Raw genomic sequence first — 115343 nt, forward strand, 5'->3', positions numbered from 1 at the left:
GCGATCCGCTGCTGCTGGTCCAGCTGACCGTTGCCCCACTCGGCCGGCGGTGCCACGTCCGTCGCTTGCGGTTCGGGATCGATCGGCTCTCGGGCGAGCCGTTTCCGCTGATCCTCGGTTCCGACGTGACCTATCTTCGCCAGCTCTGGCCCGAGCTCGATGCGTGTTTGAAGACGCATCTCGCCCCCGGCGGTGAAGTGCTGCTCAGCGACCCCTACCGCTTGATCGCCAACGAGTTTCGCGAGTGGATCGTGGGACAGGGCTGGCGGTACGAGGAACACGCGGTGCAGCTCGCCGACGACCCCGAGCACCCGATCCGCGTAATGCGGCTCCGCCGGTAGCGGCGGAGCCTTCGGCCGCATTATTTATCAGCCGCCGGGCGCTAGCCCCCGGTTCTCGAAAACGCGGTGAGAACCGGACGCTAGCGCGTGGCGGCTGATACTCGCTCTGCCTCCAGGCGGACGCCCCCCCTCATGATAGAGCCCCCGTTTTGGGCCTTCATTTTTTCTGTGTTGGGTAAGACATCTTTGCATTTTCTTAACTACGATTTTCCGCAGGCAGATTTTTCTTTCTTTCACCCGCAAATTTGCTGCGGTGGTTGTTAAGGAGATTTGCTGCTGCCGGTTAATTCCCGACGGCGGTATGCAGCAGCAGAGGCTGCCCCGGAGTCGATCGAGGTCGGTTGCGACCGGCCTCGCTCGTCGGACTCGACTCCCTCCTCGCCGGCGCTTGCCGACTCGATCTTTGTCGGCAGTTGCAAGCATCGTGTGTTAACGAAGGGTGAAATGCACTCTTCGAGTCATTGTTATTTAGATATGTCTGGAGAAAAGCATGGTACGTCGCGGTCCCAGATTGGGATTCACGCTCGTCGAGTTGTTGGTCGTTATCGCCATCATTGGGGTATTGGTCGGACTGCTGTTGCCTGCCGTTCAGTCGGCTCGCGAAGCAGCGCGACGGATGCAGTGTGGGAACAACCTGAAGCAGATCGGGTTGGCGCTGCACAACTACGAATCGACCTTCAAAACGTTGCCGCCAGGTGGGATTGCTGCCAACGAAGCAACAACCCAGACGCTGATCCTGCCCTTCATCGAGGCGGGCAACAATCATGAGTTGTTCGATTTCAGCAGGAGATTGAACAGCGACCCAGTCAACGCGCCCGCGATCCGGCAGACGCTGTCGATCTACGAATGCCCTTCGCATCCCGATGATGCGCCCGGCTTTAGCTATGCCGGTCAAGCCGTTTACATGCAGAACATGGGCGGCTTGGCTCCTCACGACAACCGTACGGCCGTCTTTCCTTACAATCGCGCGGTCAAATTTGGTGAAATCACCGACGGCTTGAGCAACACTGTAGCCTTCTCGGAAATCAAGAAGGGCGTCTACAACGGTGGTTCCAGCCTGGGGACCTACACGCGAGATTCGCAAGAATACCTTCGGACGGCGACGAATCTGAGCGGTTGGACCACCGATATGGATACGACCTATCCGATGGCGTGTGATGATCCCGGAGCGAGCGCGTGGCGGTATCGCGGGTTGCAGTATTACCGGGCCTTGGTGGTTGCGACTTTCTACAACCACACCTTGACCCCGAATTCGCGGTTCCGCGACTGCATTAAAGGCGGGAGCTTGAATGGTGGTCACTTGGCTGCTCGTAGCTTCCACCCGGGTGGAGTGCAGTCGGTCCGCTGCGACGGCTCGGTGAGCTTTGGTGCGGAATCGATCGACGGCCGCGTCTGGTTGGCGCTCGGGACGGCCAACGGCGGCGAAGTGGTCGAGCAGTAATCACGCGTCCGATTTAGCCTCGCGTAAATCTTTTTCGGTCTTCTCATAACGCAGCACCACTCTCGGGTGGTGCTGCGATTGTTTTTCTTGCATCTCTTATAACGGTTTCCGATGAGACTTTTGCTTTTGGTGATGAATGGAGCGCTGCTCCCATTTCTGGCGGGCTGTGGAAGCGAAGCGGAGGGGCCGCATCTGGTTCCCGCTGCAGGCGAGTTGACTTATCAAGGAAAGCCGCTTGAGGGTTACGAGGTCTTCTTGCAGCCCACTTCGCCCGAGGAGCCACGGGCGGGTGGTGTGACCGATGCCGAGGGGAAGTTTGTGCTGCAGACGGTCGGCGAAGATGGAGCGCAGCCGGGAGACTATCGCGTCTACATCGTGAAGCAGATGGAAGAATTGGCGGGCGAGCCGGGCCGCGAGGTGCCGATGAGCCAGCCCGCCGCGCGATCGGTGTTGCCGAAGAAGTATGAGGATCCCGATACATCCGGATTGGAAGTTACGATTCCCGAGGCGGGCGATCAGGCGATCGCTCTCGAGCTGTAAGACGAACGGCTTTCTTGCAGCGTCGCGGAGACTACTCCTCTTCTCCAAACTCCGCGAACAGATCCTTAAGAAGCTCCCGCTCCGCCTCGGGGTTTCCCAGCGGCGGCGGGAGGATTGCCGCCGGGGAGTTCGGTAGGCTGGCCATCGAACCAACGAGCGGGCCGGCCAAATGAAGCAGCTCGCGAACCCGCCACGCTTCCGGCTCTTCGGCTTCGGGGGTGAGTTCGCTGGCGGCGTCGCTCTTCGTCAACCCGCCGAGAAACTGCACCGCGACCCCGGCCGAGTAGCTTTCGGTTTGCTCGAAGCCGCGAGCCGCTCGGCTCTGTCCGGCATCGTTGCGGAGTTCGGTCAGCCCTGGGCTTTGGTGCCAGCGGCCCGCTCCGTGGTCGTCGGCGTAGAGCGTCGCGCGGTCGTGGCCGCCGGCGGTCGCATGTCCGGTGACCGAGTCGAAGCTGCGGGCCTGGGCGTAATATCCCTGGCCGCTGATCCAGGCCGATTCGGCCGAGGCGGTCATCCGGTCGTCGCCAGCGGAGTCGTAGAGGTTGGCCACGTCGTGGCCGCCGGCGGTGGCGTAGGCATAGACCCGCTCGAAACCGTAGGCGGAGTTAAAAAACTCGCCCCCGCGGAGGCTCACAAACTGGGGCCGAACCGCCAGCTGGTCGTCCTCCGGCGAGTCGTGCAAAAACGCCATGTCCGCTCCACCGGCAGTGGCATGCACGTAGACCCGCTGCACGTTGCTGACTTCGTAGCGGAAGCCGGCCCCCTCGAGCATCGCTTGCCCGGGACGGGCTTCGAGCCGATCGTTGCCGCGGGTGTCATAGAGATAGGCTCGATCGGAGCCGCCGCTCCCCTCGTACCGCACGTCCTCAAAGCCGCGGAGGACGAAGCTGCGGTCGCCTGCGGTGAGCGTTCCATCGGCATACGGATTGAGGACCAGTCGAGCGGCGGCCGCCGAACTGGTGATCCGCAGCGCATCGGCTCCCGAACCTCCGTCGATGACTCCCGAGGTGACTTCTCCAGCAGCGAAGGCGTACTCGAGATTGCCGATCCGCGCGACTACTCCATCGCTCACGTCGAGCCCGATCTCCGGGTCTCCCGCGACGCTGCTCAGCTGCAAACGTCCCTCGTGCACGCCGACCACGTTGGCCAGCCGGACCGCAGCCGACCCATCGGGCGAGCTGTTGAGCGGTGAAGCGATCGAGATCGAGAGCTTCTGATCAGCGACGACCCGAACGTCGATCTGTCCCGTAGCCGGAGCGTCGCCATTCCAAAGCACGTTCCCGCTGGCATCCTCGATCCGCACCGCCCCTCGATCCGCTTCGGTTTCGAAGGCGACCGAGAACAGCCCGCTGCGAACGGCCGTGGCATGAATCGTCGTGGCATGAATCGTCGTGGCACCGCCGAGTTCGACTCGCGACCATTCGACGTGCCCCAAGTCGATCGGATCGGTGTCGAGTTGGGCGGGGTCGAGTGGGGGCGTTTGCGGCGGAGTCGAGTCGCCTGGATCTGCGGGGCCGGGCGCGGGACTCTCGGGCGTTGTCGGGCCCGGCGTGCCAGTGCTCCCCAGCACCGAATCGATCGCGGCGGCCAAGTTCACTTCGTAGTATCGCGTGCCGGTCGCTGGATCGACGCGCTCGTCAGCCGTTTGCTGCAGCCGCTCGAGCATCTCGTCGAGGGTGGCGTCGTGGCCGGTTTCCGCAAAAGCTTCGCGGAGCAGAACGGAGGCGGCGGCGATTTGAGGGGCGGCCATGCTGGTGCCGTTGGCGGCATGATAATCGTTGACCTCGCCGTCCCAGCCGAGCACGTGGTCGGGGACCGAGCTGGTGACGCCGCGGCCGACGGTCGTGAGCATTGCGTCGCTCCGCTGCGAGAACGAGCTCAGCGAGCCATCCGCATCGACGCTGCCGACGGCCCAGGTGTGCGGGCTCGAGGCGGGATAGGTCAGACGGTCGGGAAAGGCCGAGTCGTAGGCATTACCGGCGGCAGCGACGACCAGGATGCTGGCCTCCCGCAGCTGCGCGAGTTCGTCTTCCAGCTGGATTTGGACATCGGCGGCGAGCGCGTCGGGAAGCAGCGTTCCGATCGAGATGTTGACGGTGGTGATCGGAGAAGCGAACGTGTCGCGGTTGTCGTAAACCCACTGCAGCGCCGACTCGATCCAGTCGAGCGAGCCCACGCCGGCGTCATCGAAGACGCGGAGCGCGACCAAGTCCGCCCCCGGCGCAATCCCTGAGAGCGAGTCGCTTTGGCCGCCGATCAGCCCGGCCACGTGGGTCCCGTGAAAACCGGCCGGCGCGTCGTCGTACGGGTCCGCGTCCCCTTCGGCAAAATCCCAGCCGCCGACGACGCGGTAGCCAGGGCCGAAGCCTCCGCCGAGGGCGACGTGGTCCCAAGCGATGCCGCTGTCGATCACGGCCACCGTTTGCCCCGCGCCGCTCAAGCCATAGCTGCCGCGGACCGCTGCCGCTTGCTCGAGTAGCGGCGGAAGCTCCGCGAAGCTCGACGCCGAGCTCGACGAGAGCAGCTGCGGATCGGTGCCCTGCACGTCGCCCGCCTGCGAGTCGAAGGGTTGGCAAAAGTTCGCGATTGCGTTGGCGTTGAAATCGTTGGCGTTGAAATCGTCGCTGTGGAGGGCCGACAGGGCATCGAGCAGCAGATCGGCTCCGGGATTGGCCGAGAGGGCCAGCCGGGGTTCGAAGGCGAGAATCCGGCGAAGCGGTTTCGCGATGGCCGGAGCCGAGCGGCGCGGCGGTCGGCGCCCACAATCGTCGGCGGGAGGCTGCGAACAAGAGGCCATCGTTCCACGGGGGAGAGCAGGGGGGAGGGTGTTGAAGCGACCGGATGGGCAAACATAGGTCGCCGAATTCCTTCGAGAAGGATTGAACTTGGGCCGCCGGCCGATCCGAGAAAATAGGTCGAGTCGTCCCATTCGCACCAACCGGCAAGCCGAGGAAGTTGGAGTCATGTCGCTGGCCCGCTTCTGGTCCTCATTGAAACTGCTGCACTTCTCGAAACCCGCCGCAGACCGGCCGCTGTACCAGGCGGTGCGGGGGCGGGTGATCCAGAGTGTTTTGGAACTTCGCATCGGTACGGGAGAGCGGTCCGAGCGGCTGATCGGTTGGCTTCGCGAGCAGGGCTCCGAAGGCACGATCCGCTACGCCGCGGTCGACCCGTTCGAGGCTGGCGGAGCGGGGCACCTGGGGTTGAAGGAGTTCCATAGCCGACTGGGGCGGCTCGGCGCACGGCCGCTGCCGGTGCCGCTGGCCGGCTCGCTGGCGATGGCTCTGACCCGCGTCGCCCACACGATCGGAGCGGTCGACCTGCTGGTGCTCGACGGTTCCGAGGCGGAGCTGAACGACCCGGCAGTGCTGCACGTGCTCTCGCGACTGGTCCGCGAGGACTCGCTCGTGCTCACCCGCAACGAGGCCAGCGGAGCGCTCGAGGTGCAGCCGGCGGCCCGCTTTGCCGAAGCGGGCGATCCGCAGCGGCGTGCTGCCGCCTAGCGTGCAAAATCAGTGAAATCAGCCGTCACGCGCTAGCGTCCGGTTCTCACGGCGTTTTCGGGAACCGGGGGCTAGCGCCCGGCGGCTGATGATTAATCCGAGCTAGCGCCCGGCGGCTGATGAACGGACTCTGCCTAATTCGAAAAATTCATCCAAGCTGCACATTTGCCACTTTCCGGTCTGAGAAAATAGCGGTTGGGCTGGCGGTTCCGCCGAGTGCCCCTTTAGTATCGTACGCTATTGGATCTGGAGACCCCTCGATCGAAGGGGCTTCTCTTTCTCGGAAGTGAGTCCGAAATGTGCGGCATCGTCGGCTACATCGGTCCAGCCTCGGCAGCGACGTTTTTGCTCCAGGGGCTGCGGCGGCTCGAGTACCGCGGCTACGACAGTTCCGGAGTCGCGACGCTCGACGGGAACGGCCTGCAGGTCCGGCGGGCCGTGGGGCGGATCGACGAGCTGGCAGCGCGGCTCGACTGCAATCCGCCGCTCGGTTCGATCGGAATCGGCCACACGCGGTGGGCCACGCACGGGCCGGCGACCGAAGAGAATGCTCACCCGCACCTCGGCGGCGATGGTCTCGTCGCAGTGGTCCACAATGGGGTGATCGAGAACCATCAGCAGCTCAAGGACGATCTGCTCGCCAAGGGCTACCGGTTCCATTCGGCGACCGACTCCGAAGCGATCGCCCATCTGATCGCCGAAGCCCTGCAACAGACCGCCTCCGGCGACAGCCAGGCAGGTGACGACGAGAGCCGCTATGTCGAGGCGGTTCGCCGGGCGATCGCCCAGCTCCGCGGGACGTACGGCATCGCGGTCGTTTTCCGCGACCGGCCCGATTTGATCATCGCCGCCCGCTTTGGCAGCCCGCTGGTGGTCGGTGTCGGGCGGGGGGAGCATTTCCTCGCTTCGGACGCGTCGCCGCTGGTCGGGCACACCGACCGGATCGTCTACTTGGCCGATCACCAGCTGGCGGTGCTCAAAGCGAATCAGCTGAGCGTGATCCATCGCGACCAGGGGAAGGTCGATCTGCATGTCCGGCCGCTAGAGATCGAAGCCGACGAGGTCTCGCTCGAGGGCTTTGATCACTACATGCTCAAGGAGATCTACGAGCAGCCCACGGCGATCCGCAACGCGATGCGCGGCCGCTTGGATGCCGAGCACGCGACCGCGCTGTTCGGCGGCCTCAACCTCACGCCCCAGCAGCTGCGGAGCATCGACCGGATCGTGCTCACCGGGTGTGGGACGAGCTGGCACTCGGCGCTGGTCGGGGAGTACTTGATCGAAGAGCTGGCTCGGATCCCGGTCGAGGTCGAGTACGCCAGCGAGCTTCGCTACCGCAATCCGCCGCTCGATTCGGGGACGCTCGTCTTCGGGATCACTCAGAGCGGCGAGACGGCCGACACGCTCGCCGCGCTGCGGGAGATGAAACGCAAAGGGCACCGCACGCTGGCGATCTGCAATGTCGTCGCCAGCTCGATTGCCCAAGCGGCCGATGGCGGCGTCTACCTCCATGCCGGTCCCGAGATCGGAGTGGCCAGCACGAAAGCCTACACCTCGCAGTGCTGCGTGCTGGCGATGCTGGCGCTCTATTTGGGGCGGCTGCGGCATCTGAGCTTCGAGGCGGGAGAGCGGATCATTGCCGAGCTGCAGAGCCTGCCTGGAGCGGTCCAGCAGGCGCTCGCGTGCGATGAGCAGGTCCGTCAAGTCGCCGAAAAATATAAAGACGCGACGAACTTTCTCTATCTCGGCCGTCAGTACAACTTCCCCACGGCGCTCGAGGGAGCACTGAAGCTGAAGGAAATCAGCTACATCCATGCCGAGGGTTATCCGGCCGCCGAAATGAAGCATGGGCCGATCGCCCTGGTCGATGCCGACACGCCGAGCGTGTTCATCATTCCCCGCGGCACGACGTATGAAAAAGTGATGGCCAACGTCGAAGAGGTCAAAGCCCGCGGCGGACCGATCATCGCGATCGCCTGTCACGACGATCCCCGCGTCGCCAGCCTCGCCGACGACGTGATTCGGATCCCCCAGATGCCCGAGTACCTGCAGCCGATCGTCTCGGTCGTGCCGCTGCAGTTGCTCTCCTACCACATCGCGCTGCTGCGGGGTTGCGATGTCGACAAGCCCCGCAACTTGGCCAAGAGTGTCACGGTGGAGTGAACTGAATCGTTGCGTCGTAATTTCGGAGGAATGAACCATGAAAACGACTGGACTGAGCTACAACTCGCGCAAAGCCCTGATGGTCAACATCGGGGAATCGGCCGGAAATGAAATCGCCAACCTGATCCAGCGGATGGCGGGCGAGATCGAGGAGTTGCGGCGGACCAAAGTGAACGTGACGAGGATCGTTCCCAGCCAAGAGCCGCATGCGGTTTTCGACGAACCGCTCTGACTGCGTTGGCTTGCTCTGTGTTGTCCCAATCAGCGTTGAAGTTGACTTCTTGATGCGTACATATCTCGTCACGGGTACTGCCGGATTTATCGGTTTTCATCTCGCCGAATACCTTCTCGCCCGCGGCCATCGGGTCGTCGGGCTCGACGTGGTCAATGACTACTACAGCGTCCAATTGAAGGAGGACCGGCTGGCACGGCTGGAGGCTCGCGAGGGCTTTCGGAACTACCGCGTCGAACTGGCCGATACGGCGGCCGTGGCCGACATCTTCGACCGCCACCAGTTCGACCGCGTGGTGCATCTGGCCGCCCAGGCCGGTGTCCGCTATTCGCTGGAAAATCCCCACGCCTACGCCCAGAGCAATCTGGTCGGATTCCTGAACATCCTCGAGGGCTGTCGGCACCACCAAGTGCCCCACCTGACGTACGCCAGCAGCAGCAGCGTCTACGGGGCCAACACGACGATGCCCTTCTCGGTCCACCAGAACGTGGACCATCCGCTGAGCCTCTACGCGGCGACCAAGAAGTCGAACGAACTGATGGCCCACACCTACAGCCATCTGTACGGGCTGCCGACGACCGGGCTGCGGTTCTTCACCGTCTACGGTCCCTGGGGCCGGCCGGACATGGCGCTGTTCCTGTTCACCAAAGCGATCCTCGCGGGCGAACCGATTCAGGTCTTCAACGAAGGGCGGATGCGGCGCGACTTCACCTACATCGACGACATCGTCGAAGGGGTCTTTCGGACCGCCGAACAAATTGCCACCCCCAACCCCGAATGGTCCTCGGCCGCTCCCGATCCCGGCAGTAGCGCCGTGCCCTACCGGATCTACAACATCGGCAACAACAACCCGGTCGAGCTCGGCGACTTCATCCAAGCCATCGAGCGGGCGATCGGCAAACCGGCCAAGAAAGAGCTGCTGCCGATGCAGCCCGGCGACGTCCCGGCGACCTACGCTGATATCGAAGCCCTCGAGCAGGCGGTCGGCTTCCGCCCCCGCACGTCGATCGAGCACGGCGTCGAACAGTTCGTCCGCTGGTACCGAGAGTACTACGGGGTCTAAGGCCCGTTGAGTCCCTTGAGCCGTAGGCGCTAGCCTCGGGTGAGCCGTAGGCGCTAGCCTCGGGCCTCGCAACCCCGGAATCTGCGCTGCAGCACCCGCGGCTAGCGCCGTCGGCTCAAGAGGGCTGCCAGCCCCCCGAGCCCCGTTAGCCCTTCTGAGTTTTGGCTCGGGGAGATAAAGTAGAGGGTTCTCCAACCTCTCTACTCGCTTTAAGACTCCACACGCCAATGAGCGATTCAGCGACCCGGGGCCTCCCGCGGACGATGTTCGAGAAGATCTGGGACAACCACGTTGTCCATGCGGAACCCGGCCGACAAGCGATTCTGTATATCGATCTTCATCTGGTTCACGAAGTCACCAGCCCGCAGGCGTTCGAGGGTTTGCGGCTCGCCGGGCGGCGCGTCCGCCGGCCGGAGCGGACGATTGCCACGCCCGACCACAACGTGCCGACCAGCGACCGGAGCTTGCCGATCGCCGATGAAATCGCTCGCAAACAGATTGAGACGCTCCGCCAGAACTGCGGCGAGTTCGGTGTCGAGTTGCTCGATATCCACGACGTCCGCCAGGGGATCGTGCACGTCATCGGGCCGGAGAACGGCTATACCCAGCCGGGAATGACGATCGTCTGCGGCGACAGCCACACGGCCACTCATGGCGCGTTCGGGGCTCTCGCCTTCGGGATCGGCACGAGCGAAGTCGAGCACGTGCTGGCGACCCAGACGCTGCTGCAGGCGAAACCGAAGACGTTCGAGCTGCGGGTCGACGGAGAGCTGCCGCGGGGGGTCACCGCCAAGGACTTGATCCTCTACTTGATCGGCCAGATCGGGACCGCTGGCGGAACCGGCTACGTGCTGGAGTTCACCGGCGACTGCATCCGCCGCACGTCGATGGAAGAGCGGATGACGATCTGCAACATGTCGATCGAAGCGGGCGCGCGGGCCGGGATGATCGCCCCGGACGAGAAGACTTTCGAATATCTCCGCGGGCGTCCCAAAGCGCCGGCCGATTTCGATGCGGCGGTCGAGCGATGGCGGCAACTGCCCACCGATCCCGGCGCGAGCTACGACCGCTCTCAGGTCTTCCGCGGCGAAGATATCCAGCCGCAGGTCACGTGGGGGACCAACCCGGGCCAGGTCCAAAGCATCTCCGATGCGATTCCCGATCCCGCCTCGATGTCCGATCCGACCGAGCAGAAATCGGCGGCCCAGGCGCTCGAGTACATGGGGCTGCGGGCCGGCACCTCGATGACCGACGTGGCGGTCGATCGCGTTTTCATCGGGTCCTGCACCAACGCCCGGATCGAGGACTTGCGGGCCGCTGCGGCCGTCGCTCGCGGGCACCGGGTGAGCAGCCAAGTCAACGCGATGATCGTGCCGGGAAGCGGCCAGGTGAAACGGCAAGCCGAAGCCGAAGGACTCGACCGGATCTTCAAGGAAGCGGGATTCGACTGGCGAGAAGCCGGGTGCAGCATGTGCCTGGCGATGAACCCGGACAAGCTGGCCCCCGGCGAACGGTGTGCGAGCACCAGCAACCGCAACTTCGAAGGTCGCCAAGGCAAGGGCGGACTGACCCACCTGGTCAGCCCGGCGATGGCCGCCGCGGCCGCGATCGAAGGCCATTTCGTCGACATCCGCCAGTGGAACTACCGCGGCGCCGACTGACCCATACGTCAGTCCCACGTACGTCAGCCTTTCCAGGCTGACCCAAAACGCCACCCTCCCCCCCGGGAGGGTCGGGCTCTCAGGCCCGGGGAGGGCCGCCGGTCCTCTCCGCTCCTCCCGCGAAACCACCCGTCGCCGCGGACTCCCCTCATCCCTCAACACACCCCCTTTCCCATGCAAGCCTTCACCGTGCACCAAGGCGTCGTCGCGACGCTCGATCGCGCCAACGTCGATACCGACCAGATCATCCCCAAGCAGTTCCTCAAACGCATTGAGCGGAGCGGGTTCGGGCAGTTCCTGTTTTTTGACTGGCGATTTGCCGCCGACGGCTCTCCGAACCCCGCCTTCGAGCTCAACCGGCCCGAGTGGTCCGAGGCGTCGATCCTGGTCACCCGCCGCAACTTCGGCAGCGGCAGCAGCCGGGAACACGCCGTCTGGGCGCTCGCCGATTACGGGTTCCGCTGCGTGATCGCTCCCTCGTTCGCCGACATCTTCTTCAACAACTGCTTCAAGAACGGCGTCCTGCCGATCGCCCTCACCGAAGCGGACATCGACGAACTGTTCGAGCGGGCCGAGACCCACCTGCCGTATCGCTTGACGGTCGATCTGGAGAATTGCCGGATCCGCGACGAGCACGGTTTTGAGCGGCCGTTCGAGATCGAGCCGTTCCGCCGCGAATGCTTGCTGCACGGGCTGGATGACATCGGGCTGACGCTTCAGCACGAAGACAAGATCACCGCCTTCGAAGCGGCCCAAGGCTGAGAGCCGCGGTAGGGGTTGCGGCAGGCCGTCATGGAACAGTCTGTCAAATCAGCCGCCACGCTTCTTGCGTCCGGTTCTCCAATCCGCTGAGCGCTTCTATTACCCTCCCCCCGGGAGGGTCGGGCTCTCAGGCCCGGAGAGGGTCCGCTGAGTCTGTCCCTATCGAAGGCTCTCCGTCCCGCATTACCCTCCCCGCTCGTTCCTCGCGACCCTCCCGGGGGGAGGGTGTCATTCTTGTTTCCTGACAGCCCCTCTCTGCCTCCGCCCCCTCGAGCGAAACCGCGGGCGTTTCGCGGGGTTTCAACCGAAGCCCCGCCTCTCTTCTGCCGGTTTGGGAACTGGGTCTGGACTGCGGGGGTGGCTTTCGCCGCGCTGCGAAAGTGGAAGAACTCGGGAAATTGAACCGTGACTCGTTGCGGACCTTACAGTAGTTTGAAAGGAGTCGCTAAGTAGGCCTGCAGGAGTCGCGGGCCCACTTGGACCGATTCCCACCGGTGCGGAGCTGTCTGCCGCGCCAGCCCCTCCAATCGCTCCAATCTCGCCTCCGTGGGAGTGCCCCCAAATGGCGCTATCTTCGATTTCGGACCCCGCGGCACGTCGTGGGGGAATCGTCTTCTCACTGTTGTTGCTGCTGTGCGTCGCATCGGTGGCGGCCGGCGGCTACTACTATTACCAGGGGTCGGCGGAGGAAGGGGTCCGCGAGTCGGAGCTGATCCTACAGCCGGTCTCCCGCGGCCGCTTCGATCACGTCGTGCTCGAGCAGGGGGAGATCGAGAGCAGCAGTAACACCGAGATCATCTGCGAAGTCGAGTCGCGCGGCGGCGCGGGGACGGCGATCCTGTGGGTGATCGACGAAGGCTCGCGAGTCGAGAAGGGGGAGAAGCTGGTCGAACTCGACTCCTCGCAGCTCGAAACCGAACTGAAACAGCAAAAGATCATCGTCAGCAATGCTCAGGCCGCCTTGAGCAGCGCCGAAGCGACGGTCAAACAAGCCACGATCGCTCGCCAAGAATACCTTCAAGGGACCTACACGACCGAAGAAAAGGCGATCGAGAGCGAGATCGCCGTGGCCGAGCAGGAACTTCGCAAAGCCCAGCTGAATCTCCGCAGCACCGAGCGGATGGTTGCCAAGGGGCTGGTCAACTCGCTGCAGATGACCGGCGATCAATTCGGCGTCGTCAATGCCCAAAGCGTGCTCGAGGCGGCTCGCGGGCGGCTCAAAGTCCTCCAGGAACTGACCCGCGAGAAGATGCTCGTCCAGTTCGACAGCGACATCAACGCCGCCCAAGCCGCCCAAGAAGCGGCTCGCAGCACCTTGCTCGAAGAGCAGGAGAAGCTGGCCGACCTCGAGCAGCAGATTACCGCCTGCGTGATCTACGCACCGTCGGATGGCGTGGTCGTGCACAGCAACCGCTACAGCAGCCGCGGTGGGAACGCCGAGTTCGTGGTCGAGCCCGGTGCGATCGTCCGCGAACGGCAAGCCATCATCCAGCTCCCCGACCCCAGCAAAATGCAGGTCGTTGCCAAAATCAACGAGTCGCGGATCACCCTCGTTCGCGAAGGCATGCCGGCTCGGATTCGCGTCGACGCGGCTGCCGGCATGGAATTGCTCGGACGCGTCAAAAAGGTCAATCGCTACGCCGAACCGGGCAGCTGGTTCAGCTCGTCGATCAAGGAGTACGCCTGTGCGATCGAGATCGTCGATCCGCCGGACGACATCCGGACCGGGATGACCGCCGAAGTGCGGATCTTCGTCGAGCAGCAGCCCGACGCCCTGCAGATGCCGATCCAAGGCATCTACGAGCACTTCGGTGACACCTTCACCCTGGTGCGGACGCCGCAAGGGAAATTCGAAACCCGGGAAGTCGACATCGGAGCCACCAACGACAGCATGGCGACGATCCGCGGCGGAGTCGAAGACGGCGAGTTGGTCGTCTTGAACCTCCGCAGCCACCTCGATCTGATGAACCTCCCGACCCCCGAGGAGTCTCCCGAAGAGCTACTCGCCGCCCAGTTGGAAAACCGCCGCAGTGGAGAGGCGGCCGACGCCGATGGACCCTCCGACGCGAGCAGCCGCCCAGCTGCCAGTCCCGGTGCTGCGGGGGCTGGTGCTGCCAGTCCCGGTGCTGCGGGGGCCGGTGCTGCGGGGGCCGGTGCTGCGGGCCCCGGCGGGGGAGGCCCGCCCTCGGCCGCGGCGATGGTGGCGACGACGTTTGAAAAATTCGATACCGACGCCGACGGGACGCTCAGCAGCGAGGAGATCGCGGCGATGGACGAGCGGGCGAAGCGCCGGGCCGAAGGGGCTGACAGCGACGGCGACGGCGACGGGAAGGTCAGCCGCAGCGAGCTGACCTCGGCCACGGCCAAATTCGTGGCCCGCCTCCAGCAGCAACCCGGCGGCGGATTTTCCGGCAACGACGGAGGAGGCTCGGGTGCCCAGTAACTTGCAGCCCTATCCGCCGCCGCACACGCCCGGTTCCGAGGGAGCTGAGGCTGCCAACGCTTCGTCGCACGCGGGCCAGCGACCGCTGGCGACTTCGATCCGCAATCTCACCAAAGAGTACGTGCTCAAGAGTGAGACGGTCCGGGCGCTTCGCGGCATCTCCTTCGACGTACCCGAAGGCGACTTCGTGGCCATCATGGGACCGTCGGGAAGCGGCAAGAGCACGTTGCTGAACCTGCTCGGTTGCCTCGACCAACCCTCCAGCGGCCAATTGCTGCTCGGCGACGACGACGTCTCGCGGATGAGCGACGATCAGCTGGCCGAAGTTCGCAGCCGCCGGATCGGGTTTGTCTTTCAGTCGTACAATCTGATCCAGCAGTTGACGGTCGTCGAGAACATCCAAGTCCCGCTGTACTACCAAGGCCGGCTGGGAAACCATGAACGGCAGCGGTGCATCGAGCTGGCCAAGCTGGTCGGACTCGGGGAACGGCTCGACCACCGTCCCGCGCAGCTCTCCGGTGGTCAGCAGCAACGCGTCGCGATCGCCCGCTCGCTGGTCAACGATCCCTACTTCGTGTTGGCCGACGAAGCGACCGGTAACCTCGATTCGAAAACGACCGAAGAGATCCTCTCGCTGTTCGATGATCTGAACGAGAAAGAGGGGCGGACGATCATCATGGTCACCCACGAGGACGAAGTGGCGGCTCGCGCCAAACGCGTGGTCCGCCTCAAGGACGGGTTGCTGCAGTCGGACAAGACGAACTCCGAAGCCGACCGGACCGTGGCCCGCGAGCGTCAACGGCAAGCCGTGCTCGAGCTGATCGCCCGCGAGGAAAGCGAGTAACCGCCATGCTCTGGCTTCGCACCGTCCAGCTCGGCGTCAAAAGTCTGCTGCTGCATCCGCTCCGCAGCGGGCTGACCATGCTCGGCATCATGATCGGTGTCTGGGCAGTGATCGTGCTCGCCGCGGTCAGCCAGGGAGCCAGCAACCAAGTCGTCAGGCAGATCGAATCGCTCGGGGCCGACACGATCATCGTGCGGAGCGTCAAACCGCCGAGCGAAAAAATGCAGGGTTCGGCGGCCAGCCAGTATGGACTCCGCCGCGCCGAGCTCGACAAGCTGCTCTCGACCGTCCCGACGATCCGCAACGCGGTGCCGATCCGCGAGATCCGTCGCCAGTTCACCTACAAAGACCGCGTCGTCGATGGTCGCTTGGTGGGCTGCACGCCGGAGTACGCCGACGTCAATCGCTTGCATCTGGTCGACCCCGATACGATGTCGTTCATCACCGACATCCATAACTATCAGCGGGCCACGGTCTGCGTCTTGGCAGCCAGCGTGGCTGAAGAGCTGTTCCCCTACGAGAACCCGATCGGGCTGCGAGTCTACGTTCCCGAGCACACCGACTACTACACCGTGATCGGCGTCCTCCAGCATCGCGATCCCTCAGCGGCGATCGGCGGCTCGCTCGACTCGCAAGACTTTTCCGGCGACATCTACATTCCGATCAAGACGCTCCAGCAGCGGATCGGCGACACGATCTACACTCGCCGCAGCGGATCGCGCGAGATGGAGATCATGGAGCTGAATCAGATCACGCTCAAAGTCGATTCGGTCGACAACGTCGAATCGACCGCCGAACTGGTCAAGAACACGCTGATGCCGGCCCACGAAGCGATGAGCGACGTGGCGGTCGTGGTCCCCAAGGAGCTGCTCAAGCAAGCCGAAAACCTGCGGGTGATGTTCCTCGGGATCGGGATCCTGATCGCCTGCATCTCGCTGCTCGTCGGCGGCATCGGGATCATGAACATCATGCTCGCCAGCGTCACCGAACGGACGCGCGAGATCGGCATCCGCCGCGCTCTGGGGGCCAAGCGGAGGGACATCACGCGGCAGTTCTTGGTCGAGACGTTCGTCCTCAGCTTGGCCGGAGCCGTCCTCGGAACGCTGCTCGGGTTGCTTGGACCGATGATGTATTCCGGCTTGATCTGGGGCGTGAAGTACTTTGCCGCCGATAAGTTTGCGGCCCTGCCGGAGACGATTCGCGAGGCTCAGCCGACGATCGTGCTGATCACGATCCCGGTGGCGATCGCGATCGCCGTCGGCGTGGGGCTGATCAGCGGCCTCTATCCGGCCGTCCGCGCCGCCCGAATGAACCCGATCGAAGCCCTCCGCCACGAGTAAGATAGTCGCCTTTCGCTCCGCGAAAGTAGCGGTCCCATAGTCGCCTTTCGCTCCGCGAAAGTTGGGCAGGCTCGCTACTTTCGCGGAGCGAAAGGCGACTATAGGCGACTAACCCCGCAGCAACCGCTCGAACTCTTTTGTCATCCACTCGAGCGGATAGACCGGGAATGAGTGTTCGCGGGAGGCGGTGATCTGGGCTTCGCGGGCCGCTTCGCGAGCCGCTTGCAATTGCTCGTCGAGCTCGTGGTGCAGTCCGCTCAAATAGCTCGACAGCTCGTGGTTGATCGCTTCGAGTTCGCGATGCCAAGCGGCTTTGGCCTCGAGCGGTGGAATCGAGGCGAGCAGCGAACGTTTCCGCTCGAGCAAATCGCTGGGCAGATCGATGCGGTCGGCGAACCGCTCGGGAGCGAACTGCACATCGCGCTGCCGTTGCTGAAGATCGCGGATCGCCTGCTCGGCTTCGCCGCGGCGGGGCCAGCTCGCCGCGGCCCGCGGAGGCAGCAGCACGGTCGCGCTCAGGACGCCGTATTCGGGCGGCTGGATGCCAAAGAAACGCTGGATGATGATGTCGCCGAGCTGATCGTACTTGGCTCCGCCGATACCATGCAAAAACAGGTCGCTCAGGACCAAACGGGCATACATCGTGGTGACCAGCGCCCGAGGACGCAGTTTGAACTGCGGGCCGCCCGCGGCAAACAGCTGTTCGGCAGCCGCAGCCGACTCGGCCGCAGCACTGATCGCCACGCAGCGACCCTCGCGGTCGCTGATCTCCAGCCGATCGCGATGCAGCCGCACCCAGGCCGAGCGTCGCCGCGGATCGTCGTCGCCGTAGATCCACAGCGGTGCTTCGAACCAGCCATCCTCCTCGGCCAGCTCGGGGACCGGATGGGCGCTGCTGCGAATCCCGTGGGCTCGCCGGTATTCGATCAGCGACTGGTTGTAGCAGCTGTGCAGCCGCGGCAGATCAGCCACCAACGACAGCACGAACGCAGAAAAACTGTGAGTTCGGCAAGCGACGCTCATCGGCAGCTCGAGCGTCTGCACCCCGAGCTCCCCTTCGAGGGCGTGGCGGGCTTGGGCGACCGAACAGCCGATGTTTTGGCAGCGATCGGCCGCTCGGCGGGCGTGCCCCCAGAGCCGGTCGACCGCCGGGTGCTCGACGACTCCCCGAAGCGACTGGGCGAGCCGACGATCGAATGAATCGAACGCCCCCCGGTCCACGATCCATCGCTGCTCAAAAGGGACCGAGAGCGCGGCCGGAGCGTCGATCGGAACCGCTTCTCGGACGAGCCGGCCGTCGCGGAAGCTCGGTGCCACGACCGACGAACCGCCGCACAGGTCGTTGTCGATGATGAGGTTGACCGCCAGCGCGTCCTGCTCGGCGGCGACTGCCGAGAGGGCGAAATTCTTAAACCACACCCCGGGGTGAAACAGCTCCGGCTGGTGCCCGGCCATGACGATCGCCCGTGAGCCGACCTGTGACCGTAAATCGGCAGGCACTTGGCGATAGGCCGACGTGTACCGCGTCGCCGCCTGGACCAACTCCTCGCGGGCTGCTTGCCGGAGGTCCGCCAGCGGTCGTTCGCCGATCTCCACGTCCCAAGTGTCGGCCAAAGCGCGATTGGCCGCGAGCCGCTGACCCGCTTCGCCGAGCGGCGGATCGATTAGCGCCGTCCCATGCTCCCGAGGAGCGGTGAAGTCGCGGAATCGAGCGAGGGGAGGGGCTGGAGTCATCCGTGAGCGTTCTGACAGAGATCGCGGTGGCGGGGGAGTTCCCGACCATCGGCACACACGCGAGCGATGGCCGCATCGAGTACCTGATTGTAATACCGCAACCGCGTCTCTGCGTGATCGAGCGAGCCGCCAAACGATCGGCTCAGATCGATATAGATCCGCGGGACCGGAAGCTCGATCACCCGCAGCCCCGCCGCCGCCGCTTCGACCCACAGTTCAAGCGGCATCGCATAGCCATCGTCGGTGATCCGCAGCTCCCGCAGCCCCTCGGTCCGGTACGCCTTGAACCCGCAAAAGGCATCGGTCAGCTGAAAGCCGAGGCGACGGTTGAGCTCGCCGGTGATGCGGCGGTTGATGAACAACCGCTGGGCCGGTGGCTCGCTGTCGCCGGGGTATTGCTTGGCGTAGCGGCTGCCCGAGACGATGTCGGCCGACTCGGCCGCTTTGATGAAGCGGGGGATCCGCATCGGCTGGTGCTGGCCGTCACAGTCGAGCGTCACCACGCCGGCAAAACCCTCGGCGGTCGTGTACTCGAACGCCGTCCGCAGCGCCGCTCCGTAGCCACGGTTCTGCTCGTGGCGAAGCACCGTGATGTCGCTCCGCCGGGCTAAGACTTCCGAGGTTCCGTCGTTCGAGCCATCGTCGACCACCAGCACATGGTCCGCGTACCGCCGCACCTCGCTCAGTACGTCATCCACGTAAGCGACTTCGTTGTACACCGGCAGAGCAGCGAGCCAGCGGTTTGCATTCATAACGGACAACCTTTCAAGGCCGGACGGATGTCAGCGAGGCGAAGCCGACGCGCGCAACGGGCAGGCTCAACAGCCCGACGCCGCTGCGCTAGCAGAGAATGCCCGCCTAAGGAGCAAACTCCAGGCCGGCCACCAATTCTAGACGTCTTTCGATGATCGTCAATGAATCGCCGTGCGTTCGGGCTTTCCAGCCCCGTCCTGCCTTCTTGAGCCGTAGGCGCTAGCCTCGGGCCTCGCAACCCTGAATGTCCCGCTGTAGAACCCGCGGCTAGCGCCGTCGGCTCAGGGGTTTCTGGCAGAGCCTAAAACACCGCCAGCTGGCAGGTCGCCCTGGAAAGGCTGCCCTACGTTGGGCTGACGTACGTTAGAGCGTCCACAGCGGATCGCGGTCCGCTTCGCTCGCCCACGCGTCCAGCTCCGGGAACTGCTCTGCGAGCTGCTCGGCCAGCCGCTCCATCGCAAACCGTTCGCTGGCGAAGTGGCCGAGGAGGATCAGCCCGACGCCGGTGGCTCGAGCTTCGAGGCAGGCGTGGAAGTTGGCTTCGCCGGTGACGAGCCCATCGCAGCCACGCCTCGCGGCGGCCCCCAAAAAGCTGCCGCCGCTGCCGCAGGCGATCGCGACTTTGCGGACCCTTTGCTCGGCGTCACCCACCACGCGGACGCTCGCTGCGGCGACCGCCTGCTGGGCCCGACGAGCGAGATTTTGCAGCGTTTCGCCTGCCGCCGGAATCCCCACGCGGCCCGCACCGAGCACAGCGTCTGGCCCGTTTGCCTTGGGGGAAGCGTTCGCCTTGGGCGAAGCGTTCGTCTCGAGCGGCTGCAGAGGGGTGATCGACTCGAGCTGCAGGGCTTCGGCCCACTGTTGGTTGATCCCGCCGGCGGCTGAATCCATCGCCGTGTGGGCGCTGTAGACTGCGACGCCGGCAGCGATCAGCTCCAGCAGCATGCGGCCGGTCGTTGAATCGGCCGTGATCCGCTTCAGCGGCTGGAAGGGAAGGGGATGGTGGACGATGACCAGCTCGGCTTGGCGGCGGACTGCCTCGGCGACGACCGGCGGGGTGATCGTCAGGCAAGTCATCGCCCGTTGCACGCGGCGGCTGCGGTCACCGACCAGCAAGCCGACGTTATCCCACGATTCGGCCAGCGCAAGCGGAGCGAGCTGGGCTAGGAACTGAGCCAAGGCGTCGACGGTCAGCGGCCGCTCGGGAGCACCCATCGCTGGTGAATTGCCGATTGCGCGAGGCTAGCGGGGAGCGATCATGGCGATCATCCGCCGCCCGTGCTGCTGCGGCGCGGTTTCCACTTTGCCGACGGCCGAGAGGGTCGCGATCACCGATTCCATGACCTTGCGTCCCTCTTCGATGTGGGCCATCTCGCGACCGCGAAACAGCACCGACACTTGCACTTTGTCTTTGTGCTCGAGGAATTTCTCGGCCCGCTTGACCTTCGTATCGATATCGGCCTGGCCAGTTTTGGGGCGGAGGCGGATTTCTTTGGTCTTGGTGTGCGAGCTGCCCTGGTTCTTCTTCTTGTTCTTGTCGTACTTGAATTTGCCGTAATCCATGATTCGGCAAACCGGGGGCCGCTCATTCGGTGCGACTTCGACCAGATCGAGGCCAGCGTCGCGGGCCCGCGTGAGTGCTTCTTCGGTCGGGATGATCCCGTACTGGTCCCCTTCGGGGCCAATCACGCGGACCGGAGAGATTCGGATTTGCCCGTTGACGCGGGTGGTGTCGCGTTCGGGGAGTTGAAAGCCTCGTCGTGCCAGTGCCATTTATCGTCCTCGGCCGGGTGGCATTCCCGGACCAATCGTGGAAGGGAGGGGGATCGGCGAGTACACCCCGCCGGCCAGTTGCCAGTGTCAAAACTCGCCGCGATGCGGCGCCGAGTCTATCCCCACAGTCCGCAAGAGTATCGACCACTGCAACGCCTAAAGTCAACACAGTTTACCGCGGTTTTGGCCAGGGCGGCCCAGCAAGCCACCCCCAGGCGAAGGGAACCGAATGCCGGAAATCCGGCCGGCCCCGCACCCTCCGGCAGCTCCCAACCGCGGCCGCCGCGGGAAAAACGGGGCGGCGGACCAGCAGGCCTTGACGAGTTAGAAAACCCAGCCCAGACTACCGAAAGCTGAAACGGAAACCGGCCTCCAGTTTTGCAACTGACGTGCCGATACTCAAAGTCAGCCAAACTCGAGGGCGATTAGCTCAGTTGGTTAGAGCGCCACGTTGACATCGTGGAGGTCACAGATTCGAGTTCTGTATCGCCCACTTTTAAATCCTTAAATACCAAGCACTTACGGCAATTCGGCTTACACACAAAAGCACACACAACCGCCTCCCACACAAATTTACACACAAAAGGGAGGCTGGTCGGGACTGCCAGCCAGTTGGCACTGCCAAACAAAGCCCCACCGGTCACTTGATCGGCTGGGGTTTTTTTGTGCTCGCTCCCACCGCTCAATCGGCCACGCTGGCCAGTCGGCTGTTCATCCTGCTTCGAGCGTGTGTGGTTGCCTCCTCCGGATGTCTCAATTTTTGAGTTCCCCTTCTCATGGGGGCGATGCATCAAAGGTGTCGGCATCCAGGCTCTCTTTCTCGGCGTCATCCAGGTTGGCCAGTCGGCTCTCCATCCTGAAAGCTGTCGCTAGTCGCTTCTCTTTCAGTATTTCGTCGCCGTCTTGTTCGCGTTGCTGAACCTCCTGGGCGGGCGTTGAAAAATGCACCTGCGGTCGACAGGTTCGGTCACGCGTCGACATTCGCTAAGCGGCTAATTCCCCGCCGGTGGACGCTTAAAAGGCTTGGGCTGGCTCGCACCCAGAATGCCACCGGCGGGGCTGCTTTCGATCCCTTTGCCGCTCGCATTCCCCTTTTGCGGCGACGACTTTTGGAAGAGCAAGAAGAAAGAAAGCACCAAGTTGCTGCGGTCGCTGCCGCCGGGTCTGCTGCTCCAGAGGCACTGGAGCAAATCCACGCGGTGCGGGTAAAAGTGGGGCACTCGGCGGCACAATCTGCAAACCTCATGTGTGAAGGGTCGACACAATGCTTGGAGAGGCAATCGGCGTGACTGCGACGGTCGCGACATTCGCAAGTCTTGGAGTAGGGATTGCTGCCTGGCGGTATCCCGATTTTTGGACGCGACGTTGGCGAACGGATGTCCGGCCAAGCCCGCCTAGATCTGCCGTAGGAAAGATGGACTGCCGGTGTTGCAGGGGCACGGGAAGGCTCGGAAAGCCAAAATTCCGGGCGTGTAACATGTGCAGGGGAGTCGGACAGGTTGTGACTGACCGCATCGGCCAACCCGATTGCAGGTTTTGCCGTGGGAACGGTTGGGTGCTAACCGTGCAGAAATATCGCCAAGTCTGCGATGTATGCGATGGGATCGGTTTGCAGCGTCACTCTTAGGGTGGGGCGTCTTTTGGAAGAACCCGAGAATGCCCGGCTTTGCACCCAACGGCTTTCATTCAGACCACGGTCTGGGACCTTGGTAAACCCCGCTGATTTGCATTCCCCTGCCGTGGGGTCGACTGCCGGGATGAAGGGCGTGGCGACTCACAGGGATGTCTGGGCGGTTCAGTCATCGCGTGCCAGCTCGTGTGGTAATGCCTCCGCACCCTTGGATCGCGGCGAGCATTCGTTCTATCAATCGATCAACCAAAAGTGGTAGCCGAAGGCAATAACGGACGCCAACAGAGAAAGAGCCGCTAATGCACGATGCCGTGTGTTTCGCGTAGTGACAAATGCAACGATCCCGGAACACGCGGTGACCGCCGCGGAAAAGAAAATGAAGCCCACGAACCTCGTCATCGCCGTGTGCTCCCATGGGTCGTTTCCAGTTCGCTCGAAACGAGCGATCGCGTCAGCATCGGGAATTTCACCGCTCATCCAGGCGTAGGCCCAGGTAAGGATGACCACCGCGAACAGTTGAGCAACCGCACCGACATTCAGGATGAATGGCCAAAGGGAATCGGGAGGAAGCGGAGGGATGTTGTTCATGGCTGTGGTCAGAGATAGCAGATTCCCTGGAGCGGAGCGGCGGCTGCGGGGCGGGAGGAACTGGAGCAACACCAATCCTCCCCGAACGGCCTTTGCTGACGCTCTTGTCCGCCGCTGCCGTCAGCGTCCTTTCGCCGAGGTGTAGAGAGAGTCAATCAGTGGCACGAGGTAGTCGTGACCACTTTCGAGAAGGACCCTCAGCTTCTCGCAGATTGCCTCAGTGTCTTCGCTGGTTGCTCTACCGGAGCCATCCTGCTCCGACTGCCACTCGGAATCGTCACCGAAGGCTCCCCAAGCACGGAGTTCCGCCACTCGCTGCTGGAAGAAAGGGGACAGCATTACGGTGCGTGCCAAACCAAACTCTTCGCGGAAATAGCGACGCACTTCGGGCAAGTGGCCTCCCTCCCATATCAGGTACAGGAGTCCGGGCGTCCAGAGTTCCTCTACAGGCAGCCGAAAGTAACCCGCCAATGCACGAAGCTTCTCTTCGTTCTTTCGGTCCATTCGCGTCAGCCCGGCGGAGCAGATTTTATTCACCCAGTTGGGATCGACCCCGATTGCTCCAGCCGCCGACCGCTTGCTCTTCCGGAGCACCAAGGAAAACAAGTTATCCAGATTCTCACGAAAAATCTCTCGCCGCTCTTCGCGACTGAAAAGATTGGCCGAGGTGGATTCCGCCGCCATTACACCCGCTCCGATTTGTTGCCGACTCTTTTCCCACTTTTTGCCCGCTCACCCTTGACCCCGAGCAGTCACGCCATATGCTACCACATCCGACAGTTTGCCGATAGTTTTCCCGAGGATTTCTTGTTCAGCCATGCCTCCCTCGCCCTACAACCTCTTTCCGCCCCTCGACCGCGAGGCCCTCGACGCCCTCCGCGGGTCGATCGCGACTGAGGGCCAGCTCGACCCGATCATCAAGGATGAGCAGGGCGTCACGGTGATCGGGCACCATCGCGAGATGATCTGCAGAGAGCTGGGCGTCGCCCCAAAAATCGAGGTGCGTGAGTTCCGCTCAGAGGCGGAAAAGTACCTCGCCGCCATTCAGTCCAATCTCGCCCGTCGCCACCTGGACCAAGCGGCCCGTGAAGAAGTGATCAAGCGATATCTCTGTTCGCTGGAGGAGACAGGGGATTTCGTCTCGGCACGCGAGATCGGTCGGCGTTTCGATGTCAGCCACAACACCGTCCGAAGGTACCAAGCCGAGCTGGAAGCGAGTGGTCGGATTGACCAGTTGCCGGAGAGAGCCCGCGGCAAGGACGGAAAGCTGCGACCAACCAAGAGACATTCCATCGCCGTTTCCGGCCCGGCCAGCATTGCCAGGGCTGCCAAACTGCTCCCGGACCTCCCTAACCGCCTGGCGGGAAAAACACTCGATTTCCGCTCGGCGAGGCGGGCAGTCCAACGGGAGCAAAGTAAGGAAAAATACAGCGAGTGGGATCGCATCGCCAAGAGTTCGGTGACTGCTGAAAACGTCCGGCTACACCACTCCTCTTTCCAGGGGTTGCAGGACTCGTGGATCGGCCCCGAAGAGGTCGACCTCCTTCTCAGCGATGTTCCCTATGACGCCAAATTTATCGACTCTGGCCAACTGAAGGAACTCGTCGACCTTGCCCAACGATGGCTCAAGCCCGGCGGGCTCTTGGTCCTGTACGTCGGAAGCATTCACCTGCCGAGGTCAGTCGCAGTGGTGCAGACGCAATTCGAGTGGGTGGACATGATCGTCTCGGTCAACGCATCTAAAGGCCAGCCCTACCACCCTCACAAATCGCTGATTGGCTATCGTCCCGTCCTGGTTTGGAGCAAGAGCCCATTCGCAGCAATTAGGCCATGGAGCAATCTGCTCTCACGGTGTGGCAAGGAAAAAGATGCCCATGAATGGCAGCAGCCGCTGACTGAAGCGAAACAGCTAGCCGAGTGGTTTTCAAAGCCGGGTGATCTGATCGTGGACCCTTGTGGAGGATCTTTCACGACCGCGATCGCCGCGTACCAACTTGGCCGCCGATGCGTCTCGTGCGAGCGGGATGAGCGGCGGTACTCCCGCGGCACTGATCGCCGGAAGCAAGTGACCAGCAATCCGGAAGCCGGGTCCACCGCTGCAGAGCCTCTGATCCTCCAGCATCCAGCGAAATAGGCGACATCCATGAGATCCCCAAAAATCCCACCCGGTGCCGAGCTTGTCACGAGCTTCGCGGACATGCACAAGCTGTACGCTGCATTCATGTCAGGCTACTTCCCGTTGCTCATCGTGGTGGGCGATCCTGGACGTTCGAAATCGTGGTATTTCGAACAGCAGGACGCTGAATCCCTGCAAATCATCAAGGGCAATGCGTCTCCATTCCAGACCTACAGGACGCTGTGGGAGCACCGCAACAAGTTGATCGTGCTGGATGACGCTGAAGTCCTATGGGCGAACCTCGAAGGACGGAGATTGATCAGGCAGGCGACGGAACTCAAATCCTGCAAAACAATCTACTGGGAAAAAGCATCCCGACAGCTCGAAAAGGACGGTATCCCTCGTTCTTTTCAAACGAAGAGCCGGTTCTGCATCATCTGCAACAGGTTCGTCTCGTCTCAGGCCGAAGACCAAGCAGCAATCCTCGACCGTGCCCACTTCATCTATTTTGATCCTACGAATGCAGAGCTGCATAAGTATGTAGGGAGCTGGTACTGGGACCAAGCTATCTACGACTTCATTGGTCATCATCTAGGGAATCTTCAGGGGCTCTCCGTACGATCATACGTACGGGCCTATCACCGCAAGCAAGCAGGTATCGAATGGAAGCAATGGGTATTGGAGACCTTTGCCCTGGATCTGCATATTGCCGTGCTACAGGATCTGGAGAGACGCGAAGAGCTTACGCCAACGGATCGCGTAAGGCAATTCACCCAACGCACGGGACTCAAAAAGTCCAGCTACTACAGCTTACGGAAGCGACTGCCGACAGCCGATCTTGACCACGATCCTGCCCCCGCGATCAGGCTGACAGCTAAACCGCCACGCCCACCCGACCTCCGAGCGGAACTCGCACAGATACGCGAGGAGGCTCTCGATGACGACCAGCATTCCGCTGGAATTCGGAATCCACCACCCTCAATTGTCAAGTTCGATTCCAGCAAAGGAGACAGACGGTGTAATAAGTGAATCAACGAATCGACGAGCAGGAATGAACATATCCGCAGGCGTAAGCTCGCCTGTGGCAATGCACTCTGACGCCGCGAAGTTCGCTTCGCATTTCCCCCAAACCTGAGAAGAAAACGATGTCTGAAAAAGCCACGACCGCAGCTAGCCGCTCACTCACCCTCACTCCCTACTGGGGAAACGATGGAACCGCTGCTGCAGACCTCTTTGCTGTCGAAGAGGCTGGCACTCTATACGACCCAGACGGCACATTGACTGAGCCGACGGATTATCCGGATGGTGATCCAAAAGAGAACTCGGACCTTCGGAAATGCAGCACCCACACGTCGTTCACCGTCAATCCCGACCAAGGCTCTGAAGAGATATTCGAGTCCCTCGCCGACTATTGCGACCTCGATAAGGGCGGAGACTGCTGGGAAATCTACCGCCAGACCAAGAGATACCTTGAGCTACGCCGCTATCTCCTCGCCAGGGGCTTGGTCACTGTCGAGGACATCGAACAAGAGAACAGATCTTGGAGCGTTATACCTGGATTGAATCAGTTACCACAGGATCTATACGATCTGCTCGCCGAAATCAGCCCGGACCTGGCGGAGCGTCAGCGACAGCAAACACCTGCCGATCCTGAAGCCTGACGTTTGCCCTCGACACTTCCCCGCTTGCGTTAACCGCTTACGTCCCGTTGAGACTAAATGGACGATTTGCAGCTTTCTCAGATGTCCGGACAGCAGTTGCTTGGGCATGTCGTTCTCCGTCAGACGGTCCTGCCCGAGCAACTCCTCCGGAAACTTTCGGCACAGGAGCTTCTGGAGTACGCGGTTTTGACGCAAAGAAACCTGCCGATGTCCCAATTAGCCCGACTGTCCGGCGACGATTTGCTTCAATACGTTGTACTCCGAAGAGAAGAGCCGCCAGACTCGCTGATCCAAAAGCTGACGCCGCAGCAAGTTTGCGAATACGAAGTCCTGAGGGCACGGCCAAGCCAGAGCCCACAATCGTGACCGGGGCCACTGCCTTCAGACACAGCCGAAAACTGCTCGAAGGCAGCACCAGGCGAGCCGCAGATCGCGTCGGCCTCCCAGGTCCGTCCCCTCAATCCATCTCATAGACGGTCGAAACAGCAAAATGATCTGAGCCAAAGGTGCTGCTGCTCTTTTCGGCGTCTTCAAATTTGTCCTCATCCGCCCCGGTCACGTAGATGTTGTCGATCGGCCCGGTCCCTGGAAAATCAGTGCTGTCGTACGTCTCGCCCACACCAATTGTCAGATTCTTCATCTGGAGGCCGTGGACTAGACCTTCGCCCAGCAAGGCATGTGTTTCGTCATAACGATCGCCAGAAGCCCCGCTTCCCATCGCGTCGACATCCAAGTCGGTGCCGTTCTTTGACGCGTCGGTGGCTCCCACGTTCAAGTCGCCGATGACCATCATCGAGTGCTCGGCGAACTTGTGAAGGTCATCAACGACGCTCAGGGCCATGGCAGCAGCGAGGTACTCCCGCTCCATCGCATTTTCCCGCTCGTTTCCGGAGCGGGATGACTTCAGGTGGGTGGTGCACAGCAAGTAGATTGCCGCACTGCCTCCTGCACCGTATGGTAGCGGTTCTGACCGGTGAGAAGACGATGAACTCCCAAGGTTTTGGCGTCATCGCAAGCGTCAACTGAGATGGATCCATCTGAATGCCAGAGGCAGAAAACGCGACAGCAAGTACAGACACGGTGGTTCTTGGGCCGTCGAACCCTCGCTCGGGAGCTTGGGCTCGCTTCGAGAGCTGGGCGAGCAAGAGGCTCACTCCACACCGGATTCACGCCGGGCTGATACTTTTTATCACGATTCTTGCCGCAGGAATTTTGCTTCCTTTGGTGCGGGCTCATCCGAAACCCGTCCACGCGTACTTCCACGCGTTGGCCGACTGGCTGAGGGTAGGGTTTGCGTTCTTTCTGTGCGTCCTATTCACGGTGGCGATGTTCAGGCTGCTCTCGCCACGACGGTCGCACCTTGCCCACTGGAGATCGCACCCTCCCGCTTGGCTGGCTGCTCTCGTCGCATGGGCTGTGGTTGCATGCATCGATGTTCTGTATGGCTTCACCGCCCGGGGGTATCGTGCGACTGCGTGGGAATGGCTCGGCTACGCAGGCGGCTCGCTACTGATTGTGGGCTGGTACTACCAACTGTGGCCGGGCACCACTCAGAGCGTCCGAGAACCAGGGGAACCGGACTCGGTGGATGTGGTGTCGACGACGCTCCAAGACGTAAAAAATGCACCTTGGAACGAGATTGAGGCGTGGCTTGAGTCAGATGCACCGGCACAATATGACTTTCTCGACCACCAAATCGTGGCTGACCGTGTGAGCCGCCTGATTTCCCGCGGAACTCGATCAGTGGGGATCGTGGGCCCGTTTGGAGCGGGAAAGACAAGTCTGATCGCGAGGATTATCCGCCGGTTACTTATCAGCGAAAGACTCGGTGGCAGGCACTTCGTCTGCCACCATAGCTGCTGGGGATTCGAGACCTCTGCGTCTGCCATCCACGAAATGCTTGGAGCGGCCGTTTCAAAGCTTAGATCTGAGGTGGACACCTTTCAGGTCGACTCACTTCCAGAGTCCTATCGAACGACGTTTTCAGCGGGTGGCGATTGGATTGAGGCCATCGCGAATCTGATCCTACGTAACCCGAACCCCATGGAACAGTTTGAACGCCTGTCGAACCTGCTAGGGGACGTGGGTGGAACTATCGTTTTTATCGTCGAGGACCTAGACCGCAACGACACACAAAGCTTCGAGGTCCAGGAAGTATTAGCCTTCCTTGAGCGACTGAAGCAGTTCTCCAATTTACGTTTCATCCTCACCGGAGGTCTTTCTTCCTCAACCGGCATCGACTATGCAAAGCTTTGCGATCACATTGAGTACCTAAAAGCCATTGAGCCGACACTTTCTTCGGAACTCGTTGCACGCGTCAGCGATAGATGCCTGGATGAATCTGAATTTCCCCATATAAAGGTCGCCAATCCCGACCGCGTGTATGAGTGGCATGCAGTCACTGGATTTCTAATGAGGGACTACGAGCAACTGTCGCTTGTGGAAGCATTCGCATCGTTGCTCAACACCCCTCGGTCGCTGCGACATACTCTCGGACGCACCTACGCGGCATGGGGCACGCTTGCCGGAGAGATCGATTTCAACCAACTGCTCGCAGTGAATGCGTTACGGTCCGGCTCGCCCGAATGCTTTCAGTTCCTCATCCGACGTTGGAGCCGAATTCATTCTCTTCCTAAGCAGGACCCGGCGTTCGGGAGGGATCGGATAGAGATGATCCGGAAAGCGATTATTGAAGACTGGGACCGAACATCCCGAGACGTAGAGTGGAATCCTGCGGCAGCTTTACGGATCATGAAATTCATTCTGCCTGCGACAGAATACTGGTTGTCCGACAGTTCTAGGCAACCATCTTCGAGCGGCGTGCAGCAAGGCATCCACCAGGAGCGATATTGGCGTCGTGCAGTGAACGAGGCGATCGACAGAGACGAGGTCCGAGACCAACGTGTCTTCGAAGAGACGCAAGATTGGCTTCACTTGCCCCGGCAAGACTCACCCTTTGTCGAAAGCATCTGCACTTCAGAGACATTCTGCATGGTATGGCAAGATCTCGCCGGGATTTTTTTTCGTGGCGATTCGGACCGGATACTACTTCTCTGCGAACATGTTCTAGACCGCATTCGCAGCGAGCAGGGTGTGCGAGCGACATCTGACAGCACTGGCTTCGCAGCCGTCTTCCAATTTGCATATCGTTACCTCTCGACAGATGAAAGGAACACTGAGTGGCTACGGCACCGCATCCGTGATGCATGTTCGGTTAGCCTTGAGCTTGTGAATGGCATGTGGTATTACTGGGCTACGGGACCGGCACCGGTTCCGCGACAGGACCGGCAGGGCATTCGTCACTGCATTCTTGAAGAGGTGAAGAGAACGGTCACCGACGCTGACGCCTTGCGAGCAAGGCTTAATCCTGAGGAGCCAAATACGCTATACCACCTCGTGTTTGCTCCAGGGGGTGACGACGGTGTGATAGTCGTGAGTGTGCGTTCATGGTCCTGGCTTGGCCCAATAATCCTTGAAGGCTTGCGGTGCCAAGACTTACCGACAGTAGCGAACTGCGTTGTTCTCATCGGTGCCCGTGCCGCAAGAGAAGTGCAGGCCGCCGTTGACACGGAAGTCCTCAACGCGTTTTTTGGCGATAATGCACGCGAGGTCGTCGAGTTGCTTGCGGCGATGGTTGACCAGCTTCCCGATAAGGACCAGGCGTTCGCTAACCGAATGGTTGATGCCGCCCGAGCTGCAGTGCGTGCGGCACAATAAACGACCACGCCTTCTCAGCCTACGGCATGGGAGCCGCTGCTCACCGCGGGACAGATTCACTTGGCCGCACTCAGATTGGTCCTGATCATGCCGACGCATACCGGCATGCACGCGATTAGCTGGCCGAGGGGGCCATGAAGCAAAAAGAGCAGGCCTGAGGTGAGTGGACATCGCAGACCTGCTCGCACAGTTCAATCCCCGTGTCGATCAGGTTTCCCCTAAATCGGGCCGGTTGGCCCGGCCTCACCCCTCGGCCCAGCCTCACCCCTCGGCCCAACCTCACCCCTCGGCCCAACCTCACCCCTCGGCCCAACCTCACCCCTCGGCCCTCGAAGCAACTCCACAAGTGTGGCATCACTTCGAATCTCCCGGACGAGTCTCTCCGCTTGATCCTTTGGCGAGGACTGCACGACGTTAGCTACAAACAGGCCAACGAAAATCGTGAAGGCTGAAAGTGAAAAGAATCGTGCTGCTCTGTATAGGTCAACCAAATATTGGGTATGGTTGTTCAGGTCGACCTGGCATCGCATATACAGGTTGATGATGCTTTTCTTGAAATTGTCAGAATCCAGGGCCGCATCATACTGGTCGAGTGCAATTTCAGTGCGATGCCCAACATCGAAGAATACCATCAGGAGCGTGATAGCATTCATTAGAGCAAGCATCGCCAGGACGCCCAGGACCCTCATCCACTCGGCGTCAAAAGCAAAAGCTCTTGGCATCAGCAACCCAACAAAGCCCAGCAGCAGGGAGCTGACCGTAAGTAAAGTTTTGCACTTATCTGCGACTGCGGCACAGCGAGATCCGGCGTTGTCCAGGCACTCTTTTGACACCCGCACCAGGGCGTCAAGATTCGTGGAGTCCTCAAGGCTAAGGTCCTTGTGCTGCTGGTGGGAATAGCTCCGGCGACTCACCTCCTCCAGCGTGATTTCCAGCCCGTAAAGACGAAGCGAGTAGTAGGCGAGCCTTGTAACGAGCCATCGGCGTGCTGAATAGAACTTATCCAGCAGTTTCTGGGCTACACTGATCTCCGACTTCGTGTCTCCGCCATCGCTAACATTGGTCATTCGCAAACGATCTCACAAAGGAACTAGCGATTGCCGTGCCACCCGATAAGTCGAGCCACGCCCACTGCCCATTGGGATTTACTTCGAAGAAGTACCACTCTCCATCACGCCCGACAGCCATGTCTATTGCGGCAAAACGGAGCTCGTAATGAGCGACCAGCTTCCGCAGCAGTGAATCAACAGCCTGCGGTAGCTCGATATCTGCGTACGTCACGTCAGACATGTTATTGCGTCGAATGTCGCAGCGTTGCATGCCGTCTTCCCCTACGGCTCGAAGCTCAACGGCGTGAACGTCGCTGTCGACCACCGTGACTCGCACGTCCGAACGCTTGGGAACGAACTGCTGAAACAGTGTCGGGCAATGAACAAGGTCGCCGCTCGAATCAAGATGGTGCCTCTCGACCTTGTTCGTGTAAATCAATGAGTCATTGGCTCCATCCCGTTCCACGTATCCAGTGGACATGGGTTTTGCGATCACCCGTCCGCCGCAACGATCAAAGAATGCCCGTGCAGCAGTAGCATCCTGTGTCACAAGCGTTTCGGGAACAGTAAACCCCAGGGATGCTGCCGTTGATAGCTGTTCAAGCTTGTGCGAGGCGGATGCGTTCGCCGATGGATGGTTCATCCAGCGGCACTTGGGGATATGAGCGAGAAAACCCTCGACGGCCTCCGACCACTCGCTCAGTGCGTACCGACCTTCTGGTGATTCTCCGAACCGCTCGTCCCGCAGTTGTTCTGGACGACGGTACCAAACGTTTTTTACCTGCTTCGGGTATAGCTCGTGCTCACCGATGCTGATCCTAGGTTCGCCCAGCCGGAAGGAGAGCATGCATCCGCCGAGGAGGCTGTCGGTATCGAGACGTACAAGGGGGATGCCGGAAGCGGCGAGAATCGGCTCAAGATAATCCACGGTAGCATCGCGACTGTTCGTCAGGATTAGGAGCATCTGGGAAACGTCCCGTTGCGAATTCGCCCAGCGTCCGCGTCGGACATTTCGGCTTGAACCGCCGTCATCGTCTTGGTTCCCGCCATCAGCATCCGCCGGGGAGCCAAGGCGGATTTAGCCGAATAATCCCTGTCGTCCTGTTCCGTTGCGATTCTCGTGGCTGTTAAAGTTCCCGACTGCAAGGCCGAATGCGATGGCCGCGACGAGTCCCCGTCCGGCTGCTCTGCACGGATGAGCGTATGGGTCTGCGTACCTGCCGCAGTGCCCGCTGCCGATCCATCGTCGCAAGCCTCTTGGAACTGAAGAATGAAGGCTTTAGCCATATCATGCTTTCCTTTTGATGGCGAAGTGAGTCTCTGTCCCCTGATCGGCGTCGGAATCCTCGGATGCCACTTCCGTGACCGTTCTCGTGCCCGCCTGGACTGCAGCTCGCTCCCGAGAGCCTGATGCCGACAATTGCCGCTCCTGAAACCGCAGCAGAAACGCTGCAGCCGGTGTTTTGCTTCCAGGCGAGTCGTGCGGTAGCTGAGTGTTTATGCCCATTTCGGTCTCTTTCGATGCGGCCTCAGGCGTTGAGGCTGCTTTCCAGCGGTGCAGCCGGTGATCGCATCAGACCTGCCTCAGGCGTGTCTTCCCCTGCCGCGGTACGCCGCAGCAAGGGAGATCCAGAAGTTGCTCGTTAGTGGAAGAGCTGGGCTAAATGCAAGCAAATCCAAGTTTTCCTCCTAGTTTATCGCTCGGTCGCGGCGAGGTACACTGCCTGCCGTCCCCGACCGGGGCTTGAAGCCGAATGCGGCAAAATCTTCTGAACGGCTTCGCCACGACGAGCAGGACCAGTAGGAATGCGGTACAGTGCCGACCTCACGGCGGGGGCTCTCAAGGTCCCCGAGAGCCGGATTCTGGCCGATCTGATGCTCCGCGGCATCGATGACGCTGGTTGGCGGGAGGCAATTTACGAACGGAACGTCCTCCAGGCCCGCAGCCTCAAGACCGCGAAGCGGCTCCGCACGCTGATCCGGAACCGCCTGGAGACGATGACCGAGGAGATCTGGCTTTTGGTGCGGGACGGGACCGGCGACGAGGCAACCCACGCCTGCCTGGCGGCAGCGGTTAAGCAGAGCAATTTGCTGGGCGACTACCTCGATCTGGTGGTGCGGGAGCAGTATCGGCTATACGCGGACTCGCTGCCGAAAAAGCAGTGGGAGCGATTCATCGATGACTGCCGTGGCCGCGATCCGGACATGCCCCAGTGGAGCCAATCCACGGTCCAGCGGCTTCGATCATCGGTGTTCCAAGTCCTCGCCGAGGCGGGGTACATCGAGAGCACCCGTACCACAAAACTTCAGGCCGTTCACATCGCCCGTCCCGTGTTGCGTTACCTCCAGAATCATGACGAGAAGCACGTCCTCCGATGCATCCAGGTGGGACCATGAGCGATTCGCTCACTGAACGACTGGATGCGATCCTCCCGCGAATCACCTCGGAAGAATTCCTCGAAGCGAAGGGACTCGGAAACGAGATCGCATTCTTCATCTTCGATTACCCGCCGGAATCAGAGCTGGTGGTCCGCCAGCATATTCGCTTTCTGCTCGACCAGATCCCAAAGCGGAAACCGCACATCCGGCTCATGCACATAAATCTCTTCGAGTTCGTCATCAATCACCTGCGAAGCCGCAAGCTGCTGGACAAGACATTCGAGCTGCAGCGGCAAAAAGGAGACGAGTTCGTCCTCAAGCAGCTCGAAAAGGTTCTGCATCCAGAGAAGCTGGCCCCGCTTCTCGCTGAAGCCATCCAGCCGCACGACCAGGACCTAGTGCTTGTCTCGGGTATCGGGAGCGTCTGGCCACTGCTGCGGACACATTCGCTGCTGAACAACCTACATCCGATCATGGGCCGCACACCGCTCGTGATCTTCTATCCCGGCAGATACGACCAGAAAACGCTGCGGCTCTTCAACAAGATCAAAAGCAACAACTACTACCGAGCGTTTCGGCTCATCCCGTAGGCAAGACCGACGATGAAAGTAAAGCAACTCTTCGAGCGTGACATCTTTCGGTCCATCAATGGCGTCGTGAAGGCGGACCAACTGGATGAGTCGTCGGTATGGCAGGAGTTGGACGAGTTCGTCATTACTCAGGAACTCGACAAACACCTCCGGAAGTTCTTCGCCTCCTACCTAGAGGCGATCGACCGACCGAACGATCCCGACGTAGCGGGTAACATTGGCGTCTGGGTTTCCGGTTTCTTCGGCTCTGGCAAGTCGCACTTCATCAAGGTTCTCTCGTATCTGCTGGAGAACAAGCCGCACTCGCACAACGGGCAATCGAAAGAGGCCGTCGAGTTCTTCGAGCCGAAGATCCAGGACGCGATGCTCTTTGGCGACATCAAGCGAGCGGTGGCCTCGAACACCGATGTCATTCTCTTCAACATCGACAGCAAGGCGGACACCAAGGCAGGCCGGGACGCGATCCTGACCGTCTTCCTCAAAGTGCTCAATGACATGCAGGGCTTCTGTCCTGATCATCCACACATTGCCCACATGGAGCGGTACCTCAAATCCAAGGGAAAGCTCCAGACGTTCGAAGACGCATTCCGAGAGTTCAGCGGCAGCGACTGGAAGGACGAGCGGGACGCCTACCAGTTCCATCACGACCAGACGGTGGATGCATTCAGTGCCGCTACTGGCCAAAGCAAAGACGCTGCCGAAAAATGGATCGACGGTGCCGAGGAGAAGTTTTCACTCACGGTTGAAAATTTCTGCCGCTGGGTGAAGGAGTATCTCGATTCCCAGGGCTCAGACCACCGGGTCATCTTTTTGGTTGATGAGGTAGGGCAGTTCATCGGTGGCGACACACACCTGATGCTCAACCTGCAGACTATCGCCGAAGACTTGGGGACGATGTGCCAGGGCAGGGCGTGGATCGTTGTGACCTCCCAGGAGGATATCGACGCCGTTTTGGGCGAGATGCGGACAACGAAATCGCACGACTTCTCTAAAATCCAGGGTCGCTTCAAGACCCGGCTGTCACTCTCCAGTGCAAATGTGGACGAAGTCATCCAGGAGCGTCTGCTGGCGAAGGAAAAGGCAAACGGCTCGATTGAACAGCTCGAAGGGCTCTTCAGCGATAAAGGGGACATCCTTCGGCACCAACTGACGTTTCATAACGTCGGCATGACCTTCAAGAACTTCCGGGATGCCGACGATTTTGTCCGGAACTATCCGTTCGCCCCATACCAGTTCCAGCTCGTCCAGAGGATCTTCGAAGCGATCCGCAAGGCGGGAGCCACTGGTCTGCACCTTTCCCGCGGAGAGCGGTCCATTCTCGATGCATTCCAGTCAGCCGGGCAGGTCGTGGCCGACTGCGACGTAGGCGTTTTGGTGCCGCTGTATCATTTCTACCCGTCAATCGAGAGTTTCCTCGATACCGCGGTCAAGCGGACAATTGATCAAGCCGCCGAAAATCCCGGTCTTCAGTCGTTCGACATCCCTATCCTCCAGGTCCTGTTCCTGATCCGCTACGTCGATGAGATCAAAGGAAACGTCGACAACCTAGTTACATTATGCCTGAACGAAATCGACGCCGACCGGCTGGCCCTGCGGAAGCAGATCGAGGAGACCCTGCAGCGGCTAGAAAAAGAGACGCTGATCAGCCGCAGCGGAGACGTCTACTTCTTCCTGACCAACGAAGAACGGGACATCAACCGCGAAATCAAACTCGTTGAACTCAGCGGTCACGAAGAGGCCGACCTGCTTGGGGAAATCATTTTTGGCGATGTGGTGAAAGGGCAGCCCAAGCATCGCTTCACTGAAAACAAGATGGATTTCGCCTACAACCGTCTCTGCGATGGATTCCCTGTTGGACGACGGGCGGAGGGGGGGCTGGCGGTGTCGATTATTACTCCGCTGGCTGATGACTACGAACTCTACCGGGACGAGAGATGCGTTCTCGAAAGTAGCAGCGACGGCGGTCAGGTCCTCATTCGGCTCGACGACACCCCAGCTCTGGGGCGTGAGATCCGAACATACCTCAAGACTGACAAGTACGTCCGCAACAAGGATGACGGCACTCTTCCGGCGACGACTAAACGCATCCACCGCGATCTGGCGGATGACAACCGGGAACGCCGTGTCCGGTTGGCGAACCTCTTGAGCGACATGTTCAGAGAGGCTGGCTATTTCGTCGCAGGCAACCGGCTTGATGTGAAAGGTGCCGCACCTTCGACGTGTCTCGATGAGGCTCTGGAGTACCTCATTCAGAATACGTTCACCAAGATGGGTTACATCAAGAAGCTCAGCGACAACCCGCTAAAGGAGCTTCAGGCGATCCTCCGCAGCAACGATATCGGTCAGCAAGCACTCGCCCTTACGCTGGAGGAGGGAAATCCGAAAGCCATCGCTGAGGTCCGCAGTTACATCGAACTGGCGACTAAGGCCAGTCGTCCGATAGTGCTGTACGACACTGTTGAACGTTTCGCCCAGCGGCCCTACGGATGGCCCGCCGACGAGGTGTTGATCCTGGTGGCACGGCTGCTGGTCCTGCAGGAAATACAGCTCGTCATGGACGCGGCTCCACTTCCGCAGGATCGAGTCTACGAGAACATCACCAAATCGGCTAAGCAGCGGAAAATCACCATCGTTCGCCGCAAGACGACCGATCCGCGAGCGATCCAATCGGCCCGTGGTCTCGGCAAGCAGGTTTTTGCCGAGATGGGACCAGATGGGGAAGACGCCCTTTTTACTTTCCTCACCAAGAAGCTGCAAAGCTGGGAAAAGAACCTCGGAGAATACAAGCTGCTCGCGGCAACTGGTGGCTACCCCGGCAAAGACGAGATCGCCGATGGGGTATCCCTCTGCAAAGCACTATTGGCCTGCGACGACAGCTATGCCTTTCTAGAACGTTTCAACGACCGCAAGGACGACCTGCTCGATTTCTCTGACATCTACGCGGAGATCGAGCACTTTTACGAGCATCAGCGGCCCACCTGGGAAACGCTCCGGCGGGAGTCCAGCCGTTTCGGGCTGAACCGCATGGAACTGGAGCGGGACGATACTGCTGGACCGGCTTTGCAGCGGATACAGGAAATCCTCGCCGCCCCCAGTCCCTACCGACTCATCAAGGAAGCCGATGGGCTAATCGCCACGGTGGAGGGAGTCAACACGAAGCTGGTGACGGACCGCCGTGCCGAAGCTCTGAAGGCACTCGACACACTCTCTGCCCAAGTCGAGCAAGAAGTTGCCACTGCCCAAGGCGACGCGTCGCTCAAGTCGACTTGCCTCTCCCGATTTCGGTCGCTCCGAGAGCAGATCGAACGCCAGGAGAGCGTGGCTCATATTACCCAGGCCGAGCAAGAGGCCAAGCAAGCCTTCGAAGATGCCTTGAGCAACATCGAACGGTGGGCCGATAAGCAGCAGCCGCAGCAGACAAGCGGCGGTAAGCAGGATGAACCGCCGAAGCCGACAATCAAGCCCCGCAAGGTGGTCGAACCGTCGAAGCTCGTAGCCAGTCCCTACCTGGAATCGATCGAGGAGGTGAATAGCTTTCTTGAGAAACTCAGAGGGCAGCTTGAAGAGGCAATTCAGCAGGGCCAACGCATTCAGATACGGTAGTCGAAGAGGCAGATCGTGGAGTATTACATCGGCTGGGACGTTGGGACCTGGAAGTGCCGAAGCGGCAATAAAAAAAGCTGCGATGCCCTCGTGGTTATGGACGAGAGTGGAATCGTTGGGCATCACCGTGAAAACTTGAGCAAGTCGCTTGTCCTCACTCAGCAAAGCGAGCCCGAAACAAAAGCAAAAGCTTTGGTCGACTCCTGGTTCTCGCAATGTGGCCTGCCGAACCGCTTCCAGTCTTCGGACTCTTACTTTATCGCGATCGACACGCCTCTCGGTTGGCCAGCCGGATGTAAAGGCTTTCTTGACGGGAAGCTTCCAGATGAGTGGGAATTTTGCGGCGAACAGCCGGACATTGCCAACCCGCTCTTGTTTAGGAGAACCGAACGCAATCTCGATTCCGGCTTCTCCGTTGTCACCCACAGCATCGGAAACCAATCAACCAAAGGCATGGCGTTGATTAAAGCCCTGTGTGCGAAGGACGACACATGGGGCGTCTGGGAAAGTGAGAACATCACGTTGCTGGAAACCTATCCGACAGCGTGTCTTCGTTCTGCTGCTTTTGTGGAGTGGATGACTTCGCTCCCGTTGGAACGTGACATCAGGGAATGGTACAGGCCGGTCAACAAGGAGTTACGCAGGAGGGAAACCAAGCTCAAGAAGCAGGGTGACACCTTCGACGCTGCCGTCTGTGCCTGTCTTGCCAAAGCATTTTCCGACGGGTCGCCCGAACTGGTTTCACCGCCCGGTATCGGCAGTGACAACGAGAAAGCGGAAGGGTGGATTTTCTATCCTGCTGGCGACGACCTCATTCATAAATCTTTAGCAGAAAACCACTCTGCGATCACGAATTCCATGGCCGCCTCCACGTTTGGCGAAGCTGTGAAGGCATTTCAGGCATACGTCAGCCGCAACTCAAGCAAGAAGTCGCTGAATTAGGCACCGTCAGAGAAAATAGGCAGCACACTATGAACTGCAACATTCTTAAAAAATATGCTCCCCAGGCTCGACGTGAGTTCCTTCAGGCGGTCACCGACCGTGCGTCCTATTACGGCCTGACCAAGAAGAAAACGGAGCCCGTCACGGTCCAGGGGGATACTGCACTCATCGGTGGTCGGGCGTTTCCCAAGAAGGTCGCTGACCAACGGAAGCGGTTGGAGGAGCGGATCGCCCGGCGTGGCTTCGATCAGGTCATGGAGGCGGTCGCCTACACTTGGTTCAACCGGCTGGTCGCTATCCGATTCATGGAACTGCATGGCTACCTGGAGCACGGCTACCGCGTGCTGAGTCATCCGTCAGGCGGAGGCACGCCGGAAATTCTGGAACACGCCGACTCGGCGGATCTGCCGGGGCTCGATTCGCAGCAGGTCATCGACCTCAAGCTTGCCGGGGACAGGGACGCCGAACTTTACCGAACGCTACTGATCGCTCAGTGCAACGCTCTGCACTCGGCGATGCCGTTCCTGTTCGAGCGGATCGACGACGAGACGGAACTGCTGCTCCCCGACAACCTGCTGCATTCCGATTCGCTGATCCGCACGCTGGTCAGCGAAATTCCCGAAGAAGACTGGCGGGAAGTCGAGATCATCGGCTGGCTGTACCAGTTCTACATCTCGGAGAAGAAGGATCAGGTCATCGGCAAGGTGGTCAAGAGCGAGGACATCCCCGCCGCCACGCAGCTTTTCACGCCGAACTGGATCGTCAAGTATCTGGTGCAGAACAGCCTGGGCCGTCAGTGGGTGGCAACTTACCCGAACTCGCGGCTCAAGGGAGAGATGGAGTATTACATCGAACCTGCTGAGCAGACGCCGGAGGTCCAGGAACAACTCAAGGCGATCACGCCCGACAGCCTCGATCCCGAAGAACTCACGCTGCTCGATCCGGCCTGCGGTTCCGGTCACATTCTGGTGGAAGCCTACGACCTGCTGAAAGCGATCTACCAGGAGCGGGGCTATTCGAAGAAGGATATTCCCCGGCTGATCCTCACGAAGAACCTGTACGGCCTGGAGATCGACGACCGGGCCGCCCAGCTTGCGGCCTTCGCCCTGATGATGAAGGCCCGTGCTGACGACCGCCGCATCTTTACCCAGGGCATCCCGCCGCACGTCCTCTCGATCCAGGAAAGCAAGGGGCTGGATGTGAAGGAGATCACCGAAGCTCTTAACGCTCCGCTCGGCGGCAATGGTGCGAACGGCGACATTTCCCAGACGGACGTGGTTCACCTGATCGAACTATTCGAGCATGGGAAGACGCTGGGATCACTGATCCAGGTGCCGGAGAAGCTGGCAGAGAAGTTGCCTGCAATTGCTCAGCGAGTTGAAGATGTGATCGCACATGGCGGGATGTTAGAACAGCCGTCGGCAAGATCACTGAAGCCGCTTGTGGAGCAGGTTCGGCTGTTGGTATTGCGGTACAATGCGGTTGTGATGAACCCGCCGTATATGGGGGGCCGCAGCGGAATGAATTCGATTCTAAAAGACTACGTGGAGAATACCTTTCCGCTCGGCAAAGCTGATCTCTTCGGTGCATTCATCGAGCGAGGTTCCTGGTTCACGGGCACCACTGGGACCTTAGCGATGATCACAATGGAGTCCTGGATGTTCCTTCCATCGTTCAAGGAACTGCGGCCCTTTTTACTGGAGGCATTTGCTCCATCCTCAATGCTTCATCTTGGTCCCCGTGCCTTCGATACAATTTCTGGGGAAATCGTCCGCACGACGGCGTTTTCACTCCTCAAATCGACTGTTGGAAATATGAATGGGGTATATCGACGGTTGGTACGAGGCAAGAGTGAAGAGCAGAAAAGGCAGTTGCTGAAAGATGAATCGACGCTTTTCAGCTTCTTCGCAAGCGATTTTTGTCGGGTGCCGGAATCCCGCTGGGCCTACTGGCTCAGCAACGCTGTATTGGCCTGCTTCGACAAAGGGGAAGACCTTGAGTCAGTCGCCCCCGTGCGACAAGGATTTCAAACGGGCAACAACGATTATTTCATGAGGTACTGGCATGAAGTAGTGGCCGACAAATTGAAACTGGATGCCAAACGGAAGGAAGATGTTTTCGATTCAGGAAAGAAGTGGGTTCCTTACAACAAAGGTGGCGACTTCCGGAAGTGGTACGGCAATAACGAATACGTCGTTGCCTTCGACTTCGAACACTATGAGATGCTCCTAGTTTCTGGCAATTGTCTCCCGTCGAGGCATCTCTATTTTCAAGAATCCGTCACTTGGTCGGCGATGGGCGGGACGTTCGGAGCAAGGCTCAGCCCAGAAGGCTTTACATTCAGTGCGAAAGGAGCTTGTGCATTTCCAAACCAGCGTTCCGCTGCGTTTGTAATCGGCTTGCTCAATTCGAAGGTGTCATGGGCAATGTTCGAGTTCCTCGCTCCAACACTCGATTTCAACGTCGGATCAATTCGCCAGATTCCTCTAGTGTCGCTGGCCGCAACAACGGCAGCCGAAGTGGAAGCTGCGAGCAATGAACTCATAGAACTAGCACGGCAGGATTGGGATTCGCATGAGGAGTCTTGGGATTTCCGGGGACCATGCTTGCTCGCCCTTGGCGGACGTCTGGTGGAAGCGGCATTTGAGTCGTGGTCGCAGAGAGCCTCGCAAGCAATCCAGACATCGTGCGAACTTGAAACTAAAATAAACTCATTGCTCCTTGCAGCTTATGGCTTAGATACCGAAATGTCGCCTGAGGTACCTGAGGATCAAATCACCCTCTGCCGTCCGGATCAAGAACAAGACATTCAAAGGCTGATCTCCTACGCCATCGGGTGCATGATGGGGCGGTTCAGCCTCGATAAGCCGGGATTGATCTACGCCAACAGCAGCGGCGAAGGCTTCGATCCCAGTCAGTACCCGACGTTCCCCGCCGACAGTGATGGTATCATTCCGATCACCGAGTTCGAGTGGTTCGAGGACGACGCCGCCAACCGCCTGGAAGATTTCATTGCCACCGCTTGGCCGCACGACCACCTGGAAGAGAACCTGAAGTTCATCGCCGAAAGTATCGGCCAGAAGAAGAGTGAGTCGGCACGGGACGCCATTCGCCGTTACCTCTCCATTGGGTTCTACAAGCAACACCTGTCGCTCTACAAGAAGCGGCCCATCTACTGGCTCTTCTCCAGCGGCAAGGAACGGGCCTTCCAGTGCCTCGTCTATCTACACCGCTACAACGCAGGCACCCTTTCCCGAATGCGAACCGAATACGTCATCCCGCTCCAGGGCAAGGTTGAATCCCGCATCGACCAACTCGAACTCGACATCGAAGCTGCCTCCTCGACTTCACATCAGAAGAGGCTGGCCAAGGAACGAGACGCACTCGTTAAACACAGGGAAGAATTGCAATCCTTTGACGAGAAACTCCGGCACCATGCAGACAGACGTATTTCCCTCGAATTAGACGAAGGCGTCAAGAGCAATTACCGCAGGTTCGGGGACCTGCTGGCGGAAGTCAAGGCGGTCACAGGCTGTCCGCCTGAAGAGATCGAAGTCGTCGAGTCAAAAAAAAAAGGACATGAAGCAATGAGGATCAGGAATGTATCGGTGAAAAACTTCAAGTCCCTTGTTGACTTCGACATTGAACTCGCCCCCTTCACCTGTCTCATTGGCCTGAATGGTTCTGGAAAGACAAGCGTTCTGCAATTTCTAGATTTCCTTGCAGCACAAGCAAATGGGACGGTCACTGACTGGCTACAAGACCATCAGTGGGAGGCAAAAGACCTCAAGTCAAAGTTTTCCAGAAAGAACAATATCGAATTTGTGGTCACGCTTGCTGGCGAGGGTTCGGAAACGGAGGCTCGATGGGAGGGAACATTCAACCCCCAAACCCTGAATTGCACAAGCGAGACACTTACAATCGGTGGTTCAGCAATTGAGGTTCGTGGTGGTCGCTACAGTGTCACTTCAGAGAAGCAAGAGCGTAAGGAAGCCCGTGCTACTGACATTACATTCACGTACGAAGGGTCAATTCTTTCGGCCTTAAAGGAATCAGCACTACCTCCGGCGGTATCCGAGTGCAGAAAGGCTCTCCGGGGTATCAAATCTCTCGAACTGCTGTCGCCTGACGAGATGCGTCAGCGGACGAAGGGGGGGCGTACGTCAATCGGGCGGGGAGGTCGAGGACTATCTGCCGTCCTGCATGAAGTTGGCCCGACAACGAGGGAAAAAATTGCGGGACAATTGCAATCGATCTACAAGCAATTATCACGCATCGAATCACGCTCACTTCAGTCCGGACTTACCCAGCTAGAGATCACAGAGGCATTTGGCAACTCTGAAGTCAATATAGAAGCATTTCACATCAACGATGGGATACTGCGTCTGATTGCCATACTAGCTGAGTTGCAGGCGGAACGCCATGTTCTTCTCTTTGACGAGATAGAGAATGGCATCAATCCAGAGATCGTCGAATTTCTCGTCGATACACTCGTTGCGGCAGAACAGCAAATTGTGATTACCACGCACAACCCGATGGTCTTAAACTATCTGCATGACGATGTAGCTTTTCAAGGCGTGATGTATGTTTATCGCAATCGGTTGGGGCACTCGAAGGCAGTGCCGTTCTTTCGGATTCCATCCCTCCAAGAAAAGCTAACAATGATGGGACCGGGGGAGGTATTTATCGACACCGATCTTCCTGCCCTCCTCACCGAGATCGAAGAAAGTGTGGAGGGAAAGTGAAATGTTTTTTCTCTTTTCAGGCGAAGGTCCGACAGACCTTGGGGTCGAGCAAGCAAAAGCAAGAGTGTGCAACGCTCATCAATTCAGAATCGGCCCTCTCGCTGTGATGGTGGACCAGCTTGTGCAACGCCAATGCAAATACAGCGTGCTGCATGGTACTCATTTCGGCTACGTCCCGAAAAGTGTAGTTAAGGAACTGGAATCTGGACTGAGAAAGCCGCCGAAAAGCATGAGGCTCAGTGGAAAGAAACGGGCAAGAGAGACGCTGTATTTCTTCAGCGGTGCAAGAGTTTTAGCGGTAATCGCAAAAGAAGTTGTCGAGGAAACAGGTAAGGAAGTTGTCGTCATCTTCTTTAGAGACGCTGATAAGTCGTCGGCGGGTCGTGGTGGATTCTTGGATAAACGGAAGTCGATGGAAGCAGGGTTTGAATTAGAATCATTTGCCAAGGGTGTGCCCATGATTCCGGTGCCGACTTCAGAGGCGTGGTTAATATGTGCGTTGAGTAAAAGCAATCCTGCCAAATCACCTCCTTCAAAATATGCAGGTGTTAAGAAGTCGAAAGCATTGAAAATGGAGCTTGAGGAGTTGCTGGGGGAACATCCATCGGGTGAACGCCTGCGTGAGCTCGTCTCAAATCAGACAATTGATGTGGAGAAGATCGACATGGAATGCTTCATTCAATTCAGACGCCGGCTGGAAGAAGTGGTTTAGATTGGAGAGGCGGACGGAAGTGAGGCAAGTGAACTGGGAAAGCTGATGGACACCAAGCAACTCACCGACGCTCTGGAACGCCTCTTCGATGAGGAAGGGGAACGGATCGTCTTTTGGAATGACCCGGAGAAAGAATTCCTGAACTTTTTCGAGGGCCAACTCTTCTCGCCGCTGGCCAATGTCGAAGTGGTCCGCCTCGATCAAATCGGCGGACTGGAAGCCAAGCTCCGCATCGAACAGGAGCAGCCGAACACCCGCTTTCTGCTCTACTCGCCCGCTGAGGAGCCGGAGTTCGAGAAGGACTGGCTGCTGGATGTCCGCCTTTATAGCCGCAGTTTCCGGGCCGACCGAGCATCGATCATTCTTGACGAGTTAAAGCTGAACAATCAGCATCTTCGTGGCCACGTCGCCGATCGCCGCAAATTCTTCGACAACAAGGACCGGCTGGCGAAGCTCAAAGGGTTGACCACGCCCGATGACAATGAGGGCGACCTCGACCGCAAGATGCTGGCCGTGGTGACCAAGGCGGATCAGCCCGAACTCTTCAACATTATTCGCACGCTATTCCATGCGTTCACCGACGAGAGCGAACTCGACATCCGTCAGCCGCCCGCGGTGTGGGAGCAGATTGCGAAGTTCGAACTCGACAAGTCATTCTGGCAGATGGTGAAGGTCGCCTTCGGATATGAGGAAGAGACGCCGAGTCTGGGTAATTTCCTGACCAGGCTGCTGGTCACGGACTATGCACAGCATCTCAAATCCGAGTTGCCGGGGTCGCTCCTGCACCTGCAACTTCCCGCAACCGGTCGAGCCAACACCGTTGTCTGCCTAGCTCAGTGGCGGGACAGCAGTAGTCGAGCTGCTAGCTACGATCTGCTTTCGGAACAGGTCGCCGCCTCCATCCACTTGAGCGAGCACCTCCACGACTTGGAAATCGACGCCCTCATCGACGCAATGACCTTTCTGGATGTCGAAAAGGCGATCTGCCGGGGTCTTCGCGATCGGGTCGAGTCGACACCCGACACAATCAACGTCGATGACGTTCAGGAGATCGCTGGCCGCCGCAGTAATGGACATTGGGTCTCGCCCAGCGTGCAGGGAGCCCCGCATATTTTCCGCAAGGCACTCCGGGCTGTATATGAGGCTCTCGTGGCGGCGGCGGATTTCTTCAATTTGAGAAATCAGCACCAGGACGGGTTTGAGTTCGACACTGCCTCGGCCATGTACCGGGCGTACGAACAAGACCTGTTCCGATTCGATCAGCTCTACCGCCACTTCTGCGAAGCCGCGGATACAGCCGAGGCCCACAGCTTCGACGTGCTGAAGAACCTGCGTGAGCAGGTCGAAGCTGCCTACGTCAACTGGTATATCACCCAGATGTCCCTCGCCTGGGGCAAGTTCGTCGATCGGGATCTCCTGTCCAGTTGGAAGATTGCCGAAGTGCCCAACCAGCAGCAGTTCTTCGCTCGGCACGTTCAGCCCCGGCTGAAGGAATCCGATAAGCGGAAGGCGTTCGTCATCATCAGTGACGCCTTTCGCTACGAGGCTGCCGAAGAGCTGGCTCGCCAACTGAATGGGCAGTATCGGTTCGAGGCGGAGCTTTCGTCGCAACTTGGCGTGCTTCCTTCCTACACGCGGCTGGGCATGGCTAGCTTGCTGCCGCACAAGTCGCTCTCCTACAACGCCAAAGGGGACGTGCTGTGCGACGGCAGGCCGACCATGTCGTCCGACCAGCGGAGCGAGATCCTGGCACCGCTGGAGGGAATCGTCGTAAAAGCGGATACGCTGCTGGGGATGAAAAAGAGAGAAGGTCGCGAGTTGGTTGGAGGGCACCGTGTCGTCTACGCCTACCACGACCGTATCGATTCCACCGGCGACGACCGCAAGAGCGAAGGTGAGACGTTCGAAGCGGTGCGGAGGACCATTGGGGAGTTGTGCGATTTGGTCCGGCACGCAATCAATAGCCTGAACTTCAACTATGTCGTCGTCACGGCGGATCACGGCTTCCTGTTCACCGAAACGCCGCCGGGCGAGACCGACAAGAGCAAGCTTTCCGACACGCCGCCTGGCACCGTGGTCGCGAAGAAGCGATACCTGATCGGACACAACCTCGGGAACTCCGAAGAGGCTTGGCACGGAGATACCAAGACCACTGCCGGTGCCGATGGCGGAATGGAGTTCTGGGTTCCAAAGGGAGCTAACCGCTTCCACTTCATGGGCGGGGCCCGATTTATCCACGGCGGAGCGATGCCACAGGAGATCTGCGTACCGGTGCTGACGGTGCGACACCGCAAAGACGAAAAAACGCGGGAGCGGACCAAGGAAAAGACCGTCACGGTCCACCTGCTGGGGACGAAGCACCGGATTACGACCCCTCGCCATCGCTTCGAGTTCATTCAGATGGAGCCAGTTAGCGAGCGAGTAAAATCGGCCACATACAAAGTGGCCGTTTACGAAGCCAACGAACCTGTCACGAACATCGAAAAGATCTCCTTCGACAGCACTTCGGACAACATGGAAGACCGCAAGCGATCGGTGACGCTGGTGCTTCAGGACCGGAAATACGACAAAAAGACGAAATACCGTCTCGTTCTGCGGGATGCCGACACTGACATCGAACGGCAGAGCGTGGACATAATCATCGACAGGGCATTCACAGATGACTTCTGAATCCACCATCGACTCTAGCCTCGATAGCCTGCTGAACGAACATTTCGCCGGGAAGGTCGTTCGCAAAGACCTCACGAAGCTGGTAAAGGAAGGGGCGAATGTTCCCGTCTACGTATTGGAATACCTTCTTGGCTCGTATTGTGCCTCCGACGACGAGGAGACAATCCAGGATGGCTTGAAGACAGTCAAGAAGATCCTTTCGGAGAACTATGTCCGACCCGACGAGGCCGAGAAGGTGAAGTCGCTGATCCGGGAGCGGGGCAGCTACAAGGTAATCGACAAGGTGACCGTCCGCTTGAATGAGAAGCGGGACGTATACGAGGCCCTGTTGTCGAATCTCGGTGTGAAAGGAGCCGAAATCCCGACTGGGACGGTCAAGAAGTTCGAAAAGCTGCTCGCTGGCGGCATCTGGTCCATCATCACGATGGAGTACTTCTTTGAGGAAAACCAGAAGGGGTCGCCGTTCATCGTCAGCGAACTAAAGCCGATCCAGATGCCGGGCTTGGACATGGAGGAGCTGTTCGAGGCACGGCGGCAATTCACTGAGGAACAATGGATCGACGTGCTCCTGCGGTCCTGCGGATACGAGCCGACGCAGTTCCCGGAGCGGGTGAAGTGGCACATTCTCTGCCGGATGGTCCCACTGGTCGAAAACAACTTCAATGTCTGCGAGCTGGGCCCCCGAGGTACCGGCAAGAGCCACATCTACAAAGAGATCAGCCCCAACAGCATTCTGGTTTCGGGCGGCCAGACGACAGTTGCCAACCTGTTCTACAATCTCGCAAGCCGCACCGTCGGCCTTGTCGGCATGTGGGATACGGTAGCCTTCGACGAAGTGGCGGGGATCTCCTTCAAAGACAACGACGGCGTCCAGATTATGAAGGACTACATGGCCAGCGGGTCGTTCGCCCGTGGCCGTGACTCGATCGCCGCTTCAGCCTCAATGGTCTTCGTCGGCAACATCAACCAGTCGGTCGACACCCTGGTAAAGACGAGCCATTTACTGGCTCCGTTTCCCGACGCGATGATCGATTCCGCGTTCTTCGACCGCTTCCATGCCTATATTCCAGGATGGGAGATTCCGAAGATGCGGCCTGAGTTCTTCACGAACCAGTACGGCCTGATCGTGGACTACCTGGCCGAATGGATGCGGGAGATGCGGAAGCGGACCTTTGGAGACGCCATCGACAAGTACTTCAAGCTCGGTCGCGACTTGAACCAGCGGGACACAATCGCCGTCAAGCACACCGTCTCCGGCCTCCTAAAGCTGCTCTACCCGCACGAGGACTACCCCAAAGAAGCCGTAGCCCGCTGTCTGGAGTACGCCCTGGAGACTCGCCGCCGCGTGAAGGAGCAGCTCAAGAAGATCGGCGGGATGGAGTTCTACGATGTTCACTTTAGTTTCATCGACCAGGAGACGCGGGAGGAAAAGTTCATCAGCGTCCCGGAGCAGGGCGGTGGCGGCCTGATTCCCGAGGGGCCACTCAGTCCCGGCGTCCTCCACACGATCGCCACCGGGAGCAATGGCCACCTCGGCCTGTATCGCCTGGAGACACAAGTCACGGGGGGCAACGGCAAACCAACTCTCTCTGGTCTCGGTTCGAATTCCCAGGCGAAAGAGGCGATTAAAGTCGGATTCGACTTTTTCAAGGCCAATGCCTCCCGCGTAAGTGCATCAATCAAAGCCGGTGAACACGACTACCACATCCATATCATCGAGCTTCACAATACCGGGCCGACCACTGCGATGACGCTCGCCGCCTTTGTCGCTCTTTGCTCCGGCGTCCTGGGCAAGCCGCTCCAGTCGCAACTGGTAATCCTGGGGAGCATGAGCCTCGGCGGCAACATAATCCCAGTCGAAAACTTAGCCGAATCGCTCCAGGTCGCCTTTGACTCCGGAGCCAAGCGGGTCCTGCTCCCCATGGCAAGCGTCACGGACATTCCCACCGTCCCCGGAGAGCTATTCGCCAAGTTCCAAATCAGCTTCTACTCCGATCCCACCGACGCGACGTTCAAAGCGTTAGGGGCGGAGTGAGATCCGCAGTCAGAGGGAGCCATTCATGGCGACAACCATCAACCAAGGTTTCCAAATCCTGAGACAGAATCTTGAGATCACCGATCTTCAAGCGGGAACGGTATCAACACGACACACAAACGTTCGGGCGGCGGTCGAAGACGAAATGACCGTTCTTGAAACCTTTCTTACCGGCTCCTACAAGCGAAGCACCATGATCGCTCCCCTGAAGGATGCCGACATTGACGTGTTCGTTGTCCTTGATCCCTCGTATTACAAGCCTGACGGGCAGGCATCTCTACTCGACAAAGTGAAGCGGGTGTTGAAGAAAGAGTACCCCAAGTCTCCTCGGATCAGCCGCAACGGCCAAGCCGTGACGATCACTTTTACTGATTTTCAAGTCGATGTCGTGCCTGGATTTCGACGACAAGGGGGAGGGTTTCTGATCCCTGACTCGATCAAGGGCCGGTGGATTGGTACTAATCCAAGAAAGCACGTTGAGATTTGGAGCGTACACAACAAGACCCACAACGGCAGCCTTGTTCCGGTTTTGAAAATGCTCAAGGGCTGGAACGTCAAGCATAGCAGCACATTCCGCTCCTTCCACCTTGAGGTCACGGCTCTAAACGTGTTTCAGGGGGTAAATATCCATACCTATCCATCAGGCGTGCGGCACTTCTTTGACAAGGCCAGAAACCAGTATAGCTTTCAATATGATCCTGCCGGTTACGGAGGCAACGTCGCTGACTACCTCGACAGCCAAGCGAAACGAGATGCCGTCAAGCAGCGTTTGCAGGCCGCATACGAGAAGGCGATCAAAGCAGAGCAGTTCGCCAGGGACGGATATATCGAGTCAGCCTTCAAGCAGTGGCAGATAATCTTTGGCAGCTATTTCCCGGCTTACGGGTGATCTATGAATGCGAACGGCGAGCCACAGACTACAGCATCAGCCTCCCATTACGGTCCACGATCCATCTCTCGGCACCTTTACGACAATGCAAAAAGGTGGCACGGCTTCGCCTCATGCCTCACGTTTGCTGGATTTCTTGCCGGAGCATTGGCCGTGGTGGGTCTGGCACCCAGCAAACCAATCCCGTTTGTGGTGGCTGCTTTGGCGGTCGCCGGAGAAGCTGCCTCATATTTCGCTCGCTCTCGGTATTCAAATGCGGAATGGCTGCAACGAAAACTGGACATGCTCGACTCGCTTGGTTGGGAAGTTACTGCCAAAGAGTGGACGGACTTTCTAGCTCGGTGCCCGAAAAGCGTGAAAGGCAAAAGCAGAACGGACCCCGCAGGCGGTGCGTTCTTCGCATCGCAAGACTCCCCAGGGGCTCGCAAAGCGTTTCAGAATATGTTGGAATCAGCGTGGTGGAGCAAGCACCTATGCGAACGAATGTACCAGTTATACTTCTTTTTGCTTGGCGTGGCCATTTTGGGGTCTATCGCTGCTCTCATTGTTTCACTTGAAGTCGCTCCAATTCGAGATGAAGCGGGCAGGGTAAATCGTGACGCATTGTCTGCCGTGGCTAACGCCGTAACGTCAGTGTTGATGCTCGTCATCTCGCTCCGGCTAGCAGAAGCGGCACTTGGGTTCCTCCAGTTCTCAAGAGAGGCTGAACGCTGCGAAGATGAGGCCGAAGCTGCTCTTGCAGCACAGTCGGAGGATACAATCAAGGCCGCAAAGTTGTGGCATGAGTACCAGTTAGAACGTGCAATTGCTCCAGTTCTTCCAACATGGATTTGGAAAATGCGGCGTGACGAACTAAATGATCTTTGGCGTACCCATCGCCAGAACCAAAAATTGGAATGAGGCAGCTCTTCAATAAACTGAGGGCGAAAACGACCATTTGCGACTGCCGGGCTACTTAATTAGCTAGAACCGGCCGACCGTCGCAGTGCCTTAGCCCCGGAGTCAACAAGCGGAATGACGACGGGAGAGATTGGCACATTGCGTAGCAGGGGCAAACACGAAAGATCAGCCTGACGGGAAAGGCTGTCCAAGATTTAAAGAGAAGGGAGTGGAAGTCCTCCAGGTGGGTAAACGCCTCGATCACGGGGAACTGGCTGCGTACCGGATAATTTGAGGTACGCAGCCAATTCCTCATGGTTCCCCTTCCAGTAGCTACTCCCCGATCCTGCAGCAGCCGGTGGTGTCAAATCTCTTCCGCTACCTAGCTGCTTATGTCCTCGGGTGCTCCAGCAATGCTGAGCTTCGCCCCTCCGTTTGGCTGGTGTTCGAGACTCCACCGCTGAACATCTTTGGTTGCATTCCACCAATGTAGTGACCTCTCCTCGCTGTCAAAATGGACAATCGTCTCCATTCGACATTCCTGGCCATCAATGAAGAGTGGAATCATACACCGGAGAGCATGCCCAATCGAAGAGCCAATCGGGACACCGATACTCTCACAGAGCCGCTCGGGTAGCGGCTCCGCGGAATTGGTGAGAGCCGTCTGGTAGTGCGGGAGCGTGAGCAGCGGCTGGTCATCGTCGAGCCACCGAAAAAAATCGTGTTGAATCTCCTCTGTGGTCATCAGCATCTTGCTTCCTCTCTCGTTGAAGTCGTTCCCGCAAACGCGAAGCCGCGTATTCTGTCCTCTGGCCATCAGAATCCCACCTCCGCCCAGTTCACCGAACCTAAGTCCGCTCGAGGAAGACGAGGGCTACACATCTCCTGAGCGAGAGCTACGAGCGAGGCAAGATCAGTTGAATCGGACTCCGTCCAGTCCTGCAGCCAATCAGTCAAGCAACCTGTAAGCAGCAAGGATATGTTAGCCCCAATTTCAAGGGCGACCATTGCCATGTCGACGAGAGCCTGTATCAGGTGGCATTGGTCCTCATCATCAAGGCATTGCAACGCGTTTGGATCAAGGGCCTCTGACCGGAGCACATCGCCTATTGCTGCTCCCATGTATTCCGAATGGTGTTCAGCCAGATGAGCCCAAGTAACGCGATTGAGCAGCCGCTCCTCCACCGACTGCCACCCCTTTGCTCCGGGGAGGACACCATCCGTCAAATCGAGCACCTGGAGTCGCACATCTGCCAGCACCGCCTGGACCAACCCGCGTAGCTGCTCCATTTGCTGACTCCCGAGCTGCCTCACAAGCCAACACTCTTCATTTATCTGGCCCTCTTCCTGCTCGGGAGCGAGAAAAACGAGACGCCATTGCCAGCGTTTTGCAACTTCTGACCTCATGCTTCGCTGCATTGACCTACCTTCCATGTTCATTGCTTGCCATCCTTGGTCGAGTGTGATGAATATTACATCCAACATTATAAGTCGGCGACTCATGCACTGCAAGGTTCCGAAAGTACTGTTTTGCAGATTGCTTGCAATCTAAGTTGAAGACCGGCGATGCCCTGCAAGCCAATTCCGACTGGTGAATCATCAGAAGAACCGCCAGACATCCATCGATCTATTCGCTCGCTGTCCGCGAACGCGGCAGTTGCTTCACTGGATACCGTGCTCCGGTACCCTCAACAGTACGGAAACACCCTCCGTGTACCAGCATGCCCGCTGTGCCAGTGTCAGCGAAACCCGTTGACCCGCCAGGCCTGAAACATCACAAGTACCGCTTGTAGCTCGACTTCCGCGTCCGTGCTGGATATGCGAGCGGATCTAATCGACTCGCCCACCAAAGTCCTATCTTATCTCCATGCTTCCGGGTCGCCGCCACGGCAACCCAACTTTTTGGCAGAAAATATGAAGCCGCTCCGCCGTGCTCCTCAATGTCAACGTCTGCGTGTTTTAGCCAACTGCATTTGCAATAGAGATTCTGCGTCGCCCCAGCCTCCAAAACGCCAGGTCAACGCTAATTTCCGATGACTCGCAATCAGGCGAATGATCAGCAGGCCCCTGGGAGGCTCTCTGTGCGACGATTGAGCCGCCGTAGCAATTACCGCTACATCCAAAACGAAGTAGGTCTACGAGGCCGCCAGAGGCCTTGTCGGCGTTGCAAGCATTAGACGCCGGGCGAGATAAGCGAACTGGATCGTGAAGGCACTGCACACCACCTTTGTATCAAAAACTTTTAACACTGCTAGTTTGCTGCGAAATTCACCTCCCGACCTGTTGCTTTCCTATTTTTCGCTTGCTTGCCTGTTCTGGTTGTATTTGTTGATTCTTCGGTTATTAACCCTTCCTTCCAGGCCGCACTTCCACTAATTCGCTAACCTCTTGTGTTTCTAGCACCTGAAGTAAAACCTTACTCGTATAGGGAAGGAGCAACTACAGGATGCTACAGTGAATACAAGAAGAAGAACAAGAGGTAACTTTTTGTGTTCTTTCTTTCTTGTGCTGCGGGAGAACTAACAACTGAAGAACAATAGCTTTCTTTACGTAACATAGGACTCAATCCCAAGCAATTGAACTCTTCAATCAATACGTCTCGAACAATATTTACAAAACCTGGCAAAGTCATGATTGAATCATGGATTGTAAACAACGGAACACCTGGATGCTCATCGGCTAGCCGTTTGCAAACACGGTGCAAAACAAATCCGCTCTCCACACGCTGTAGAGTATGAGCCAGATGGCGGTAGTCCCGCCTTTTCACTTCATCGATTACCATCCGAACAGTAGGAAAACGCCTCGTGAATTCTCTTAACTGCCTGCTACCACGTTTCCCCCGCGTGTCGCCAAAAAGCACCTCGGCGAAAAACGACTCTTTCACCTCCCTCCTGGAGCCCACTTTTCCATCCGCAAGCTCTTCATAGATCCTGCCATTTTGGCAGAGCCGGGCGTATTCTCTGACATCGGGTTCAGTTAATAACGATGCAACCAGATCAAGATCCTCCGACTTCTTCCCTACTTCGCAGTGGCTTACCAAATCACCGCGGTACCGCCCCATTAGCACACACAAAAACAGTGGCTGGCTGTTGGCGATGTCAATATTTACAAGCTGCCTTCCCTCAAGCCGAAGGAAGGGGCGAAGCTCCGTCTCCAAGTTAGTGACGTTGGAGTGCAAGCGGCCATACTTCTTATCGCCCACAAAAAAGAAGTCACCATCAGCGATACGGGTCACCGAGGCATGAGCATGCAGATACCGCTGTTGCGACTTTTTGGCCAAAAGTTCACTCGGGGCACCCCATTCCTCCTGCTGGCGGCGGTAGTCCAGGAAATCCACGGCCGCGTCTCGGTCAATTTCCAGCCTCTCCAGCCAACCCCTGAGATGCTGGTGTACCGGCTGGAACGACTGAAGCCGCTTCATTTTCTCGTGATACTTCGTCAGTTTGTGTCGCAAAACAGACTTTTTGGCCAAAACCACCGTGCTCGGCTCCTGGAGCAAATGCTCGGCGAGCTTGTACCCGAAACTTTTGTTACCTGCAGTGTAATAGCCGTCGCACTCGACCTGCCCACTTTCGATCAGAAAGTTGCGGACGGGCTTGTAAGCGTCCTGCGGGATGAACACTGGGGATATGTGTTTCCGCTTAACCGGCACAAATTCGCGGTACATCACCTGGCGATCGAATATCCGCCTCCGAATCAGCTCGCTGCAGAAAAATACCGCATATTCGTGGTGCTTCTCCGCCAACCCGCTCAGATCCAATCCTGCGGGCCGGTACATCCGCCACTTCATTTCTTTTTTCTTCATGATCCCCTCCTTGGGCATCTGTATTATACCTTTCACGCAATTTAGGCACAGTCCTTTTGCTAGTTTTTCTGCTTGTTGTCGTGCCTGACCCTCCCGGAGATCCCCGACAGCCTCTTGTATATATTTACGTAGAACGCTAAGATTTCTGCTGCCGTATAAGAGGCAAGGAGATCCAGATGGCATGCGGACTGAATCCGCACATGAGCTGCACCCATGTGGACGGCAGCCTCATCCACGTGACGCACCGCCTGTCCGACCAGGAGTATCTTGGATGCGACGAGGATGGTGATTGGCGGGTTGTTCTGCGAGACGACCTGCAGGCATTCGCCGCGGTCGATCCCGATCCAGAAGTCTAGTGATGTTGCCCGCGGTAAGCCGCGACTCGTAGCTGATGGTGGGGTTCGGCGGATCCCGAGGGCAACTAGTCGGTTTGACCAGTTGAATACTCCTCTTCTTGGGAACGCGAGCCGGTGATCGTCTCTTGGTCGGCTGGTTCTTCCAGATTCCAGCGGAATAGCTGTCGTGTGCATGTTCACATGGGGGAGCTGGCAGCGGGCGAGGATGCCTATTTCGCCGGAAAATGGAATCCGTTCTCGCGTCAACTGGTCAGTTTGACCGGTTGGCCGCTTCGATCCATCGACTTGGTTACCAGGTGTGGGATGCCGGAACACCGCTCGATCGCCTAGCTCTCTTCGAGGCGTCGACGGACCGCCCCCGATCCGCTCCTGTCATCGGCGTACGCGTTCTTGGACAATCTCGTGAGACACGAGACCAGCCAGCCCTGCTTACCCTCCGGAAGCCATCGATCAGGCCGCTACAGCTTTTTTCAACTAAACGGTTCCATCAGCGGTGGCATCCCGACTGGCCGACGCTCTGCTGCCCCCGATGCGACGGCCAGTCAAACTGCGACACCGGAACCCGGTCGATCACCTGTTAGAGAAAGAAGAAATCCACCACACGTGGATTCTTCTCATTTCCAGAACGGGAAGTCAATCATGTTCAGAGCAGTCGTCCGTCACGTCAATTGCACGATCACCACTCACCCGCTCGCCACCCCAGAGGAAGCTAATGACCTTCTGGATGAGTTGGTGGTTTTGCCCCAGTTTTCCGGTGGTCATCTAGAAGAATTCATTCCAGAGATCGGCTGGGTCTGCTCGGCTCCCCAGGCGGCCAGGGCAAACTTCGGTGACTGCTGATCCGAGAGTCCCGGCGGCGATGCCTCTGGTGTCGGCGTAGGCGTTTCTCTTCGGTCACATGATAGTTGAGACATTCTGGCCGGTCGGCCGATTTCCGCCCCTGCCTACCCGCTGGATTCTGTGGCTTCCACTGTCGCCGACCAGAAACATTCGTGTCTCAAGAACGCTGTCTTTTATATTGATGCCGCCGCCGGTTGCGATATGGTCAGAACAGTCCGTCTCGAATCTCATGCGACGTTCATTTAGCTCGCTCAGACACCTGTTAGTTGGGCATCAGTTGATCGCCCCGCGTAACAGGAGAGAGAAAGTGAAAAGCCAAAACGAGATTCGCGAAGAGATCACACAGCAGATCGTCGACGCTCTGGAGGATGGCACGCTGCCGTGGCGGCGTAACTGGATCTGTGATGCGAACAGCGGAATTCCGGCGAGTTTGTCCACAAGCGTGCCATACAGGGGCATCAACCAGATTCTTCTGTTGCTCGCTGGAATGAAACGCGATTTCCAAAGTCGGTGGTGGGGCACTTACAACCAAATACAGACCCTGGGCGGCCAGGTTCGCAAGGGGGAGAAGGGAACGAATGTTGTTCTATACAAAGCCGTACGAAAGAAGAAAAGCGAGCGGACCGGTGAGGAAAAAGACGACGTGTTTTTCATGATGCGGACCTTTCGCGTTTTCAATGCGGAGCAGGCAGACGGCCTGGAGAGATTCCAGATCGGGCACTCAAAAGCAGAATGGAGCGATATCGAGCGATTCGAGCACGCAGATCGTGTGATTGAAGCTACTGGAGCTGAAATTCGCCACAGGGGAAACCAGCCCTGTTACGACACTCGCGAGGATGTGATTCGCCTGCCGTTTCCGCATCAATTTGCGTCGTCCGAGGCATACTATGCGACGGCATTCCATGAATTGATCCACTGGACTGAGCACCCGACTCGCCTGGACTGGGATCGAAAGAACGAAGGGTATGCGATGGGTGAACTGATCGCGGAGCTGGGGGCGTGTTTCGTCCTTGGGCAACTGGGAATCGCGAACCCAGGCCTGGGCAACCATGCCGCGTATCTGCAGAGTTGGCTGTCTGAAATGAAAAAAAACCCTCGGTTCATCTTCCAGGCTTCGTCCCAGGCCAGCAGAGCCGCTGAGTATATCCTCAATTTTTGCCCGATGGAGCAAGAGCGGGTCGAGGAGACCGCGGCCACCGCCTGACGCCACTTGAGGGGCACGGAAGCCCTCCCGGCGACACCTGTTAGTGGGCTGTTGCAATCGATCAGAGCCCGCTAATAGGAGACACAATGACCGCTCAAATCGGCGAATGGACGCTCGAAGACGCGGCCAAACAGGCCGCGGGCAACTGGCGGAAGTTCGAGAGCTTCGCCTGGTTCCGGCGTGACGACATAGATGACCCTGAAAACTGGGCGATCATTTACACGCACAACCGCGACAGCGGACTGCTCGATCAGAGCAACGCCGCCGCGATCGCGAAGGCTCTCGAACCATTCGAGGGCGATGTCGTCTTCGAAAGCCACTCCCACTGGGCAGTGGGATACGTGGACGGATTCTCTATTCGTGTTTTCAGCAATGGCGAGATTACGGACGCCTTTCGGCGATACCACGAGCTAAGCGAATCACTCGCAGATTACCCAGTTCTCGACGAGACGGACTACTCGAGTCGAGAGTTGGAGGCGACACTTGTTAATATCGCCGACGCGATCTTCCAAGTAGAGGAAGAATACGAGCTTCCGGACCAGTGGGAGTCGGAAGTCTACCACTGGCTGTCGGACAACCGCCCATCCGCAATCGAGAATTGCGACGATTACGGCGGCTATCCCAGCGGCGAAGAGCTGAAAGCCGCGTTCGACGCCTTGGGATTCGCTCAGAAATAGCGGCTCTCTCAACTCAGGCGGCTCCCATCAACGGGAGCCGCCGTATCTGCCGAGTTCCAACACCTGTTAAGCGGGCACGATAACCCGCCCCCTCGGAGAAACAGCATGGCCGATGACGTAACCCTCACAAGCCTCGCTAGAAAGCAGGAACTGCTGTCCCATCACGTGCGGTTGGTGGCACGAAAGCACAGTCATGCTCTCTTCGTATTCGGGGCCCAAGGCGGGCTTGGCAAGAGCCGCACGATCCTGCAAACGTTGAGCCAGGAAGGAATTGACCCGGTGCTGATCAACAGCCATGTCACTCCACTGGCACTCTTTGGGCTGCTATATGAACACCGCGAAGACGAGGTGATGTTTTTCGATGATGTGGACAGCATGCTCAGCAGCATGGCCCACCTTGGCCTGCTGCGGTCTGCATTGTGGGGGAACCCGCGGACGGTAACGTACAACAGCTCTCAAGCTCCCGAGCACCTGCCCACTAGCTTCGAATTCACAAGCCGCATCATTATCGCGGCGAATGTCATTCCGAAGAGAAATGACGCGTTCAATGCCGTTCTATCACGCTGCGACCAGTTCGAGCTTTCGGCGACGAACGACGAAGTAATCGAGCTGATGCGGGCAATTTCCGCCTATGGGTTCCAGAACCTCAGCATAGACGAATGCAGCTCGGTGATCGATTACATCGACGAGAACTGCGGCGACCGGCAACTGTCGATGCGATTATTGACGCCGAGCCTGCGTAAGCTCCAGTATGCCCGCCAGGAGGGGCTCGACTGGAGGCCGATGGTAAAGAGCCAGCTTTCGACCCTCGGACGCAAGGGCACACCGGCGAAACGGCTCGACAATAAGTCTCGGGACCTCCGGGTGCTGCGAGAGGCGATCCGGCTACATCCCGACTCGGCCAAGGACCAGCAGGTCTACTGGTGCGGCAAAACGAGCAAGAGTAGAGCCAGTTTCTATCGCCTGCTTTCACGTCACCGAGATGAGCTTGAGGCGAACACCTGTTAGGGCGTTGTAGCATTCACCACAACGGCAAGAACAGGCTCAGTTATGACGCAGATCACCGCGAGCGGCAGCTTTCACGGGCATGACCTTGAAGACCTTCCCGTTTTGAATCTCGGCGACTGGTTCGGGAAGACTTGGTTGATCGAAATCGGCGGAAGTTACTCGCCGCTTTTCTTGGTCGTCGAGGCCGACAGCTTCTGCTCCGCCATCGAAGAGCTGGCCGACAATGAGAAGTACGGCCACCTGATCACGGTGGCGGATGAGGATTTGGGCGATTACGACCCGAATGACTGCCATTACGGGCCAAGCGGGCAAATCCTGGAACTCGATCACATCATGATCCACGGCGACGAACAGAGCAAAATGCCGTGGCCGTGCCGCTATCACGGCGAAGGGCTGACGGAAGAGGGCGTGCTTCCCACTGCATTCGAGCATTGTGACGACACCTGTTAGTCGAATGAAACGACCTCGAACAGGAGAAGCCGATGCCCGTAGCAAATTTCGAATTGGGCCAGATCGTGGCCACGCCGGGTGCCCTTGAAGCGTTGGCAAAGGCAGGCCGAACTGCCGCCGAACTCCTCAGCCGCCACGCCAGTGGCGACTGGGGGAGCGTGTGCGACGAGGACGGAGCAGCAAACGATAGTGCTCTTGAAGACGGCACAAGAATTCTCTCGGTCTACGAGCTGGCGAGCGAAGTAAAAGTCTGGGCAATCACCGAGGCAGATCGGAGTTCTACCTGCATCCTGCTGCCTGAGGAGTATTGACCAGCACCATCTGGTTCTCGATGTCTCACCACACCTGTTAGATCCGATGTAAGGCATCGAACATTCGAGACAGGAGAGAACAATGGGCTGGCTATTCTGCGACGGCTTCACACGGAAAGAGTTGATCGCCGACCGCACAAAAAGCTGGATGAGATCGCTTCCGGACGGTCAGGTTGTGCAAACGACCTGTCTCGCCCACTGCTATCGAGGTGCATCCTTTTCCGGTGTGCTGTGGGCGGTGTGGGAACGGACCTTCACGAGCGATGGCGAGGCCGTGGAACCGCCGCACCGTTGGATTACATGCGACCTACTGCGATACCAGCGGGACGCGTGGGGCTACAAAGACATGGATGAGTCCGTGCATCCCTATTTCTACTCATGCCCGCAGAAGTACTTGGCCTTGGTGCCGCTGGACGTTTATGGCGGCAACGCGGAATGGCGTGAGATTGTCCAGCAGCATCACGAGCGTCGGCGGCTGAAGCGACAAGCGAACATCTGTTAATCACGTATCACTAGGCTCTGTCTGAAAACCCTCGGCGGCACCGATTCGTACTGAATTCAGGTCAACTTGGTTCGTACGAGCACGGAGGAAACCGGTGGTACGTCGGCACTGTTTAACGGACGATCAATGGGAATTGGTTTCGGATCTTTTCGGGGAGCCAAAAGCAGTCGGGCGCCCGCCCAAGGACCGCCGACTGATTTTGGACGGCATTTTCTGGATACTCCGCACCGGAGCGGGCTGGCGTGATCTTCCTGAGCGTTTCGGCCCTTGGCAGTCGGTCTACCACTACTTCCGCGCGTGGACAGCCGATGGAACATTCGACGCAATTCTTCGCAGGCTGCAGGGGGCGATGGTCGATGCGGAAGAACTCGACGACGATCTGTGGTGTGTCGACGGCACAGTTGTCCGGGCGGCCCGCTGTGCCGCCGGGGCCAAAAAAGGGGGTCGGAAGGGTCAAATGCTAGCAATGAGGCGTTAGGACGTTCTCGCGGGGGTTTTAGCACAAAAATTCACCTGCTTTGCGATAGCCACGGACATCCGCTGACCGCGGTGCTTTCGCCCGGCCAGAGCCACGAATCGAAGTCGCTGAGCGAAGTGATGAAGCAAGTGGACGTGCATGGCACTGGCGATTCGATCCCAATCGTTCCGGCAAAGCTCGCTGGTGACAAAGGCTACCGCTACGACTGGATCGACAAGTGGTTGATCGACGAGGGGATCACGCCGGTGATTCCGAGCAAACAAAATGAAGACCGGACGGCGCGCCCCGTCGAGTTCGACAAGCCGTCGTATCGAAAGCGCGCCATCATTGAACAGTTGATCGGTTGGCTGAAAGAATGCCGCCGTGTAGCGACGCGATACGAGAAGCTGGCACGCCACTATCTCAGCATGGTTAAGCTGTCGATGATCGGACGCTACTTGCGACTGATTGCACCGGCAGATTCAAGGGTTTAGTAGTTTTCAGACAGAGCCTAGTCCACACCACACACACTGGAGAGATGTATGAACGATCCGACTGAAACCATTCGCCGCGAGCAGGTCCGCAAGATTAACGCCGACCCCGGCAGCCGCGAGGCTCTTGAGGACAAGCACGGTCAGGTCTGGGACACTGCTCAGCTCCAGCAGGACTTCGAGGTGACGGGGTTCGCAGCTCCGTACGTGATCGCACGTCGAAAAGCAGACGAGAAGCAGGGGTCGCTGATGTTCCAGCATTCGCCACGGTTCTACTTCCGCTTTGAACCAGCCGAGTAACTGCGGCAGGTGAGTGCAACGTCACGCTCCAAGGGAGGGAGCGTGACGTTCTTCGCGTCGGGCAACTTGTGTCGCAAAGATAAAAACCCGGAAATTTCGAGCGAAACACCTGTTAGGGCAGGGCAGGGACGCCCCCCTGGCGGCTCTGCCACGGTTTCTTTTTGTATGCGTGACGACCGTTCTCGGCTGGACGCCTGGGTTTCAGCCCGAACCGATTTGCCAAAATCCGCGGCGTCAAAATTTCCGCCGTGCCCCAGGGTTTTCACGGCCCCTAAAACGCCGCCACCCGGTCCCCGAGGGTGACAAAAAGGATCTCCGTCTACTCGGCCCAAAATCGCGGCGTTTTTCCCAGCGTTTTCGCCCTCCCCGATTACGTCAAAAAGCCTTTACCCTAATTGTCACAAAGATCTGCCCCATGATCGCAGCATATTGCCGAGTTAGCACCGCCCAGCAAAAAGCCGATAGCCAAGTCGCAGAAATTCAGAAGTGGCTTAAGGCACATGGTTTCGACGAGAACCAGGTAGAGTGGTACATAGACAAGGAATCCGGAAAGTCGCTTCGGCGTCTAGAATTCCAGCGACTCCAGGCCGATATCTTCAGTGGCAGCGTGAGAACGGTAGTGTGCTGGAAGCTGGATCGGCTTTCACGCCGCCTGAGAGACGGCGTGACCCTCCTCGCCGACTGGTGCGAGCGAGATATTAAAGTGGTTGTCGTCACTCAACAGATAGAGCTTGGGGGGGCGGTGGGCCGCATGCTGGCTGCCCTGTTGCTTGGGCTTGCGGAAATCGAGCTGGAGTACCGCAGCCAGCGGCAGATGGCCGGGATCGAGGTCGCAAAAAAACGGGGCATCTACAAGGGGCGAGAGCGTGGCACGTTCAAGGCCGAGCCGAGACGGGCCGTCGAGCTGCGGTCCAGAGGCCTGAAAATCGCCGAGATCGCGACGGCATTGGGAACGAGTGCAAGAACGGTTCAGCGGTACTTGAGGGCAGGCTGATTGGCCGGTAATGTTCATTCCCCCCCATCAGCTATGGATCGCCGGACCGACGGTGCGGCCAAGTTAACTCCTTCTCTAGAAGACGCGTAGGCAACGAATTGAATGGAAATAAGCTGAATGCCGCTGCAAATGCGAACGATCCGCAGAAGTCGGACTGGCCCGATACCGTCTATCATTACTGCGACCTCGGGGCGGCAGTATCCATTTTGCAGAACAAGCGGCTATGGGCAACTCATCTCCGCTACGTGAATGATTTTTCCGAGATCGATTTCGGGCTTAGTCAGGCGTTCAAAGAGATTCAGGTGCTTCGAGCTGAGTTTCAAGGCGAAGCGATGGCCACAGTGTTTGTAAATGCCTGCGAAGATGGGCTGAAGGACCACCAGTCGTGGCACTTTTATGCATGCTGCTTCTCACGAGAGAAAGATCTGCTGAGCCAGTGGCGTGCGTATGCGGACGATGGTGCGGGTGTGGCACTTGGATTTAGCACCAGACACCTTCAAGATTGCTGGATATCGAATTACGAGCTTCACCTTGCTGAAGATACATCGATTTGCAAGGTCAGCTACGAGTTCGATCCTATTCGCCAGCTTCTCCGCGACCAACTGGGCACGCTCGATGCCCATCTTTCTTCACCGGCTGCCGACGACCAAGAGGCCTGCATCAAATCGGGGCGGTTGGCGGCTGACCGGGTATTGAGGGCGTGTGCGGCTCACAAGTCGGCTGCTTTCGCTGAAGAAAAGGAGTATCGGCTGTTTGCCCAGCTCCGTCACATTGAGCAGCTTGGCAGCACGAAAAGTCCTGGTTCCTCTCCAGCAAGACCAGTCATTGCAGAAAACATATGGGACCAAATCGATAGGGCGATGCAGTCTAACCGGGCCGCGTGCCGACGTTATCGCATCGGCCGCTTTGGGATGACGCCTTATGTAGAGCTAGAGTTTCAGCCAATCTGCGTCCAAAAGATCATTCTCGGCCCGCGTTGCAAATTTGTTCGGCAGGCGGAGGCAGTGCAAATGATGCTAGAAACGTTCGGCTACCCGACTGGCTCCGTCTCGATTGACCGATCGGCAGCCACCTATCAGTAGCCTATGCCGACAGCCGCTGCTTCCGTAGAGAAGCAGGGGAGACCGGAAGATGGGCTAGAACATGGCAGGGCGTTTGAGAGCATTCCCAGGCCTTCAGAATCTCCGAGAGATTAGTCATCTCCACCAGCCGGTAGCCGATCGTCGGGATCCACGACCGCCGTCGCTGCCAACGCCTCGGCGACACCGCGAACCGCCGCCAACCGGACCACCAGAGACCCAGCCTCAAAGAATTCCTGGCTACAGAGCGTCAGCACTCGCGGATCGTCGACGACATCGGCGAGGACGTAGAGTGCCCGCTCGCGACGCTCCAGTGGCAGGACTCGGTACTCCTCCAGGCAGACAGTCGCGTGCCGCAAATCACTGGTAATGCTGCACAACGCCGCCGACGCTAGAAATCGCGTCCATTCGTCGTCGCTAGCCAACAATCCCTGCAGGTGAGGATTCGCCGACGATACATCTATCTCACGCTCTGCGATGATCGGCAGGTATGCCAGTGCTTCGACCGCCGCCGGTCGCCGCTCTCCCTCCTCCAGGGCAGCGACCAGCCACTGGATGTCCGCCTGGTCCAGATCGGCGAGCCCTGATAGGACCCGTTCACGGTCGTCAGAGTCGACCGCAGCAATGCCATCTAGAAGCGTTTTCAGTCTGTGATCCGACATTTTTCACCTGATTTTCGTGCGAGGGAGATCGTCTACCGGTTCGCCATAACAGGTGTTATTCCCGGGCGATCGCCAATCAGGTGTTGCCCGAATTTGGGGACATTAAAATCGCGGCAAGATCACCCCACGTTGCATCAGTGCCTCTACGGCGACTCTGCGAATTTCCAAATTTTCATCCGCCGCGGCGGCGAGCATCACCGGCAGTGCACGGAGATCGGCAACGGGGGCTCCCTTTGCGATCAGTGCGACAGCCGCCATCCGGACCGCTTCATCCTCTGCATTGAAGAACTCGTGGGCAATCGCGGTCAGCACGCCGGGCTCGTCCCAATTGATCTTGGACATCTCCAGGCTAGCCAACTCGCTGATCGCCTCCCGCCTCTCCGTTTCGCTGGCCCCCGGAGCGGTAAGCCGATTGATTATCCACCTCGCCAAGAGTTTTGACATGTCCCACCTACTCTTTGCGTGGAAAGAATCTATGACTACGCATAGCAGGTGTAAAATCCCCCCGGTTAAAGTTCTCCGCTTTGCGGATGGCACATGTCTCTTTCGCCGCCGGTCCCGGTCAGCCCTGTTTCCGGCTCGCCCGCGGAGCTAGCCGAGACGGTCTGACCGCCTTCGCTCCGCGGCGATGTCATTGTCCCAGAAGTCCCCTTGGCTCCGCCAATCCACTCGTTCGGGCTCGGGCGAAATAAGCAGTTGGCCGCACCGGAAACAGGGCCGGTCGTCCACCGGATTGTTCGATCCACAGTTGTTGCAAACCACTGGCCGCCCGCCGTACGGGCCGGACGTGTCAGGGGTGAGGTCAACTTCAAACTTTGGGTAGTGCTCCCTCCGACTCTTAGTCATGTATTTAACTGCGTTAGAATCGGATGTAAGGAATGGGGACACGATGTCGTCCCAATAAATGCTGTACCCATCTGCCTCGGCGTCCCTCAGCCACGCAAGATAGTCCGGATCTCCATCAAGTGTCGCCAACATGAACGGGCGAGACACGATGTGTGCCAGCCAGCCAAAGCCAAGAACAACGGGGCAGCCAAGGAAGGGTACCGCCACCGCCAGCAGGAAAGCGTCCAGGAAAATAGGATCAACAAGAAAATGAAACAGCCCGAGAAGCAGCATCAACGGGACCAGACAAACAAGAATCAGTCGAAGCAACATGTAGTGCCTCGGAGTCCTGCCGTTTCGATGTTCCTTGTGGAAAATGATCAGGGTAGCGAAAATAGTGATCGATAGCCAGAGCATCTGATATTCGCCGGTTCTGGAGGCCAGTATAAAAATTGGCAGCAGAAAGATACCTTTGGTAAACAAGTAATTCATTGCTTTCTCGTTGGTTGCAAACGGTCGACGTAAATAGTGTCCACTGCAACGTTGGCGGGTCCAACTCCATGCACTTGAGTGTCCACCGGTCGCTCGTGTGTGGCCGTCGGTCGGGAGGCAGCCCCGGATTAGATTGAGCAGGTCCGAACCCTGCTTCCGCGGGTGGAATTGCTCTGCAGCTTCCGCCTAACAGGTGTTGCTTGTTCCGAATACCAGCCGCCCGAGAGAATCCGAAGCGTTATAGGCACCGATAGAGCAGGAGTCCCGCTAGCAGTTGCTTCTGAAGTGCTGCTGCTCAACCGGCCAGGCACAGCGGCTCGCCGATTCCGGTGCCCCTGCTCGCTACCCGCCGGGCCGATGGCCGAACCGAACCTCTTCTAACAGGTGTCGTCTTAACCGTCGTGCATCGCACGCCTGATGAAGGCGATCAAATCCGACGCTTGCCTCTGCCCGCCGAACGGGGGATAATCGAAGGATGCACCGGGGCAGCAGCCCCACACCCATGATCGACGCGACCGCCAGCATGAACAAAACGCCTGAAGAGCTGAGCCAAGCAGAGGTGCACCGTATCTGCGGCGTGCTCGGAGGCATCGTGGACCGGTGCGAGCTCACCGAATCTGAGGTCGAGGCGATGGAGCACGCTGCGATCGCCATAATGGCGGTCAACATAGGGCGAGCCAGTCAGCGGGCGTATGCCTCGCTCATGAACGCCCACAATGGCTGCATATCTCAGTCGGTGATGGCAGGCCTGAGAGCCCGCGGGATCGACGTTGACGCACTGGAATCTGACACTGGTACTGCTGGCTGAAAAATCGGGGCGGCGTCAGCACCTCGTATTTGCGATTTGCGTGACAAACTTTCTAGACTCAGCGGATCTGTTCGCCGCCTTTGTTCTTTCAATCATACCGGCACTGACCTTCGTGCTTGCCGTCACAATTTTGATCAGTCAAACGCGTCGGTACCTGACCGCGATGCGTCACACCGGGCACCATCATCCTGAGCTGCCTGTCGCGGAGCCCGAAAGCGAGAATGGCGAGTGACAGCCACATCGCTCGCCCTCTGTACAGCACCTGGGACGCGAGTCCAAGCAAGGCAGTTCGGTGAAACTGCCGCCCCGATTTAGGCACTATTGCGTCGGACCACCCATGATAGCCCCTGAAGGCCTCCTCGTCCCATTCTTGCCTGGCCACGGCCAACCGGCGACAATACTGTGACGGACGGCAGCGGAAGGGGCTGGTTCGCTCAAATGGCGGCAATCATCCCTTCGCCGGATTGGACTGCGGCAAGAACACGTTTGTATGTCAATAGGAATAGATTTGGAACTCGCGATTTCTGTACTCACCTCGACGGCAGTAAGCGGAACGTTCGTGGCGTTGCTTGTATTTGCGACGAAGTCTTGGATATCAGAGCGTCTCAAGAACGCCATCAAACACGAATACGATCAGAGATTGGAGTCTCTTAAAGCCACTCTGAAGGCCCAACACGATGTTGAACTCGAAAGATTGCGATCGCAACTGGCAATGACAGCGACCGAGCATCAGGTTCGCTTTGCTAATCAACATGATCGAATGGCTACGGTCATCGCGGACGTGTACAGGCAGACTTCGCAGTTGTACGATGCGGTTGCGAGATACATTACGCCAGCGGAGTTTGATTCCGATGGTTCGCAATCGGAGCGTCGCGAGAGGGTCAATTACTTCCTCAAGGAGTTCAGCGAGTACTTCTATGTAAAACGCATCTATCTGCCGAGCCATACCGCGGAGCAGGTCGAGAGCTTTCGAGTAAAGCTACACGAGGTAGCCCAGGAGTTCGCGAACAAGGTAGAGATACCGAAAGAAAAGACTGGCAACTGGGAATCGATGGCGTGGTCGAAGACCTGGGACACGCTGACCTGTGAAATCAAGCCGCTGCGTGCTGAACTCGAAAATGAATTCAGAGTTCTACTCGGCGTGACTTCTCGGTCGACGAAGCAGGGCACACATCAAGGCAACGAACGCGGAGAGTCGGCTTGAAGTGTGGTTCAGTCGGTCCCTGCAATCGCTTCCAAATCAGCATCGAGACTTTTTGCCGATCTCAAATGCCCTCGCCTCAAGGTCAGCTATCGCGTTTGCTTCCGGTCGCTCTCATGACGCTCGGTGGTGCTGTCGGCTTCGGGCTGGTACTGCTCTATCCGCCTCGACACCCGGAGGACCGGCTCTTCGCGGTCGCCATTGCTGGAGGCGGGCTAGCGATGCTGGGGCTGCTTGCCGGAACGCTCGTCTCGCTTTGGATTCGCGGTCGCATAAACACGATTTTTGCTCTGTCCGCGGTCGCAATTCCGCTTGCGTCCTTTGGATGGTTTATCAACGCCAAGGGAGGTCAGCGAGACGTTGCGTTTGTGTTCGCCTGCATCGGCTGGCTGGCGGTTCTCGTTTTCCTCGTAAACGCAGCAGCTCTACTATCGCGGGATCGGAGGTAATGAGCCACCGCTGGGTCGAACCGTTCGCCGCGGTTGTTGTCTTCGATGCAGCTTGCCTCTCGCGGGTGGACTTGGGACAATCCGGGCGAACTTGAGCGTACCGGCGTCCTCTACCGAGAGTGGCAGACTCAGCCGACCCTGTGCCAGTCTCCTCTGGATGTCGGGCCATGACACACACAGCAGCGGGAGACCGTCCGCACAGCTTGAAACTGAAGTGGAAGGAACCACGATGGGCTTACTTGCCGCGTCTTTGGAGGGAATTTCGTAAGATTCTTAATTCGCGTTCGCTTCTCATGATCGGCTCCGTGTCAACTCTGGCGGGTGCTGCTCTCGTTGCCGCATTCAAGCTCGCTTTTCCATCACTGGACATCGCCAGTCTTTGGCCCATGTTGCTCGCTGTTCCGGGCGTGTTTCTCTATCTATGGATGTACCTGGCGATCCTGGCCGTGTTCCCACCGACCATTATCGTTCGCAACCAATCTTTGCAACGCATACACGCGAGTGCCGGGCCAAAGGTCAAACCCGAACACGTTCGCTTTGCTTATCTGACAGTTCACTCTCAAAATCGGATCCGCTTGAAGATGCGATACCGCCTCGGAAACGTTGAGCGGACCGTGGTGTACGGCATTGCGAATGACATTGACTTGTCGACGCTTTTTGCTCTGCTGCCTCGCGAACCGATCGTGCGGGACGCTCGGCAACGGCAGATACAGGCAAGGACCACCGAAAACTGGTGAGACACTGAGAGCGACAAGAGAGTTCTTCTGGAACGGGCTGGCTGGCACTTTCCGCGGGAGCAACGGAAAGCTTGCCTCACGGCCACCAAGCGTGGACAATCGAGTCACGCATTGGACGTACCAGCCTGCCGAACAGGACCAAATCCTGCTATGCCCCGTGCCGCTGGCCCCACCGACGACAGGAAGCCGGTATCAACCGGGGAAATCAGATTCCCGCCCTGCTGGTCGCGAGCATCCGAATGATCGACGCGAATCCGTACGCTCCCCTCTGCCCCACAAAGGGCACACTCGACAGCGACAACCATGCCGTCATCCGCGTATCCCGGTCAACAAGCTACCCTGATCGACTCCGGGCGTATCGAATCTTCGTGGACGGGCACGAGATGGCACGGGTGAACGCTGGACAGTGCGTGGAAATCCCAGTGCCGTCCGGCACGCATGAAGTGGTCGCGAAAGTCGATTGGTGCGGCAGTCCAACGTTGAGCTGCACCGCCGGTGCTGGAGAGACTCATTGTTTCGAAGTCGGCAGTAACCTTCGCGGGCTGAGGATTATGCTCATCTACATTTACATCTTTTTCCTGAAAGATGAGTACCTCACCTTCGCCTATACTGGCCCAGTTCGTCCGCTGCCCCAAAAGCAGGGCGTCCCGATTGCGATTAGCCGTCTCCCCACGTCTGCAGCCACCGAACCGTAGCCGTTCTGGACGCTGGTCTCAGTTGTTTTAGATGACCGTCAACCGGGAAATTTCTTCAATGCTTCGCCTACGGTTTGTAATTCCAGCCATTCTCCTGACCCTTTCTGTTCTCATGACATCCGCGTCTGCTCAGGAACCAAAGCTGGAAGGAACGTGGAAGTCGGACTGGCAGCTAACAAAAAAGCACATAGACGCGGAGTGCAAGCTGAGTGAAAAGCTGGTTCGTGGGCTACAGCAATTGATGGGCAAGATGACGGTCCGCTACGACGGCGGCAGGGCGGTGTTCACGATGCCGGAGAGCCACTTCGAGATCGAGGGGGAGAGTCGTTTGGCAGAGGGCTGGACCTTCGAGGCAAAGCTGAAGCTTCTCGGCAGAACGGGTTCGCAGATCGCTCTCATTACAGAGTCGGACGAGCCGTTCTTGGACGATTCAATCACGCTGATGAACTTCGAAGGTCCGGACATCTACTGGGTTTACCTCGGTCACTCGTCAATCGCAGACCATCACGTGCGAGAATACTTCCGGAGGGTGCCGCCAGATCAGTCCGCCTCAACCAACGTGAAATAGAACGCCGGACCGGCAACAGGGGACCTTTCGCATGAGACATGAGAGCTGGATAATCGGCCATGGTCCGCACAACGCTGACATTCACCGACCCGGGGCATTCTCCATGAAGCGAAAAGTGGGTGACTATTCCAAATTCGTGAACCACCCGCGTTACGGTCGTGGCCCTCGGTTTACCGACGTTCGCCCACGAGAGAAACCGCTCGGCTACCGGCTGACGACCTACATCTCCGACGGCACCATCGGAGGTACCGCTGTCGAGGCCGATCTTGACCGGCAAATACCTTCTCCCGTCCCTGTGCTTTACTATTTCGACCTGACGCGTGTTTGCGTCGAATGCCATCGCCCGTTTATCTTCTTTGCCGAGGAGCAGAAGTACTGGTACGAATCCCTTGGCTTCGTTTTGGACGCAGACTGCATTCGTTGCGTTGAATGCCGCAGGCTACAGCAGGGGCTGGACCGAAGACGCCAGCGGTACGAAGAGCTTTTTCGCCGCGAGGAACGTTCGGCAGAAGAGAATCTCGAAATGGCCGAGTGCTGCTTGGATCTTGTGGAGGGTGGTGTCTTCCATGGACGCCATACCGAACGCGTTCGGATGCTTCTGAACAAGTTCCCTCAGAATCAAGGTGACGCGGTCGCCCGGCGGATTCGGGATCTACGCGACCGGTTGCCACTAATTGAAGCCGGACGGAGCGGACATGACGTTCAGGAGACATGATGTGACCACTTCTGCCGCGTTTGCCCCGCTGAACCGAGTCTTCAGCGGCACTTTCGTCCCAGTCCGTCTGCAAAGGCTTCTGTCAGAGCTGAGTTCAGCGATCGGTTGCGTCCATCGCGAGAATACGGAATGAAGAGTAGAGCACGGAGCGGCGGGCAACGCAGCCGGAGACGGAAAGGTGATGGGCAGCTGCCCGTCCGCCGCAGCAGTCCTGTCGCCTTCCCCATGCCGCCAGGCTACCTTCTGACCTGCGTAATAGCTGTTGCCTTCGTGGGTGCTGCAGCCTGGGCTTCTTGGCAGTTTGCGGAATCGTGCGTGCTGTTCGCCAGGCTCAGGAACGCGGTTTCCGCCCCAGCACGAATCGTGTCCTTGCGGCGTGAAGGCGGAAAGCGTCCCTATATCGTCGCGACCTATACATACGAGTTTGAAGGGAAGGCCTTCAGTTCGGACACGCGGGGCCACTTTTCGTGGAGCAAGTACCGGGACGGCGACCTGAAGCGTTTAAAGGAAAATAGAACGCCTCTGTCGTGCTTCGTGGACCCGGACGATCCCTCCGTGAGCGTGCTCGATAACACGTTTTCCCTCAGTCGCTTTGTCGTTAGTTTGGCCTTCGCATCTGTATTCCTGGGTGGGGCGTTGGTTACGTCCGTTGTCGCGTATAACGAGATTAGACATCAGTTGATACCGATGTCAGCTACGCGGCCTGAGGATGTGCCATGACTTTGGCCGGGGCCCCTACGCACCGGTGTTGCTCGTCACCAGAGGGCAGGGCGATACCATGCACCAGAGCGGGCGGAACTTGGCACAGCGGAAATTAACCACCGCCGATCTGCGGCATTCGGATGGTTGAAAACAAAAGCGGACGCATGTCCTCGATTGCTCGACGGTTGGTTTACATTGCTGCCGCAACGCTTCTGGTCGGTATGGCGATTGCCATCGTCGTTGTAGTTCGTGCTGTCAATAGGTCGCTCGTGGCGGAGGAGAATTTTCAAGCATTCTTCCATGCCCAGCAAGCGACCGTGGCATACGTAGAACAATACGACGGGCGATGGCCCAGGTCATGGGACCATCTGCGTGCGGTGCGGCCAAAAGCGGATTTCGACTGGGTGGCCGAGCATGTGAGCTTTGATTTCGCCGCCGATCCAGACGAAGTCGTAGATCAGACTCCCGAAACGTTTACCGCAATTGAACCGGATCGCCCCTGTTTCAGAATTGACGACTTGGTCCAAAGCCTAATCGATACACTGAGGAAACATCGCAAAATTGATTGACTTCAGCGGATTCAGCACCAGGCATGACAAAGGGAGTACTCCTGGTTCCCGCCGACACCAGGAACGGAAAGGTGATGCTCGTTGGGACGACGTTGCTTTTTTCAGGCGTCGTGGCGTTGATTCACTACTGCCCGATGTTTTTCATGTCGCGACCAACAGCGTATGTTTGGTCGCGGTCGCATGAAAATTTGAGAATACCCCCTTCACAGTCGGCATTCCTTGCTCCCTAGCGAGGAGTTCGTGCGGGGAGCCGGTCCCGAAACCGGTCTCGGACGTGCCCCGGCCAAAGCACGATTACTGGGTAGGCGGATGCAGCGAAGAGAGCAAGGCAGGACAGCAGTTGAGACCGGAAGGATGAGCCAGCTTCTGAATCCGCAGAATCCATGGCGAGGGACAGCAGCACGGCCAATGCACCGCCAGTGGCCGTCGCGATCGCAAAAATCCCAACGAGCAAAGTGAATCGGCGAACCGGCCCCAGGCGAAAGTACAAACCGGTCGCGAAGGTCAGCCAAAGGAACGGGGAGAAATCCAGCGATGATTCGCCAAGCAGATGTGCTGGGATGCTAACAAGCCCTATGTGGACCGCAAATAGGCCTACGAACCAGAGTGCCGTAGCGATTTCTGGGCGGGCGGGCCTGAGCAGCGAGGTTCCCGGAGTCGGTTCCGGTGCAGGCGTGGCCGGGGTTTCGTATGGGTTGAGCGTGGGGGCATTCACCTGGCGTTGATCATTGGCATCCGTCCTTTCAGCCAATTGTGTTCCTTCGGCCTGTCTGACTCGTTGCCTGGGCAAACAGGGCGGTAGGTATATGGCGTGCGACGGCCTCACAGGCTCATCGATCCTCTTCCGAACCATCCGAATCCCCCGTCGCAGGAGCGTTGGACGGAGGAGCGGTTGACGGAGGAGCGGTCGACGGAGGAGCGGTCGACGGAGGAGCGGGTCGGTATTGGCAGTGGGGGCCGCGACCTGCCCTCGTACTGGACTGCCGGAATTGTCAGCCCATATAGAACCAGGCAAATGGCAACGACAGTGGCAGTCTCGACTGCCGTCCATCGCCGAGTGGAAATCGGATGCAAGTAAGAGCTGCCCGAAACAGAGGCAGCCCACCAGGCAAAGACGCATGCATAGAACGCATACATCCAGCCAATCACTCCAAACGCCCTCACGCACCCAAGGGCGATGGCGAGGAGGACAACGGTGAAGAGCACGACCGCGAAGGAAAACTGCGGTCTGGCTTTCCCTGCTCGATCTGTTTTAGGTGGTGTATACGGATTGGACACAACGGGACTCCGGCAAGAAACGGCTGTAGATCGACACCACCGCACGCGATAGTCATCGCCACGTGCTGATCCAAAGCCACGCAAGATACAGCAAATACCCAGCTACGACGGTGCGGACGGTGAGGCTAAAAAGCGAGTAGCCGAGTCGGCCTTTCTCTCGACGGACTGGAAAAGGCAGTTCGCATTTCCAAAACTCTCCAGAATTCAATCCGAAGTGATATTGTTCTTCGGCAGTCTCGACCTTCAGCACATAGCCGGGAAAAATGAAGTTTGAGCGAACGGAGTACAAAATAGCTTCGCGAATATGCTCATATTCGACACGCCAGTCACCGCACTCCAAATGGTCATCGAATACCTTCAGCGTGCCGCGGCGAGAAAGCAGCCAGTTCGGGCCATATCGCATCTGATCGCCTTCCGCGATCGTTGCTTTGGTTTTGCATCTATGGAGAAGCGAGGGCATTCTGGATACCACGGAATTTCGGGGGCTTCACGTCCTCAATCGCGGACGATCTCGTATTCAGCCACTCGATCGCTTTCGTCAAACCGAATCACTAGCCACTCAGAGTCGATACTGATGAACCCGCGTTCGGGGCCGAGCCAGTAAACCAGGTCCCAGTCCCGAAAGTACTCGGTCGGCGGCGGTTCGCCCAGGAGTTCGACGACTTCGGCCCGTGACAGACCAGTGAGTGTACCGCGAACGACCAGGTGATCCGCCATTTCCAGCCGAATACCGGTTCCGACCAGAGTGTCGTCTCTCCAGGCTACAGGATCCAGCGGCTGCCCACGAAACCACCAGCCCGAGAGAGTCAAAGCCGCCGCTACCGCCAGACCGCACGCGGTGATCGCCGCTGTCCGTCGTCGGATTGCCATCAAGCCGCGATCCAGGTCAGAGGAAGAAGACTTCCAGGCCGAGGATCAAATGCAATGCAGTACGCGAATGGACCTCACAGGGGAGGATTGATCACTCGCTCCAGAATCTGAATCGTCAAGTACAGAACGAACCAAGATCCGAAGTTCAGAGACAACGCGGTCAAAAATTGCCTGCGGAGCCACTTCCGTCCCGCAAGCAAATTGGCCATAGATCCGACAGCCAAGGTGGCCGTCATCAGCACGGCTACTATCGCGAATCGTAATGGTGTAGTTCGCTCAGTCTCGCTGACTTCGATCGCCTGGATTACCCAGGAGACGATGCCCACCGCCAGCAGCCCTGCGAGAAGGAAGCTGAGAGTAGCGGGAATGATGGCGAATCGAAACCGGCTGCCGACGCCATGGTCCTCGATCGTAGGAGGAGGATCGGTGCCAGTGGCCGCTTCAGGTGGCAAATATGGATTGGGCATGTGGACTTCCCGGAGATCAAAATCGGTCTGGGGGAGCCATCAGCGGAGGCAGAGCCACCGTCATCTCAGGACAGGATGAGCCGTTGACGCATTCCACCGGAAGGCTCCAAACACGATTATGCGGGATTTGTGTTGGTGATGGTGCTCCGGCATCGACAAATACGCCTTGACGCCACAGGAGGGGGCGGGGTAGTGAGGCGAGGGTTCCTCAACAGAAGGCGTCCGGAATGATAAAAAGCCGCGTAATTTATCGCTGGATGCTCGTCGCCGTCCTCTCGGCCTGCACACTTACGGGGCAAGTGGGCTGCCGATCCGGGCTTCAGCGAGGTGGGTTCAGCGGGCTGACTCCGCCAAATCAACCTCTCGTGGCTCCCCCGCCCCAAGGCACGGTCGGAAAAGTGAAGGAAGCCGCCGCTGAAACGGCTAGAGTTGCGGGACTCGCAATTGTCGGTGTGCTCTACCTTGGCCTCTGCCTCTGGGTAGATGATGACGACGAGGACGGATTCTCATGATGCTTAGCCGCCGTCCTTCCTCTTCATGCCCAGCCTATGGTGGTTCTGCAAACGCGGTCCGGGCATGGGGCAGAAACGCCTGCTAAACTGCAGGGGCAGTTTGTTCCTGCCCATTGGATAGCCGCCCCGTGAACGCAAGCCGACAAAAGCGACTGAGGCTGACCAGGTCCAGCCTTCGCGGTGGACTATTTGCCGTCACCGTCTTCGCAGTCTGGTTCGGACTGCACATGCAGAGCGTGAAGCGGCAGCGAGAGGCGATCGAGGCACTCAGTCAGTACGGGGCCACAGTCCTCTACAACTACGGTGTCGCGAGCAATCCGCCGTACTGGGAAGCTGGTCTATATGAGACCGAAGTGAATTCGCCCGTCCCGGATTGGTTGCTCTCCACCCTGGGCCACGACCACTTCCACTCCGTCGGTCAGCTCAGTACCTATAGCACTTGGGGGGACAGCCCGGACGGGCAGTTTTTCATTTCCCGCGATATGCTACAGCACCTGAGGAGCTTGCCTCGCCTTCAGGTTTTGAAGCTCGACCGGACTCCGGTAAATGATGATGACTTGAGCGTGATCCGAAGCCTGAGCCAACTTCAAAAACTGCACCTCGGTCGTGCCGCTGAGGTGACTGACGAGGGTGTCGCGTCGCTGTCGCAGCTTCGCGATCTTGAATATCTTGAACTGAACTACACCCGCCTTACAGATAAATCCGTCGAGGCACTATCACGCTTACCTCGCTTGAGTGTGCTGCGGCTGTCCGGGCAGTTTTCAGACGACTCTCTTCGGCACGTCGGCGGAATGGCACAGCTTCGAGAGCTAACGCTCGGCGGTGTCGAAAGAACTGGCATCAGCAATGAAGGCCTCGTACATCTTCGCGGCTTGACGGATCTGGAGGAACTTAACCTTTATAACTCGCGGGTTACCGAAGAGGGCCTGCGGCACTTGAGCCACATGCGGAATCTTCGGAGACTAGATTTGCGAAAGACCGATGTTGAGGACGCAAGTTGGCTATTTCATCGCCTCCCCAAATGCGAAATCGTGACCTTGTCACGCACCTGGCGTCCGCAACCGTGAGGCGTCGATGACAAGTGCCATTTGCGGGTGTGCACGAAAAAGCAGAGCGTGGTGGACGGGCACACTGAGATCACGAACGGATGAGGCCGTATGACCCCCGCATCCCGAACACCTGAAGGCTGGCCGAATCGCTGCCCCATTTGCGGCGAAGCCGTAACGATTGATCCCTCGCTACCGCCCGGCGATGCCCCTTGCCCGCGTTGCGGTTGCCTCCTCTGGTTCGATTCTCGCTGGATCGATGAGTTGGATTTTCTCGTGCCCGAGGCATGTTCGGCGGATTTTAGCCAATGCACGAAGGAAGAGGCCATCAGCCGGATGGTCGATTCACTGGTGGAGGTCGGGGCCATCCCCGCCGAGGTGGGCGAAGATGCTGCAGAACTGGTGCTGAAGAGAGAGCAGGTGGGGACAACCGGTATTGGCCGAGGATTTGCCGTGCCCCACGCAAAGCATCCTGACCTGAAACGTGTCGTTGGATGTATTGCTCGCTCCAGCCACGGCATCGACTTTGACAGCCTGGACGGAGAGCCCGTGCATCTACTGATCCTGCTCCTGTCTCCGGCTGACCAGTTCGACGCTCACATGCGGGCGTTGGAGCGGACCTCGACGTGGCTCCTTGGCCAACCGTTACCGTAGTGGCTGCGACTCAGCTCTCCGCAGTTAAAAGGGGCCGTGCGTTTGTTCAGAAAATGTCTCGGGCAGGCTGGTAGGCACAAAACGTTAATACAGCAATCGCACATGAACCAGGGAGAAGAGGTGAATGACGATGGAGAACCGGTTACGGCTTCCTGAGGTGGAGCAGCGAGTTTGCGACGTTGCCTCTGAGCAACTGGGTATTTCCCGCCCCAAAATCTCTCCAAACGATCGACTGATCGAAGACTTGCAGTGCGACAGTCTCAGCATGGTTGAACTGCTGATGGAACTGGAAGATGAATTCGCAGTTACGCTGCCAAACGATCCTCCCAATTCGATCTACAAGGCAGTATTCACTCGCCAGCCGTTTAGAATTTCGGACCTCGCCGAATTGATCTATCTCCAGCAGGGAAGCGGTACCCCTGAGCGAAAGCGATGGCGGCAACCGAAAACGAAGCCTCCGGTGACCATCTCGATGCCGTTCAGCCAGCTTGACGGGCAGTGGGAAGGTCTGGCGGCCACTGAACGTCGGCTTTTCGAGCCGATGGAGGCCGAGGGACCCTTTGATCAGTACCGCAGGCGTTCTGATGGAATGCGGTGCATTCTGATCCCTTCAGCTTTCGTCGAGATCGGTTGCGAATCGCCTGATGGCCTCCCCGACGAACAGCCACAGCACGCCGTCCACCTGGACGCCTTTCTTATGGATGCCGAGCCGGTGTCGACTACTGCCTACTGCCGTTTCCTGAACTCCATCGGCGAGGTCCCACCCGAGGTGGTGGCGGATTGGTTTGTCGTCGATCCGCAGGATCACCGCATCGAGCATCTCCTCATCGCTCGCAAAGCCACAGAGTGGCGGCCCGTACTGAGGACCGAGAAATGGCCGATGATTCTCGTGTCCTGGTTCGGTGCCAATGCATATTCCCTGTGGGCGAATGGACAGGACTGGAAGGACTATCGAGATTCCTCGGGCGACGAGTTTCACTGTTTTCTGCCCACTGAAGCTCAGTGGGAATATGCCGCACGGGGCGTTCGCTCTCAGCCGTTTCCATGGGGCGACGAGCCGCCCACCCAACAGCATATGCGGTATGGCCTGCATCGCAAATCAGAAACATACAACGCTGATACGCTTCCGATGGCCGACGTTAATGAGCAGCTCGGGATGTCACCGTTCGGGCTCCAGCACATGGCGGGCAACGTCTGGCAGTGGTGTCGCGACTGGTATGACAAGGGGTTTTACTCGAAACCAGAAGCCAACCGAGCGAATCCACTGAATCGACTTGCCACTCAGGTCCGGAGCGAACGGGGCGGCAGTTGGATCGGCCCTGCTGAACTCTGCCGCAGCTCATATCGCCGGGGCCGCCCTCCAAGTGCTCGTGGCCGCTGCCTGGGATTCCGCTGTATCAGCTCTGCTGCGGACTGTTCTTGATCCCTGTAAATCGCCTATCGCCAGTCATCGTTGCTGGTTTAGCCAATGCGGAAGCTGGCGGCTCAGCTTAGAGAAATGGAACCGCCAAAGCCGGAGCGAAAATCACCAGCACGATTATTGTGACGAACCAGAGCAGAAGGGAGCGGATCTGAGAGCCGAAGTACATTCGGAGAATTGGATTCACCGGGTGACCGGCAGCACATCGACGCTCCACCACATCTTTTAGCTCCAGCATCAGCCCGAGCACGCACCCCACCAGCACCGCGATGAGAAACGCGGCAGCGAACGCCGTCACAGGAACGGCTGCTATGCCGCCGTTCTGCACCGCGAATTCCAGCATCCCCGCGATCACGACAAACGCAGTGACCCCAGCGGAAATCGCGATCTTCAGCACGAGCGACCGTGCATTTTGTAGAAGCTCATTCAACGCGGACTTGAATGGAATGAAGATGTGTCGGCTCTCCGTCGAAAGGGGCTGATCAGCGGCTGGTGGTCTCGCTGTCCGGGGTCAATCTTAGAAATTCGCGATGCCGTAGCGGTTGGGACTCTCATTTTGTTTCGTGACGCCCTTTCGGAGACTCGGTGTCGTGCAGAAGAGATCCTAGTCTTTGTAAGGCCTTGTCTAGCTCCTCTTGTGGTGGGTCAATGTAATGTTTTGCCGCTGTCCCGCTCGGCGTCTGTCCAAGGAATTTGATCTGTAGGCTGATCTGGTTCGATCTGTCGCCGTTATCTGCCATCAGTAGGTTTGCTGACGTCTTCCTGATGTGTTTCATTTGCAGTCGGACCTTGCGTTCCTTCGCAAAGGGAGTCCATAGGTCTCGGATCGCATCGTGTTTGCTGATCTTCCCGTCGGGTCTCTGGTGCTCCAGCTTCCACGGTTTGCCATCCTCGCGGGTGAAGACTAACCCGTTTTCGTCGGTGCGGTACTGTTCCACCAGTTGGGCTGTCTTGTCCCATAGCTTCCATGATACGGTTGGGATGCGTTTGCCCTTCGCTTTTTTGCTCCGTTGGCGGGTAATGTAGCCCTCCCGCAGCATCTCCGGTGTCAGTGTTGCAATGTCGGACTGGTAGAATCCGCAGTTTGCCATCAGATAGGTGAAGCATTGCAGTATTCCGGGTGCGTTGTGGAGGATGTCCTGCAGTTCCTCCTGTGTGTAATGCTCAATTTTTCCGGTGTGTACGGTTGCCTTCAAGCTTCGGATGTTGCGAGGGAGGTCGATTTGGCGTTGCTCATAAAGGTATTGCAGGAAACTTCGGGTCGTCGACAGCCGATCCCGCTGTGTGTAGGTGCTTCCTCCCTCCATCACCCTCAGATACCACCGCTCCCAAGTCGCTTCGGTGATCTGGTCCACCGTGGCTGCCGACCCCATGTGGTCGCAGAATGCGTTGACATCCCGCAGGATGTTATCCAGCCGCCCAATGCTGATCCGTTTGTCTGCTCGTTTCAGTGCCAGCCACTGGTCCCGCCAGCGGGTCAGTAGCTTTTCCTCCGGCTCTGGCTCTCGGTCGATGTCTTGAAGCAGCAACCGCCGTTGAATCGTCAGGTCTTCGCCGATGTTGCCAGCCAGCACCTTTGCCGCTTCCAGCCGCTTGTCTCGGATCTGGTCGAAGTCCTGCCCCTGCTGGTCGGCGTATTGCCTCATTCGGATTTCGTAGTTCGCGTCGGCGATCTCGGCTCGGTTCTGGTCCGCCGTCTCTGGATCTCCCATCACTTCAACTTCCCGCTCCAGTTCGGCGATCCGCTCTCTCAGCCGGTCCACCTGGCTTTTGCCTTTGCCAGCTTCGCCGTCAATCGCCGCTTGCACGTACTCCGCCCATCGGTTGGCGGCAGCGGTGCTCCCGTCCTTGGTGTGGCTGCTGATCTCTTGCGGCTCCAGTGATAGCTCCAGCCCATGCCAGTTCTTCGCCCATCCTCGGGCTAGCTGCTTGGTCGATACTTGAAGGACATCGGACTTGCCGGTGGGGTGCCGGTATCGCTTGCTCCATTGCTTCCGGCTGGCGATCCAGCTTGCTTCGGTTCGCTTCGGCATCGTGGAGGCTCTGGGGCTTGTTGTGTGTGGGATTTTTACACACACAATTTACACACAAAACGGCTCTCTAGGGGGGCGAATGTGTGTAAAAATGGACGTAAGTCCTTATTTCTCGGTGCAATTTTACGTTGACATCGTGGAGGTCACAGATTCGAGTTCTGTATCGCCCACTCCCAAAAACCCCGCAAAGCCCAGCGTTTTGCGGGGTTTTTTCGTTTCGGGCCCGCACCTCTTCCGGGCTCACGAAGGCTTGCACGGCTAGGCTTGATCCGGTGCTGGACCGCGGATCACACGGAGAACGCAGATGAAAGGGGATTGATGACAGAAAGTTGCAAGAAACTACAGCTCGGCTCGATTCCTATTCAGGGTGCGTCCCAATACTGTTCGGCACGAGAATTGCGCACTCGGCGGGTCGGCAGTCAAGTGCTGCCGATTTGACCGAGTGCGGAGCGAGCAGTGGCTAAAGCGAAGCGTGACGATCGACTGAAGCGACCGCCGGCCGCTGCTGCGCGCACGCCCGGGCCAGAGCATCAACCCGCCAGCGATGAAAAACTCAAGATCAAAGCCGCGGATCTTCAGGGGCTGAAATACTTTAAATCGCTGCGCCCACTACTCAACCGACTCCACGAGGTTGGAACGAAGCGCGACGTCGCGGGCAATCGCGAATTGCATATGGATCAGTACTGTGTCCTGATCCTACTTTGGCTCTACAGCCCCATCCTGACATCCCTCCGCGGCCTCCAGCAAGCGAGCGAGCTGGACAAAGTGCGCAAGCGTTTCGGCGTGGGGCGAGCCTCTCTGGGCTCCCTCTCCGAATCGGTCTCGCTCTTCGATCCCGAACCGCTCAAAGAGATCGCAGCGGAACTCTCCGAGCAGTTTCCCCAGCCCAAACAGGGACGCTTTGACGAGATCGGGAAGACGATTACCGCCGTGGATGGCTCGGTGGTCGATACGGTGGTCCGCGTGGCCCGCCTGGCGTGGCTGCCAAAATCCGGGCAGAAGACCAATTGCGGATACCGGCTGCACACGCAGTTCGAAGTTTTCCGTGGCACGGTGAGCCGAATTGACGTCACCGGCTCAAAACCAAAAGGTGAAGCCGATGAGCGCGCCGTGCTCGCGCGAACGGTCGAGCCGGATCGCTGCTATGTGATCGATCGCGGTTATGCGAAGTTCACCCTCTGGAACGCAATTCACCAGGCACAGAGCAGCTATGTCTGCCGGGTACGGGACAATTCCGCTTATGAGGTGGTCGAGCAGCGTGAGCTGAGCGATTCGGATCGAGCGGCGGGCGTGCTGAGCGATGAGATCGTCGAGTTCGGCAAGTCGAGCAAGAAAGACTCACGCCCCGATCACATAACTCGTCTGGTTATCGTATCCGCCCCGGCACATACCAGTCGTGGCAAGTCGCGAAAGAAAGGTTCGAGCACGGGGCCCGACTGCGATGGCAAGCTGCGGATCGCGACCGACATGCTTGATATCCCCGCCGAGCTGATCGCGGAACTCTACCGATTGAGATGGTTAATTGAACTATTCTTCAGGATGTTCAAACAACTTCTCGGCTGCCGCCATCTGCTGAGCACCAAACAAAATGGCGTGGCGATCCAGGCATATATGGCAATTATCGCTTGCCTGCTGATCCTTATCCACACCGGCCGGAGTCCGACGAAGCGGACCTTCGAAATGATCTGCTTTTATATGGCCGGATGGGCGAGTCTCGAAGAGTTGGAGCGGCATATCGAAAAACTAAAACCACAGACCGCCTAGAGATCGCGCGCGCCGATGGTGCGTGGGTCGTTTGCTGCTGCGCGGTCACCAAGAAATCGACGTAATTGACGCGGCACCCTCCGATGCTTTCGGCACTCAAGCCGCTCGTCCGATTCAAATTCAGCGCCGGCCCCACCACTCAACCCCGTTCAGCAGCGAGCGTGCCGAACAGTATTGGGTGCGTCCTCTTATTTGCTCAGCATCCCGTTAGTGGCTTCGCTCCGGACGACTTGCGAGGGCGGACCCGTTGTGGCTAACGCTTCCTTCTTTGGAGGTGAGAGAGTCACGCGGAGTTCGAAATCGGCGGGGCCGTCGCCAGAGACTCGGTGACGGCCGCCGCGGATCAACCAGTCTCCCGGCTCGGCTGGACCCTGCCCCCGCTCGGTCGTCACCCCCGCATCGAGAAAGGGATTCGGAAGTGAGCCGTGCATGACCTGGGTGTCTGCGTACCAGCAGTAGTCGAGGCGAGCATCGGCGGTGCGTTCAAGTAACAGAACGACCGTGGAACCACCCTGCACGGTCGAGCCACCCCCGCCCGCCTTTTTGCCATCGACGAAGCCCGTCAGCTCGAGCATCCAGCCGTCCTTGGATTGCGGTATTTCCAAAGTGTATCGCCGAACTCCCATCAGCATTTGCAGTTCCGCGGCCGAGGCAGTTGCCCAAGGGTTCTGCAGCCGGCTGAGGGCCGGCATAACGTACATCGTCACCGCGATCGGCCAAGCAACGAGGAAGCTGAGCAGCAGCAGCCAACGGATCGTCGTGCGAATCATGCGGTACTCGCAGGCAGCAGTCTGGGATCTTCGGAGGGCGGGAATGGAACTGGCAGGAATGCGGCTAATCTACCAGTACCCCTTCGGCTATGTGTGGTAGGTCAGCGTCGCGAACAATCCGCTGGAAATCGGCTCCCGAGCCTGGAGGGCACTCGTCTCCTGTGATGTAGGCCCAGCGGGCATCAAAAATATCGCAAAAGTCCATCAGCACCTTCCGGGCAAATCTTTCAGGGACCTCCAACCCCATGATTAGTTCGCTGCTGCTTGTGTAGAAAACCATCGCTTGGGCAATGTCATCTCTGCTGCTCAGTTGACGTGGGTTCCAGTACACGGAATAGCTCGCGTGCTTCTCTCGTTCGAGTCGCTCGAGTAGCGAGTCCGTATCCGGATATACCGCGTCTGGCGCGTCTGAGTACTGCGGGTACTCGAATTCATCGGCACACGGTGTTCGCTCACGCATGAAGTGATCTAGAAAGCCTTCGACGTTTCGTCGGCTTCGGTCCGGAGACAAGGCATAGGTATTTACCGTGCTCATAGCCTTTCGTTTCATCGTCGTATGCGCTGGTTGGCTTCTATGGCGACGCTGATTCACTTGAGGCGTCGACTCGGACCGTGCTCCATTTTAGGGCTTGGGGTCGAGCACCGCGAATCGGGCGGGGAGTCCGCCTGTCGTTGCCCGTGCTTGCTTCCACCGATCGCCGTGCGGCGGAGGAACCACGGAGAGCACGGAGAGCACGAAGGAAGCGTTGGGACGAATGGGTGACGCGGACGGTAAAGGGCCGCGGATCACGCGGAGACCGCGGATGAGAATTGATTCCGTGACGGGAGAGTCTTCCAGCCGCGCCCGATCGCGTACCAGCGTACGTCGGAGGGCATGATTCCGGCGTGGGAGTCGAAGCCGGCTCTGGCGGCGACAGCGGGCAGGTACGCGTAGCTCCGCTCGGTCACGACTCGTTGTCGGTCACGCGGTCGCCTCCACCAATTCCCGGGCCGCGTTGCGTTTCTTGAGTTCCTCGCTCCAAGTTTGGATTCCGCTCCAGTAGTCCGCCGGTGGGGCGATTCCAGCGAATTTCTCGGTGGGTTCGTCCGTGGCGGCAGCGGGCGCTTCGCCGTCGCCCGGCGGGTTGCGGTTGAGGTGGTTCACGATCACCAGCACGTCGAGCGGGCCGACGCTGCCGGTCCCGCGGACATCCAGGTAGGGAGGCGGCTGATTTCCCGCAGCCGTCGCTGGCAAACGGCCTCCGCCGGTGCGATTGAGATGGTTGATCACGACTAAGGCATCCAGAGGTGTGATCCGGCCATCGGCGTTGACGTCCAGCGGTTGAGCGAAGTTATGCCACTGCGACGGTTCCGGAGTGTAGATCTCCGCTTCGGTGAACACGACGTCCACTTTGCGATTCTCCCCGTTGACTTGGACGTTCCTGATCTCGATGGGCTGTCGCAATAGCTCCTCGCCAACCAAAACCGTATAGACGCCGTTGGGAACCTGCAGCGAGTAGCCGCCGGATGGGCCGGTCTGCGTGGAATACGACCTCCCGCTGGATTGCTCCACCGCACTGATCGTCACGTCGCCCCATCCCTCTCCGACCGAATAGAATTCGTCTTCCACCTCTTGGTCGCTATAGGCGACTCCCGTGATGAAAGAGTTTCCGGAGCGGGATCCATAATTTTCCGTTAACAGGCTCGCGCTCCAGTCCTCCCCATGCTCGGTAAAGAGTCCGTGCCTGACGCCGACACCGATCTCCTTGAAACTGCCATTCAGGGTGTTCAGGCGGTGCCCGGGGCTAAGAAAGAGACCATCCCGGTGATCGGAGACGACATACTCGTTGTCGACGTCAAATCCAGGCCAGATCGACCAAAGGGAGATGTTCTCTCCCGCCTGTCTATAGGAGTAGCCCGCCTCCGCCATGCGATCCCCCGGCTGATCGCCATCGGGATTCACATGCTCAAAGTAATCGCGGTCGAGCATGTCCTGGGAGTGCGCGATGGCCGCATCGACCAGGGCTTGATGCGGCGCAAGCGGCTGTTTGGGGGCCGCGGAGATCTGTTGGTTTCTGGGGATCCCCTCGTTCAAGTCGATCCCGTGTCGCTCGGCTTCGGCCACCGGGTCCATGCGTGCTCGATTGATCAACTCGATGGCTAGCTGTTCGAGATCGCTCATCACCACCGCTGCCAACAATTGCCGCGATTCGAGTGCCTCGAGCCGCAGGTGGCGATGGACGTTCCGCTCGGGAGCACGTTTCACCGTTCGTGCAGTTCGTCGCCCACTTCTGAAAATTCTCATCCCACTCATGTCCTAGCGTCATGGTCCGCGGCGCAGCACGCGAGCCCGCATGCGGAAGCGGGTGTCGAAGCTGTTGTACCAGTGAAGCACTAGGATGGCTCGAAGGAGTCGAGTCCGCAATCCACTGCGGCGGAGACTCGCAACGCGGCCGTGGGGACGTAGCCGAACGACTCCGGGCCATCGGCAACAACCCGCCGTGGGTTTTCAAACCGCGGCGGCCGACAGGGGCGAGTGGGGCCCTGCCAACCGCCGCTCGTCGAGCCGCGAGTTGTTTGGCCGGCTTACCCGCGAGCTCAGTTTTCGTCGATCGCTCGGCCAATCGCGGAACCGATCTCCGAGCCGATTCGCGAGCCGCGTTCGCCTCCGAGAACGCCGCCGATGCTGCCACCGATGCGGGCCCCTTCGCGACGATTGCCGCGATTCCATCCCCGGTTCCAGTTGTCGTACCGGTTCCAGTTGTCATAGCGGTTCCAGCCGTCGTCCCAGTCGTAGCGGTAGCTGCGGTAGCGCGGACTCGAATCCCACTGCCACTGGCGGCCGTCACGATACCAACTGCGATCGCGGCGGCGGTCGTCCCTCCAGCGGCGGCGGTTGTCGTAGTCCTCGTACCACCAGTCTTCGTAGTCACGGACATTGTCCCGACGGCGCCCGTCACGCCAGCGGTCGTCGTCCCTCCAGCGGTCGTCGTCACGCCAGCGGTCGTCATCACGCCAGCGGTCGTCATCCCACCAGTCGTCGTAGTCGCGGCGATTCCCCCGGCGGCGATCGTCGCGCCAGCGGTCGTCGTCGTCCCACCAGTCTCGAACTTCGTCGCGGCGGCGGTCGCCTCGCCGCCGCCGGTCGTCGTCCCCCCAGTCGTCAAAGTCGCGGCCTCGGTCGTCCCATCGGTCGCGGTCCCGGTCACTGCGGTCCCGGTCACTGCGGTCGCCTCGATCTCGGTCGTTGCGGCCGCGATCATCCCGATCCCGGTCCCGATCGCGGTCATCCCGATCATCCCGATCCCGGTCGCGATCGCCGCGGCGGTCGCCGTCGCCGTAGTCTTCGTACCACCAGTCGGAGTAATCGCGGCGACGGTTCTCGTCTCGCCGCTCGCGGTCACCGTCCCGCGTCTGGACACGGCGATCGCCGTCACTCCGCCCGTCCCGATCTTGAGCCGTGGCGACCGTGGGCACACTCATCACCACGCTGGCGATCACCGCCGCTATCCATCTCGCTCGCATCGCTTTCCTCCTCGCCGTTTCCGGCTGCTATTTGGTTGCTGTTCGGGCGCGTGCGTAACACGTACATCCACTCCGCACGCTATCTCCCGTCTCAGCGCTTTAGGCCCGCAACCAACGTTCCACCGGTTCGGCCCGCGAATCGTTGCGAAAACAGCCGTGGCAGCGGGAGTGGTCATGGCTGAGCAGGCGATTCAAACGTCCTGCACGGACGTGGGCTGCGGGCGTCTCGCCGGATGCGCCCGATCGCCCTCAAGGACCGGGCATGCGGCGGACGAAGGTTGTGGAAATGTGTTCGATGAATTCGCTTCCCGACATCGCACCCTCGGACGGTTGCAGCGACGGTCCTTTCCCGCCGGCCGCGCCGCAGGGTTTAGCCCTTTCGCTCGCCGCGGCCATTCCGCCCGCTTCGGCGACGCAGCTGCACGGCCGCCAGCGGGAGCTGGAAGCGCTCTCCACCGCCTTTGCCCGAGTGGGAGGAGGCGAAGGGCTGGTGCTGCTCGTCTCCGGTAACTCCGGGGCGGGCAAAACCTCGCTCGTGCACGCGCTGCGTCGCAGCGTTGTGAAGGAGAACGGTTACTTCATCGAAGGGAAGTTCAACCAGTACCAGCGCGACATTCCCCTGTTCGCGATCCGGCAAGCGATCCGGCAGTTGGCGTTGGAGTTGGCCGCGGTGCCCGCTTCGCAGCAACAGCGGTGGAAGGAATGGATCCTCGAGGCGGTCGGTGATTTCGGCCGCTTGCTGACCGATCTCGCGCCGGAGCTCGAAGCGGTGCTCGGGGTTCAGCCGCCGGTGGCTCGGATCAGTCCCCGCGAAGCTCCCCATCGCTTCGCCGCCGTGCTCCGCAGTTTTCTCGGCGTGTTCTGCCAAGCCGAGCACCCGGTCGTGCTGTTCATCGACGATTGGCAATGGGCCGATGCCGCCTCGCTGGCCGTGCTCCGGCAGCTGCAGGTGAACAAAACTTTGCGGTATTTGCTGGTGATTGCCTCCTACCGGGACGAGGAGGTGGACGCGTCGCACCCGCTGGCGGCCGCGGTGGAGGAGTTGCATCGGCAGGAGGTGCCCACGGAGAAATTGGAGGTTCGTGGCCTGGGTGCGGACCATCTCCAATCGCTGCTGGCCGCCGCGCTGCCTCCCGCGGTGGAGGGTTTGGAGGAGCTGGCCGAACGTTTTCATGCGCATTCCGGCGGGAACCCGTTTTTCGCCAAGACTTTGCTCGAGTACCTCCACTCCGAGGGCGAGGTGTGGTTCGATGCGGCGGGGCAGACGTGGCGGTGGAGCCCCGCGGCGGTTGCGGATGCGGCGCGGGCTGACGATGTGGTCCGGCTGTTCGTCCGCAGGCTCGACCGGCTTCCGCTCGGGTGCCGCGAGCTGTTGTCGCTCGGGGCGTGCATCGGCAATCGCTTCGACCTGGAAACGCTATCGCTGGTGAGCGAGCAGTCGTCGACCGAGTGCCGCAAGCGGTTGGCTCCGGCGGTGGACGAGGGGGTTCTCGAGGAAGTCGAGGAGTCTCGTCGGTTCGTTTTTCAGCACGACCGGGTGCAGCAGGCTGCCCATGCGCTGCTCGTTCCCGCCGAGCTGCCCGCGGTGCGGCTGCGGATCGGTCGGCTGCTGGTTTCCCAGTTGCCGGCGGAACAACTCCAGGAGCGGATTCTGGAGGTGGCGGATCATTGGAACGCGGGGCGAACGCTGATCGGCGACGATGCGGATCGGCTGCGGCTGGTGCAGCTGAACGTTGCCGCGGGGGAGCGGGCATGGGCCGCCACTGCCTACAAAGCGGCGCTCGAGTTCTACCGGATCGCGGGTGAGTGCCTAGCCGATGCGGAGCTGGCCGAAACGTTCTGGAGGGGGCATCACGAACAGGCCTTGGCGTTGTACAAGGCGTGGGCGGAGAGCGAGTTTCTCGAAGGGGAGCGAGGCGCGGCCGAGCGCTGCATTCGCGAGGCGGTGGCCCGCGCTCGCACGCCGGTGGAGGAGGCGGACGCGCTGTGCGTGCTGATCGTCCACTACACGCTATTGGCCAAGTACCCGCAGGCGATCGACGCCGGGCGGCGGGCTCTGGCAGCACTGGGGATCGTGCTCCCCGAGGCCGACTTCGACTCTGCTCGGGATGCTGAGATCGAGCGGGTGCGCCAGTGCCTCCGCGGCCGGTCGGCCGCAGCGCTCCGCGAGCTGCCTCGGATGACCGATCCGGTGATGCTGACCGCCGCGCGAGTGCTCACGACGATCGGCCCTCCTTGTTACCGCTCGCAGCCGCGGCTGTGGAGCGTCATCGTCCCCAAGATCGTCGGCCTGACGCTGCAGCATGGACACATCCCGCAGGTCGGATACAGCCACACCGGCTTCGGCGGATTGCTGGCTTGGGTTGCCAACGACTATGCGACCGCGCGGGAATTCGGTGAGCTGGCCGAGCAGCTGATGGGTGAGGTCTTTCAGTCCGCCTCCGACCGCAGCGTGTTCTCGCTGATGATGGGCAGCTCGCTGCGGCACTGGCTCGAGCATCTCTCGGCCGCCAGCGGTGACTACGCCCAGGCGTGGGAGACCGGGCTCCGGTCGGGGAACCTGCAGTACGCCGCCTACGCCACCGGCCACAACATGTACTGCCGCTTCTTCCAAGGCGTGCCGCTGCCGGAGCTGATCGACGAGTCGCAGCGATCGCTGGAGTTCAGCCGCACCCACACCAATGAATGGACGATCGATCTGCTCGAAGGCGGGCTGCGGGTCTTCCAGGTCTTGGCGGGTTCCGCATCCAGCGACGGCTCCTTCGAGGGGACGACCGAGTCGGACTATTTGCACCGCGTGCAGCGACATCAGAACCTGCAGGTCGCGTGCATCTACCGCGTCCTCAAAGCATCGTCGCTGTTGGTGCTCGGCGAGTACCAGCGGGCGCTCGCTCTGAGCGACCAGGCGGCGACGCTGCTCGAGGCGGTCGGCACGCAAGGGCTGCTCCCTTGGCCAGAGCACGTTTTCACGCGGCTGCTCCTGCTGGCTGCGGTCGAGAGATCGGGGGGCGAGCGATCGGGGGGCGTCGGGCGGCAAGCGGAGAACCGCCGGGAGATTGATCGGCTTCTCAGCCAGTTGCGGGTTTGGGCGAATCAATGTCCAGCGAACTACCGCCACAAATGGTCGCTCGCCGAAGCCGAGGTGGCGCGGCTCGACGGTCGAGCGACCGAAGCGGTGCGCCTGTACGAGCGGGCGAGCGAAGAGGCGCGGGCAGGCAGCTTTACGCAGTGGGAGGCGATGGCCCACGAGCGAGCCGCCGCACTGTGCGACGAAGTCGGCGATTGCCACATGGCCCAGGTCTACTGGCAGGCAGCCTACGGTTGCTACCATCGCTGGGGAGCACACGGGAAGCTGCGCACCCTCGAGGCGGAGTTCCGCAGCCGACTCGCCTGCGGGATCCTCCACGCGCGCGGGACCAGTGCGGTCGTGTCCGGCCCGGCCGTTGCCGCGCATCCCCTGGCCGACGTGCTGGACGCTCGCGTCGGCGGCTATTTCCAGGCCCTCGCCGCCTCGGCCGCCTGCTCTCCCGGCTTGGACGAGCAGCGCGAACGGGCGAGTCTGATCGAAGAGCTGACGCAGGCCACAGTCAATCTGCGAGAAGAAGTCGCCGAGCGGAAGCGGATCCAGGCCGAGTTGCAGCGGCATCGTGAGCAGTTGGCCCGGGAGATCGAGGAGAAGACCGCCGCCTGTCAGCGGGCCGAAGAGGCCAGCGCAGCTTTGCTCCAGACGCAGAAGACCGAGGCGATCGGTCGCTTGGCGGGCGGAGTGGCGCATGACTTCAACAATCTGCTCACGGTCATCAATGGCGGCAGCGAACTGCTGATGTCGATGATTCCCGCCGATGATCCCAAACGGCCACTGCTCGACGACATCCACGGCGCGGGCGAGCGGGCTGCCAACCTGACCCGGCAACTGCTGGCATTCAGTCGCAAGCAGATCCTCAGCCCCCGCGTTCTGGACCTAAACACCATCGTCTCCCGCATGGAGCGAATCCTGCTTCGCCTGATCGGCGAAGACGTCGAATTTCGGTGCGATCTCGGACGCGACCTCTGGCCGGTAACCGTCGACCCCGGGCAGATCGAACAAGTCATCATCAATCTGGCGATCAACGCCCGCGACGCACTCCCGAGCGGCGGCCGGATCATGATCAAGACCAGCAACCTCACGGTTGGCGATGAGATGCAGGAGACGCGGCTCGGTGCCGAACCTGGTTCCTATGTCGTCATGACCGTCTCGGATTCGGGTTGCGGCATGCCGCCGGAAGTCGTCTCACGATTATTTGAACCCTTTTTCACGACCAAAGAGATCGGTAAGGGAACGGGGCTGGGGCTAGCAACCGTATTCGGGATCGTCAAACAGAGCAACGGGCTGATCGACGTGCAGAGCGAGATTGGCAGCGGCACGACGTTCCGAATCCTGCTGCCCGCTGAAGCAGAGCGATCCGCCTGAGAGGTCGGTTCTCAGTGCAATCAGCCGCCACGCGCTAGCGTCCGGTTTCCGCAGTGTTTCGAGGCACCGGAGGGCAGCACGTGGCGGCTGATGAATCGTGAAAACCGAACCGTGCTGCCGCCTTAGAAGCGGCGAGCTGCATGGCGGCGGCCAAACAGCGAGCGAAGGATTTTCGTAACGGCGAAAATCTTGAGTAGGCGTCCCATGTCTCTCTCCTTTGCGGAAAATCGAAGGTTGCATCCGTTTGACTGGACCTTCGACTCACGCAACCCGGGTGCCAACAGTTAGGCTCGGTCAGAAAACCCTGAGCCGACGGCGCTAGCCGCGGGTGAGCCGACGGCGCTAGCCGCGGGTGCTGCAGCGGAAATCCCGGGGCTGCGAGGCCCGAGGCTAGCTGGACAGCGCCATTTTCTCACGCTGAATTGCCATAAAGTCAGCAGTGCCCAGCAGTTGGCTACCAAGTCGTTTAACGGCAAGCCGCAGGCGACTGTGTTTTAGAAAAGCAGTCGCCTGCGGCTTGCCGTTAAACGATCAAGACTGGGAGAGATGGTTGTGCGGATTCGGCCCACTGAGCCACGCGATCTAGATCGCTTCCGAGAGATTACGATCGCGGCCTTCGAAGGGGTTTCGATCGACCAGCGTGTCGAGGAGGCATTTGGTGCCTTCCATGGCCACGATTGGCGTTGGCGCAAGGGGCAAGCGATCCGCGCGGACTGGGAGCGCGAGCCGAGTGGGATCTTCGTGGCCGAGATCGACGGCGAAGTCGTGGGCGGAATCACGACGTGGCATGACGCGGAGGCGGGGATCGGTTTCATTCCCAATCTAGCGATCGATGCGAACCGCCGCGGCGAGGGGATCGGCCGCAAGTTGATCGAGCACGCGGTTGACCACTTCCGCCAACTGGGGCTGTCGGTGGCACGGATCGAAACGCTCGCCCACAACGAAGTCGGCAACCACCTCTACCGCGCGGTAGGCTTCGAAGAGGTCGCCCGCCAAGTCCATTTCGCAATGCGGCTCGAGAGAACGTCCTGAGTCATTGAGCCGTAGGCGCTAGCCTCGGGCCTATTCCGGTTGGTGCCGTGAGATAGCAGTTCGCAGGAGCGGCGTGCAATCGCGACCATCATCCATTCGGCAGTGTGACAAACCCGCGGCTAGCGCCGTCGACTCAGGGCTCTCTGGCAGGTTTTTGGAATTCCCGCTGGGATAAAGTGCTTCATGGAACAGACCGATCCGCAGACAGAGAGTCTCCGAGCGAAGCCGCTCTGGCGCCGCCCCGATCTGATTGCGATGTTCGTGTTCGCCGGCGGTTTTATGACGATCGCTTTGGTCGTCGCGGCTTCGTTGCTGTTCCCGCAGCCGGGCAAGGCAAGGTCGCTGGCCTTGGGTATCTTCGCGGTCTTGATGTTCGGTTCCGTGGGGGCGGGGGTGGCTTGGCTGTCGGTCTGGGTTGCGCGGGAGCTGAAGCGAGAGGAACGTGCTCGGGAGCAGTGGCCGAAGCAGCCGTGGCGATGGCAAGAGGATTGGGCGAAGGGCGAGGTCACTTACTCGCAGTGGAAGAAGCCGGCGGGTTTAGCCGTCTTCGCGCTGTTGTGGAACGCGATGAGCTGGTTCGGCTTGTATACGTTTGTGTTCGCCGAGCAGGCCAAGCCGGAATTTCTAGCCGCACTGGTGGTCGCACCATTCTGTATGATCGGAATCGGCCTGGTGGTGATGTTCGCCAGATCCGTCTGCGAGTCGCGACGGTGGGGCTCGAGCCGGTTGGTGTTGAAGACTTGCCCCGCTGTAATCGGCAATTCTCTTGTTGGTTATATCAATACTTCGCAAGCTATCGCAGGTGAATCCGAAATTCGATTAACACTCACCTGCCTCGAATCGCGAATCGCCAGAGCAAAGGTGGGTCGATTCGAAGTCGGTAAAGGCGAGCGTTACGATCATCTCCTGTGGCAAGGGAGCCGAGTCGTTCATAAGCGATTGCCCGGTGCAGAGCGTGAATCCACCCGAATTCCCGTCGCCTTCAGCATTCCCGATGGGGTTAGGTCTTCTGGTTCTTCCATTTCATGGGTTCTGGAAGCCGATGCGGATGGTCATTGGCCGCGTTACCATTCAGATTTTGAAGTCCCTGTTTTTCGAATTCAGGGCGGAGCGGGCCGACTCGCTTTAGATGCCGAAGCGTTGGGTGAATGGGTTTCTGATGAAACCTTTGCGTCGATGGTCGGGCGGGCGAGCGGCCAAGTCATCTGTGATGGTCCACGTTCGCTCGAGTTGAGTTTTACCACCGAGCACAGCAGAAGGGTGCTCATCGGACAAGGCTTGCTAGGCATCCTATGGATGATTGTGAGCTGGGGAATAGCTGCAAGTCCTCAGGTTCCTATGATCATCCGATTCCTGTTTCCGCTGGCCGGGGTGATTCTCGGAGGTGCGATTATCGTGGAATGGCTAACCGTGCTCACATTAGAAGTATCCCCGCGGTCGATCGTTCGCCGACGCCGAATTCTGGGGGTAGAGTTGCTCAGAGAGATCGAAGTTGCGGACGTTGAGCAGGTCGAGGTTGTGCAGAAGCGTCATGGAGTGCTCTCGCTGGCGGATCAATGCGTGAGAGTCCGGACACGAAACGGAAAAACGCATCTTCTCGTCCACGGTTTGCCGCAGCGAGTCATTGGCGAGGCTATTGCCAGAAAGGTGGAAGGGATACTTGCCGGCAACCCCTGACCTGATGGCGCTAGCCGCGGGTTCTGCAGCGGAAACGTCAGGGTTGCGAGGCCCGAGGCTAGCGCCTGCGGCTCAGGGGGCCCGAGGCTAGCGCCTGCGGCTCAGGGGGCCGGAACCACTCGGCGTCCGCGCTACGCCAGCAGGTCTTCGATGACTTTGGCGGGTTGGCCGTCGAGGAGTGATTGCTCTCGGCCGTTCTGCTCGTAGGTCAGGTGTTCGGCGTCGATTCCGAACAAGCGGAGCAGGGTGGCGTGGTAGTCGAAATGGTTGACTGGGTTTTCGACGGCGTGGTGGCCGAACTCGTCGGTCTCTCCATACATGCCGGCGCGGAAGCCGCCGCCGGCGACCCACATCGAGAAACCGTAGGTGTTGTGGTCGCGACCGATGTTCGCTTCGTTCTGGATCACCGGCAGGCGACCCATTTCGCCTCCCCAGTGGACGATCGTCGAATCGAGCAGCCCCCGTTGCTTGAGGTCCTTGACCAGCGCCGCGGCGGGCTTGTCGACCGCCCGGCACGAAGCGGGGAGCGCGTTGACGATCCCCCCATGGTGGTCCCAGTATTGATTCTTGGTGAACAGCTGGACGAATCGCACCCCGCGTTCGATCAGCCGGCGGGCGATCAGGCATCGGCGGCCAAAGTCGTCGGTTTCCGGTTGGCCGATCCCATACATCTCGTGAGTCGCTTGGGATTCGCGGCTCAGGTCGGTCGCTTCGTCGGCCGAGAGCTGCATCCGTTCGGCCAATTCATAGTTGGCGATTCGCGCTTGCAGCTCGTGGTCCCCAGGCCGCCGCTCGGCGTGGCGGCGGTTCAGCGATTCGAGCATCTCGAGATAGTTGCGTTGGATTTCTCCATCCAAGTGGGGCGGTGGCTGAAGATTGAGGATCCGCGGCTCGACCGGACGGATCACGGTCCCTTGGAACAGCGAGGGGAGCCAACCGTTGGACCAGTTCAAGACGCCTTCGACGGGCAGCCCTTTGGGATCGGTCATGGCGATGAACGCGGGCAGACTCTCGCTCTCGGCGCCCAGGGCATACGTCAGCCAGCTGCCGAGCGCCGGCCGGCCCTTGAGCGGCCGGCCTCCGTTCATCGCGTGGATCGATTGACCATGGTTGTTGACGCCGGTCTGCATCGAGCGGATCACGAGCGCGTCGTCGACGATCTCCGAGAAATGGGGAAGCAGCTCCGACACGTCGGTGCCATGCTCGCCATACTTTTGAAACTTCCACGGCGAACCAAACACTTTGGAGCTCGCCTGGGCGGCATTGTCGTATTTGATTTTGCCGGGGAACTTCTGCATGTGCAGTTTGTTCAACAGCGGCTTGGGATCGAACAGATCGATCTGGCTCGGTCCTCCCTGCATGAACATCGAGATCATCGCCGTCGCCCGCGGCTGGAGCGGCGGTTGCTTGGGCTTGAGGTCGAAGCCGACACCCATCTTGGGTTTGGGCGGAGCCGCCTGAGCTCGCTGGGCCAGCAGGCAGGCGAGCGCGAGCGGGCCTCCCTTGATCACCGACGAGGCCAAGAAGTGGCGGCGAGTGGACCGTGCGATGGAGTTGTGGGTGTTCATTGGTCCGTATTGGGTTCGGCTGGCCCTCCCCGGGCCTGAGAGCCCGACCCTCCCAGGGGGAGGGTGATGGTGGAGGGCAGGGTTCTGAGGGCACCTAGTCGATGTAAATAAATTGATTGGAGCTGAACATCGCTTGGCAGGCGGTGGCCAAGGCCATGCGGTCGATTGTTTCGGGGGCCAGCTTGGGATCGCGGGATTGGAACGTCGCAGCCTGCTTTTCGACAAACTGGACTAGTTCGGCCAACACCGGCTCTTCGATCGGGCGGCCGAAGCAGCGCTGCCACGCTCTGGAGAGTTGTTCGGGCAACTCATCGCTGGTCGCGATCATTCGTTCGGCGAGACGGTCGGCCTGGTCGATCACGAATTGGCTGTTCATCATCAACAGCGCTTGCATCGACACGTTCGAATAGCTGCGGCTGGTGCAGTTGGGCGAGACGGTGGCGATGTCAAAAGTTTCGAGCACGGCTAGCGGGCGGCTGCGGCGGACTTGGATGTAGACGCTCCGTCGTGAGCTTCCAGGCGAGTTGAGCTCTTCGCCGGTCGGCTTGCGTTCGCCATCGAGCATTTCTTTGCCGATCACGATCTGACCGACCGCATCTTCTTTGACCGGAACGGGCGGACCGTGGAGTTGGTTCAGCAGGGAGTGATTGACTGCGAGCATCGCGTCGCGGATCGCTTCGGACTCGAGTCGGCGGACCGACATCCGCGCGTACAGCCGGTTGTCGGGATCGACCGAGTCGAGCGTTTCGCTCCGCGCGGAGCTTTGCCGGTAGGTCTGCGAGAGCATCAGCAGGCGATGCATCCGCTTCAGGTCCCAGCCGCTCCGCATCAATTCATCCGCCAGCCAGTCGAGCAATTCCGGGTGGGTGGGAGCTGAGCCGAGCCGGCCAAAATCTCCCGGTGTGTCGACGATCCCGCGGCCAAAGTGGTGCATCCAAACGCGGTTCATCAGGACCCGGGAGAGCAGCGGATGTTCGCCGCTGGTCAGGTGCCGGGCATAGGCCAGCCGGCGGCCGGTCGTGGAAAGTTCGGGATCATCGACCGGGATGCTCGCCGGGGTGAAAGTTGTCAGCACGGTCAGCTCGTTCGGCTCGAGTTGCGGGCCGAGCTGGTTGTGATCGCCGCGGATGAACAGGTGCGTCGGCGGCGTGTGATTGGTCGGCTCAGTCAAAACGCGGACGAATCGTTCCTCGGGGGCGGTGCTGCGGATCGCGGCGACCGCCTCTTGCATCTCGGCCAGCTCGGCCTGAGCGTTTTGCTCGCGGCAGATGCGAGCTGCCTCGCGGTACCGCTGAACCTCGGCAAAACCCTCTGGATCGAACTCGGCGAGCGTTTCGGCGGTGACGAGCTGCTCCGCTTGAGCGCTCTGATCGGACTGATCAGCCTGCAATTTCTGTTGGGCCGCGGCGATGTATTTGGCTTCCCGCTCGGCGGCCGCCTTCTCGATGTCGCCGGCTCGTCGAGCCCGCTGCTGGGCGTACAGGTAGAGCGATCCGGGCGAGATGTTCCCGACGCTTGGGTACTCTTCGAGGAGGGCGACTTGAACTTCGCTGCGTTTCGACTTTTCCGTCTTGTAAGCCACTCGCAGCGCGTCGCGGACCTCGTCGGGAACGACCAGCAATTCCTCTTCCAGGGTGCGGTCGATGTGTTCCTGTTGCCGCCGAGTGCGCGCCTCCTGGGCCTCTTGGGCTCGAGCTTCGACCGCTGCCCGCTCGCGGCGGTCCTCGGCCGTGTAGAGCGAGATCCGCCGCTGGCGGGGCTGTTTCCACTGCTTCCAGTCGAGTGCGGGCTCAAAGATCGCCCGCAGCCGGAAATAGTCGGCTTGGCTGATCGGGTCGTAGCGGTGGTCGTGGCAGCGGGCACAGCCGACGGTCAGCCCGAGCAGCGACGTCGAGACGATCTCGAGCGTGTCGGCGATCGTTTCATTGATCGCCAAGTCGCGATCGATCCCGCCGCTCGCCGTGCCGTCGGGGGCCATCCGCAGAAACCCGGTCGCCGCGAGCTGGGCAATCCGCTCGGGCGTCAACTCTGCGTCGCCGCTGGCTATTTCATCGCCGGCCATCTCATCGCCGGCCAACTGCTCGCGGATGAACTGGTCGAGCGGTTTGTTGCTGTTGAAGCTGTCGATGACGTAGTCGCGGTAGAAGTAAGCGAACTCGCGCTCCACGTCTTCGTTGGTGTAGCCGTCGGAGTCCGCGTAGCCGGCGACGTCCAACCAGTGCCGCCCCCACCGCTCGCCATAGCGGGGCGAAGCGAGCAGACGGTCGATCAGATTTTCGTAAGCCCGTGGATGTTCGTCGTGGACGAACGCCTCGACCATTTCGGGCTCCGGTGGCAGCCCCCACAGATCGAACGTCGCCCGGCGAATCAGCGTCCGCCGGTCAGCCGGCTCGGAGAGCGCCAGCCCGTCGCGGTGCAGCCGCTCGAGGATGAAGGCGTCGATCGGCTGAGGAATGGCCGGCCCGCCGACCTGGGGAATCTCACCAACCTCGGGAACCGCAGGGCGGCGGATCGGCTGGAAGGCCCAGAAGTTCCGCTCCTCCTCGGTGATGTAGTCCCCGCCGTCGAGCGACTCGGGTTCCTCGCGAGCGGTCGTGGCTCCTTGGGTGATCCAGTCGCGGATCGAGGTGATCTCTTCGTCGCTAAGCTTGGTCTCGCCCGGCGGCATCTCCCCCGACTCGATCCGTTCGAGCAGCAGTGAGCCGTCTGCGTCGCCCGGGAGGATCGCTTCGCCCGAATCGCCGCCGCGGATCAGCCAGCGGCGGAGCCGCACGTCGAGCGCTCCTTCGGTGACGCCACTCTCGCCGTGGCAGTGGAAGCAGTGCGTCTTGAGGATCGGCCGCACATCGCGCTCAAACGTTCGCAGGCCAGCCGCCTGGGCTGGGGATGCCGTGGCTTCGGCCGCTTTCGCTTCGGCCGCCGTGGCTGTCGAAGCAGAGGCGAGGGGCGAGACCGCGGCCAGGGCGCCGAGCAGCAATGCGAGGGGGCGGGTCGGGTGCATTTTCTGAGGCGGGGCGGGAGGGCAGAAACGCAGGCGGGAAGCGTCCATCATAAAGCGCCCGAGCGGGGGAAGCGATTGTTCTGCCGATGGCGGGACTATCGCATGGGCCCAAGACGGCGCTGGTCGTTGATCCCGGTCGCGACGTGGAGCCGTATTTGGAGGCGGCCGAGACGCACATCCACGCCGACGATGTTGCCGGAGCCCGCGAGCTGGTTACCGCGATTTCGGTTGCGTCGACAGATCGATCACGCCCAGGTCATTTTTAACATCCTCGCCGACGACCAACCTGAACTCCGATTTCTCGGCGTCCGCGTAGCGTCCCTGGAGTTTGTCGGGGCCTCCATAGGACATCGACAGCGGATTGATCTGACCCCAAATGAAGGTCAGCAGGTAATTGCCCGCCGGTGCCCCGTCACCGTTGGCATAGGTGGAAACGATGAGATTCCCCTGAGCGTCGGTGAAGGCAGTGGGGAAGGTGGGTTGTTTGACGTCGACGCCACGCTCATCGTGGAAGACGACCTGGATGCCTTCCTGCGGCACTCCGTCGATTTTCACGACGCCGGTGATCGGAAACACCGGCTTCTCGTTCGGGTATTGCTTTTCACACCCGGCAAGGGTCAGGCAACCGAGCACCGAGAGCGTCCACAGTCGCCAGAACGAAGGATTTGGTGAGGAACCCATCAAAGTGCGTGTGGGGGAAGGAGGATTAGGAGCTAAGAAACCGCGGTTCGGATCATTCGAGTGCGCCGACCGCTTCGCCCTTTTCCCGCGTGATTCGTGCGGCCAGCGGGAAGGGAGCGACCGATTCGCTGAGGAATTGCACCGAGGCATCGGCCATCAAGAAATGGCACCCGCCCGGATGGAAGCTGTGGAAGCTGCTGCCGCGGAGATTGCTGCAATTGATCGCACAGGTTCCTTCGGGAGCTGGGAAGGTGGGGTTGCGGACGGTGCCGGCAAGCCAGTGCTCGCCGTTGAGCGGGTCGCCCCAGCCGCCGCCTTGGAGGCCGCTGTAGGGTGCGGGAACGTCGATCTGTCGGGTTCCCGAGTAGAACCGGTTTCCGCCGGTCCTTTCGCCCATCAAGAAGGTGTGGCTGGTACCATCGGTGATCGTCGCCATCCGATTCGATTTCGGCGCGGCGAAAGTCGTTTGCAGCAGCGCTCCGTGGCGGCTGCCACCAGGGCCCCCGTGGTCGGCATAGGCCGCGGCCGCAAACGTCCCGAGCACGCCGCTGGTCACGCAGTAGTCCGACGGAGCGGCTCGCCAAGTGATTTGGGGCAGCCCGGGGAGTGAGCCCGCTGGAGCGATCCCGTCGTAGATCCGATCGATCCCGCCGGGGGCCGAGGGACAGACGAAGGTCGCCAGCGGAGTCGAGATGACGACGACGTTCGCTTGGCTGATCGGGCCTCCTTCGTTGGTCGCCGAAAAGGAGGTGTCGTACTGGCTGTGCAGCGGTTCCTGCTCGAGAAATGGCAACAGCCCCACGCCCGAGCTCTGCAGGTTGTACGGCGGGGCGGGGGGATTGACGTACCAGGAGGCCGGAAAGGCGCTATAGGTAGATTCGTAATTGTGAAAGGCGAGCCCGATCTGCTTCAGGTTGTTCGCACAACTCATTCGCCGAGCTGCTTCGCGAGCCGCTTGGACCGCTGGCAGCAACAATCCCACCAGCACGCCAATGATGGCGATGACGACCAACAATTCGACGAGCGTAAAGCCCGTTCGGCGGAGGCGGCGCTGATCCATGGGAGCACGTGGGGGTTAATGGACAGGACGATTTCTGAACACAATTCCAGGTGTACTCTGGGCAGAAGCATGGCCCCTAAGGAGTGGCAATGGCCCTATTGTAAATGGCCCGCGCGGGGGAGTGTACTCATTCTTTTCGGGTGCCCGCTGAGCTTCCTAAAAATTGCCTCTGGACCCGCTGGGCGATGAGGCTCCGCGATTTGACCGATGTGGCTGAGGAAGCCTCACCCGGCTTGCTCGCGCGGGTGCGGGCCAACCTGCGGGAGGCTCGATTCAATCGCCACGAAGTCGCCGGTTCGCTTGGCGATCTGGGGACGTTCCTGCCGTTGCTGGTGGGGATGGCGGCCCAGAACGGGCTTGACTTCGCCACGGGGCTCTTCTTTGCCGGGTTCTTCAATCTGCTCACCGGGCTCCTGTTCGCGATTCCGCTGGCGGTCCAGCCGATGAAGGCGATCGCCGCGGTGGCGATTACCGAGGGTTTGACTCCGCCGCAGATTGCCGCCGCCGGAGCTTCGGTCGGCGGGGTGATACTCCTGCTCGGCCTGACCGGGTGGATCGAGTGGCTGCATCGAGCGGTGCCGCGCGGGGTCGTCCGGGGGCTGCAGCTAGCGGTCGGTCTCTCGCTGCTGGTCAAAGGCATCGAGATGGTCCGCGGCACCCAGGCGTGGTGGGGGCCCGACAGCTATCTCACCGGCTTGGCCGCGGCCGCCGTGGTCGTGCTGCTGATCTCCTCCCGCAAGCTCCCGGCGGCGCTGGTGCTGTTCGCCGCCGGGGTCGCCTTGGCCGCCCTCGGGCATCCCGAGGCGGTGCGGGCGATGGCTGCGGGGTTCGATTGGCCGCAGTGGTCTCCTCCCCAGTGGAGCGACTTTCGGAAGTCGTTTCCCGCGGCCGCGTTGCCCCAGATTCCGCTGACGACGCTCAACTCGGTGATCGCCGTCTGCGCGCTCTCGGAGAAACTCTTTCCCGATCGCGGCGCGGGACCCCGCGAAGTCTCGATTTCGGTGGCGCTGATGAATTTCGTCGCCTGTGGGTTCGGCGGGATGCCGATGTGCCACGGAGCAGGGGGCTTGGCCGGTCAGCACCGTTTTGGCGCTCGCAGCAACGGAGCGATCTTGTTCCTGGGGGCCGCCAAGATGTCGGTCGCAGTCGTCTTCGGTGCGACGCTGATGGCGTTCTGCCAAGCGTTCCCGCTGAGCATCCTGGGAGTGATGTTGGCGATCAGCGGGTTCGAACTGGGGATGGCCGCGGCCGGGGGCGAGCGGCGCAGCGAGTTCCTGGTGATCCTGCTCACCGCCGCGCTTTGTTTGGGGCTCGGCAATATCGCCGCCGGATTCGTGCTCGGCTGGGGACTAGCCGGGTTGCTCACGCTCGCCACGAGTGGGCGACGACCAATTTGAGCCGTAGGCGCTAGCCTCGGGCCTCGCGACTCGCCTCGGGCGTTCCGCTGCAGAATCCGCGGCTAGCGCCAGATGTTGCATCAGCCGCCGGGCGCTAGCCCCCGGTTTCTGAAAAATGCCATGACAACCGGACGCTAGCGCGTGGCGGCTGATTTCACACACCGGCGGTCCGGCTAGGCAGGTGGCTCGCTCGGTGCGAGTCCGGCGGCCGTCCGCAGCGTGCTCCAGAACTGGTCGATGCGGTCGAGCGGGCGCGTCTGGTAGCTCCCCGGCTCGAGGACGACCGGTTGGCCCGCGTGCGCCGAGAGGATTTCCTCGACCTGCGCGCGGCGCTCCGGTCCGGCGGGCAGGGGAATCGCTTCGAGCGGCTGCTCGGGGAGTTCGGGCTGCTGGGGGAGCGGCGGTTTGAGGCTCTGATGGACGGTCGCTGTCTCGGCTGGAAGGGGCGCGGCTGGAAGGGGCGCGGCTGGAAGCGCGGTGGTGAGCGACCGCGGAGGCAGGAACAGCGTGCCGTTGTAGAAATCGACCGCGAAGGCCACGAGTCCTGGAACGAAGAAGAAGACCAATCCGACACCGTCGAGGGCGACGACTTTCCAGTCGATCGGCCCGGTCCGCGGTTGCCCGACCCGCTCGGGAAACAGGATGCTCCCGCACCCTCCGGCGGCAGCCATCGTGCCGGCGGCGAGGGAGGAGAACAGCAGGCGGCGTCGGGTCGTAGAATCGGACATGGCTCAGCTTCGAGTCGGAGAAGAGGGCGAGTCGGAGAAGAGGGCGAGTCGAGGAGAGAAAAGGGGGGGCAAGCGGGCCCGCGTCGAAAAGGCGATGGAGCCGATTACGCCAAGCCGCTGGCCACTGTCAACGCCAGCCCCGCGATCCTCCCCGAGCGCTGGCCGCTACCGAAGTCATGCGCGTTCTCTTCACCCTCCCCCCGGGAGGGTCGGGCTCTCAGGCCCGGGGAGGGTCAGCCGTGATGTAGGTTGACGCCTTCCGATTGTTCGACCCGTCGATGCCCTCCCCGCTCGTTCCTCGCGACCCTCCCGGGGGGAGGGTGTCCTGATTTTTCTCCAAATTCTTCGTTCGTCCGTGACCGAAGGTGTCCGGCGGGGGGGCGATAATTGGGGCAGTGATTGATGGAAGAAACTCGTGGTCCGCTGTTTGGGAGGGACTTGGAATGCGTGAAATCCTTCGCCGGGCAATGCAGCAGCCCGATGACCTGGTGATCCTGCTCGATTACACCGACTCCAAAGGGGTGGAGAGCCGCCGCGTGGTGAGCCCGATCCGGTTCCTCTCGCCGGATCGCTTTCTGGCCCTCTGCCTGTGCCGCGAAGAGCCTCGGCAGTTTCACTTGGAGCGGTGCCGCAACGCCCGCTTGGGGCTGGCTTCGGAGGTGATGATGCCGATGCCGATGCTGAACTAGCCGCCGATCTGGTACATCGGCCGGTCGGGTTGGCGGAACCCGGGCTGAGCGACCAGATGCCCCGCTTCCTTGGCTGCCAGGCAGCGGCGGATCTCCTCAAGCAGCTGCGAGTCGAGCAGCTGCGAATCGAGCAGCTCTGAATCAGACAGCCGTGAATCAGACAGCCGTGACGCGTCGCTCTCGGCGAGCAGGGGAGCGAGGTTCCATTCGTGGTGCGAGAAGAGGCAGTTGCGCAGCGCCCCGGTGGCGGTCAGCCGGAGACGGTTGCAGGCGCCGCAAAAAGGCTCGCTGACCGGATTGATAAACCCGATCCGCCCGCCGCCGTCGGCGTAGGCGAAATCGCGCGACGGCTGCGAAGGATCGGGACGCGGGACCTCCCGCAGCGGCCCGAACGCCTCCTCGATCCGCTGCCGCACCGACGCTCCCGAGAGCATCTGCGTGCTCTGCCAGGAACGGTCGCCACCGAGCGGCATGTATTCGATGAAGCGGAGCAACAACCGGCGGTCGCGAGCGAACTCGGCCAGCGGCAAAATCTGATCTTCGTTGAGTCCGCGAATCGCCAGCGCGTTCAGCCGGACCTCGTCGAAATCCGCGGCCAGCGCGGCGTCGATCCCCGCGAAAACTTGCTCTAGCCCCCTCCGCCGCGCGATCCGCCGAAACGCTTCTTCGCTGAGCGCATCGAGGCTGATGTTCACGCGACGCAAGCCGGCCCGGCGAAGCTCCGCGGCCACTGCCGGGAGCCGCATCCCGTTGGTCGTGATCGCCAGATCCTCGATCCCCGGAATCGCCGCCAGCCGAGCCACCAGCTCCACGAGTCCTCGGCGGAGGAGCGGTTCGCCGCCGGTAAAGCGAACTTTGCGCACCCCGGCCGCGGCCAGCACTCGGACGATCCGCTCGATCGCGTCGAACGAGAGCAGCGACGCGGAGTCCTCAAAGTCGTCGGCCGACTCGGGCATGCAGTACAAGCAGCGGAGGTTGCAGCGATCGGTGACGCTCAACCGCAAGCTATCGTGGACGCGACCAAAAGCATCGGTCAGCGGCGTGCGAAACGAAGGTTTGATAGCGGAGTCCCCAAGGGTCCTGAGCTGGGGAGCTAAGGCTCCCGGCGACGGTTCACCTGCATGCGGTTGATGCGTCCCTTCGATCATAGGCGCCGCTGCGGCGAAGGTCGACCAAGGCGGGCTCACAGGGGGAGCCGCCGTGTGCTGGTTGAGCCGTAGGCGCTAGCCTCGGGCCCAATTCGGTTGGCGCCGTGGGGAAACGCTGTGCTGCAGTGACGTTCATCTCCAGGCTCGATCTGGACAGCAGCGCGACGGAACGCGCGGCTAGCGCCGTCGGCTAAAGGGGACCGAGACGGAACCCGAGGCTAGCGCCTACGGCTCAAGGGGCCCGAGACGGAACCCGAGGCTAGCGCCTACGGCTCAAGGGGCCCGAGGCTAGCGCCTACGGCTCAAGGGGCCCGAGGCTAGCGCCTACGGCTCAGAAGAACGGTCGAGGGCCGTGGGTGGGGCGTTTTGCGGGACGGGGACGACGACCACGGGGGCTTCATTGCGACCGACGCCGTCATCCGCGGCCCGGCCTGGGGCCTGCGCCGGAGGAGCGAGCAGCAGCGGCTGCCCCGCGGGCGGGACCGGGATCGGCTCAAAATCGCCTTCTTCGATCAAGCCCTTTTCGATCACGCCGCCATCCATCGTGCCGCCATCCATCGTGCCGCCATCCATCATGCCGTGCTCATGAACCGCGGCCGGCGAGTGCAGCCTTGCGGGGTCGAGATGGATCCCCGGCCAGCCCTCCACCCCGTGCCCGCCATGCCCACCGTGGACCCCATGGACTCCATGCCCACCGTGGACCCCGGGCCCACCATGGACCCCATGCTCACCGTCGAGCAATAGCGCCCCGTCGCGCCCGCTGCCGACGGTCTGCGGATTGATCCTGCCGGGATCGAGCCAGAGCCCTTCAGGTGTCAGCTCCATCGTGCCCAGATCGAGATCGAGGCTGCGGCGGACGACTTCGTAGTTGACCCAGACGTTGAGGAACGAGTTCTGGGCGTTGAGTAGGTCATTGAGAGCGAAGATGATGTCCCGGGCGGCGGTCGGGCCGCTCGAGAGGCCGCGGGCGTCGCGGAGCTGGCGAATGTCCTCGTTCAAGGAGATTTGGTCGGCCGCGATCCGCACCGCCTGACGCTGCAGCTCGAAGTTGATCTGGTTGGCCCGCAGCTGCCGGAGCTGGCCGCGGAGGACCTGCCAGATCGAATCCTCGGCGCGATAAAAACCTCGCTTGGCTTGCTGGTATTCGATCAGCGCCTGGCGATAGGTGTTCCGCTCCTGGAGCCGAGTCAGCGGCGCGTCCCACTCGAGCCCGACGCGGAGCCGACCGGTGCTGCCGCGGAGGTCGAGCGGGCCATTGGGTCCGTTGAGGATGTCGCCGCTGAAGGTGAGGTCGAGGTCGCTCTCGAGGTCGTCCGCGGTGAACTCGATCAGTCGCCACGTGTCGACCAGCGAGGCACGGGCGTTGGCCAAGTCGCGACGGTTGGCTTGAGCGATCTCAAACGCCGCCGGAGCGGTCAGATCGACTTCGGGCAAGACGACGCTTTCGGTCCGCGCCCGGGCCTGGATCAGCTGCAGGGCGAGGATGTCGTCGGACAGATCGGCCAACAGATCTTGGCTGGCGAGAATCACCTCGTCGCGAAGCCGCTCGGTGAGCTCGAAACTTCCCGGCTCCGCAGCCTCGGCGACGCCTGCCTCTTCGGCGGGCCCATTCTCGGCGGGTGAGGGAAGAGTCCCAGCGGCTTCTTCCGCCATCAGGCTCGCCACGACGCTCTCAATTCGCTTGATCTCCGCGGCTTTGGCTTCGAGTCGCTCGAGCAGCCGTTGGTGCTCGTCGCCAAGCTCTCGGTCGAGCTCCTGGATGGGGCTCAGATCAAACAGGCTCGATTCGATCGTCGAGGTTGGCAGCAGCGAACAGATTTGCTCCCGCTCCCGCTCGAACGTTTCGGCCAATCGCGTGTTCTGTTGCTGACGCTCTGGGAACGACTCGCTGAACCGCTCGATATCCTCGGCGACGACTGGAATGTCCTGGCGGACCAGCGATTCGCGGAGTTCGGAAATCGGCTGGAGTTGGCGACGCAGGTCGGCCAGCAGGGCGGCGAGTTCGGGAGAGTTTTCGATCCGGCGACGCGGGAGTCCGGTGGTCGGATCCTCCACGATCTCGCCGAGGCTGAGGATCGAGGTATTAATCTCGCCGACGCGATACCGCAGTTCGGCGATCTCGGTGCGGCGGGCTTTGAGGTCCTCGGTGATCAGCTCGAACTGGTTGAGCAGCGGGTCTTCGATTTTGACGCAGATGTAGGGTGGCAGTCCAAGTTCGGTGAGGAACTGGTCGACCGACGACTCGAACGCGTTCTGCGACTGCAGCAGTTGGCTGTTCGCTCCGAACAGCTGGCTCCGCGTCTGAGCGATCTGCAGACGCTGCCGCGGGATCGCCTCTTGGTCCTCGGGAATCGTCGTCAGCTGCTCCCGGAGGGTGTCTTCGAGCAGCAGCAGGCTCTCCCGTAGCCGAGCGATGTTTTCCTCCTGGTTGCGGATCTGCAGCTGGTCCTGAAGCAAGCCCAGGAAGCCGCCGGCCTGCGCAAATCCGCCGCCGAAGCCGCCCAGCCCAATGACCGGTACACCGCCGCCCCGCAGAACTCCCTGCTCGGTTTGCCGGCCGGTGGTGATGTTCAGATAGAAGCTGCGGCGGTAGCGTTCGAAGGTGCGGACGTTCGCCAGCAGGCGACGCTCCGAGAAGGTCAGGCTTTCCAGCACGCGATCGCGACCGGCGCCGCGGAGTAGCGGTTGGAGGAGCGTGAAATCAAGGATCGTCGATGAGCTGCGGGTATCGGGTCCACTCAGCTGCCAGGTGATCGTGTTGGCGAAGTTGACGACCAATTCGGCACCGGTGGCGAAGGCTCGCTGCATTCGAAGCGTCCGCCCCGTTTCGAATAGCGTGCTGCTCTCGCCCCCGGGGCCGAGCCGGTCGGGTCCGTCGGCCGTCAGCGCGGTGCTGAATCCCCCGAAGAATTGGGTGTCGAAGAGAAACCGTTCGCTGCTGACGTCGAGGGCCGAGAGGTAGAGCGTCTCGAGTTGTTCTTGGTATTCGGGCGAATGCAGCAGAGCGAGCTGCACCGAAGTGTCGGCGTCGAGCACGAGCACGCCGTTCTCGTCGAGCGGCAGGAACTTCCACCAGTCGGGGCTCTCGACCGCGTTGGTCTGTCCGTTGGCATGCCACAGCGGATAGCCCCGGCGGCCATCGACCTTGTGCATGTAGCGGTGCGAGCGGGGGTCGTCCAGCGGCATCGGCGGCTGGTCGGGGTCGAACGGATTGAACATCCGGCTGCGACGTTCCAGTTCGATCCGCAGCGGCTCGGGAGGTCGCTCCCCAGCGTGCACGACTTTCTCGTCGATGATGCAGTACGCTTCCTGGTCCGCCTGGGCGCGATAGTACGCTCTCTGGCAGCCACCGCTGATGCTGCTGGCCAGGCCGAGCAGACACAACAACGCGGCGCGCAGTCGCTGGCGGCGGACGGTCGTGGTGCGTCGTTTGACCAGGGGCATCCGTGCCTCGATGGGTTAGCGGTGACTTTCGTAGTCCTAATGGTTCGGTTGGAGGGGTCGTAGGACTTGATCCGTGCGGTGCGGTTATTCCGGTTGCAAGGCCCGCGCGCTGCGGACGGTTCGCGTAGTGCCGGTTGGGGAGCTTGGGTTGTCTGCAGGGGCTGGCAAAACCGAGTTTTGCAGTCAAGATCCGTGCCGCAGCCGCTGGCAAAACTTGACTGGCCAAACTGCCCAACTTAACATCGTTGAGTGCACTTCTCTTTTTCGAGAGCTGCACTGTCTTTTCTGAGAGTCGTCCTGTTGTGGGACGGCGTGCGGACCGCGTCGGATGCCAACGGCCCCTCGCTGATGAAGATCGTCCTCCTGATCTTGCTGTTTGTTTACGTCATCGCCTTCTTCTGGATCCTCTGGAAGAGTGCCAGTGTGTGGCGTTGGTACCACATCACGCTGATGTCGCTGGCATTTTTGCTGGTGATCCCGTTGCTGCCGATGACGGCCGCGGTGCTCAAGAGTCGCTCGGAGTGGAGCCGAGTGCACGTCGATTTGAGCGAGCGGCTGGAGCGTGGAGAGCAAGAACAGCAGCGGCTCAAGCATGGCGATCCGGGCGATCCGGCAGGCGGGGTCGGGTTGCTCGCCCTGCAGGAACAATTGCGTTCGTTCAATCGCGAAGTCGGCCGCGTCAATCGGGACATGGTCGTTCGCAATCGCGGGCCGCAAGGCATCGTCCTTGCCCCGGCGCCGCAGCAGCAGGCCTTGCCGGAAGGAGTGCCGGTCGAGGAGGAGGCCGAAGCGGCGCCGCCAGCGGGGGCGAATCTGCCGCTGATCACGCCGGGGATGGTCGTCTACGCCTTTGTCGAACAGCCCTGGCAGCAGTCGGGCTTCACCGTGCCGACGTTCTACCTCGGCGAGTTTCGCGTCGAGCAGTCGACGCCCGATTCGGTCACCGTCGTTCCCAACGCTCCGCTCGAGCCGGGCCAGCAGCAGGCGGTCAATCAGGCCGGCCGCTGGGCGCTCTACGAATTGGTGCCGCTCGATGGTCACGACGTGTTTGTCGCCGAGGGGAGCCAGAGCGACGAGGACGCGATCTTCGGCCGCGTCAATGAGGAACTAGTCAACAGCTTGCTCGGCAACCGCGTGCTCCCCAAGACTTTGCAAAGCTATCTCCGCGACGGGACACGGGCGCAGCCGGATGACCCGCCCGCGACTCGCTGGGTGAAGGTCGAGTTCACCAAGAACTACGAGATCACCGTCGATGGCCAGGATCAACGGAGCGCCAGCGATGGCGGCGCGTTCGACTCGCTCGGCCAAGCGGTCGATAGCCGTCTGCAGCGAACCGAAGGGGACGCGGTCAGCTTCTCGGCCGGCGACCAGCTGATCGTCAAGCAGGAAGCCGCCACGACCTTGATCAACGAAGGCGCGGCCAAGCTGGTCGATACCTACTTCGTCCGCCCGCTCAACAGCTACCGCCTGGTCCTCCCGGCCCTCCGCCAGCAGATCGATTACCTGACGCGCCAAGCCGAGAACCTGCAGCGGCAGCAGGAGGTCGTGCAGGAAGCGGTGACGCTCACGACGGCGATGCAGACCGAAGGCCAGCAGCGGCAGCTGAATCTCGAGAAGGACGCCGCGCAGATCGGCCGCGAAGTGGCCGCCCTCAAGGCCTACCAGCAGCAGCTCGAAGAAAAGCTGCGAGCGACCAAGCGGAAGATGGCCGAGTTGTATCGTGATAACTTGGCCCGCGAGCGAGAACTGACCGCGATCCAGCAGCAGTTGACTCGCCAGATCGATGCTCGCGTCGGAGCGGCCGGTAGCTGAGCGGCGCTCTTCCCGTTTGCGGCGTACACTGGAATAGTCCCTGTCCGCCCACTCGCTTGGGAGCTGTGCTGCGTTGGAAGCCTTCTCGATCTCCTGCACGACCTGTGGCCGTCGGCTGCGGGTCCGCGATCCAGAGCTGATCGGGCAGATCCTGGCATGTCCCAAATGCCACGGGATGGTTCTGATCACGCCCCCAACGGGCCCAACGCAAAGTGGCCCAGCCGAGAGCGATGCGGCGGCAGGCGGCTCGTCCGAAGCAGCCGATTCGCAGCAGATGGCCGTTGGCGATGGAGCGGTCGATAGCCAAGCGGTTACCCGCGAAGGAATCGAGAGTCGCTTGCCGCCGGAGCCTGGACGCCTCGTTCCGCCCGGTCCCCTCGGTTCACCGGGTCCCCTCGGTTCACCGGGTCCGGCTTGGGAGTCGGATCCTTCAGCCGTCCCGCCGATCGTTCCGCCGGTCGTCTCCTCAGACGCCCGCGCCGCAAACCCCGAGGGACCGATCAGCGGTGGAGACTTGGCCGCGGCCGCTCCCAATCCGCTGCCGCAGGGATCCAATCCGCTGCCGCCGGGGCATCCGGTCCAGTGGCAGAGCGAGTCGTCGCTGCGGACTCGGCAGATTGCCGGAATCGCCGTCCTGGGGCTGGTCAGCTTGGTCACCGCCGTGGGGATCTTTGGATTCGTCGTCCGCCAGTGGCAGGCCTCGCGACAAGCGGCTCCAGCGGAAAGCGTTGCCGAGGGAGCCGCCGAGAGTGCTTCGGAAAACGTCACCGCCGCGGCCGATCCGAGCGGCACTCCGCCCGTCGATCCGGAAGCATTGCCGAGCGACGTGCCGACCCCGACCGACACGCCGACTCTGACCGACGAGCCGACCCCGATCGATGAGCCCAGCCGCGATCCCCTGGCACCGACCGAAGAGACGGTCTCCGGGGACGAGGCAGCTAGCGGCGATGAGCCGGCGGCCGAAAAACCTTCCGCCGATCAGCCGGCTGTGGAGGAAGCGGCCAGCGATCCACCGGCGAGCGGATCGCCTGCGACTTCCGAAGCGACGGGCATTGCCGCGGCGGGGTCTGCCGCCAGCGGGTTGTTCGCCGAGGCGGGCGGGGTCGCGCCTGGCGGGGTCGCGATAGGGGGGGCCGAGGAGGTGATTCCCGAGGCGACCGAGCTGCCGCCCGGGCTGCAGCAGTACATGCCGCTGATCGACGTTGCCCAGACGGCGGAGCAGCCGCGTGACAACGATCTGCCTCCTCCGCCGACGATGGAAGAGTTGCGGATCGATGCCCCTGAAAAGGCGATTCCCGAGAGCGAGTATCCGCCACCGGCCGAGCCGGTCGATGTGCGGATGCGGATGCGTTCCCGAGTCTTGGGCATCGAAGCCAAGGATCGGCCGCTCGATCAAGTCGTCCGGGTGCTCGGGCAGATCGGCGGTGTTCCGATCCACTTCGATTTGCTCACGCTCGACCTCGCGGGCATCGCTGCCGATACTCCGATCTCGCTCCGAGTCGCCGATCAAACGGCCGCCGTCGTGCTGGCCCGAGCGATCGACGCGGCTGGCTGCCGAATGACTCTCGGCGAGGATGGCATCGTCCGCGTCGTGCCAAAACCAGAGGCGTTGGCAGCGGAGCTCGACGAGGTGCTGTTGGTGAGCGATTTTGGCGGCGCGTTGCCGGTCTCCGCCGAAGAACTGCAGCGGATGATCCGCGGCGGTGAGAACGCCGGCCGTGCTGCTGGCGCTGAAGCGAACCAAGCCAACCCCGACGCCGATCCGGCAGCGGTCGCTGACGAGAACGCGCCTAAGCAACCGGATGGGGACGAGCAACCGGATGGGGACGAGCAACCGGATGGGGGCGAGGAAGGCGATGCGGGCCAGGAAGGGGCGGCTCCGGCGGAAGCCGATGCGGAGCAAGCGGGGCAGCCGCAAACCGAAACCGCGGTGCAAGTGACGGCGGACGCGGCCACTGGAGGCTGGACGATTCGCGGTCCGGTGGAGGCGAGGATTCGCGCGGCGCTGATCTTGGAAGCGATCCGCCTGGCCCGTGGAATGCCGACGCGGCTGCCCTCCGAGCGGACTTCGCGTTGGCTGTTCGCCAATGCACCGGAGGCGGGAGTCGACTGGCAGCCGATTCCGGATCTCCCGGTGAGTCTCGATTTCGACCGCCCGCGGGCAATTGAAATGATCGTGGGCGCGGTGGCTCGCGAGCACGATGCGGCGGCGGTCATCGACTGGGACTCGGCCTGGTCGCACGGACTGACGCCCGAGGAGAGCACGCTGCCATGGCTCCGCGGACGCACCGCTCCGCAGGTGCTCGAGGAGACGCTCAAACCGTTCGGCCTCGAAGCGTTTGCGGCCGGGCAGGGCGTGTGGTGGGTCGGGACCCGCGACGCCTACGAGCAAGCGGAGGTGGTTGCGGTTCTGGAAACGCCGCTCGGAGCCGATGCCCCGGCCGCTCGCCGCGAGGAACTGCTGCTCCGCGTCGCCTTGGCGGCCGGTCAAGAAACGCCGCGCAACGTGGCCGCGATGATCGACCCGCCCACGGGCAAGCTGATCGTTCGCCTGCCCCGTTACGTCGTCCGCGAACTGCCGGCAGTGATCGGTTCTGCCAGAAAACCCTGAACCGACGCCGCGAGCCGCGGGTTTTGCAGTGGCAAGCCCCGGGGGCCGCGTTACCGAAGACGGGAAACCCCGAAGGGCACGAAGGAAAGGTAGGGAGTTGAACCACGGATAGCACCGAGAACGCCGATTTTTTGGCTTCCGAACTTCCCTGTCCTCTGCGTTCTCCGTGCTATCCGCGGCCCCTCTCCTTTCCGTGCTTTTTCGTGTCCTTCCGTGGCCACCATTCGTGTGGTTCGTGGTGGTTTCCCGGGGCACCGATCCGGCTTAGTTGTCGCCGCGATCACCGCCACGATCACCGCCGCGACGGCCTTCACCGCGGCGGCCTTCGCCATCGCCGCGGCGTCCACCGCGTCCGCCAAAGCCTTCACCGCCGCGCTGGCCGCGGAATCCGCCCATCGCTCCGGCGGGCATTTCGAACGGCTTGCCGAGCATCTCGTCGAACTCTTGTTGCTGCTCGGAGGTCAGCACTTGGCGGGCTTCGGCCAGCGTGGCTTTCCGCGATTCGGCCATCATCTTGCCCATCGCTTCGCGGTCGCGGTCCTGCCCACCCTCGCGGATCGCGGCGATCATTTTTTCGCGAGCCGATTGTTGGACCTGGTTCAGCTTTTCCTTCTGCTCTTCGCTCAGCTCGAGTTCCTTGGCGACTTGTGGATCGTAGAAGACGGCGACGCCTTGCTGCTGGAGGCCGATCTGCCGGAGCCGCTCATTCTGTTCGGGGAGCAGGACTTGGTCGAGTTGTTCGCGGATCTTGGCGCTCGCTTCCTCGCCTCGCTTCCGCATCGTTTCGGCGAATTCTTGACGCTCGGCCGGAGTGGCGTTGCGGAAATCGAAATCGGGCCGCTCGCCGCGAACTTCCTGACCGACTTTTTGCAGGGCTTCGACCTGGTCGGGCATCAGGTCGAGCTCTTTTCGGACTTCGTCGACCCGCAGCAGCCCGAGCAGCATCATATCGCCGCCGCCCATTCCGCCACCAAACATGCCACCGCCGAACGGGCCGCCGCCAAATGGGCCGCCGCGGCCCGGCCCGCCGCGGTCTGCCCCGCCGCGGCCTCCACGACGACCCTGGTCATCTTGATCGCCGTCGCGTTGGGCGAAGCAGGGGGAGGCGGCAACGACAGAAAGCAACGCCGCGACAGCAACCGACAGGCCGGACCGATGGATCATCCCAAACCGATGAATCCTCATTGCGCGTCTCCAGAGTGAGCGAGAAGATTGGGGGGGAACAGAGCTGGAGCGGTGGAAGGAATCTCCCACCGCTCCGCCACTTTTCCATTCAACCTCCCGAATCGCCCTAGGTTCCGCTCCCGTAGAGCGGATGCTCCGGATTGCCGCCGCTGCGGAGATAGCCGAGCAGATCGAGGATCTCTTTGTCGGTCAGCGTATCGACCAGACCCGAGGGCATCATGCTATTCGGCGCCGAGCGGACCGATTCGATCTCATCCCGCTTGACCGGGGTCAGACTCGACGGATCGAGGAGGTTGGTCAGGACCTGCAGCACGTCGCCATTCATGTTGATGACCTTGCCGACGACGACTTGGCCGGAATCGGTCAGGAACTGGGTGGCGGCGTACTGGTCGCTGACTTCCTTATTGGGATCGATGATCGCGACCGCCAGATCCTTGGCGCTGAACCGACCCCCGGCACCGGTCAGGTCGGGGCCGAGGATTCCGCCGCTGACGCCCATTCGGTGGCATTTGTAGCACTGGGCGGCGGCGAACAGCTGCTTGCCGGCTTGGAAGTCGTAGTCATGCTCGTCAGCTTTGGCGAGCACCCCTTCGAGGTCCTCGACCGTCCACTGATGAACAAATTCCCGCGGCTCGAGATCGGCCAGCGGGTCCCGCGGCTCGGCCGGTTTGAGCAGCTCGGCGTAGGCTTCGCGTTCGGCGTCGCTGAGCGTCGCGACGGCGGCAGATTGGATGTTTTGCAAGAACCCGCCGAAAGACATCCCGCCGCGGGTCGAAGCGACATCCTGGAACCACTTCAGGTAGGCTTGGCGATCGGCCTTGGTCCAGCCTTCGGATTGATCGCGGAGGGCCATTGCGTAGTAGATCTGGTCTTCCTGGCTGGGCGCCTCGATCAGTTCGGCCACGACGCGGGTGATGATCCCCGGGGCTTGGAGGTAGACGAGCACGGTCGCCAGCTCGCGGTTGACCCGCGGGTCGCGGGTCGGGAAGGAATCGTTGAGCTGCGCGATGACCGCTTTCCGCTCCTCGGCCGACGGCTCGCCGAGCCGCAGGAAGCAGAGCCCGTAGGCTCGCAGCAGGTTGATGCGGTCCTCCGCGGGAAGGTTCTTCCAGTCGGCGGCGAGCAGAGCTTGGACCGCGGACTCGCGATCGGCGTCGGTCCCGCAGCGAGCCAGAGCGACGACGCCGAGGATCCGAGCCCGATCGCTCGAGAGCTCCAGGACCGTCTCCCGCCAGGCGTCGAGCGGCTGATGCTCGAGCGCGACGCGGGCCGCCAAGCTGACGCCGCGGTCGGCGTGTCCGAGCTGGGGGACGGCTGCCGCGACGGCCGCGGCGGTGGTTTCAGCCGACGGCTCTTCGCCGTGGAACGCTTCGAGCGAATGCCGCAGTTCCCGCAGTTGGACCGCTTCGGGATGGGGGGTGATCGCCGCCGGGGCGGTCGACTCGTTGCCGACGTAGCGGATGCGATACAGGGCCGACTGGGTCCGCCGGCCGCCGATCGCAAAGTACAGCGCTCCGTCTTCGGGGTGCACGACCAAGTCGGTCACCGGCAGCGGAGCGGCGGTGGCGAAGGTCTCGTAGGTGCCCCCGTAGGTGCTGCCGTCCTCCTCCAGATGCACGGCGAAGATGTTGCCGTAGCTCCAGTCGCAGATGAACAATGCCCGCTGGAACTTTTCGGGGAATTTCGCTCCGGTGCCAAAACAGATTCCGGTCGGCGAACCCGGTCCGATGTCGACCGCCGCACCGAAGCTGTCGGGGTAGTAGGCCGGCCATTTGCCCGTGCCGTTACGCCAACCGAATTCGCCGCCGCTGATCACATGGTTGACGCGGGTCGGGCGGTACCAGGGCGTACCGACGTCCCATTCCATGTCGGCATCGAACGTGAACAGTTCCCCCAGCGGATTGAAGGCGATGTCGTAGTGGTTGCGGAAGCCGGTCGCGACCAGCTCAAAATCTTTGCCGTCCGGATCGATCGAGGCGACGAACCCGCCGGGTGCCAGACGATCGGCGTTGTGGCCGCGGGCGTCGGGCATCCGGCCGAGCAAGTGGTCCTCGGACCAGTTCCGAGGCACGCGGCTCTGGTCGATCTGCTTGGGGAGAAACGTGTTGTTGCCGGCGCACAGGAAGATCCGCTTGCCGTCGGGGCTGAGCACCAGGGCGTGCGGCCCGTGCTCGCCGCCATTGTTCAGCTCGAGCAGATGCTCGACGCTGTCGAACGTGTCGTCGCCATCGGTGTCGCGGAGCCGGTAGATGCCGCCCGGCCGCGCGTCCTTGCCGGTCTGGTCGTTGACGTTCACGTACAGGCTGTCGAAGGCGAAGAGCAGCCCCTGGGCCATCCCGATTTCAACATCCAGCCGCTCCACTTGCGGCTTCGCATCCGCGGCAAGCGTAATTCGGTACAGGCTGCCGTACTGGTCGCAGGCGACGAGCCGGCCTTGCGGATCGACCGTCAGGCTGACCCACGAGCCTTGCTCTTCGGCCGGCACGGTGTAGAGCAGATCGACCGCAAACCCCTCGGGCACGCGGAACGCATCGGCCGGCGTGGCTCCCAAACCTTGGGCGCGGCCGACCGAGTGGCCAAGCGGGATGAGCAGCAGTAACAGCAGGCATAGAGGAATCGAACGTGGTCGCACCTGAGCATTCCCTGAGCGATAGGACCGAGCGATTGGAAAAAGACGGTAAGGGGGACGGAGGTTTAGCTTAACGTCCGCTACGGGAGGATACCAACGCACACGGCCCGGTTCATCAGCCGCCGGGCGCCCCACGGGCTGACGATTTTCCACTTTCCCGGCAGAATGGAGCGCTTTGTTCGATCTCCGTCGCAAGGACTTCCCGGATGCAGACTCCT

Annotated in this window: 95 protein-coding genes and 1 tRNA gene (2 of these 96 cut by a window edge); 62 read left to right on the top strand and 34 right to left on the bottom strand. The window is 60.3% G+C overall.

What is annotated here, in order from left to right:
- The 3 genes from GNK13_RS09145 to GNK13_RS09155 form a co-directional block, all read left to right on the top strand.
- On the top strand, nt 1-341 hold the 3' portion of the coding sequence (locus GNK13_RS09145; protein ID WP_164102207.1) for a methyltransferase domain-containing protein. 388 nt of this gene lie to the left of the window's left edge; 341 of the gene's 729 nt are visible here — the last part of the coding sequence; the start codon falls outside the window, past its left edge; it ends in the stop codon at nt 339-341.
- A gap of 490 nt (nt 342-831) precedes the next feature.
- Nucleotides 832-1782, top strand: coding sequence for a DUF1559 domain-containing protein (locus tag GNK13_RS09150; protein WP_164102337.1), 951 nt, complete (start codon nt 832-834; stop codon nt 1780-1782).
- Nucleotides 1783-1893: 111 nt separating this feature from the next.
- Nucleotides 1894-2322, top strand: coding sequence for a hypothetical protein (locus tag GNK13_RS09155; protein ID WP_164102208.1), 429 nt, complete (start codon nt 1894-1896; stop codon nt 2320-2322).
- A 31-nt stretch (nt 2323-2353) separates the two neighbouring features.
- On the opposite strand, the gene GNK13_RS09160 is transcribed toward GNK13_RS09155, so the two are convergent.
- Complete coding sequence (locus GNK13_RS09160) at nt 2354-5119, bottom strand: S8 family peptidase (RefSeq protein WP_164102209.1); 2766 nt, start codon at nt 5117-5119, stop codon at nt 2354-2356.
- A 166-nt stretch (nt 5120-5285) separates the two neighbouring features.
- Here GNK13_RS09160 and GNK13_RS09165 point away from each other — a divergent pair, with 166 nt between their 5' ends.
- The 9 genes from GNK13_RS09165 (at nt 5286) to GNK13_RS09205 (ending at nt 16333) form a co-directional block, all read left to right on the top strand.
- On the top strand, nt 5286-5825 hold the full coding sequence (locus tag GNK13_RS09165; RefSeq protein WP_164102210.1) for a hypothetical protein: 540 nt from the start codon (nt 5286-5288) through the stop codon (nt 5823-5825).
- Between the two features lie 297 nt (nt 5826-6122).
- Nucleotides 6123-7988: a glutamine--fructose-6-phosphate transaminase (isomerizing) gene (gene glmS / locus GNK13_RS09170; protein WP_164102211.1), complete on the top strand. Its 1866-nt coding sequence runs from the start codon at nt 6123-6125 to the stop codon at nt 7986-7988.
- 37 nt (nt 7989-8025) lie between these two features.
- A complete protein-coding gene (locus GNK13_RS09175; protein WP_164102212.1) occupies nt 8026-8220 on the top strand; it encodes a hypothetical protein in 195 nt (64 codons plus the stop codon).
- Nucleotides 8221-8272: 52 nt separating this feature from the next.
- Entirely contained in the window at nt 8273-9283 is a 1011-nt protein-coding gene (locus tag GNK13_RS09180) for an NAD-dependent epimerase (RefSeq protein WP_164102213.1), read from the top strand.
- Nucleotides 9284-9510: 227 nt separating this feature from the next.
- Nucleotides 9511-10944: a 3-isopropylmalate dehydratase large subunit gene (leuC, locus tag GNK13_RS09185; protein WP_164102214.1), complete on the top strand. Its 1434-nt coding sequence runs from the start codon at nt 9511-9513 to the stop codon at nt 10942-10944.
- 174 nt (nt 10945-11118) lie between these two features.
- A complete protein-coding gene (gene leuD / locus GNK13_RS09190) occupies nt 11119-11706 on the top strand; it encodes a 3-isopropylmalate dehydratase small subunit (RefSeq protein ID WP_164102215.1) in 588 nt (195 codons plus the stop codon).
- Nucleotides 11707-12268: 562 nt separating this feature from the next.
- The gene (locus GNK13_RS09195) at nt 12269-14149 is read left to right on the top strand and encodes an efflux RND transporter periplasmic adaptor subunit (protein WP_164102216.1); all 1881 of its coding nucleotides are present in this window, start codon (nt 12269-12271) and stop codon (nt 14147-14149) included.
- Nucleotide 14150: 1 nt separating this feature from the next.
- Nucleotides 14151-14993 carry an ABC transporter ATP-binding protein gene (locus GNK13_RS09200; protein ID WP_390622506.1) on the top strand — a complete coding sequence of 281 codons (843 nt, stop codon included), beginning with the start codon at nt 14151-14153 and terminating at the stop codon, nt 14991-14993.
- A gap of 5 nt (nt 14994-14998) precedes the next feature.
- On the top strand, nt 14999-16333 hold the full coding sequence (locus GNK13_RS09205) for an ABC transporter permease (RefSeq protein WP_164102218.1): 1335 nt from the start codon (nt 14999-15001) through the stop codon (nt 16331-16333).
- Between the two features lie 108 nt (nt 16334-16441).
- On the opposite strand, the gene GNK13_RS09210 is transcribed toward GNK13_RS09205, so the two are convergent.
- The 4 genes from GNK13_RS09210 to infC all read right to left on the bottom strand — a co-directional run bounded on the left by GNK13_RS09210 (nt 16442) and on the right by infC (nt 20593).
- Nucleotides 16442-18067, bottom strand: coding sequence for a hypothetical protein (locus GNK13_RS09210; RefSeq protein WP_164102219.1), 1626 nt, complete (start codon nt 18065-18067; stop codon nt 16442-16444).
- Nucleotides 18064-18819, bottom strand: a complete 756-nt coding sequence (locus GNK13_RS09215; RefSeq protein WP_164102220.1) for a glycosyltransferase family 2 protein — start codon at nt 18817-18819, stop codon at nt 18064-18066. Before GNK13_RS09215 ends, GNK13_RS09210 begins: the two co-directional genes overlap by 4 nt.
- A 364-nt stretch (nt 18820-19183) precedes the next feature.
- Nucleotides 19184-20035 carry a Nif3-like dinuclear metal center hexameric protein gene (locus GNK13_RS09220; protein ID WP_164102221.1) on the bottom strand — a complete coding sequence of 284 codons (852 nt, stop codon included), beginning with the start codon at nt 20033-20035 and terminating at the stop codon, nt 19184-19186.
- A 27-nt stretch (nt 20036-20062) separates the two neighbouring features.
- Nucleotides 20063-20593 (bottom strand): translation initiation factor IF-3, encoded by a 531-nt coding sequence (gene infC, locus GNK13_RS09225; protein WP_164102222.1) that lies wholly within the window; start codon nt 20591-20593, stop codon nt 20063-20065.
- 419 nt (nt 20594-21012) lie between these two features.
- On the opposite strand from infC, the gene GNK13_RS09230 reads away from it, so the two are divergent.
- Nucleotides 21013-21086: transfer RNA gene (locus GNK13_RS09230), tRNA-Val, on the top strand.
- A gap of 281 nt (nt 21087-21367) precedes the next feature.
- Here GNK13_RS09230 and GNK13_RS21480 read toward each other — a convergent pair.
- From GNK13_RS21480 to GNK13_RS09240, 3 genes are all read right to left on the bottom strand, one after another.
- Nucleotides 21368-21541 carry a hypothetical protein gene (locus tag GNK13_RS21480; protein ID WP_203545351.1) on the bottom strand — a complete coding sequence of 58 codons (174 nt, stop codon included), beginning with the start codon at nt 21539-21541 and terminating at the stop codon, nt 21368-21370.
- Between the two features lie 916 nt (nt 21542-22457).
- Nucleotides 22458-22880 (bottom strand): hypothetical protein, encoded by a 423-nt coding sequence (locus GNK13_RS09235; RefSeq protein ID WP_203545352.1) that lies wholly within the window; start codon nt 22878-22880, stop codon nt 22458-22460.
- 51 nt (nt 22881-22931) lie between these two features.
- Entirely contained in the window at nt 22932-23495 is a 564-nt protein-coding gene (locus GNK13_RS09240) for a hypothetical protein (protein WP_164102224.1), read from the bottom strand.
- A gap of 133 nt (nt 23496-23628) precedes the next feature.
- On the opposite strand from GNK13_RS09240, the gene GNK13_RS09245 reads away from it, so the two are divergent.
- From GNK13_RS09245 to GNK13_RS09260, 4 genes are all read left to right on the top strand, one after another.
- The gene (locus GNK13_RS09245) at nt 23629-24945 is read left to right on the top strand and encodes a ParB/RepB/Spo0J family partition protein (RefSeq protein WP_164102225.1); all 1317 of its coding nucleotides are present in this window, start codon (nt 23629-23631) and stop codon (nt 24943-24945) included.
- Nucleotides 24946-25008: 63 nt separating this feature from the next.
- On the top strand, nt 25009-25956 hold the full coding sequence (locus GNK13_RS09250; RefSeq protein ID WP_164102226.1) for a hypothetical protein: 948 nt from the start codon (nt 25009-25011) through the stop codon (nt 25954-25956).
- Nucleotides 25957-26072: 116 nt separating this feature from the next.
- A complete protein-coding gene (locus tag GNK13_RS09255) occupies nt 26073-26588 on the top strand; it encodes a hypothetical protein (RefSeq protein ID WP_164102227.1) in 516 nt (171 codons plus the stop codon).
- 57 nt (nt 26589-26645) lie between these two features.
- Complete coding sequence (locus tag GNK13_RS09260; RefSeq protein ID WP_164102228.1) at nt 26646-26954, top strand: hypothetical protein; 309 nt, start codon at nt 26646-26648, stop codon at nt 26952-26954.
- Between the two features lie 91 nt (nt 26955-27045).
- Here the strand turns inward: GNK13_RS09260 and GNK13_RS09265 are convergent, their stop codons facing one another.
- Nucleotides 27046-27456, bottom strand: coding sequence for a hypothetical protein (locus GNK13_RS09265; RefSeq protein WP_164102229.1), 411 nt, complete (start codon nt 27454-27456; stop codon nt 27046-27048).
- A 173-nt stretch (nt 27457-27629) separates the two neighbouring features.
- Between GNK13_RS09265 and GNK13_RS09270 the strand changes: the two genes are divergently transcribed.
- On the top strand, nt 27630-30305 hold the full coding sequence (locus tag GNK13_RS09270; RefSeq protein WP_164102230.1) for a P-loop NTPase fold protein: 2676 nt from the start codon (nt 27630-27632) through the stop codon (nt 30303-30305).
- A 218-nt stretch (nt 30306-30523) separates the two neighbouring features.
- On the opposite strand, the gene GNK13_RS21485 is transcribed toward GNK13_RS09270, so the two are convergent.
- Nucleotides 30524-31372: a collagen-like triple helix repeat-containing protein gene (locus GNK13_RS21485; RefSeq protein WP_203328997.1), complete on the bottom strand. Its 849-nt coding sequence runs from the start codon at nt 31370-31372 to the stop codon at nt 30524-30526.
- Entirely contained in the window at nt 31359-32318 is a 960-nt protein-coding gene (locus tag GNK13_RS09280) for an MvdC/MvdD family ATP grasp protein (RefSeq protein WP_390622504.1), read from the bottom strand. Before GNK13_RS09280 ends, GNK13_RS21485 begins: the two co-directional genes overlap by 14 nt.
- 842 nt (nt 32319-33160) lie before the next feature.
- On the opposite strand from GNK13_RS09280, the gene GNK13_RS09285 reads away from it, so the two are divergent.
- The 10 genes from GNK13_RS09285 (at nt 33161) to GNK13_RS09330 (ending at nt 50819) form a co-directional block, all read left to right on the top strand.
- The gene (locus tag GNK13_RS09285) at nt 33161-33751 is read left to right on the top strand and encodes a DUF1819 family protein (RefSeq protein ID WP_164102232.1); all 591 of its coding nucleotides are present in this window, start codon (nt 33161-33163) and stop codon (nt 33749-33751) included.
- Nucleotides 33748-34323, top strand: coding sequence for a DUF1788 domain-containing protein (locus tag GNK13_RS09290; RefSeq protein WP_164102233.1), 576 nt, complete (start codon nt 33748-33750; stop codon nt 34321-34323). Before GNK13_RS09285 ends, GNK13_RS09290 begins: the two co-directional genes overlap by 4 nt.
- Before the next feature lie 12 nt (nt 34324-34335).
- On the top strand, nt 34336-37926 hold the full coding sequence (gene brxC, locus GNK13_RS09295; RefSeq protein WP_164102234.1) for a BREX system P-loop protein BrxC: 3591 nt from the start codon (nt 34336-34338) through the stop codon (nt 37924-37926).
- 15 nt (nt 37927-37941) lie between these two features.
- Nucleotides 37942-38868, top strand: a complete 927-nt coding sequence (locus GNK13_RS09300) for a DUF429 domain-containing protein (RefSeq protein ID WP_164102235.1) — start codon at nt 37942-37944, stop codon at nt 38866-38868.
- A 29-nt stretch (nt 38869-38897) separates the two neighbouring features.
- Nucleotides 38898-43613, top strand: coding sequence for a BREX-1 system adenine-specific DNA-methyltransferase PglX (pglX, locus tag GNK13_RS09305; protein WP_164102236.1), 4716 nt, complete (start codon nt 38898-38900; stop codon nt 43611-43613).
- Between the two features lies 1 nt (nt 43614).
- Nucleotides 43615-44325, top strand: coding sequence for a hypothetical protein (locus GNK13_RS09310; RefSeq protein WP_164102237.1), 711 nt, complete (start codon nt 43615-43617; stop codon nt 44323-44325).
- A gap of 45 nt (nt 44326-44370) precedes the next feature.
- Nucleotides 44371-46995, top strand: coding sequence for a BREX-1 system phosphatase PglZ type A (pglZ, locus tag GNK13_RS09315; RefSeq protein ID WP_164102238.1), 2625 nt, complete (start codon nt 44371-44373; stop codon nt 46993-46995).
- The gene (gene brxL, locus GNK13_RS09320; protein ID WP_203328998.1) at nt 46985-49030 is read left to right on the top strand and encodes a protease Lon-related BREX system protein BrxL; all 2046 of its coding nucleotides are present in this window, start codon (nt 46985-46987) and stop codon (nt 49028-49030) included. Before pglZ ends, brxL begins: the two co-directional genes overlap by 11 nt.
- A gap of 25 nt (nt 49031-49055) precedes the next feature.
- Complete coding sequence (locus GNK13_RS09325) at nt 49056-49919, top strand: CBASS oligonucleotide cyclase (RefSeq protein WP_164102239.1); 864 nt, start codon at nt 49056-49058, stop codon at nt 49917-49919.
- A gap of 156 nt (nt 49920-50075) precedes the next feature.
- Entirely contained in the window at nt 50076-50819 is a 744-nt protein-coding gene (locus tag GNK13_RS09330; RefSeq protein ID WP_203545353.1) for a hypothetical protein, read from the top strand.
- Between the two features lie 795 nt (nt 50820-51614).
- On the opposite strand, the gene GNK13_RS09335 is transcribed toward GNK13_RS09330, so the two are convergent.
- Together GNK13_RS09335 and GNK13_RS09340 are read right to left on the bottom strand one after the other, a co-directional pair.
- Nucleotides 51615-52217, bottom strand: a complete 603-nt coding sequence (locus GNK13_RS09335; protein WP_164102241.1) for a hypothetical protein — start codon at nt 52215-52217, stop codon at nt 51615-51617.
- Nucleotides 52218-53247: 1030 nt separating this feature from the next.
- Nucleotides 53248-54603, bottom strand: coding sequence for a hypothetical protein (locus tag GNK13_RS09340; RefSeq protein WP_164102242.1), 1356 nt, complete (start codon nt 54601-54603; stop codon nt 53248-53250).
- 176 nt (nt 54604-54779) lie between these two features.
- Between GNK13_RS09340 and GNK13_RS09345 the strand changes: the two genes are divergently transcribed.
- The 13 genes from GNK13_RS09345 to GNK13_RS09410 all read left to right on the top strand — a co-directional run bounded on the left by GNK13_RS09345 (nt 54780) and on the right by GNK13_RS09410 (nt 63275).
- On the top strand, nt 54780-54959 hold the full coding sequence (locus GNK13_RS09345; protein ID WP_164102243.1) for a hypothetical protein: 180 nt from the start codon (nt 54780-54782) through the stop codon (nt 54957-54959).
- A gap of 603 nt (nt 54960-55562) precedes the next feature.
- On the top strand, nt 55563-55799 hold the full coding sequence (locus GNK13_RS09355; protein WP_164102245.1) for a hypothetical protein: 237 nt from the start codon (nt 55563-55565) through the stop codon (nt 55797-55799).
- 307 nt (nt 55800-56106) lie between these two features.
- Nucleotides 56107-57003 carry an ArdC family protein gene (locus tag GNK13_RS09360; RefSeq protein WP_164102246.1) on the top strand — a complete coding sequence of 299 codons (897 nt, stop codon included), beginning with the start codon at nt 56107-56109 and terminating at the stop codon, nt 57001-57003.
- Nucleotides 57004-57089: 86 nt separating this feature from the next.
- Nucleotides 57090-57680 (top strand): hypothetical protein, encoded by a 591-nt coding sequence (locus GNK13_RS09365; RefSeq protein ID WP_164102247.1) that lies wholly within the window; start codon nt 57090-57092, stop codon nt 57678-57680.
- Between the two features lie 105 nt (nt 57681-57785).
- A complete protein-coding gene (locus GNK13_RS09370; protein WP_164102248.1) occupies nt 57786-58688 on the top strand; it encodes a hypothetical protein in 903 nt (300 codons plus the stop codon).
- A 42-nt stretch (nt 58689-58730) separates the two neighbouring features.
- Complete coding sequence (locus GNK13_RS09375; protein ID WP_164102249.1) at nt 58731-59138, top strand: hypothetical protein; 408 nt, start codon at nt 58731-58733, stop codon at nt 59136-59138.
- Between the two features lie 32 nt (nt 59139-59170).
- Nucleotides 59171-59449, top strand: a complete 279-nt coding sequence (locus GNK13_RS09380) for a hypothetical protein (RefSeq protein WP_164102250.1) — start codon at nt 59171-59173, stop codon at nt 59447-59449.
- Nucleotides 59450-59597: 148 nt separating this feature from the next.
- Entirely contained in the window at nt 59598-59951 is a 354-nt protein-coding gene (locus tag GNK13_RS09385) for a hypothetical protein (protein WP_164102251.1), read from the top strand.
- Nucleotides 59952-60045: 94 nt separating this feature from the next.
- Nucleotides 60046-60429, top strand: a complete 384-nt coding sequence (locus GNK13_RS21905; RefSeq protein ID WP_164102252.1) for an IS5 family transposase — start codon at nt 60046-60048, stop codon at nt 60427-60429.
- Complete coding sequence (locus GNK13_RS09395) at nt 60336-60902, top strand: IS5 family transposase (protein WP_164102253.1); 567 nt, start codon at nt 60336-60338, stop codon at nt 60900-60902. Before GNK13_RS21905 ends, GNK13_RS09395 begins: the two co-directional genes overlap by 94 nt.
- A gap of 48 nt (nt 60903-60950) precedes the next feature.
- Nucleotides 60951-61199, top strand: a complete 249-nt coding sequence (locus GNK13_RS09400) for a hypothetical protein (protein WP_164102254.1) — start codon at nt 60951-60953, stop codon at nt 61197-61199.
- A 415-nt stretch (nt 61200-61614) separates the two neighbouring features.
- Nucleotides 61615-62193, top strand: coding sequence for a recombinase family protein (locus tag GNK13_RS09405; RefSeq protein WP_164102255.1), 579 nt, complete (start codon nt 61615-61617; stop codon nt 62191-62193).
- 98 nt (nt 62194-62291) lie between these two features.
- Nucleotides 62292-63275 carry a DUF2971 domain-containing protein gene (locus GNK13_RS09410; protein ID WP_164102256.1) on the top strand — a complete coding sequence of 328 codons (984 nt, stop codon included), beginning with the start codon at nt 62292-62294 and terminating at the stop codon, nt 63273-63275.
- Nucleotides 63276-63385: 110 nt separating this feature from the next.
- On the opposite strand, the gene GNK13_RS09415 is transcribed toward GNK13_RS09410, so the two are convergent.
- The 3 genes from GNK13_RS09415 to GNK13_RS09425 form a co-directional block, all read right to left on the bottom strand.
- Entirely contained in the window at nt 63386-63934 is a 549-nt protein-coding gene (locus GNK13_RS09415; protein ID WP_164102257.1) for a hypothetical protein, read from the bottom strand.
- Nucleotides 63935-64036: 102 nt separating this feature from the next.
- On the bottom strand, nt 64037-64378 hold the full coding sequence (locus GNK13_RS09420; RefSeq protein ID WP_164102258.1) for a hypothetical protein: 342 nt from the start codon (nt 64376-64378) through the stop codon (nt 64037-64039).
- Between the two features lie 147 nt (nt 64379-64525).
- On the bottom strand, nt 64526-65251 hold the full coding sequence (locus tag GNK13_RS09425) for a hypothetical protein (protein ID WP_164102259.1): 726 nt from the start codon (nt 65249-65251) through the stop codon (nt 64526-64528).
- A 502-nt stretch (nt 65252-65753) separates the two neighbouring features.
- Between GNK13_RS09425 and GNK13_RS09430 the strand changes: the two genes are divergently transcribed.
- The 9 genes from GNK13_RS09430 (at nt 65754) to GNK13_RS09470 (ending at nt 71695) form a co-directional block, all read left to right on the top strand.
- Nucleotides 65754-66059, top strand: coding sequence for a hypothetical protein (locus GNK13_RS09430; RefSeq protein ID WP_164102260.1), 306 nt, complete (start codon nt 65754-65756; stop codon nt 66057-66059).
- 508 nt (nt 66060-66567) lie between these two features.
- Nucleotides 66568-67263, top strand: coding sequence for a hypothetical protein (locus tag GNK13_RS09435; protein WP_164102261.1), 696 nt, complete (start codon nt 66568-66570; stop codon nt 67261-67263).
- 113 nt (nt 67264-67376) lie between these two features.
- Nucleotides 67377-67709 (top strand): hypothetical protein, encoded by a 333-nt coding sequence (locus GNK13_RS09440; protein ID WP_164102262.1) that lies wholly within the window; start codon nt 67377-67379, stop codon nt 67707-67709.
- A 293-nt stretch (nt 67710-68002) separates the two neighbouring features.
- A complete protein-coding gene (locus GNK13_RS09445) occupies nt 68003-68446 on the top strand; it encodes a hypothetical protein (RefSeq protein ID WP_164102263.1) in 444 nt (147 codons plus the stop codon).
- 239 nt (nt 68447-68685) lie between these two features.
- Nucleotides 68686-69141 (top strand): hypothetical protein, encoded by a 456-nt coding sequence (locus GNK13_RS09450; RefSeq protein WP_164102264.1) that lies wholly within the window; start codon nt 68686-68688, stop codon nt 69139-69141.
- A gap of 31 nt (nt 69142-69172) precedes the next feature.
- Nucleotides 69173-69709, top strand: coding sequence for a hypothetical protein (locus tag GNK13_RS09455; protein WP_164102265.1), 537 nt, complete (start codon nt 69173-69175; stop codon nt 69707-69709).
- Between the two features lie 103 nt (nt 69710-69812).
- Entirely contained in the window at nt 69813-70424 is a 612-nt protein-coding gene (locus GNK13_RS09460) for a zinc-ribbon domain containing protein (RefSeq protein ID WP_164102266.1), read from the top strand.
- A gap of 225 nt (nt 70425-70649) precedes the next feature.
- On the top strand, nt 70650-71144 hold the full coding sequence (locus GNK13_RS22065) for a DUF3592 domain-containing protein (RefSeq protein ID WP_164102267.1): 495 nt from the start codon (nt 70650-70652) through the stop codon (nt 71142-71144).
- 122 nt (nt 71145-71266) lie between these two features.
- Nucleotides 71267-71695 carry a hypothetical protein gene (locus GNK13_RS09470; protein WP_164102268.1) on the top strand — a complete coding sequence of 143 codons (429 nt, stop codon included), beginning with the start codon at nt 71267-71269 and terminating at the stop codon, nt 71693-71695.
- Nucleotides 71696-73025: 1330 nt separating this feature from the next.
- Here the strand turns inward: GNK13_RS09470 and GNK13_RS09475 are convergent.
- The 3 genes from GNK13_RS09475 to GNK13_RS09485 all read right to left on the bottom strand — a co-directional run bounded on the left by GNK13_RS09475 (nt 73026) and on the right by GNK13_RS09485 (nt 74310).
- Nucleotides 73026-73433 carry a hypothetical protein gene (locus GNK13_RS09475; RefSeq protein WP_164102269.1) on the bottom strand — a complete coding sequence of 136 codons (408 nt, stop codon included), beginning with the start codon at nt 73431-73433 and terminating at the stop codon, nt 73026-73028.
- Between the two features lie 35 nt (nt 73434-73468).
- A complete protein-coding gene (locus GNK13_RS09480; protein ID WP_164102270.1) occupies nt 73469-73843 on the bottom strand; it encodes a hypothetical protein in 375 nt (124 codons plus the stop codon).
- Between the two features lie 74 nt (nt 73844-73917).
- Complete coding sequence (locus GNK13_RS09485) at nt 73918-74310, bottom strand: hypothetical protein (protein WP_164102271.1); 393 nt, start codon at nt 74308-74310, stop codon at nt 73918-73920.
- A gap of 739 nt (nt 74311-75049) precedes the next feature.
- Between GNK13_RS09485 and GNK13_RS09490 the strand changes: the two genes are divergently transcribed.
- The 3 genes from GNK13_RS09490 (at nt 75050) to GNK13_RS09500 (ending at nt 77945) form a co-directional block, all read left to right on the top strand.
- The gene (locus GNK13_RS09490; protein WP_164102272.1) at nt 75050-75889 is read left to right on the top strand and encodes a leucine-rich repeat domain-containing protein; all 840 of its coding nucleotides are present in this window, start codon (nt 75050-75052) and stop codon (nt 75887-75889) included.
- 243 nt (nt 75890-76132) lie between these two features.
- Nucleotides 76133-76522, top strand: a complete 390-nt coding sequence (locus GNK13_RS09495) for a PTS sugar transporter subunit IIA (protein WP_164102273.1) — start codon at nt 76133-76135, stop codon at nt 76520-76522.
- 124 nt (nt 76523-76646) lie between these two features.
- The gene (locus GNK13_RS09500) at nt 76647-77945 is read left to right on the top strand and encodes an SUMF1/EgtB/PvdO family nonheme iron enzyme (protein WP_164102274.1); all 1299 of its coding nucleotides are present in this window, start codon (nt 76647-76649) and stop codon (nt 77943-77945) included.
- A gap of 67 nt (nt 77946-78012) precedes the next feature.
- Here GNK13_RS09500 and GNK13_RS09505 read toward each other — a convergent pair whose 3' ends face one another.
- Nucleotides 78013-78372 (bottom strand): hypothetical protein, encoded by a 360-nt coding sequence (locus GNK13_RS09505; RefSeq protein ID WP_164102275.1) that lies wholly within the window; start codon nt 78370-78372, stop codon nt 78013-78015.
- 121 nt (nt 78373-78493) lie between these two features.
- Nucleotides 78494-79975, bottom strand: a complete 1482-nt coding sequence (locus tag GNK13_RS09510) for a hypothetical protein (protein WP_164102276.1) — start codon at nt 79973-79975, stop codon at nt 78494-78496.
- A 456-nt stretch (nt 79976-80431) separates the two neighbouring features.
- On the opposite strand from GNK13_RS09510, the gene GNK13_RS09515 reads away from it, so the two are divergent.
- Complete coding sequence (locus GNK13_RS09515; protein ID WP_164102277.1) at nt 80432-81739, top strand: IS4 family transposase; 1308 nt, start codon at nt 80432-80434, stop codon at nt 81737-81739.
- Nucleotides 81740-81927: 188 nt separating this feature from the next.
- Here GNK13_RS09515 and GNK13_RS09520 read toward each other — a convergent pair whose 3' ends face one another.
- The 4 genes from GNK13_RS09520 to GNK13_RS09535 form a co-directional block, all read right to left on the bottom strand.
- Entirely contained in the window at nt 81928-82509 is a 582-nt protein-coding gene (locus GNK13_RS09520) for a hypothetical protein (protein ID WP_164102278.1), read from the bottom strand.
- 64 nt (nt 82510-82573) lie between these two features.
- Entirely contained in the window at nt 82574-83059 is a 486-nt protein-coding gene (locus GNK13_RS09525; protein WP_164102279.1) for a hypothetical protein, read from the bottom strand.
- Nucleotides 83060-83470: 411 nt separating this feature from the next.
- On the bottom strand, nt 83471-84754 hold the full coding sequence (locus GNK13_RS09530; protein ID WP_164102280.1) for a dockerin type I domain-containing protein: 1284 nt from the start codon (nt 84752-84754) through the stop codon (nt 83471-83473).
- A 332-nt stretch (nt 84755-85086) separates the two neighbouring features.
- The gene (locus tag GNK13_RS09535) at nt 85087-86013 is read right to left on the bottom strand and encodes a hypothetical protein (RefSeq protein ID WP_164102128.1); all 927 of its coding nucleotides are present in this window, start codon (nt 86011-86013) and stop codon (nt 85087-85089) included.
- A gap of 295 nt (nt 86014-86308) precedes the next feature.
- Between GNK13_RS09535 and GNK13_RS09540 the strand changes: the two genes are divergently transcribed.
- From GNK13_RS09540 to GNK13_RS09550, 3 genes are all read left to right on the top strand, one after another.
- Complete coding sequence (locus GNK13_RS09540) at nt 86309-90463, top strand: AAA family ATPase (RefSeq protein WP_164102281.1); 4155 nt, start codon at nt 86309-86311, stop codon at nt 90461-90463.
- Nucleotides 90464-91015: 552 nt separating this feature from the next.
- Entirely contained in the window at nt 91016-91495 is a 480-nt protein-coding gene (locus GNK13_RS09545; RefSeq protein WP_164102282.1) for a GNAT family N-acetyltransferase, read from the top strand.
- Between the two features lie 183 nt (nt 91496-91678).
- Nucleotides 91679-93172 carry a hypothetical protein gene (locus GNK13_RS09550; protein WP_164102283.1) on the top strand — a complete coding sequence of 498 codons (1494 nt, stop codon included), beginning with the start codon at nt 91679-91681 and terminating at the stop codon, nt 93170-93172.
- Nucleotides 93173-93303: 131 nt separating this feature from the next.
- On the opposite strand, the gene GNK13_RS09555 is transcribed toward GNK13_RS09550, so the two are convergent.
- From GNK13_RS09555 to GNK13_RS09570, 4 genes are all read right to left on the bottom strand, one after another.
- Nucleotides 93304-94740, bottom strand: coding sequence for a DUF1501 domain-containing protein (locus GNK13_RS09555; RefSeq protein WP_164102284.1), 1437 nt, complete (start codon nt 94738-94740; stop codon nt 93304-93306).
- A gap of 94 nt (nt 94741-94834) precedes the next feature.
- Nucleotides 94835-97741, bottom strand: a complete 2907-nt coding sequence (locus tag GNK13_RS09560; protein WP_164102285.1) for a DUF1553 domain-containing protein — start codon at nt 97739-97741, stop codon at nt 94835-94837.
- 213 nt (nt 97742-97954) lie between these two features.
- Nucleotides 97955-98422: a hypothetical protein gene (locus GNK13_RS09565; RefSeq protein ID WP_164102286.1), complete on the bottom strand. Its 468-nt coding sequence runs from the start codon at nt 98420-98422 to the stop codon at nt 97955-97957.
- Nucleotides 98423-98474: 52 nt separating this feature from the next.
- Nucleotides 98475-99482 (bottom strand): DUF1559 domain-containing protein, encoded by a 1008-nt coding sequence (locus tag GNK13_RS09570; protein ID WP_164102287.1) that lies wholly within the window; start codon nt 99480-99482, stop codon nt 98475-98477.
- 185 nt (nt 99483-99667) lie between these two features.
- Between GNK13_RS09570 and GNK13_RS09575 the strand changes: the two genes are divergently transcribed.
- Nucleotides 99668-100879 (top strand): putative sulfate/molybdate transporter, encoded by a 1212-nt coding sequence (locus tag GNK13_RS09575; protein ID WP_164102288.1) that lies wholly within the window; start codon nt 99668-99670, stop codon nt 100877-100879.
- Nucleotides 100880-101052: 173 nt separating this feature from the next.
- Here GNK13_RS09575 and GNK13_RS09580 read toward each other — a convergent pair whose 3' ends face one another.
- On the bottom strand, nt 101053-101607 hold the full coding sequence (locus tag GNK13_RS09580) for a hypothetical protein (RefSeq protein WP_164102289.1): 555 nt from the start codon (nt 101605-101607) through the stop codon (nt 101053-101055).
- A 443-nt stretch (nt 101608-102050) separates the two neighbouring features.
- Here GNK13_RS09580 and GNK13_RS09585 point away from each other — a divergent pair, with 443 nt between their 5' ends.
- On the top strand, nt 102051-102296 hold the full coding sequence (locus tag GNK13_RS09585; protein ID WP_235934995.1) for a hypothetical protein: 246 nt from the start codon (nt 102051-102053) through the stop codon (nt 102294-102296).
- Here GNK13_RS09585 and moaA read toward each other — a convergent pair.
- Both moaA and GNK13_RS09595 read right to left on the bottom strand, forming a co-directional pair.
- The gene (gene moaA / locus GNK13_RS09590; RefSeq protein ID WP_235934997.1) at nt 102293-103483 is read right to left on the bottom strand and encodes a GTP 3',8-cyclase MoaA; all 1191 of its coding nucleotides are present in this window, start codon (nt 103481-103483) and stop codon (nt 102293-102295) included. The genes GNK13_RS09585 and moaA overlap by 4 nt on opposite strands.
- Before the next feature lie 285 nt (nt 103484-103768).
- Entirely contained in the window at nt 103769-106888 is a 3120-nt protein-coding gene (locus GNK13_RS09595; protein ID WP_164102129.1) for a TolC family protein, read from the bottom strand.
- A gap of 348 nt (nt 106889-107236) precedes the next feature.
- On the opposite strand from GNK13_RS09595, the gene GNK13_RS09600 reads away from it, so the two are divergent.
- Both GNK13_RS09600 and GNK13_RS09605 read left to right on the top strand, forming a co-directional pair.
- The gene (locus tag GNK13_RS09600; RefSeq protein WP_164102290.1) at nt 107237-108700 is read left to right on the top strand and encodes a hypothetical protein; all 1464 of its coding nucleotides are present in this window, start codon (nt 107237-107239) and stop codon (nt 108698-108700) included.
- A 73-nt stretch (nt 108701-108773) separates the two neighbouring features.
- Nucleotides 108774-111311: a hypothetical protein gene (locus GNK13_RS09605; protein WP_164102291.1), complete on the top strand. Its 2538-nt coding sequence runs from the start codon at nt 108774-108776 to the stop codon at nt 111309-111311.
- Nucleotides 111312-111575: 264 nt separating this feature from the next.
- Here GNK13_RS09605 and GNK13_RS09610 read toward each other — a convergent pair whose 3' ends face one another.
- Nucleotides 111576-112496 (bottom strand): hypothetical protein, encoded by a 921-nt coding sequence (locus GNK13_RS09610; protein WP_164102292.1) that lies wholly within the window; start codon nt 112494-112496, stop codon nt 111576-111578.
- Nucleotides 112497-112602: 106 nt separating this feature from the next.
- A complete protein-coding gene (locus GNK13_RS09615; RefSeq protein ID WP_164102293.1) occupies nt 112603-115128 on the bottom strand; it encodes a c-type cytochrome in 2526 nt (841 codons plus the stop codon).
- Between the two features lie 203 nt (nt 115129-115331).
- Between GNK13_RS09615 and GNK13_RS09620 the strand changes: the two genes are divergently transcribed.
- Nucleotides 115332-115343, top strand: partial view of a hypothetical protein gene (locus GNK13_RS09620; protein WP_164102294.1) — the 5' end (the start) only. Its footprint extends 3516 nt past the window's final position; the window shows 12 of its 3528 coding nt (coding positions 1-12); the start codon lies at nt 115332-115334; the stop codon falls past the right edge of the window.

It is taken from the genome of Candidatus Laterigemmans baculatus, assembly GCF_010367455.1.
GTDB classification, from domain to species: Bacteria; Planctomycetota; Planctomycetia; order Pirellulales; family Pirellulaceae; genus Laterigemmans; species Laterigemmans baculatus.

Bases quoted from the DNA above. Each gene is read 5' to 3' on its own strand.
- GNK13_RS09440 (WP_164102262.1), top strand. From the start codon at position 67,377: ATGACGCTCGGTGGTGCTGTCGGCTTCGGGCTGGTACTGCTCTATCCG.
- pglZ (WP_164102238.1), top strand. From the start codon at position 44,371: ATGGACACCAAGCAACTCACCGACGCTCTGGAACGCCTCTTCGATGAG.
- GNK13_RS09450 (WP_164102264.1), top strand. From the start codon at position 68,686: ATGATCGACGCGAATCCGTACGCTCCCCTCTGCCCCACAAAGGGCACA.
- GNK13_RS09585 (WP_235934995.1), top strand. From the start codon at position 102,051: ATGCGTGAAATCCTTCGCCGGGCAATGCAGCAGCCCGATGACCTGGTG.
- GNK13_RS09550 (WP_164102283.1), top strand. From the start codon at position 91,679: ATGGAACAGACCGATCCGCAGACAGAGAGTCTCCGAGCGAAGCCGCTC.
- GNK13_RS09270 (WP_164102230.1), top strand. From the start codon at position 27,630: ATGCCAGAGGCAGAAAACGCGACAGCAAGTACAGACACGGTGGTTCTT.
- GNK13_RS09345 (WP_164102243.1), top strand. From the start codon at position 54,780: ATGGCATGCGGACTGAATCCGCACATGAGCTGCACCCATGTGGACGGC.
- GNK13_RS09570 (WP_164102287.1), bottom strand. From the start codon at position 99,482: ATGGATCAGCGCCGCCTCCGCCGAACGGGCTTTACGCTCGTCGAATTG.
- brxC (WP_164102234.1), top strand. From the start codon at position 34,336: ATGAAAGTAAAGCAACTCTTCGAGCGTGACATCTTTCGGTCCATCAAT.
- GNK13_RS09325 (WP_164102239.1), top strand. From the start codon at position 49,056: ATGGCGACAACCATCAACCAAGGTTTCCAAATCCTGAGACAGAATCTT.
- leuC (WP_164102214.1), top strand. From the start codon at position 9,511: ATGAGCGATTCAGCGACCCGGGGCCTCCCGCGGACGATGTTCGAGAAG.
- GNK13_RS09460 (WP_164102266.1), top strand. From the start codon at position 69,813: ATGAAGCGAAAAGTGGGTGACTATTCCAAATTCGTGAACCACCCGCGT.
- glmS (WP_164102211.1), top strand. From the start codon at position 6,123: ATGTGCGGCATCGTCGGCTACATCGGTCCAGCCTCGGCAGCGACGTTT.
- GNK13_RS09560 (WP_164102285.1), bottom strand. From the start codon at position 97,741: ATGCACCCGACCCGCCCCCTCGCATTGCTGCTCGGCGCCCTGGCCGCG.
- GNK13_RS09490 (WP_164102272.1), top strand. From the start codon at position 75,050: ATGCAGAGCGTGAAGCGGCAGCGAGAGGCGATCGAGGCACTCAGTCAG.
- GNK13_RS09425 (WP_164102259.1), bottom strand. From the start codon at position 65,251: ATGAATTACTTGTTTACCAAAGGTATCTTTCTGCTGCCAATTTTTATA.
- GNK13_RS09565 (WP_164102286.1), bottom strand. From the start codon at position 98,422: ATGGGTTCCTCACCAAATCCTTCGTTCTGGCGACTGTGGACGCTCTCG.
- pglX (WP_164102236.1), top strand. From the start codon at position 38,898: ATGAACTGCAACATTCTTAAAAAATATGCTCCCCAGGCTCGACGTGAG.
- GNK13_RS09575 (WP_164102288.1), top strand. From the start codon at position 99,668: ATGAGGCTCCGCGATTTGACCGATGTGGCTGAGGAAGCCTCACCCGGC.
- GNK13_RS09280 (WP_390622504.1), bottom strand. From the start codon at position 32,318: ATGCTCCTAATCCTGACGAACAGTCGCGATGCTACCGTGGATTATCTT.
- GNK13_RS09555 (WP_164102284.1), bottom strand. From the start codon at position 94,740: ATGAACACCCACAACTCCATCGCACGGTCCACTCGCCGCCACTTCTTG.
- GNK13_RS09470 (WP_164102268.1), top strand. From the start codon at position 71,267: ATGGTTGAAAACAAAAGCGGACGCATGTCCTCGATTGCTCGACGGTTG.
- GNK13_RS09370 (WP_164102248.1), top strand. From the start codon at position 57,786: ATGGCCGATGACGTAACCCTCACAAGCCTCGCTAGAAAGCAGGAACTG.
- GNK13_RS09255 (WP_164102227.1), top strand. From the start codon at position 26,073: ATGTCTGAAAAAGCCACGACCGCAGCTAGCCGCTCACTCACCCTCACT.
- GNK13_RS09540 (WP_164102281.1), top strand. From the start codon at position 86,309: ATGAATTCGCTTCCCGACATCGCACCCTCGGACGGTTGCAGCGACGGT.
- GNK13_RS09165 (WP_164102210.1), top strand. From the start codon at position 5,286: ATGTCGCTGGCCCGCTTCTGGTCCTCATTGAAACTGCTGCACTTCTCG.
- GNK13_RS09400 (WP_164102254.1), top strand. From the start codon at position 60,951: ATGAACGATCCGACTGAAACCATTCGCCGCGAGCAGGTCCGCAAGATT.
- leuD (WP_164102215.1), top strand. From the start codon at position 11,119: ATGCAAGCCTTCACCGTGCACCAAGGCGTCGTCGCGACGCTCGATCGC.
- GNK13_RS09475 (WP_164102269.1), bottom strand. From the start codon at position 73,433: ATGCCCTCGCTTCTCCATAGATGCAAAACCAAAGCAACGATCGCGGAA.
- GNK13_RS09455 (WP_164102265.1), top strand. From the start codon at position 69,173: ATGACCGTCAACCGGGAAATTTCTTCAATGCTTCGCCTACGGTTTGTA.
- GNK13_RS09240 (WP_164102224.1), bottom strand. From the start codon at position 23,495: ATGGCGGCGGAATCCACCTCGGCCAATCTTTTCAGTCGCGAAGAGCGG.
- GNK13_RS09245 (WP_164102225.1), top strand. From the start codon at position 23,629: ATGCCTCCCTCGCCCTACAACCTCTTTCCGCCCCTCGACCGCGAGGCC.
- GNK13_RS09285 (WP_164102232.1), top strand. From the start codon at position 33,161: ATGCGGTACAGTGCCGACCTCACGGCGGGGGCTCTCAAGGTCCCCGAG.
- GNK13_RS09485 (WP_164102271.1), bottom strand. From the start codon at position 74,310: ATGCCCAATCCATATTTGCCACCTGAAGCGGCCACTGGCACCGATCCT.
- GNK13_RS09385 (WP_164102251.1), top strand. From the start codon at position 59,598: ATGAGATCGCTTCCGGACGGTCAGGTTGTGCAAACGACCTGTCTCGCC.
- GNK13_RS09430 (WP_164102260.1), top strand. From the start codon at position 65,754: ATGATCGACGCGACCGCCAGCATGAACAAAACGCCTGAAGAGCTGAGC.
- GNK13_RS09260 (WP_164102228.1), top strand. From the start codon at position 26,646: ATGGACGATTTGCAGCTTTCTCAGATGTCCGGACAGCAGTTGCTTGGG.
- GNK13_RS22065 (WP_164102267.1), top strand. From the start codon at position 70,650: ATGCCGCCAGGCTACCTTCTGACCTGCGTAATAGCTGTTGCCTTCGTG.
- GNK13_RS09250 (WP_164102226.1), top strand. From the start codon at position 25,009: ATGCACAAGCTGTACGCTGCATTCATGTCAGGCTACTTCCCGTTGCTC.
- GNK13_RS09375 (WP_164102249.1), top strand. From the start codon at position 58,731: ATGACGCAGATCACCGCGAGCGGCAGCTTTCACGGGCATGACCTTGAA.
- GNK13_RS09415 (WP_164102257.1), bottom strand. From the start codon at position 63,934: ATGTCGGATCACAGACTGAAAACGCTTCTAGATGGCATTGCTGCGGTC.
- GNK13_RS09215 (WP_164102220.1), bottom strand. From the start codon at position 18,819: ATGAATGCAAACCGCTGGCTCGCTGCTCTGCCGGTGTACAACGAAGTC.
- GNK13_RS09175 (WP_164102212.1), top strand. From the start codon at position 8,026: ATGAAAACGACTGGACTGAGCTACAACTCGCGCAAAGCCCTGATGGTC.
- GNK13_RS09365 (WP_164102247.1), top strand. From the start codon at position 57,090: ATGACCGCTCAAATCGGCGAATGGACGCTCGAAGACGCGGCCAAACAG.
- GNK13_RS09205 (WP_164102218.1), top strand. From the start codon at position 14,999: ATGCTCTGGCTTCGCACCGTCCAGCTCGGCGTCAAAAGTCTGCTGCTG.
- GNK13_RS09160 (WP_164102209.1), bottom strand. From the start codon at position 5,119: ATGGCCTCTTGTTCGCAGCCTCCCGCCGACGATTGTGGGCGCCGACCG.
- GNK13_RS09265 (WP_164102229.1), bottom strand. From the start codon at position 27,456: ATGGAGCGGGAGTACCTCGCTGCTGCCATGGCCCTGAGCGTCGTTGAT.
- GNK13_RS09600 (WP_164102290.1), top strand. From the start codon at position 107,237: ATGAAGATCGTCCTCCTGATCTTGCTGTTTGTTTACGTCATCGCCTTC.
- GNK13_RS09195 (WP_164102216.1), top strand. From the start codon at position 12,269: ATGGCGCTATCTTCGATTTCGGACCCCGCGGCACGTCGTGGGGGAATC.
- GNK13_RS09480 (WP_164102270.1), bottom strand. From the start codon at position 73,843: ATGGCAATCCGACGACGGACAGCGGCGATCACCGCGTGCGGTCTGGCG.
- GNK13_RS09420 (WP_164102258.1), bottom strand. From the start codon at position 64,378: ATGTCAAAACTCTTGGCGAGGTGGATAATCAATCGGCTTACCGCTCCG.
- GNK13_RS09150 (WP_164102337.1), top strand. From the start codon at position 832: ATGGTACGTCGCGGTCCCAGATTGGGATTCACGCTCGTCGAGTTGTTG.
- GNK13_RS09155 (WP_164102208.1), top strand. From the start codon at position 1,894: ATGAGACTTTTGCTTTTGGTGATGAATGGAGCGCTGCTCCCATTTCTG.
- GNK13_RS09180 (WP_164102213.1), top strand. From the start codon at position 8,273: ATGCGTACATATCTCGTCACGGGTACTGCCGGATTTATCGGTTTTCAT.
- GNK13_RS09500 (WP_164102274.1), top strand. From the start codon at position 76,647: ATGACGATGGAGAACCGGTTACGGCTTCCTGAGGTGGAGCAGCGAGTT.
- GNK13_RS09610 (WP_164102292.1), bottom strand. From the start codon at position 112,496: ATGAGGATTCATCGGTTTGGGATGATCCATCGGTCCGGCCTGTCGGTT.
- brxL (WP_203328998.1), top strand. From the start codon at position 46,985: ATGACTTCTGAATCCACCATCGACTCTAGCCTCGATAGCCTGCTGAAC.
- GNK13_RS09520 (WP_164102278.1), bottom strand. From the start codon at position 82,509: ATGATTCGCACGACGATCCGTTGGCTGCTGCTGCTCAGCTTCCTCGTT.
- GNK13_RS09310 (WP_164102237.1), top strand. From the start codon at position 43,615: ATGTTTTTTCTCTTTTCAGGCGAAGGTCCGACAGACCTTGGGGTCGAG.
- GNK13_RS09380 (WP_164102250.1), top strand. From the start codon at position 59,171: ATGCCCGTAGCAAATTTCGAATTGGGCCAGATCGTGGCCACGCCGGGT.
- infC (WP_164102222.1), bottom strand. From the start codon at position 20,593: ATGGCACTGGCACGACGAGGCTTTCAACTCCCCGAACGCGACACCACC.
- GNK13_RS09535 (WP_164102128.1), bottom strand. From the start codon at position 86,013: ATGCGAGCGAGATGGATAGCGGCGGTGATCGCCAGCGTGGTGATGAGT.
- GNK13_RS09405 (WP_164102255.1), top strand. From the start codon at position 61,615: ATGATCGCAGCATATTGCCGAGTTAGCACCGCCCAGCAAAAAGCCGAT.
- GNK13_RS09510 (WP_164102276.1), bottom strand. From the start codon at position 79,975: ATGCCGAAGCGAACCGAAGCAAGCTGGATCGCCAGCCGGAAGCAATGG.
- GNK13_RS09580 (WP_164102289.1), bottom strand. From the start codon at position 101,607: ATGTCCGATTCTACGACCCGACGCCGCCTGCTGTTCTCCTCCCTCGCC.
- GNK13_RS09525 (WP_164102279.1), bottom strand. From the start codon at position 83,059: ATGAAACGAAAGGCTATGAGCACGGTAAATACCTATGCCTTGTCTCCG.
- GNK13_RS09210 (WP_164102219.1), bottom strand. From the start codon at position 18,067: ATGACTCCAGCCCCTCCCCTCGCTCGATTCCGCGACTTCACCGCTCCT.
- GNK13_RS09290 (WP_164102233.1), top strand. From the start codon at position 33,748: ATGAGCGATTCGCTCACTGAACGACTGGATGCGATCCTCCCGCGAATC.
- GNK13_RS09340 (WP_164102242.1), bottom strand. From the start codon at position 54,603: ATGAAGAAAAAAGAAATGAAGTGGCGGATGTACCGGCCCGCAGGATTG.
- GNK13_RS21485 (WP_203328997.1), bottom strand. From the start codon at position 31,372: ATGACCAATGTTAGCGATGGCGGAGACACGAAGTCGGAGATCAGTGTA.
- GNK13_RS09220 (WP_164102221.1), bottom strand. From the start codon at position 20,035: ATGGGTGCTCCCGAGCGGCCGCTGACCGTCGACGCCTTGGCTCAGTTC.
- GNK13_RS09595 (WP_164102129.1), bottom strand. From the start codon at position 106,888: ATGCCCCTGGTCAAACGACGCACCACGACCGTCCGCCGCCAGCGACTG.
- GNK13_RS09335 (WP_164102241.1), bottom strand. From the start codon at position 52,217: ATGCAGCGAAGCATGAGGTCAGAAGTTGCAAAACGCTGGCAATGGCGT.
- GNK13_RS09445 (WP_164102263.1), top strand. From the start codon at position 68,003: ATGATCGGCTCCGTGTCAACTCTGGCGGGTGCTGCTCTCGTTGCCGCA.